Annotated in this window: 105 protein-coding genes, 3 tRNA genes and 2 pseudogenes; 46 read left to right on the top strand and 64 right to left on the bottom strand. The window is 41.0% G+C overall.

Features of this window, described 5'->3' with window-relative positions; genetic code table 11:
- A pseudogene (locus FTU64_RS09630) lies at positions 1–117 on the top strand (transposase); the annotation flags it as partial.
- Here FTU64_RS09630 and FTU64_RS09625 read toward each other — a convergent pair.
- From FTU64_RS09625 to FTU64_RS09615, 3 genes are read right to left on the bottom strand one after another with little or no spacing between them, the layout of a single operon-like run.
- Positions 79–351: a hypothetical protein gene (locus FTU64_RS09625; RefSeq protein WP_180059673.1), complete on the bottom strand. Its 273-nt coding sequence runs from the start codon at positions 349–351 to the stop codon at positions 79–81. The pseudogene FTU64_RS09630 and the gene FTU64_RS09625 overlap by 39 nt on opposite strands.
- On the bottom strand, positions 335–916 hold the full coding sequence (locus FTU64_RS09620; protein WP_180003511.1) for a hypothetical protein: 582 nt from the start codon (positions 914–916) through the stop codon (positions 335–337). The genes FTU64_RS09625 and FTU64_RS09620 overlap by 17 nt, the downstream gene beginning before the upstream one ends.
- An 11-nt stretch (positions 917–927) precedes the next feature.
- Positions 928–4,242 carry a type VI secretion system Vgr family protein gene (locus FTU64_RS09615; protein WP_180059672.1) on the bottom strand — a complete coding sequence of 1,105 codons (3,315 nt, stop codon included), beginning with the start codon at positions 4,240–4,242 and terminating at the stop codon, positions 928–930.
- 230 nt (positions 4,243–4,472) lie between these two features.
- Here FTU64_RS09615 and FTU64_RS09610 point away from each other — a divergent pair, with 230 nt between their 5' ends.
- The 3 genes from FTU64_RS09610 to FTU64_RS09600 all read left to right on the top strand — a co-directional run bounded on the left by FTU64_RS09610 (position 4,473) and on the right by FTU64_RS09600 (position 8,763).
- Entirely contained in the window at positions 4,473–5,627 is a 1,155-nt protein-coding gene (locus FTU64_RS09610; RefSeq protein ID WP_180059671.1) for a methionine aminotransferase, read from the top strand.
- A gap of 147 nt (positions 5,628–5,774) precedes the next feature.
- A complete protein-coding gene (locus FTU64_RS09605) occupies positions 5,775–7,142 on the top strand; it encodes an MATE family efflux transporter (RefSeq protein WP_180007962.1) in 1,368 nt (455 codons plus the stop codon).
- Between the two features lie 253 nt (positions 7,143–7,395).
- Positions 7,396–8,763, top strand: a complete 1,368-nt coding sequence (locus tag FTU64_RS09600) for an LLM class flavin-dependent oxidoreductase (protein WP_180055682.1) — start codon at positions 7,396–7,398, stop codon at positions 8,761–8,763.
- A gap of 163 nt (positions 8,764–8,926) precedes the next feature.
- Here FTU64_RS09600 and FTU64_RS09595 read toward each other — a convergent pair whose 3' ends face one another.
- On the bottom strand, positions 8,927–9,751 hold the full coding sequence (locus tag FTU64_RS09595; protein ID WP_078191493.1) for an ABC transporter ATP-binding protein: 825 nt from the start codon (positions 9,749–9,751) through the stop codon (positions 8,927–8,929).
- 45 nt (positions 9,752–9,796) lie between these two features.
- Entirely contained in the window at positions 9,797–10,012 is a 216-nt protein-coding gene (locus FTU64_RS09590) for a molybdopterin-binding protein (protein WP_067765474.1), read from the bottom strand.
- A gap of 230 nt (positions 10,013–10,242) precedes the next feature.
- Here FTU64_RS09590 and FTU64_RS09585 point away from each other — a divergent pair, with 230 nt between their 5' ends.
- Positions 10,243–11,337 (top strand): sigma-54-dependent Fis family transcriptional regulator, encoded by a 1,095-nt coding sequence (locus tag FTU64_RS09585; RefSeq protein ID WP_168378817.1) that lies wholly within the window; start codon positions 10,243–10,245, stop codon positions 11,335–11,337.
- A gap of 173 nt (positions 11,338–11,510) precedes the next feature.
- Here FTU64_RS09585 and FTU64_RS09580 read toward each other — a convergent pair whose 3' ends face one another.
- From FTU64_RS09580 to FTU64_RS09540, 9 genes are all read right to left on the bottom strand, one after another.
- On the bottom strand, positions 11,511–12,341 hold the full coding sequence (locus FTU64_RS09580) for an ABC transporter permease (RefSeq protein ID WP_078191495.1): 831 nt from the start codon (positions 12,339–12,341) through the stop codon (positions 11,511–11,513).
- A gap of 20 nt (positions 12,342–12,361) precedes the next feature.
- Positions 12,362–13,195, bottom strand: a complete 834-nt coding sequence (locus tag FTU64_RS09575; protein WP_180059670.1) for an ABC transporter ATP-binding protein — start codon at positions 13,193–13,195, stop codon at positions 12,362–12,364.
- A 2-nt stretch (positions 13,196–13,197) separates the two neighbouring features.
- Positions 13,198–14,253, bottom strand: coding sequence for an ABC transporter substrate-binding protein (locus FTU64_RS09570; protein WP_257222232.1), 1,056 nt, complete (start codon positions 14,251–14,253; stop codon positions 13,198–13,200).
- 12 nt (positions 14,254–14,265) lie between these two features.
- Positions 14,266–15,060 (bottom strand): ABC transporter permease, encoded by a 795-nt coding sequence (locus FTU64_RS09565; RefSeq protein ID WP_180059669.1) that lies wholly within the window; start codon positions 15,058–15,060, stop codon positions 14,266–14,268.
- Positions 15,057–15,905, bottom strand: coding sequence for an ABC transporter permease (locus FTU64_RS09560; protein ID WP_180055685.1), 849 nt, complete (start codon positions 15,903–15,905; stop codon positions 15,057–15,059). Before FTU64_RS09560 ends, FTU64_RS09565 begins: the two co-directional genes overlap by 4 nt.
- The gene (locus FTU64_RS09555; protein ID WP_180059668.1) at positions 15,902–17,155 is read right to left on the bottom strand and encodes an MFS transporter; all 1,254 of its coding nucleotides are present in this window, start codon (positions 17,153–17,155) and stop codon (positions 15,902–15,904) included. The genes FTU64_RS09560 and FTU64_RS09555 overlap by 4 nt, the downstream gene beginning before the upstream one ends.
- A gap of 9 nt (positions 17,156–17,164) precedes the next feature.
- Positions 17,165–18,220, bottom strand: a complete 1,056-nt coding sequence (locus tag FTU64_RS09550; protein ID WP_180022184.1) for an ABC transporter substrate-binding protein — start codon at positions 18,218–18,220, stop codon at positions 17,165–17,167.
- 33 nt (positions 18,221–18,253) lie between these two features.
- A complete protein-coding gene (locus FTU64_RS09545) occupies positions 18,254–19,735 on the bottom strand; it encodes a carbohydrate porin (RefSeq protein WP_180055686.1) in 1,482 nt (493 codons plus the stop codon).
- Positions 19,736–20,273: 538 nt separating this feature from the next.
- Positions 20,274–21,104, bottom strand: a complete 831-nt coding sequence (locus FTU64_RS09540) for an SDR family oxidoreductase (RefSeq protein ID WP_180010800.1) — start codon at positions 21,102–21,104, stop codon at positions 20,274–20,276.
- A 224-nt stretch (positions 21,105–21,328) separates the two neighbouring features.
- Between FTU64_RS09540 and FTU64_RS09535 the strand changes: the two genes are divergently transcribed.
- The 3 genes from FTU64_RS09535 (at position 21,329) to phoR (ending at position 24,335) form a co-directional block, all read left to right on the top strand.
- Positions 21,329–22,012 (top strand): TetR/AcrR family transcriptional regulator, encoded by a 684-nt coding sequence (locus tag FTU64_RS09535; RefSeq protein WP_078191503.1) that lies wholly within the window; start codon positions 21,329–21,331, stop codon positions 22,010–22,012.
- A gap of 230 nt (positions 22,013–22,242) precedes the next feature.
- Positions 22,243–22,953 carry a phosphate regulon transcriptional regulator PhoB gene (phoB, locus tag FTU64_RS09530; protein ID WP_078191504.1) on the top strand — a complete coding sequence of 237 codons (711 nt, stop codon included), beginning with the start codon at positions 22,243–22,245 and terminating at the stop codon, positions 22,951–22,953.
- Between the two features lie 23 nt (positions 22,954–22,976).
- Positions 22,977–24,335: a phosphate regulon sensor histidine kinase PhoR gene (phoR, locus tag FTU64_RS09525; RefSeq protein ID WP_078191505.1), complete on the top strand. Its 1,359-nt coding sequence runs from the start codon at positions 22,977–22,979 to the stop codon at positions 24,333–24,335.
- Here phoR and FTU64_RS09520 read toward each other — a convergent pair.
- The 3 genes from FTU64_RS09520 to FTU64_RS09510 all read right to left on the bottom strand — a co-directional run bounded on the left by FTU64_RS09520 (position 24,332) and on the right by FTU64_RS09510 (position 26,575).
- Complete coding sequence (locus FTU64_RS09520) at positions 24,332–25,009, bottom strand: glutathione S-transferase family protein (protein WP_180059667.1); 678 nt, start codon at positions 25,007–25,009, stop codon at positions 24,332–24,334. The two genes, phoR and FTU64_RS09520, sit on opposite strands and share 4 nt — an antisense overlap.
- A gap of 151 nt (positions 25,010–25,160) precedes the next feature.
- A complete protein-coding gene (locus FTU64_RS09515) occupies positions 25,161–25,559 on the bottom strand; it encodes an OsmC family protein (RefSeq protein ID WP_180059666.1) in 399 nt (132 codons plus the stop codon).
- 68 nt (positions 25,560–25,627) lie between these two features.
- A complete protein-coding gene (locus FTU64_RS09510; protein WP_180059665.1) occupies positions 25,628–26,575 on the bottom strand; it encodes a pirin family protein in 948 nt (315 codons plus the stop codon).
- Between the two features lie 393 nt (positions 26,576–26,968).
- Here FTU64_RS09510 and FTU64_RS09505 point away from each other — a divergent pair, with 393 nt between their 5' ends.
- Together FTU64_RS09505 and FTU64_RS09500 are read left to right on the top strand one after the other, a co-directional pair.
- Positions 26,969–28,144, top strand: a complete 1,176-nt coding sequence (locus FTU64_RS09505) for a diguanylate cyclase (protein WP_180059664.1) — start codon at positions 26,969–26,971, stop codon at positions 28,142–28,144.
- A gap of 144 nt (positions 28,145–28,288) precedes the next feature.
- Positions 28,289–29,623 (top strand): GGDEF domain-containing protein, encoded by a 1,335-nt coding sequence (locus FTU64_RS09500; protein WP_257222233.1) that lies wholly within the window; start codon positions 28,289–28,291, stop codon positions 29,621–29,623.
- Positions 29,624–29,670: 47 nt separating this feature from the next.
- Here FTU64_RS09500 and FTU64_RS09495 read toward each other — a convergent pair whose 3' ends face one another.
- The 3 genes from FTU64_RS09495 to FTU64_RS09485 all read right to left on the bottom strand — a co-directional run bounded on the left by FTU64_RS09495 (position 29,671) and on the right by FTU64_RS09485 (position 33,035).
- Positions 29,671–30,606 (bottom strand): restriction endonuclease, encoded by a 936-nt coding sequence (locus tag FTU64_RS09495; protein ID WP_180022190.1) that lies wholly within the window; start codon positions 30,604–30,606, stop codon positions 29,671–29,673.
- 225 nt (positions 30,607–30,831) lie between these two features.
- Positions 30,832–32,400 carry a glutamine-hydrolyzing GMP synthase gene (guaA, locus tag FTU64_RS09490; protein ID WP_078194056.1) on the bottom strand — a complete coding sequence of 523 codons (1,569 nt, stop codon included), beginning with the start codon at positions 32,398–32,400 and terminating at the stop codon, positions 30,832–30,834.
- A 212-nt stretch (positions 32,401–32,612) separates the two neighbouring features.
- Complete coding sequence (locus FTU64_RS09485; protein WP_078191513.1) at positions 32,613–33,035, bottom strand: DoxX family protein; 423 nt, start codon at positions 33,033–33,035, stop codon at positions 32,613–32,615.
- A 194-nt stretch (positions 33,036–33,229) separates the two neighbouring features.
- Here FTU64_RS09485 and FTU64_RS09480 point away from each other — a divergent pair, with 194 nt between their 5' ends.
- Positions 33,230–33,856 (top strand): DedA family protein, encoded by a 627-nt coding sequence (locus FTU64_RS09480; protein WP_180003550.1) that lies wholly within the window; start codon positions 33,230–33,232, stop codon positions 33,854–33,856.
- Positions 33,857–33,875: 19 nt separating this feature from the next.
- Here the strand turns inward: FTU64_RS09480 and FTU64_RS09475 are convergent, their stop codons facing one another.
- The 5 genes from FTU64_RS09475 to FTU64_RS09455 form a co-directional block, all read right to left on the bottom strand.
- On the bottom strand, positions 33,876–34,469 hold the full coding sequence (locus FTU64_RS09475) for a LysE family translocator (RefSeq protein WP_168378830.1): 594 nt from the start codon (positions 34,467–34,469) through the stop codon (positions 33,876–33,878).
- A 307-nt stretch (positions 34,470–34,776) separates the two neighbouring features.
- Positions 34,777–35,181 (bottom strand): hypothetical protein, encoded by a 405-nt coding sequence (locus FTU64_RS09470; protein ID WP_078191516.1) that lies wholly within the window; start codon positions 35,179–35,181, stop codon positions 34,777–34,779.
- A 13-nt stretch (positions 35,182–35,194) separates the two neighbouring features.
- Complete coding sequence (locus FTU64_RS09465) at positions 35,195–36,031, bottom strand: ParA family protein (RefSeq protein WP_180003554.1); 837 nt, start codon at positions 36,029–36,031, stop codon at positions 35,195–35,197.
- Positions 36,032–36,094: 63 nt separating this feature from the next.
- A complete protein-coding gene (locus FTU64_RS09460; RefSeq protein ID WP_168378832.1) occupies positions 36,095–36,487 on the bottom strand; it encodes a SirB2 family protein in 393 nt (130 codons plus the stop codon).
- A gap of 8 nt (positions 36,488–36,495) precedes the next feature.
- Positions 36,496–36,807, bottom strand: coding sequence for a BolA family transcriptional regulator (locus FTU64_RS09455; RefSeq protein WP_078191519.1), 312 nt, complete (start codon positions 36,805–36,807; stop codon positions 36,496–36,498).
- Positions 36,808–37,049: 242 nt separating this feature from the next.
- Between FTU64_RS09455 and FTU64_RS09450 the strand changes: the two genes are divergently transcribed.
- From FTU64_RS09450 to FTU64_RS09440, 3 genes are all read left to right on the top strand, one after another.
- Positions 37,050–37,122 (top strand) — tRNA-Gly (locus tag FTU64_RS09450).
- A 47-nt stretch (positions 37,123–37,169) separates the two neighbouring features.
- Positions 37,170–37,245 (top strand) — tRNA-Gly (locus FTU64_RS09445).
- Between the two features lie 46 nt (positions 37,246–37,291).
- Positions 37,292–37,367, top strand: a tRNA-Gly gene (locus FTU64_RS09440).
- A gap of 138 nt (positions 37,368–37,505) precedes the next feature.
- Here the strand turns inward: FTU64_RS09440 and FTU64_RS09435 are convergent.
- On the bottom strand, positions 37,506–39,206 hold the full coding sequence (locus FTU64_RS09435; protein WP_180003556.1) for an NAD-dependent malic enzyme: 1,701 nt from the start codon (positions 39,204–39,206) through the stop codon (positions 37,506–37,508).
- 400 nt (positions 39,207–39,606) lie between these two features.
- Here FTU64_RS09435 and FTU64_RS09430 point away from each other — a divergent pair, with 400 nt between their 5' ends.
- Positions 39,607–40,818 (top strand): iron-containing alcohol dehydrogenase, encoded by a 1,212-nt coding sequence (locus FTU64_RS09430; protein WP_078191526.1) that lies wholly within the window; start codon positions 39,607–39,609, stop codon positions 40,816–40,818.
- Positions 40,819–41,064: 246 nt separating this feature from the next.
- On the top strand, positions 41,065–42,027 hold the full coding sequence (locus FTU64_RS09425; RefSeq protein ID WP_180055692.1) for an alpha/beta hydrolase: 963 nt from the start codon (positions 41,065–41,067) through the stop codon (positions 42,025–42,027).
- Positions 42,028–42,048: 21 nt separating this feature from the next.
- Here the strand turns inward: FTU64_RS09425 and FTU64_RS09420 are convergent, their stop codons facing one another.
- On the bottom strand, positions 42,049–43,230 hold the full coding sequence (locus tag FTU64_RS09420; protein ID WP_078191528.1) for a transcriptional regulator: 1,182 nt from the start codon (positions 43,228–43,230) through the stop codon (positions 42,049–42,051).
- Between the two features lie 221 nt (positions 43,231–43,451).
- On the opposite strand from FTU64_RS09420, the gene FTU64_RS09415 reads away from it, so the two are divergent.
- The gene (locus tag FTU64_RS09415; protein ID WP_078194071.1) at positions 43,452–44,963 is read left to right on the top strand and encodes an aldehyde dehydrogenase family protein; all 1,512 of its coding nucleotides are present in this window, start codon (positions 43,452–43,454) and stop codon (positions 44,961–44,963) included.
- A 242-nt stretch (positions 44,964–45,205) separates the two neighbouring features.
- Positions 45,206–45,697 carry a hypothetical protein gene (locus FTU64_RS09410; protein WP_180024783.1) on the top strand — a complete coding sequence of 164 codons (492 nt, stop codon included), beginning with the start codon at positions 45,206–45,208 and terminating at the stop codon, positions 45,695–45,697.
- 191 nt (positions 45,698–45,888) lie between these two features.
- Here the strand turns inward: FTU64_RS09410 and FTU64_RS09405 are convergent, their stop codons facing one another.
- Together FTU64_RS09405 and FTU64_RS09400 are read right to left on the bottom strand one after the other, a co-directional pair.
- Positions 45,889–46,494, bottom strand: a complete 606-nt coding sequence (locus FTU64_RS09405) for a 2-hydroxychromene-2-carboxylate isomerase (protein ID WP_180059663.1) — start codon at positions 46,492–46,494, stop codon at positions 45,889–45,891.
- A 314-nt stretch (positions 46,495–46,808) separates the two neighbouring features.
- Positions 46,809–47,558 carry an SDR family oxidoreductase gene (locus FTU64_RS09400; protein WP_180022199.1) on the bottom strand — a complete coding sequence of 250 codons (750 nt, stop codon included), beginning with the start codon at positions 47,556–47,558 and terminating at the stop codon, positions 46,809–46,811.
- 130 nt (positions 47,559–47,688) lie between these two features.
- Here FTU64_RS09400 and FTU64_RS09395 point away from each other — a divergent pair, with 130 nt between their 5' ends.
- The 9 genes from FTU64_RS09395 to FTU64_RS09355 all read left to right on the top strand — a co-directional run bounded on the left by FTU64_RS09395 (position 47,689) and on the right by FTU64_RS09355 (position 56,733).
- Positions 47,689–48,261 carry a TetR/AcrR family transcriptional regulator gene (locus FTU64_RS09395; protein WP_180022200.1) on the top strand — a complete coding sequence of 191 codons (573 nt, stop codon included), beginning with the start codon at positions 47,689–47,691 and terminating at the stop codon, positions 48,259–48,261.
- A gap of 314 nt (positions 48,262–48,575) precedes the next feature.
- A complete protein-coding gene (gene ribBA / locus FTU64_RS09390) occupies positions 48,576–49,697 on the top strand; it encodes a bifunctional 3,4-dihydroxy-2-butanone-4-phosphate synthase/GTP cyclohydrolase II (RefSeq protein ID WP_180026167.1) in 1,122 nt (373 codons plus the stop codon).
- An 11-nt stretch (positions 49,698–49,708) separates the two neighbouring features.
- The gene (gene ribE, locus FTU64_RS09385) at positions 49,709–50,179 is read left to right on the top strand and encodes a 6,7-dimethyl-8-ribityllumazine synthase (RefSeq protein ID WP_067765591.1); all 471 of its coding nucleotides are present in this window, start codon (positions 49,709–49,711) and stop codon (positions 50,177–50,179) included.
- 4 nt (positions 50,180–50,183) lie between these two features.
- Complete coding sequence (gene nusB, locus FTU64_RS09380; protein WP_078191534.1) at positions 50,184–50,633, top strand: transcription antitermination factor NusB; 450 nt, start codon at positions 50,184–50,186, stop codon at positions 50,631–50,633.
- Between the two features lie 20 nt (positions 50,634–50,653).
- The gene (gene thiL, locus FTU64_RS09375) at positions 50,654–51,571 is read left to right on the top strand and encodes a thiamine-phosphate kinase (RefSeq protein WP_180055694.1); all 918 of its coding nucleotides are present in this window, start codon (positions 50,654–50,656) and stop codon (positions 51,569–51,571) included.
- Between the two features lie 22 nt (positions 51,572–51,593).
- A complete protein-coding gene (locus tag FTU64_RS09370) occupies positions 51,594–52,070 on the top strand; it encodes a phosphatidylglycerophosphatase A (RefSeq protein ID WP_180055734.1) in 477 nt (158 codons plus the stop codon).
- Positions 52,071–52,091: 21 nt separating this feature from the next.
- Positions 52,092–53,456, top strand: a complete 1,365-nt coding sequence (glmU, locus tag FTU64_RS09365; RefSeq protein ID WP_180055695.1) for a bifunctional UDP-N-acetylglucosamine diphosphorylase/glucosamine-1-phosphate N-acetyltransferase GlmU — start codon at positions 52,092–52,094, stop codon at positions 53,454–53,456.
- A 12-nt stretch (positions 53,457–53,468) separates the two neighbouring features.
- A complete protein-coding gene (gene glmS, locus FTU64_RS09360; protein ID WP_180059662.1) occupies positions 53,469–55,307 on the top strand; it encodes a glutamine--fructose-6-phosphate transaminase (isomerizing) in 1,839 nt (612 codons plus the stop codon).
- A 55-nt stretch (positions 55,308–55,362) separates the two neighbouring features.
- A complete protein-coding gene (locus FTU64_RS09355; protein ID WP_180059661.1) occupies positions 55,363–56,733 on the top strand; it encodes a phosphomannomutase CpsG in 1,371 nt (456 codons plus the stop codon).
- Positions 56,734–56,837: 104 nt separating this feature from the next.
- On the opposite strand, the gene FTU64_RS09350 is transcribed toward FTU64_RS09355, so the two are convergent.
- The 5 genes from FTU64_RS09350 to galU form a co-directional block, all read right to left on the bottom strand.
- Positions 56,838–58,289 carry a capsule assembly Wzi family protein gene (locus FTU64_RS09350; RefSeq protein WP_373886575.1) on the bottom strand — a complete coding sequence of 484 codons (1,452 nt, stop codon included), beginning with the start codon at positions 58,287–58,289 and terminating at the stop codon, positions 56,838–56,840.
- 112 nt (positions 58,290–58,401) lie between these two features.
- The gene (gene galE, locus FTU64_RS09345; RefSeq protein WP_180059659.1) at positions 58,402–59,424 is read right to left on the bottom strand and encodes a UDP-glucose 4-epimerase GalE; all 1,023 of its coding nucleotides are present in this window, start codon (positions 59,422–59,424) and stop codon (positions 58,402–58,404) included.
- A gap of 1 nt (position 59,425) precedes the next feature.
- Positions 59,426–61,087: a glucose-6-phosphate isomerase gene (gene pgi, locus FTU64_RS09340; protein WP_180059658.1), complete on the bottom strand. Its 1,662-nt coding sequence runs from the start codon at positions 61,085–61,087 to the stop codon at positions 59,426–59,428.
- The gene (locus FTU64_RS09335) at positions 61,087–62,340 is read right to left on the bottom strand and encodes a UDP-glucose/GDP-mannose dehydrogenase family protein (RefSeq protein WP_180059657.1); all 1,254 of its coding nucleotides are present in this window, start codon (positions 62,338–62,340) and stop codon (positions 61,087–61,089) included. The genes pgi and FTU64_RS09335 overlap by 1 nt, the downstream gene beginning before the upstream one ends.
- 17 nt (positions 62,341–62,357) lie before the next feature.
- Positions 62,358–63,233 (bottom strand): UTP--glucose-1-phosphate uridylyltransferase GalU, encoded by an 876-nt coding sequence (gene galU / locus FTU64_RS09330; protein ID WP_180059656.1) that lies wholly within the window; start codon positions 63,231–63,233, stop codon positions 62,358–62,360.
- A gap of 97 nt (positions 63,234–63,330) precedes the next feature.
- Between galU and FTU64_RS09325 the strand changes: the two are divergent.
- From FTU64_RS09325 to FTU64_RS09315, 3 genes and pseudogenes are all read left to right on the top strand, one after another.
- A pseudogene (locus FTU64_RS09325) lies at positions 63,331–63,432 on the top strand (IS5/IS1182 family transposase); the annotation flags it as partial.
- A gap of 197 nt (positions 63,433–63,629) precedes the next feature.
- Positions 63,630–64,256 carry an exopolysaccharide biosynthesis polyprenyl glycosylphosphotransferase gene (locus FTU64_RS09320; protein ID WP_180059655.1) on the top strand — a complete coding sequence of 209 codons (627 nt, stop codon included), beginning with the start codon at positions 63,630–63,632 and terminating at the stop codon, positions 64,254–64,256.
- A gap of 20 nt (positions 64,257–64,276) precedes the next feature.
- Positions 64,277–65,074 (top strand): glycosyltransferase family 2 protein, encoded by a 798-nt coding sequence (locus FTU64_RS09315; protein WP_180059654.1) that lies wholly within the window; start codon positions 64,277–64,279, stop codon positions 65,072–65,074.
- 20 nt (positions 65,075–65,094) lie between these two features.
- On the opposite strand, the gene FTU64_RS09310 is transcribed toward FTU64_RS09315, so the two are convergent.
- From FTU64_RS09310 to tviB, 22 genes are all read right to left on the bottom strand, one after another.
- On the bottom strand, positions 65,095–66,156 hold the full coding sequence (locus FTU64_RS09310) for a glycosyltransferase family 4 protein (RefSeq protein ID WP_180059653.1): 1,062 nt from the start codon (positions 66,154–66,156) through the stop codon (positions 65,095–65,097).
- 11 nt (positions 66,157–66,167) lie between these two features.
- A complete protein-coding gene (locus FTU64_RS09305; RefSeq protein WP_180059652.1) occupies positions 66,168–67,415 on the bottom strand; it encodes an EpsG family protein in 1,248 nt (415 codons plus the stop codon).
- Complete coding sequence (locus FTU64_RS09300; RefSeq protein ID WP_180059651.1) at positions 67,416–68,279, bottom strand: glycosyltransferase; 864 nt, start codon at positions 68,277–68,279, stop codon at positions 67,416–67,418.
- A complete protein-coding gene (gene rfbC / locus FTU64_RS09295; RefSeq protein WP_180059650.1) occupies positions 68,276–68,845 on the bottom strand; it encodes a dTDP-4-dehydrorhamnose 3,5-epimerase in 570 nt (189 codons plus the stop codon). Before rfbC ends, FTU64_RS09300 begins: the two co-directional genes overlap by 4 nt.
- 58 nt (positions 68,846–68,903) lie before the next feature.
- Positions 68,904–69,803 (bottom strand): glucose-1-phosphate thymidylyltransferase RfbA, encoded by a 900-nt coding sequence (gene rfbA / locus FTU64_RS09290; RefSeq protein ID WP_180059649.1) that lies wholly within the window; start codon positions 69,801–69,803, stop codon positions 68,904–68,906.
- Position 69,804: 1 nt separating this feature from the next.
- Positions 69,805–70,710, bottom strand: coding sequence for a dTDP-4-dehydrorhamnose reductase (rfbD, locus tag FTU64_RS09285; protein ID WP_180059648.1), 906 nt, complete (start codon positions 70,708–70,710; stop codon positions 69,805–69,807).
- A 7-nt stretch (positions 70,711–70,717) separates the two neighbouring features.
- Positions 70,718–71,794 carry a dTDP-glucose 4,6-dehydratase gene (gene rfbB / locus FTU64_RS09280; RefSeq protein WP_180059647.1) on the bottom strand — a complete coding sequence of 359 codons (1,077 nt, stop codon included), beginning with the start codon at positions 71,792–71,794 and terminating at the stop codon, positions 70,718–70,720.
- Positions 71,795–71,809: 15 nt separating this feature from the next.
- Positions 71,810–72,976: a nucleotide sugar dehydrogenase gene (locus FTU64_RS09275; protein WP_180059646.1), complete on the bottom strand. Its 1,167-nt coding sequence runs from the start codon at positions 72,974–72,976 to the stop codon at positions 71,810–71,812.
- Entirely contained in the window at positions 72,969–74,261 is a 1,293-nt protein-coding gene (locus FTU64_RS09270; RefSeq protein WP_180059645.1) for an oligosaccharide flippase family protein, read from the bottom strand. The genes FTU64_RS09275 and FTU64_RS09270 overlap by 8 nt, the downstream gene beginning before the upstream one ends.
- A 181-nt stretch (positions 74,262–74,442) precedes the next feature.
- Positions 74,443–76,284: a nucleoside-diphosphate sugar epimerase/dehydratase gene (locus FTU64_RS09265; RefSeq protein ID WP_180059644.1), complete on the bottom strand. Its 1,842-nt coding sequence runs from the start codon at positions 76,282–76,284 to the stop codon at positions 74,443–74,445.
- A 50-nt stretch (positions 76,285–76,334) separates the two neighbouring features.
- The gene (locus FTU64_RS09260; protein ID WP_180059643.1) at positions 76,335–77,510 is read right to left on the bottom strand and encodes a DegT/DnrJ/EryC1/StrS aminotransferase family protein; all 1,176 of its coding nucleotides are present in this window, start codon (positions 77,508–77,510) and stop codon (positions 76,335–76,337) included.
- Between the two features lie 35 nt (positions 77,511–77,545).
- Positions 77,546–78,202 carry a NeuD/PglB/VioB family sugar acetyltransferase gene (locus tag FTU64_RS09255; RefSeq protein ID WP_218950857.1) on the bottom strand — a complete coding sequence of 219 codons (657 nt, stop codon included), beginning with the start codon at positions 78,200–78,202 and terminating at the stop codon, positions 77,546–77,548.
- Positions 78,202–78,804, bottom strand: coding sequence for a sugar transferase (locus tag FTU64_RS09250; protein WP_180059642.1), 603 nt, complete (start codon positions 78,802–78,804; stop codon positions 78,202–78,204). Before FTU64_RS09250 ends, FTU64_RS09255 begins: the two co-directional genes overlap by 1 nt.
- A gap of 154 nt (positions 78,805–78,958) precedes the next feature.
- Positions 78,959–79,498: a serine O-acetyltransferase gene (locus FTU64_RS09245; protein WP_180059641.1), complete on the bottom strand. Its 540-nt coding sequence runs from the start codon at positions 79,496–79,498 to the stop codon at positions 78,959–78,961.
- 32 nt (positions 79,499–79,530) lie between these two features.
- Positions 79,531–80,670, bottom strand: coding sequence for a glycosyltransferase family 4 protein (locus FTU64_RS09240; protein WP_180059640.1), 1,140 nt, complete (start codon positions 80,668–80,670; stop codon positions 79,531–79,533).
- A complete protein-coding gene (locus tag FTU64_RS09235) occupies positions 80,667–81,761 on the bottom strand; it encodes a glycosyltransferase (protein ID WP_180059639.1) in 1,095 nt (364 codons plus the stop codon). The genes FTU64_RS09240 and FTU64_RS09235 overlap by 4 nt, the downstream gene beginning before the upstream one ends.
- Positions 81,758–82,873, bottom strand: coding sequence for a glycosyltransferase (locus tag FTU64_RS09230; RefSeq protein ID WP_180059638.1), 1,116 nt, complete (start codon positions 82,871–82,873; stop codon positions 81,758–81,760). Before FTU64_RS09230 ends, FTU64_RS09235 begins: the two co-directional genes overlap by 4 nt.
- A gap of 33 nt (positions 82,874–82,906) precedes the next feature.
- Positions 82,907–83,455, bottom strand: a complete 549-nt coding sequence (locus FTU64_RS09225; RefSeq protein WP_180059637.1) for an acyltransferase — start codon at positions 83,453–83,455, stop codon at positions 82,907–82,909.
- Positions 83,456–83,549: 94 nt separating this feature from the next.
- Positions 83,550–84,143: a DapH/DapD/GlmU-related protein gene (locus FTU64_RS09220; RefSeq protein ID WP_180059636.1), complete on the bottom strand. Its 594-nt coding sequence runs from the start codon at positions 84,141–84,143 to the stop codon at positions 83,550–83,552.
- Positions 84,143–85,315, bottom strand: coding sequence for an oligosaccharide flippase family protein (locus FTU64_RS09215; protein ID WP_180059635.1), 1,173 nt, complete (start codon positions 85,313–85,315; stop codon positions 84,143–84,145). Before FTU64_RS09215 ends, FTU64_RS09220 begins: the two co-directional genes overlap by 1 nt.
- A gap of 10 nt (positions 85,316–85,325) precedes the next feature.
- A complete protein-coding gene (locus tag FTU64_RS09210) occupies positions 85,326–86,348 on the bottom strand; it encodes an NAD-dependent epimerase/dehydratase family protein (protein ID WP_180059634.1) in 1,023 nt (340 codons plus the stop codon).
- A 15-nt stretch (positions 86,349–86,363) separates the two neighbouring features.
- Positions 86,364–87,641: a Vi polysaccharide biosynthesis UDP-N-acetylglucosamine C-6 dehydrogenase TviB gene (gene tviB, locus FTU64_RS09205; RefSeq protein ID WP_180059633.1), complete on the bottom strand. Its 1,278-nt coding sequence runs from the start codon at positions 87,639–87,641 to the stop codon at positions 86,364–86,366.
- 399 nt (positions 87,642–88,040) lie between these two features.
- Here tviB and FTU64_RS09200 point away from each other — a divergent pair, with 399 nt between their 5' ends.
- The 12 genes from FTU64_RS09200 to FTU64_RS09145 all read left to right on the top strand — a co-directional run bounded on the left by FTU64_RS09200 (position 88,041) and on the right by FTU64_RS09145 (position 98,495).
- Positions 88,041–89,117 carry a polysaccharide biosynthesis/export family protein gene (locus FTU64_RS09200; RefSeq protein WP_216076663.1) on the top strand — a complete coding sequence of 359 codons (1,077 nt, stop codon included), beginning with the start codon at positions 88,041–88,043 and terminating at the stop codon, positions 89,115–89,117.
- Positions 89,117–89,545 (top strand): low molecular weight protein-tyrosine-phosphatase, encoded by a 429-nt coding sequence (locus tag FTU64_RS09195; protein ID WP_180008026.1) that lies wholly within the window; start codon positions 89,117–89,119, stop codon positions 89,543–89,545. The genes FTU64_RS09200 and FTU64_RS09195 overlap by 1 nt, the downstream gene beginning before the upstream one ends.
- A 16-nt stretch (positions 89,546–89,561) precedes the next feature.
- Positions 89,562–91,748 carry a polysaccharide biosynthesis tyrosine autokinase gene (locus FTU64_RS09190; protein ID WP_218950856.1) on the top strand — a complete coding sequence of 729 codons (2,187 nt, stop codon included), beginning with the start codon at positions 89,562–89,564 and terminating at the stop codon, positions 91,746–91,748.
- Positions 91,749–91,994: 246 nt separating this feature from the next.
- The gene (locus FTU64_RS09185) at positions 91,995–92,708 is read left to right on the top strand and encodes an FKBP-type peptidyl-prolyl cis-trans isomerase (protein ID WP_078191625.1); all 714 of its coding nucleotides are present in this window, start codon (positions 91,995–91,997) and stop codon (positions 92,706–92,708) included.
- A gap of 54 nt (positions 92,709–92,762) precedes the next feature.
- Positions 92,763–93,455: an FKBP-type peptidyl-prolyl cis-trans isomerase gene (locus FTU64_RS09180; RefSeq protein ID WP_180059632.1), complete on the top strand. Its 693-nt coding sequence runs from the start codon at positions 92,763–92,765 to the stop codon at positions 93,453–93,455.
- A 193-nt stretch (positions 93,456–93,648) separates the two neighbouring features.
- On the top strand, positions 93,649–94,389 hold the full coding sequence (locus FTU64_RS09175) for a dienelactone hydrolase family protein (RefSeq protein WP_168379440.1): 741 nt from the start codon (positions 93,649–93,651) through the stop codon (positions 94,387–94,389).
- Between the two features lie 51 nt (positions 94,390–94,440).
- Complete coding sequence (locus tag FTU64_RS09170) at positions 94,441–94,800, top strand: HIT family protein (RefSeq protein WP_078191628.1); 360 nt, start codon at positions 94,441–94,443, stop codon at positions 94,798–94,800.
- A 155-nt stretch (positions 94,801–94,955) separates the two neighbouring features.
- Complete coding sequence (gene mutY, locus FTU64_RS09165) at positions 94,956–96,002, top strand: A/G-specific adenine glycosylase (protein ID WP_180059631.1); 1,047 nt, start codon at positions 94,956–94,958, stop codon at positions 96,000–96,002.
- A gap of 67 nt (positions 96,003–96,069) precedes the next feature.
- Positions 96,070–96,597 carry a M23 family metallopeptidase gene (locus FTU64_RS09160; RefSeq protein WP_218949567.1) on the top strand — a complete coding sequence of 176 codons (528 nt, stop codon included), beginning with the start codon at positions 96,070–96,072 and terminating at the stop codon, positions 96,595–96,597.
- A 15-nt stretch (positions 96,598–96,612) separates the two neighbouring features.
- Entirely contained in the window at positions 96,613–96,858 is a 246-nt protein-coding gene (locus FTU64_RS09155; RefSeq protein ID WP_078191630.1) for a hypothetical protein, read from the top strand.
- Between the two features lie 19 nt (positions 96,859–96,877).
- The gene (locus FTU64_RS09150) at positions 96,878–97,447 is read left to right on the top strand and encodes a DNA-3-methyladenine glycosylase I (protein ID WP_180049559.1); all 570 of its coding nucleotides are present in this window, start codon (positions 96,878–96,880) and stop codon (positions 97,445–97,447) included.
- A gap of 25 nt (positions 97,448–97,472) precedes the next feature.
- A complete protein-coding gene (locus FTU64_RS09145) occupies positions 97,473–98,495 on the top strand; it encodes an NAD(P)-dependent alcohol dehydrogenase (protein WP_168379437.1) in 1,023 nt (340 codons plus the stop codon).
- 71 nt (positions 98,496–98,566) lie between these two features.
- On the opposite strand, the gene FTU64_RS09140 is transcribed toward FTU64_RS09145, so the two are convergent.
- On the bottom strand, positions 98,567–100,003 hold the full coding sequence (locus FTU64_RS09140) for a PLP-dependent aminotransferase family protein (RefSeq protein ID WP_180059630.1): 1,437 nt from the start codon (positions 100,001–100,003) through the stop codon (positions 98,567–98,569).
- 107 nt (positions 100,004–100,110) lie between these two features.
- On the opposite strand from FTU64_RS09140, the gene FTU64_RS09135 reads away from it, so the two are divergent.
- A complete protein-coding gene (locus FTU64_RS09135) occupies positions 100,111–100,539 on the top strand; it encodes a hypothetical protein (RefSeq protein WP_257222228.1) in 429 nt (142 codons plus the stop codon).
- 32 nt (positions 100,540–100,571) lie between these two features.
- Here the strand turns inward: FTU64_RS09135 and FTU64_RS09130 are convergent, their stop codons facing one another.
- Positions 100,572–101,216: an START domain-containing protein gene (locus FTU64_RS09130; RefSeq protein WP_180059629.1), complete on the bottom strand. Its 645-nt coding sequence runs from the start codon at positions 101,214–101,216 to the stop codon at positions 100,572–100,574.
- Between the two features lie 58 nt (positions 101,217–101,274).
- Positions 101,275–102,096: a 4-hydroxy-tetrahydrodipicolinate reductase gene (dapB, locus tag FTU64_RS09125; RefSeq protein WP_078194102.1), complete on the bottom strand. Its 822-nt coding sequence runs from the start codon at positions 102,094–102,096 to the stop codon at positions 101,275–101,277.
- A 198-nt stretch (positions 102,097–102,294) separates the two neighbouring features.
- Between dapB and FTU64_RS09120 the strand changes: the two genes are divergently transcribed.
- The gene (locus FTU64_RS09120) at positions 102,295–103,938 is read left to right on the top strand and encodes a PglL family O-oligosaccharyltransferase (protein WP_180059628.1); all 1,644 of its coding nucleotides are present in this window, start codon (positions 102,295–102,297) and stop codon (positions 103,936–103,938) included.
- 84 nt (positions 103,939–104,022) lie between these two features.
- Here FTU64_RS09120 and dnaJ read toward each other — a convergent pair whose 3' ends face one another.
- The 4 genes from dnaJ to FTU64_RS09100 all read right to left on the bottom strand — a co-directional run bounded on the left by dnaJ (position 104,023) and on the right by FTU64_RS09100 (position 110,002).
- Positions 104,023–105,141, bottom strand: coding sequence for a molecular chaperone DnaJ (gene dnaJ / locus FTU64_RS09115; RefSeq protein WP_180026213.1), 1,119 nt, complete (start codon positions 105,139–105,141; stop codon positions 104,023–104,025).
- A gap of 106 nt (positions 105,142–105,247) precedes the next feature.
- Positions 105,248–105,625, bottom strand: coding sequence for a hypothetical protein (locus tag FTU64_RS09110; protein WP_078194105.1), 378 nt, complete (start codon positions 105,623–105,625; stop codon positions 105,248–105,250).
- A gap of 133 nt (positions 105,626–105,758) precedes the next feature.
- The gene (locus FTU64_RS09105; protein WP_180055731.1) at positions 105,759–108,896 is read right to left on the bottom strand and encodes an efflux RND transporter permease subunit; all 3,138 of its coding nucleotides are present in this window, start codon (positions 108,894–108,896) and stop codon (positions 105,759–105,761) included.
- Complete coding sequence (locus tag FTU64_RS09100; RefSeq protein WP_180059627.1) at positions 108,896–110,002, bottom strand: efflux RND transporter periplasmic adaptor subunit; 1,107 nt, start codon at positions 110,000–110,002, stop codon at positions 108,896–108,898. The genes FTU64_RS09105 and FTU64_RS09100 overlap by 1 nt, the downstream gene beginning before the upstream one ends.
- Before the next feature lie 151 nt (positions 110,003–110,153).
- Between FTU64_RS09100 and FTU64_RS09095 the strand changes: the two genes are divergently transcribed.
- Together FTU64_RS09095 and ppc are read left to right on the top strand one after the other, a co-directional pair.
- A complete protein-coding gene (locus tag FTU64_RS09095; protein ID WP_180011056.1) occupies positions 110,154–110,777 on the top strand; it encodes a TetR/AcrR family transcriptional regulator in 624 nt (207 codons plus the stop codon).
- 152 nt (positions 110,778–110,929) lie between these two features.
- Positions 110,930–113,614 carry a phosphoenolpyruvate carboxylase gene (ppc, locus tag FTU64_RS09090; RefSeq protein WP_180059626.1) on the top strand — a complete coding sequence of 895 codons (2,685 nt, stop codon included), beginning with the start codon at positions 110,930–110,932 and terminating at the stop codon, positions 113,612–113,614.
- A 100-nt stretch (positions 113,615–113,714) separates the two neighbouring features.
- On the opposite strand, the gene FTU64_RS09085 is transcribed toward ppc, so the two are convergent.
- On the bottom strand, positions 113,715–113,847 hold a 133-nt coding region (locus FTU64_RS09085; protein ID WP_180059625.1), incomplete at its 5' end, for a zinc ribbon domain-containing protein.

The raw sequence follows: 113,847 nt of genomic DNA, 5'->3' as shown, positions 1-113,847 counted from the left end.
TGGAAGCAGATGAAATATTATTGGCGAGATTTTCAAGTCATGACAGCTGATAAAATAGAGCAATGGGTGGAGAGAGTATCAAACCAATTCGGAAAAGAATACATGTTTACTTTTTAATGACAGCTTAGAATTCATTTCAGCTTTAACCTTTTTTACAGCAGCCGTTTGTTCAGTTAAAGCATCAAAATCATCATATAAATATTGTATAATGCTTGGATGACCTACCCACTCACCAAACCCTAATCGATTCATAATACAATGTGCAACTGCTTTTTTTGAAGTAATGCTACAAACACCTGCTTCTCCAGAGATTGTTGCAACAAATGCTATAAATTCATCTGAATACTTCATTATTTTCTCCGCATGGTTTTATTATTGTTTTTTTAATTAATAAACTTGAATAATCATCTGCCAACAATATTAAATTACCATTTTCTAAAAATTTACTTTTCTTTTTAAAATAATTATAATAATCAAATCTTTGATTTAACCCCAAGTATTCCTTATCATTTAAATCAGCAATAATTTTTTTCCTACCAGTGAAAATTATCCTTGCATATATTTTCTTCTTAACACTATCACTTTCTATCAAACAATGATTATTTTCATTAAAAGCAATAAATTCATTAGTAGAATCTTCACTAGTTTCTCCATAAAAAAAGTTTACTTGGCATGGAGATCCACACGAAACTCTAACCCTAAATATATCACTATTAATCTTTGTGATAATTGGAGACTTAACATCTTCTAGCAATAATTTATTGTCCCCATCAACTACTCTGTAAATATTGCAACTTGATTCATATTCGTCTGTGCATTTTGAAACTATTTCAAAATCAGGCCCTTTGGCGTATATTATATTGTTGATAGAAAAGAAATTTATCAAAAACAATCCAATTAAAATATATTTATTCAAGATAATACCTTCTATATTTCTAAATTAATTTCATCACAAAGATGCATTTCGTCATCACATCCGCAACCTTGAATTTCTTCATCTAAAGACTCTGCATCCATTGCTGCATTTTTTTGATATAGAGTTATATAAGCACCTGGTACTAATGCCAGTTCTACATTTTCAATAGCATCACTATAAATACGTGCACTACTTTGTTGCTCAAACTGGTACTCAGCTTCAATTTTTTTAGAATGGTTAATAAGTTTATATTTCATATTTTTTAATATATTAGTATCAAATATTTGACTTAAGTCAAATCTCATACTATACAGCCCACTTTCAGGCAGCTTAGGCAATTGTGCATTTACAGTCGCTCCTCCCACAAAACTATGCTGCCCCGCCTTACTCTCAAACTTGCCGCCTGTCGTGGTAAATATTCCGCTGCCATTAATTTTCAGCTGTGAACCTCCTGCAGTCAGCACAATTTCTTTAGGACTGGTAATTTCAATTTTATCTTCTGTTGAAATGAGCTTAATCACCTTTCGTGCAATTGCTTCAATAGCATCATCTTGGGCTTGTAATTCAACTTTCCCTTTTGCGGCATAAGCACTCAGGCCCTTTTGAGCCGCAAACAGACTGATTTTGTCTTGTGCATGACCGACAATATTCTTTTGAGCACTGAAATTAATCGAACCTTGCGCACTTTCTGCAATATCCTGCGAGGCTTGTAAAACAATATCTTCCGGTGTAGTGAGTGCAATACCATTAGGTGATGCAAGCAACATCAACGCTTGGCGGAATAATTTGCCTTGTTCTTGTTTTGCCGCTGTATTGGATTTTTCTAAACCCTGCGCATAGCCTTCCATAAAGCCTTGTACTTTTTCTAATGCTTTTATGGGTGTCATCGCTGGTGGCAAACCAAAACCACCATTATTCAACAAATCATCAGGGTTAAATTTGATGTCTTCGATCAATTTACCCACATCTTTTAATACTTTTAATGGATCTTCTTTTAGGTTACTTTTCAGACTTGCAACCCGCCCTTGAATCACATCCTTACCATTTTCTTCAATATGATCTATGACAGACTTTAAGTTATCAAAGGCATCTTCGGCATCATTAAAAAATGCTTTAAATTCTTTTACTGTACTTTTGACATCATGTGCGATTGAGCCCATTTCTTTGACAAAACTTTTGCAGTTTTTTAACGCTGCCAATGGGTCTCGACTTAAATCCTCTTTGAACAAATTTAAAGTCGCTTTGACACCTTCGGCAGTACTTTTGATTTCTAAAGAGTTTATTAACTTCGGCAAACGATTAATCACATTTAATGCATCGGTCTGCTGCTTTACGGCTACGCCGCTCAGCATATTCATGCTCTGATGCCCTTGATTTAAAAGAGATTGAGCTTCAGCAGCAGCAAGATGATCGGCAACTGCTTTATCCTGTGCATAGGTACTAATGAGTAAACCTTTACCTGCACGCATTGCCCCCCAAGCATCCGTTCGTAGCTCAAACCCCTCTCCACGGCCATGGCTACTGTCTTGTTCTTTAGGATGGCTGAGATTACCTAAATTCAGCTGTGTCGCTGCATGACTACTTTGTAATTGGGTACTGATCTGACCCGTCGTATCATCAAAGCGCAGTTGGTTAAAGCCTGTTCCCGCAACTTCTTGCGAGCGGATACCACTGAGTTTTTTGGTTTTAGGAAGTTGACCTTTGAGGTCAAACATGGTCTGAGATCGTTCAGCTTCATGTATTCGTCCTACTACAAAGGGACGATCCACATCACCCTCAAAAAAGTCGATGACCACGATCTCACCAATACGAGGATGGAAACGTGCCCCATAACCTTCACCCGCCCATGGAGTCAGTACATCGACCCAAGCCGAGTCACTGTCATTATCATTACTCCCTGCTCCACCATCATGACTGTGATCATCACTGCGGGTGAACGTAAACCGAACTTTGATACGCCCCCAAGCATCGACATAAATACTTTCACCTTCTGGACCGACCACTTTAGCCCGCTGTGGAAACGCAGGTGGCCGGTGTAATAAAGAATCATATTCAGGCACCACAGAAATTTGCCGACGGACCACATACAGCTCATTGGCCTGCCGTTCATCCCCTAAAGATAGCCAACGGCTCGCGGCAAGTAACTTTTCTAATTGAACCAAAATATCTTTGGGTAAATTATTTTGGTTATAAAATGCTTTGCCCAATATGAGAAATTCACGATCTGTCGTTTGATGTTGATCGATTTCAGGATGATTTTCTAACTCAAACCAATACCCGACTTGAGCGTCCCGCACGCTACTGCTGGCGGTAAAGTATTTGGCTTGAAGTTCCTGATATTGATTGAGTTGCCGATTCAACTGATCCAATTGCTGTGTATTTGAAGTGGTCGCCTGATCTGCACCTTTAAGGTCGGTTGTCCAAGCCGAACTTACGGTCCAAGCCTGCTCTAAACTTAAGGTTTCATTATGCTGTTGCTCACTCTGTGCATGGGCACTTAAGAGCGGATTACTTTGGTCTTGTGCCAATTGTTGAGCTTGCCAACGCTGCGTCTGAATCATAGTCGATTGTAAAAATCGTTCTGCCACAAAACTGGTGATTGTGTCCAAGCGTTCTGTGGCATGACTCCGATGAAAGCGAATTTTTTTCCGCTCTAAAGCACTATAAGCCTGATTGGTATCAATTAAACGCAGCTGCTGTGCTTGCATCGGTGCAGCCGAAAATGCGACAAATAACTCCGCTTCATCAATTAACCAATTGATCCCTTCGCTGCGCCAAAGGCGAGTCAGAAATTCGTAGTCACTCTCATTGGCTTGCATAGTAAATGGACGTACATCATAAGTACGTGCCAGCCCCTCTAAGTTCAGACTTAAACTGGCAGCAAACAGCGCACTTTTTTTCTGCCATTCACTAAAAATAATCTCGGTTATCTCCCGTACCGATTTGTTCATAAAGACACGGCTATTACGACGCTTATGCCAAAGTGCTGTGGCATCCTCAATCACCAGTTTATAAACGGTCAGTGCACCATCACTTTGACCTTGGCTAGCCCCAGTAATCACACCGGTCAGGCGACTGAGTTGTCCCAAATCTGTCACTTGATCGACAGCCACTCGGCCGCCAATAAATTGCTTTAAAGCCAGATGAGCATTGGTCGAGAGACAAATAATTTCCGCATGAAAGCCTTGATTGATACGGTGTTGACCTTCAATACGTTGAATAAAAACTTCAGAATTTAGGTGTTCATTTGAGAAATGAATGTGTAGCGCACGTTTCTGTACACTCAAGCCAAAGTTCTCGACCATGGCATATATATTTTTAAGCATTGTTATTATGTATTTAATTTTTTAATGACGGCATTTTAGGAAATGATTGTTTTTTCGTCTACCCCATTTTGCAAATAATTTGTTGAATTCTTCTTTTTGGCTTTTGCAACACTTTAGGATTCAAGTGAATAGGATCATCAATGCAGGATCAATTTTACGGATCTAACTTTTCGCAGTCGCTGAGATGCTGCTACACTCAAAATGCAACCTATTAAAAATTTTTAAGCTCCATGATCACAATTGAATCCAAACTGCCTGCCCAAGGTGTGACTATTTTTAGCGTTATGAGTGCAATGGCGCAGCGTCTAAATGCACTGAACTTATCTCAAGGTTTTCCTGATTTTCCTGCACCTCCAGCACTGTTAAATGCGCTAAGTGATGCGACGCAACAGGGTTTTAACCAATATGCACCCGGCGATGGACTGATGCATTTACGTGAGCAATTGGTCCAACTGTTTGCCCATCGAGACCAATTAAATATTGACCCTCACACCGAAGTGACCATTACCCCGGGTGCAACCATTGGTATTTTTAGTGCCATTCAAGCCGTGGTTCATGCGGATGATGAAGTGATTATTTTTGATCCGAGCTATGATAGTTATGCGCCCAGTGTAAAATTGGTTGGGGCTCATCCCATTCACATTGCCTTAGAGACGCCACATTTTACTGTGGATTGGAATCGTGTTGCCGCTGCGATTAACGATAAAACCCGGATGATTATTGTCAATACACCGCATAATCCAACAGGTGCTATTTGGGATCGTGAGGACTGGCTCAACTTGATCGAACTGATTCAAGATAAAAATATTATAGTGCTGTCGGATGAGGTCTATGAGCATTTAATTTTTGATGGTCGTCAGCATCTATCTGCTTTGTCATTTCCTGAGCTGCGTGAACGCAGTTTTGTCGTGGGCTCATTTGGTAAAACCTTTCACGTCACAGGTTGGAAAACCGGTTATTGCATTGCAGCGCCAGCCTTGATGCAAGTGTTTCGCCAAATCTATCAATTTGCCAATTTCTGTGGAGTTACGCCCGTACAAATGGCATTGGCTAACTTTATGGCAGAACATCCTGAGCACATTGCTGAATTGGCCGATTTTTACCAAGCTAAACGTGACCGTTTCAATGCGGGCTTAAGCCACTCTAGATTTGAGTTGATTCCATCGGCAGGTACCTATTTCCAAAACCTTGATTACAGTGCCATACGCCCAAATTTAAGCGATGTGGAAATGTGTCAGTTGTTGGCAGAACAACATAAAATCGTGGCGATTCCTGTCTCAGTGTTCTATCAAAAACCGCCTGAAAATTTACGATTATTACGTTTCTGTTTTGCCAAACAAGATGCCACCTTAGATCGAGCTGCAGAGATTCTCTCCACAGTTTAAAGCAGTATCTGCCAAAACGTTTTTTTAAAACAGACATGTAGAAATAATGAAGCCTTGGTTACTCAAAAACTAAGGCTTTTTTGAATGCCAACATGATAGTGTTATCAGTAACTTAAAATCATAAAAAGCCGTGTCTAGGACCTGAGCATGTCAAAACAACAGTCCCTCGTTACTCAGCAAAATTTATGGAAAACGTTTTTAGTTTTTCTGGTGCCTTTGATCGCCACCAATATTTTGCAAAATTTATCTGGGACCATTAACACCGTTTTTGTCGGTCAGATGCTTGGGGTGCATGCCATTGCAGCGGTTGCGGTATTTTTCCCGATCTTGTTCTGTTTAATGGCTTTTGTGATTGGACTCTCGGCAGGTGCAACCGTGTTGGTGGGGCAAGCTTGGGGCGCGCAGAATCTTGAAAAAGTTCGTACTGTGGTGGGTTCCACCCTTTTTATGACCTTGATTGGTGGCAGCATCATTGCCTTTTTAGGGGTGATATTTGCCAAGCCCATTTTATTGGCCTTAGGCACAGCCCCTGACGTGATGCATTTATCTTTGCCTTATGTGCAATGGATGCTTGCGGGTAGTCCACTACTCTTTATTTATATTATTTACACCTCGATTTTGCGTGGGGTCGGTGACAGTACAACACCGCTGATTGCATCGGGTATGACCATTGGTTCAGGGCTGATCATTACACCAGTACTGATTGCAGGAAAATTTGGATTTCCAAGTTTAGGTATTATTGCCCCTGCCATTGCCAGTCATATCGGCTTTTTAATTGCCTTGGTATTTTTATATTTCTACTTAAAAAAGAAAGATCACCCGCTCAAACTCGACTTCGAGTTGATTCGTCATATTCGCCATCAACATGATCTCAGCAAAATTATCTTAAGACTGGGAATTCCAACGGGTATTCAGATGGTCACGACCTCTGTGGCTGGTCTCGTGATTGTCGGTTTAGTTAACCGCCATGGTGCTGATGCCACTGCTGCATATGGCGCGGTCAATCAGGTTTTGAATTATATCCAATTCCCTGCCTTGTCTATCGCGATTGCAGCTTCTATTTTTGCCGCGCAAGCCATCGGTTCGGGTCAATCTGAATTAATTAATCGCGTGAAACGTACGGCCATCGGGATGAATTTCATAATTACTGGTATCTTGGTGGCATTGGGCTATTTATTCTCTAAACATTTAATGGCGCTGTTTATTACAGATCCTGAAGTTGTGGTTCTCGGTCAAGAATTGCTGTTCATTGTGCTTTGGTCGATTTTATTTTTTGGTGCCAGTGCGATTTTTGCTTCCATTATGCGGGCCAGTGGAACGGTGACCGTGCCGATGATTATTAATATTATGGCGATTATTTGCATTGAAGTGCCGTGTGCCTACCTATTTAGTGAATGGTGGGGCTTAAAAGGCATTTGGTATGCCTATGCTTTGGCTTTTGTCAGCTTATGTATTTTACAAGGGCTGTATTACCAACTGGTATGGAGACGAAAAGCCATCAAAGTATTGCTATAAAGTTTGCTAATAGCGTTCAATGCCAATACACGCTTTAAGTTTACATATGGAAAATCTTGTACTGGTCCATGCATAAAGTTTGCCGTTAAACTGCTGTTTATTTTTCAACATTTGGTTTTATATCCTGTTGATTTATCTACACCTAGAACCAAAAAAAATTAAAACCCTCTTATTTTCAAACAATTATGGTTTGGCATAGATTTTGTTCTTATTCCTTTTATCTTTTAAGAATAATTGGGATGAGAAATTTTTTATGTCTAAACGTCAAATAAAGCTTGGGGCTTTTATTCCAACCACCTCACAGCATGTCGCGGGTTGGCGTCATCCCGAATCTCGCCCACAAGATCATCTCAATATTGATTATGCAATTGAACTGGCAAAAACCGCAGAACGTGGTTTATTCGATGCTTACTTTCTTGCCGATGGTCTGTCTGTCCGTTGGAGTTCTGCTATCGAAGGTGAGAAAGGTTTGGGCGATAAAGGCGTCGGCTTTGAACCCGTCACATTGTTTGCAGCCCTGTCTGCTGTGACGCAAAATATTGGCTTTATTGCCACAGCGTCCACGACTTATGAAGACCCCTACATTTTGGCGCGAAAATTCGCTTCTTTAGATCATATTTCTAAAGGTCGTGCTGCGTGGAATGTAGTAACGACAGCTTCTGCCGATGCCGCAAAAAACTTTAACATTCAGCAGCACCCTGAACCCAAAGAGCGTTATGAACGTGCCGATGAATTTATTGAGGTGACTCAAAAACTTTGGGACTCATGGGAGGATGATACCTTCCATTACAACAAAGAAACTGGGCAATTTTTTGATGCCCGAAAACAACATCAGCCCAATCATCAGGGCCAATACTATCAGGTACTGGGTGCTCTCAACGTCTCTCGCCCACCGCAAGGCTATCCGGTGATTGTTCAAGCTGGGCAATCTGAAGATGGTCGTGAACTGGCCGGTAAATATGCCGAAGTGATTTTTACAGCACAGCAGAATTTAGCAGATGCTCAAGCCTTTTATCGTGATGTCAAAAACCGCTTAGTGAAATATGGCCGCCATGCGGATGACTTAAAAATCATGCCGGGTGTATCGATCTTTGTTGCACAAACTGAAGTCGAAGCTCGGGCAAAATACGATGAATTAAATGCATATATTCATCCGACTTTGGGACTGAACTTACTCAAACAATTGGGTGGTTTTACTGAAGACCTGTCGCAATTTGACCTCGACCAAACGCTACCAGAACATTTAACACAGGCGCAAAATGGCGCAAGCCGTCAACAACTGATTTTAGAGATTGCGCGTAAAAATAATTTTACCATTCGACAACTTTACCAATGGGTTGCAAGCGCACGTGGGCACTGGACGCTGATTGGAACACCCGAACAAATAGTCGATCAACTACAAGCTTGGTTTGAAAATGAAGCGGCGGATGGTTTCAATATTTTGCCACCAACCACACCTGCAAGCTTAGATGATTTTGTAGATTTGGTTGTCCCTGAACTGCAACGTCGTGGTCTATTCCGCACGGCTTATGAAGGCAAGACCTTACGGGAAAACTTAGGTTTAAAACGACCTGAAAACCAATATGTTTTAGAAAAAAGACATACCTCCCAAGCCTCATAAACCAACGTTTAATAAAACTGAAAAACAAATGCCCCAACTGGGGCATTTTTATGGACTGATATTAATCCAACTTAAGCGATGATCATACTGACCTATATTTGATAAGCCTAAAAAAGCCCTGAATTCAGGGCTTTTAAAAGTTTAGGTGATGGTCAATTCAGACTTACCATGCAAATTTATAATCGGCAAATCGGTGAGATAAAGGTTCAAGCAACTGATCTTTTACTGGATCACTAAAGTCAGTCAAAATGTCATTTTTAATATTGGTCAGACGGACATCTTCGCGTTTACGCGGATGGGCTAAATGAATATCTACAATACGTTTAATTCGTCCTGGATGTGGCTGCATGACCACTACCCGATCACCTAAAAATACCGCTTCTTCGACATCATGGGTGACAATAATCATGGTGATTTTTTCACTTTGCCAGATTCGCTGCAATTCATCCTGTAAATTTTGACGTGTCAATGCATCAAGTGCACCAAAGGGTTCATCGAGTAATAAAATCTGAGGCCGATTCACCAAACTCCGGGCAATCGCCACACGTTGATTCATCCCACCAGACAACTGCGAAGGATAAGCATCTTTAAATTGGGTTAATTTGACCAACTCTAAATGTTCATCAATCAATACATCTTCTTCTGCACGGCTAAACTGACTTTTATGTAATGCAATCCGTACATTTTCCCGTACCGTCAACCATGGAAACAGGCGATGATCTTGAAACACGATGCCGCGTTCCAAACTCGTGCCCTGTATAGGCTGACCATCAACCAAAATTTGGCCCTGAAACTGACGCTCTAGACCAACCAATAACCGTAATAGTGTGGATTTTCCGCAGCCACTACTTCCCACAATACTGATGAACTCACCCGGCTGAATATTCAGGTTAATGTCCTCAAGTACGGTTAAGTCTTCTTGCTTTTGTGTGGGATAATGTTTCGTTAGCTGCTGAATAGAAACCGAACCAGCTTGTTCTACGCTCATATCATTATTCTCTATTTGTGCTGACAAACTTTGCTGGACTAAACCTTAGAGTTTAGCCAGTGACACTTCCGTCGATTTAATTAACACCACCACCTCTGAACCTACTTTTAAATCTAAATCCTTCACCGAACGCGTCGTGATCACGGACGTAAAAAAGCCTGCTTTGGTTTCCACATCAATTTCTGAAACCACAGGACCCTCTACGATTTCATTAATCACGCCTTTGAATTGGTTTCGCACATTTACTGAAGTAATCGCCATTTTAATTATGCCTTTTGTTATTTAGAGAGCTTTACTATAAAACAGTTCAATCACTTGCTATATCTTGATTTATCCTTTAGTTATCCCGATTTTATTTATCTTAAAATCAGATAAATAATCCACGCATGAATTTATCGGTGAAACTGATATTTAAATATCGAATTATTATTTATCTTTTATTTTTAAATCTTTCATCATGATCTGCATTTTCAACAACTATAAGAAACGATATGTCTATTTTGACCCACCCTGCAGTGCCCTCTGCACTGAAACATAAACGGGCAACAGCGACGGTCTTTGCAGACCCGTTATCGCAAGCGTTGTTGTCTCGAATTGAACAAATTGCGCCAAGTGAGGCCAATGCACTCATCATTGGTGATACGGGCACAGGTAAAGAGTTGGTTGCACGCCAAATTCATCAATTGAGCCATCGTGCCAAAGGTCCTTTTATCGCGGTCAACTGTGGTGCCTTTACCGAATCATTGGTCGAAAGCGAATTATTTGGACATGAAAAAGGAGCATTTACAGGGGCAATTAATAGCCGTGTCGGTTGGTTTGAAGCAGCCCATAATGGCACCTTATTTTTAGATGAAATTGGTGATCTGTCCTTACAAATGCAAGTCAAATTACTCCGTGTTTTACAAGAAAGAGAGATCGTTCGAGTCGGCTCCCTCAAATCCATTCCGATTAATGTTCGGATCATTGCCGCAACCAATGTCGATTTGGAGCATGCCGTACAGGACGGGCGTTTCAGGGAAGATTTATTCTACCGCTTACATGTGGCGTTGCTACGTATTCCACGTCTCGCAGAGCGTCGTGGTGACATTTTGCCTTTGGTTAAACACTTCATTCAGGTCTATCAAACCAATCCACATGACACACCATTACGCCTCAGCCAACTGGCTCTCAAAAAACTCAGTTTACATAGCTGGCCGGGCAATATTCGCGAATTAGAAAATACCATTCAACATGCGATTTTAGTCAGTGAAAAAGGCGTAATTGAACCGGAAGATATTAGTTTTTCGAGTATTCAAAGTACATCGTCGTTTTCACGTGCAGAACCGTTTAACTTACAAAATGCCACCTCGGCTGTAGCCAATATCAAGGATATTCAAGATGCTGGACAGTTACTTGAGCAGACCTTTTTACAAATTTTTCAAGCCGCAAATCAACTCAAGCAAGACAATATTAATGAGCTGATTGAAGAAAAATTTATCCGAAGTGCGTATCAACACTGTCAATACAATCAAGTGCATACGGCTCGTTTGCTTGGAGTGACACGCAACGTCATTCGCACTCGCCTAATTAAATATGGCTTATTATAAATAAGTCATATTTTTTATTATCTCCACATTAAAATAATAATTCAGACAAAAATTCCAATTAAATATTCATCTACATTATTCTTTATTCATTGCATTATTTTAAATATAAAAATCAGCAATAAAAAAACCTCGGTATAAAGCGAGGTTTTTATTTATTTCCTATTTCATTTAGATTATTCCACAGGGTTACGTTTCCATGCTGTAAAGTATTTTTCTAGTCCAATCAAGAAGTAGTTGAAGGATAAACCCACGAGGGTAATGACTAATATGCCTACAAACATTTGTGGAATTTCAAAGCTAAATTGCGAATAAATAATCAGATATCCCAGACCTGCTTTGGCACCAAACATTTCTACTGCCACTAAGGCCAAAATCGAAATCGCCCCTGCCAGACGGATACCGACAAAAATCGTGGGTACGGATGCAGGTAGAATCACTTTTCTGAACAATTGATAGGGTTTTAGGCCCATGGTTCGTGCCGATTTAATCAGTAAAGGATCGACCGTTTGTACGCCTGTAATGGTGTTCAATAAAATCGGCCATGTGCATGCATACACCAACAGACTGATTTTTGAGGTTTCACCAATGCCTAAAAATAAGATGAACAGCGGCATTAACGCCAGTGCTGTGGTATTCCGAAACAATTCTAACAATGGATTTAAGGTTTCAGCCACGAGCTTGTACCAACCAATGATGAGACCCAATGGAATGGCGATCGCTAGGGCCAAAATGAAACCAATAATGGAACGCTGAATACTGGCCAAGAAATGGATGCCTAATTGCCCGCTTTGATATAGCTGCCATGTGGTTTCTAACACCACAGATAGCGGCGGTAAAAAGGCTGGATTGACCACACCACTCCGCGGCAGAATCTCCCACAGCAAGAAAAAAGCCACAATGGCAATGGTGCGTTTAAAGACCGTGTTTAACCATGTGAACTGTAGTCGGGGTTTAATGTCGTTATAGGTTTGCGTATAACTGATGGCTTGTTTAGTCGATGACATAAATAAATCCTCTGAATATTTTAGTTATGTGCAAGCTGTTTATGTTTTTCGAAGGCTTGCGCTTTTATCACTTCTTCACTGAGCAATGACCAAATTTTGTGGCGAATTCGGCCATATTCAGGCAATGAACGGACATCTTCACTAGAACTGCGCAGGCTTTGCGGAATTTCAATCACTTCCTTAATTCGCCCCGGTCTTGAGGTCATAATCGCCACGCGCTGACTCAGATAAATTGCTTCATCAATACTGTGAGTAATAAAAACAATGGTTTTTTTCGAGCTTTTCCAGATATTGATCAGCTCGGCTTGTAAGGTTTCTCGGGTTTGCGCATCTAGGGCAGCAAAGGGCTCATCCATTAATAAAATTTCTGGTTCATAAGCCAAACTTCGGGCAATCGCAACCCGCTGTTTCATCCCGCCGGAAAGCTCATTCGGATAATGCTTTTCAAAGCCACTGAGACCCACAAGCTGCAAATAGTATTCGGCTTTTTCGCGGCGTTCTTTCTTTGCTACGCCTTTGGCTTCTAGACCAAATTCGATATTTTCCAGTGCGGTTAACCATGGATAGAGCGCATATTGCTGGAACACAATGCCACGGTCTAAACCCGGTTGAGTAATCTGCTTGCCACTCAGTAAAATCTGCCCTGCCGACGGTTTGGTTAAACCCGCAATTAAGTCTAATAATGTAGATTTTCCGCAGCCACTTGGCCCCACGATTGAAACAAATTCACCCGGCTGAATATCCAAAGTGACATTTTCTACAGCAACAAATTCAGGCTTATAGTTTTTACTGCCGACATGGTTTTGTGCAGGAAATACCTTACGCACGTGATCTAAATGTAATGCACTGGTCATTGTTATATTCCTTTTGATTTTTGGTCTTGCGCATAGGGATTAAATTCATTGCTATAGATGCGACTGACCTCAATTTGATTTGGTTTTAATTTGTGTTCTTTTTCTAAGGCACTCACCCATGGGGCAAAGTCTTGATCTTTTTGCACGCCACCGACTTCGTGGACACCTGTGCCTGTGTAATATGGAATAAGTGCTGTATTTTCATTGCGTTGACGTTTTTCGATAATACTTTCCATACGGGCAATGATTTGCTCTTTTGGCGTGTTGTGTAGCCATTCTTGAGCTTTGGCCACGCCACTGACAAAAGTACGAGCCAACTCAGGATGCGCTTGAATAAAATCTCCGCGCATCGAAAAACTGCCTGCGGTAAAGGGCCCGTATAAATCAATATCTTTAAAGATGCTGCGTACACCACCATGCTTTAAGGCACGTTTTTCCAAAATGCCAGAGAACACTGCAATATCAATTTGCCCATTCCGTAGAGCTTGTTCTGAGCTCACGGGTGGCAACATAATCAGTTCGACCTGACGGATTTCATCATCGGTTAATCCATGGCGAGCCAAATAATCTTTCACCACAAAGTCATAATGTGCCCCATAGGCATTCACTGCGACTTTCTTGCCAATAAAGTCTCGTGGGCCACGTATAGGACTATTTTCTAGCACGTAGAAACCCACGTTTTGTTCAGCATCACTGCCATAAGAAGCCACTACGGGAACGACATCTAGACCCGCGGCAATAACTTTCACCACAGCGCCATTAAAGGCTCCAGCGAAATCAACATCTCCTGCCACCAAGGTGAGTAAATCTTGTGGCCCACCTTGTACTGTGCCGACATAACTGAGTTTAATGTCGCCTAAATAGCCCAAGTCTTGTGCCAACTCAGGCAAAGACACCAGTCCCGGATAACTTTGATAGCGTAGTTCTTTTAAAGCCACTTGCTGAGGTTCATCCACTCGCTGCGTGCTGCAACCAACCAAGACTGTGCCACCGACCAATGCTGCAAGGAACATATTGCGCCAAAGTTGAGGAATGTTATGGATTGTCATTTTTTTCATTGTTATGTTCTCCTATCCAACCTGCTGCCAAACTAAAACTTTACGCTCAACCCAAGTCAGTAGCGTATTGAGCAACACGCCCACAATTCCTATCAGCAACATGCCAAAAATAATCAGTTCGACATCAAAAGCCTGACGCCCTTGAATCACGATATTGCCCAGACCATTGCCATAGTTCGCCAATAAAAATTCAGAGCCAATGGTGGCAAGCCATGCGAAAATCAGCCCAAGTTGTAAACCAACAAAGATCTGTGCCGAAGCGCCAGGCAAAATCAATTTACGAAACGCGTATGTCTTGGGAAATTGGTAGACTTCGGCCACTTCACGATATTTATGCGAAATACTGCTCACGCCTTCAAAGGTATGTAGCGCCACGGGGTAAAACACCGACAAAGTAATAAACAGCACTTTGGCGCCATGTCCCTCACCTAAAAAAGTCGAAATTAGTGGCAACCATGCAAACAGCGAAATTTGACGCAATACATGAAAGCTCGGTGCAAATAACCAATTCGAAAGGCGTGAACTCGCGATCAAGATCCCAAATAACACACCCGCTATCGCACCTATGCCATAGCCAATAAAATTACGTGCCAAACTTTCGGCAAAGCCTGTCAAAAAGCTCGGTTGTTGGAGCACGGTCACAGCTTTTTGCAGCACGAGCCATGGACTAGGAATCAACTTCGGATCGACCCAATTTTGCTGTGAGGCCACTGCCCACAGTGCGATAAATGCCACAGGTAGAACGAGTGCTTTTGCTGCTTTAACTAAGACTTGGTGCGCTGCCCCGTGTAATGAAAGAATGCTCATGAGTTGCCTCCTACTCGGGTTGCGTGAAAGCGTGCAGTTTTTTCTAACCAAGCCAGCAAGGTATCTAAGACATAGCCCGTAATACCAATCAGGATGATCGCCATGAAGATTAAGTCCATCTGCATTAGCTGACGTCCCCACACCATGAGATAACCAATTCCTTCACTACTTGCTAATAACTCGACAAAAACCAATGCCAACCACGCCTGCATAATGCCTTGACGTAAACCACTGATCACACTGGGTAGTGCAGCTGGGAAAATCACTTCTTTGAGTTTCTGCCAATTGCTGTATTGGTAAACCTCTGCCACTTCCATCAAACTATTCGGCACATGAGTAATGCCCTTATAGGTTGCAATCAACAGCGGTGGTAACACAGCCAATGAAATAGCGGCAATCTTCAAAGCCTCATCGATGCCTAAGAAAATCATCAATAATGGAATCCAGCCAACTATGGGAAATTGCGCAACAAGATTCACCGTCGGAAAAATAAAGTCCCGACTACGTTTGGCCAATCCCAACACAGTACCAAGCAAAATCCCGACACTGGCACCAAGCAAGACACTCCATAAAATACGTTTGGCACTGATGGCAAAATGAAAACTCAATTCACCGCTTTGCCATAATTCAACTATGCTTTGCCACACCAAATTCGGTGCAGGTAAAATTTGCTCTGGCAACCAATGTTTGAGTGTTGCCACATACCACAAACCGAACAATAAAACTGGCATCAGGAGTCCACACGCCACTTGCAAAGTTAGTTTTAAATAGGTCTTAAAAAAATCCAACGCACTTCGGTCACTTTGCAAGGGAACCGAATGTGCAGATACATCCGTAAGGCTCATAATTCTTGTCCTTTTACGCTCTGTTCTGAGACATCAGGTTTTAAAAATTGAATAAATTCATGATCTTTGCTGATCAAAATAATCAGACCAATAAACACCAGCCCGATTGGTAAAAATAAATTTTGTAGTCCAACCTGTGCGCCAAATACGGCGCCTATCAAGCCACCCAACAGCCCACCCGAAGGTCCGACGAGGGCTAAAATTGGAGAAATCTTAGCCATCGCAGTTTGCTCACCGACTCGGGCGAAAGACATAAAATTGGCGATATGCAACATACCGAGTCCAAGTCCAAACATGACCGAAGCAGGCCACATCAACAGCGTGATTTTGGTTAAGGCTAAAATCAGTAATGCCATTGCCATCAGGCTTAGGCCAATCAAATAAAACTTTTGATAACCCATCAGCTCAGCCAAACCTCCCATGCTAAATAGCGATCCCACAAACACAATGCCTTGTACGGTCAGCAGCATCACCGCCATTGGCTCTGAAAGTGCAAAACTTTGGATAGCGATCACGACAATGAAAAAGCCAAAGTAGTTATTTGCCACGCTGCTCAAAAATTCCAATATGCAGACAATCCGCAGCGAGGCATGGGTTTTGATGAGTGCCAAAGGCGCCACAATATCTCGCCATTGAAAATGCGGGCGATTCGTCGCTTGCGGAGTACTACGTTGAAAGCACCACGGAGCCAACAGCAAGGTGCCTAAAAAAAGCAAAGACACCACATAAAAACTTCCGCCATAGCCGAAATGCTCGACCAACAACACGCTCAATGCAGGCGCAATCAGGAAATATCCCATCATGTGCGAACCGCGAAACCAACCCGCACGGACTGGACCTAAACGTTTTAAGTTGCTCAAAAAAACGGTATTGATCGAAACAAAGCGCATGGGTAAGACAAAACTTACTAAGGCTGTGACTGCAAAGAGATACCATGCACCAGCTTTGAGTGGCGTTAAGCTATAGACCACAGCGCCCAACACACTGCCGATGCAGAATATTTTCAAAGACCCAAAGCGCTGTACCAACACGCCAATCGGCAATGCCATGATCAAAATGCCAAAATTTTGCGCTGCAGAAATTAGCCCCAATTGCAATTCGGTGGCTTCTAAATGCACGGCATACAAGGAAATTAATACCCGTGCTACACCCACACCCAGTCCAGCCAAAATCGTAAGCAGCACAAAACTGCTCATAAATTTGGTGGTTAATGGACTGGCAATCACATTGCTTTCAATCGGACGACTCATGGCTGCGACTTACTTCGGTTGACCTTGAGCATTAAATTGGCGCCAGTAACCCTCTAACTTCAGCTCTTTCAAGGCATTATTCAGATACTTCGGCTCATACCATGTTTTGGTATCCACATCACGACGGATTAAACGAGCGTCTTTGGCAATTTTTAAAGCACTGTCAATTTGTGAACGGTGGAACTCGTCTAATAGCGGTGTAGTACGGTCTTTTAAATTCCAGCCATCCCACGTTTTTTGATAATCCACCAACGGAATGCCACTTTGTGCCCAAAGTTTATATTGCGCACTACGATTAGCTTCTTGAGAACTCCACTGCGCTTGTTTAATCAGTGTCGTCACGACACGTTGCACCACCTCTGGATATTGTTTTTCAAAACTTTCTGTCACCCAAAAGTGCGCAATCGGTGCAACTTTGGGATCTTTAATTTCTAGTAATGTTTTCGCCACACCACGCGCTTGCAAACTAAACGGTGAAGTAATCGTGGCATCAATATCACCTGTCGCTAACGCAGTACGCGCCGAATAGGCATCTTGCGAAATCACTCGTAAATCGCGCTCAGTTAAATTGTATTTTGCTAATACACGGTTAAAGACGATCTGACCATTGGTGCCTTTAAAGACGGAGAATTTTTTGCCTTTTAGATCTGCAAAGGATTTAGCATTTGATCCGGCAGGCACCACCACATAGGTAGGACCAAAACGCCCTGTCGAGAACAACACTTTGGTTTTTAATCCCGTTGAACGTCCAACCAATGAGGGCAAATCGCCATGCAATGCAAAGTCCACTTTGCCATTGGCTAAAGCTTCGTTGGTTGCAGGGCCTGCTCCTGGGAAAAACAGCCAATTCACCTTAATGCCATCTTTTTTAAATTCTTGTTCGAGCACACCTCGTAAATGTGCTGTAGCTACAAAACTACCGCCCACTTTGGGTTTACCCCCCTCACCCGCAGCTGATACTGAAATGCGAATTTCTTTGGGATTGGCAGCATGCAATTGAACGCTTAAACCAAGTGCTGAAAGTGCTAAGAATGTGGCTGCGATTTTTTTAGAGATAATTTTCATTTTAAATGTTCCTTAATGGTTTAAATATTTGAATTAAAAGGTGTACTGAACCTGAGCTTGCAGCTCATTGGTGTCTTTTTGATTTGCCGTTTCGACATCAAACAGATAGTGATTCAGCTGTAATTGGAATTTTGTGGTTTGCGCAAAAAATAGGTTTAAACCCAAAGAGTGAATGTCATATTCACCAATACGACCGCTCGCGGTATCGAGATAGCTTGCGTTGTTTTTATTCGGGTTATAGCGGTCAAAACGGTAATAACCTTGGACTGACTTCGGCCAGAAATCATCAAATTTGGCGTTGGATTTAATACTGTTGTAGAACTGATCACCCAAGGTGTAGAAAGCGGTAAAAGTATGTCCTTCCGCTTTGGCTTCTTTGATGTCTTGGGCTACGGTGTCGACATAATCGGTCTTGCCTTGCAGATATTCATAGGTCACACCAAATGGTGCGTGGTTATAATAAATATCGAAACCCAAACGATCACGTTTCGCAGCATTATCAGTGATTCCGCCGGCTGAAATTTTCGATTCGCCTTTGATATAAGAGGCACCAAACTTCAACTCACGGAAAATGCTGGCGTAGTCCACTGGCAAGGTAAAAGCCACACGACCGATATAATCTTTGCCATTGTTGTCATCTGCCTTATTACTGGCGTTCCCATTGGTCAACCCTAAGGCATACTCAAATAGCGGCGCACGGTAGTTCGATGCAAAGTCGACAAAAGGTTTGGCATCTCCACGGACGATAAATCCATTTTGACGGTTAAACAGTCCTAGAAAGGTCGAAGCTGCAGCGGTATTAATGGTCGGACGCAAATCTTCAGGAGACTGCACATCTAGACCAAAGGGCAATAACTGCTGACCGAGCGTAAAGTTGAGTTTGGCAGTTTCAGGGCCCGCATTGGTGGCAAAAGCGTTATAGCGAACAAAGGCATCTAGTAAGTTAAAGTTACTGTTATTGGTGCCATCATTGCGTTTGCCATAACCAAAGGACAATTGATAATCGAGGTTTTTGCCTTCGTTATAATCACGGAATAAATTCCCACGCACACCAATCAGCGCAGTCCCAATATCAAATGTTGATTTGGTTGCACCCAACACACCCGTTTCATCGAGCGCACTGGCACGTAGTTGAACTGTGCCATACAGGGTTGTATCACGAGTCGATTTGGTGGTTTGACGTTCATATTGACGTGACTGATCGTACTTATAGTTTTCAATATCTGCACGTAAGCCGTCGATATCTTCGGATGTTGCTGCGGTCACTTCTGAAACCTGCGTTTCACCTTCAACATCAGCGGCGTTGCTCGTATCGTCTGTCGTCAACGCGGCCGTTTCTACGACTTTACTTTTGGTCGTCCCAGATTCCACTGCATTTAAGCGTTTTTGCAAACTCTCAATTTGTTGTTTTAAGCTGCTCAGTTCTTGCTGAAGTGCTTCATCCGATGCAAAACTCAGCGGACTGGTTGCGGATAAAATCAGTCCGACCGCAACGGTTAATGTGGTTTTTTTCATGATTTGGTTTCACTAACATTTTTCCCAAAGCGCAAAATCCCCCAACCCCATGCAAGGTGCATGAAGTGAATGTACTGCGTGGGTTTTTAAAAATTAATCTGAGTGGTCGTAGGTTTTATTCAACTTATGCACGACCGAAACTCGAAGACAGCTTTTAGAATTTAAGCGCGCATCATCGCGAGTGTCATAGCACAACAACATGCCTGTTGCAGGACACGAAAAGCAGAAAGATATCGATGCGTAAAAGTACTCATAAATGTTCCATACAGTGGTGAGTTTTGTTCACTCTAATATGGCAACAACTGTGCCAACATTTTAAGTATTTATTTTTTAAAGCTTTATTATTTAAACCTGATAAATTCTGTTGGTTTTAACGCCAAAAAACTGTTGGTTATTCAACAGTTGCTTATTTCAAATCATCAGATATCTCCATTTTTATATCTCATTTTATGAAATAAAAAATACACCTTGTGTTTTCCTTTAGCCATAAAAAAAAACCCACTGACGTGGGCTCTTTTCAATTGATTTTAATTACCGCTTATTGACCAAATTTAGTCGCCATGGCAGTTAATTTTTGATAACCCGTCGGTAGCAAACGTTGAATTAAATCAATCGCTTTTGCATCATTACCAATCAATAAACGGCGCTTATCTTTTTGTACTGCTGCAATGATTTGACGAGCCGCTTCTTCAGGTGGACAACGCAAGAATTTATTAAACGACTGTGCCGATTTTTGTGGGTTCATGCCTAAACTTTTCAAGCTGTCATTCATTTTTGCGGCATTGGCAATATTGGTACGAATCCCGCCCGGATGTACACATAGCGCACTCACGCCACAGTTTTCAATATCCAATTCTTGGCGTAAAGATTCGGTAAAGCCACGTACTGCAAATTTAGTGGCATTATATGCCGACTGTGTTGGCTGTGCAGTTAGACCAAACAAGCTGGAAATATTGATGATATGACCTTCACCACTTTGCTTGATATACGGTAAAAATTCTTTGGTGCCATAAACCACACCCCAGAAGTTAATATTGACAATCCACTCCAGCTCTTCGTAGCTTGCGCCTTCAACGGTCGTGCCCAAAGCCACACCCGCATTGTTAAAAATCATATTCACGGAACCATGATCTTTAACGGTCTGTGCTGCCCATGCTTTCATTGCTGCAAGGTCTGACACATCGAGTTTTTGCGTGGTTACACGTACATTGCTGGCTTTCACCAATTCAACGGTTGCCGCTAGACCCTGTTCATTCACATCGCTTAAAGACAGATGACAGCCTTGTTTCGCCAAAAGCACTGCCAATTGCTGACCAATACCTGAACCTGCACCTGTAATGGCAGCCACTTTATTTTTGAAGTTTTTCATTGTGATTCCTTATTCCTTTATGCTGCCGCTTGGCTTTATCACAGCGTGATCTCATTTACCAATGTGTGCAGTTCGTCGACTTAATATAGTTTTGACAATACATATTGTCAATGTCATCTTAGGACGTGCTAAGCTGTTGAAATCGCCAATGCTTAAACATAGGTTTAAACTGAAATTATTGCTAAAATAAGATAAAATTCTGCTTTAGTTCAGCGTATATTTTCATGACAGATGCAACAAATCACACAGAACAACAACAGGCAAAAAATGTGAAGGAACGTCAATTTAAAGGGCTTTCTCTCAGTGAACGTAAGCAAGCGCGACGTGAAAAACTGATTGAAGCCGGTATAGAAGCCTATGGTACACATGGCTTTTTTTCCGTGACCGTAAAAGATATTTGTTTGGAAGCCAAGCTGACCGAACGCTATTTTTATGAATCATTTAAGAAAAGTGAGCAACTGTTCCAGACCATCTTTTTAAAATTAATCGATGAACTGCAACAAAACGTGATGCAAGCCATCATGCAAGCATCCACCGATTCTAAAAAAATGATTGAAGCGGGTTTAACCGCCCTACTGTTAACTTTAAAAAATAATCCCCGTATGGCGCGCATCATTTACATCGATGCTATGTTGGTACAAGAGCTACATAACCAAGCCACGATTCATGAAACCATGATGCGCTTTGACCGTATGATTCATGCCTTTGTCATGCTGATGATGCCGAATATTGATCGTTCAGAACGTGAAATTTCGATGGTTGCAACCGGTCTCAATGGTTATGTCACCCAAATTGCGATTCGCTGGGTCATGAGTGGTTATAAACAACCGATTGACGAAGTTTTATCGTCATGTAGCGTGGTCTTTTTGGCCTTGTTGGATGCTTTTTCTGAAAAACCCAGTAAATAAATTCTGAGGTCAACACTGATCTTTACAATTTTTTTGAATGATTTTTTTGTGACAACAGCATGATGCAAAGCCCATGTTGTTGAATATTTCAGGATTTAAATTGTCACAATTTCTTTCTAAACCCCAATGAAAGATCATTTTTGCAATGATACTGTCATAATTAATCTTTGTAATAAGCCTGTCATAAATATAAAACGGTCTACCGTTTACATAAAATAGGGTATTGCGCTGTGAAAGATGACTATATTTTAATCGTCGACGACGAACTCCCGATTCGGGAAATGATCCATACTTCACTGGATATGGCTGGTTTTCAATGTCAGCAAGCTGAAGATGCCAAACAAGCGCACCAAATGATTGTGGATCAGCGTCCTGCACTGGTTTTATTGGATTGGATGATGCCTGGTGGCGTGAGTGGTGTAGACCTATGTCGTCGTTTAAAACGCGATGAAAATTTGTCAGAAATTCCAGTCATCATGCTCACTGCGCGCGGTGAAGAAGACCATAAAGTCCAAGGTCTAGACGCAGGCGCAGATGACTACATGACCAAACCCTTTTCCACCCGTGAGCTGGTGTCACGGATTAAAGCGGTGCTACGTCGCTCAAATGCCTTGGGTGGTGAAAAAACCATTGATGCCAATGGCTTAATCCTCGATCCAGTCAGCCAACGTGTCAGCTTTGGCAACACCATTTTAGATATGGGACCGACTGAATATCGTCTATTGGCCTTTTTCATGACTCATCCTGAACGTGCCTATACCCGTGCTCAATTATTAGATCAGGTTTGGGGTGGAAACGTGTATATTGAGGACCGTACCATTGACGTTCATATTCGTCGTTTGCGTAAAGTTCTTGAACCTTTCCAAGCCGATCGTTATGTGCAAACTGTTCGTGGTACAGGTTACCGTTTCTCTACCCGTGCAGACGCTGTGATGGGTTAGTCATTTTAGGTCTTTAATTTTCTATGTACGAACCGTATCCCGTCCCTGAACTTGCCAGTGAACATAAAAAATTCCGTTACAGCAGTTTATGGACTTTTGCCAAGCAGGATTTGAGACTTCTGGCATTTTTCCTACTCATTGCTGCACTCATCGGCTTTGGTATCGGGTACTTATGGATCTGCATCTTAATCGCCTTTGCAGTGTTCTTTGCATTGCAAATGCGTTCGCTGTACTTGGTCAACGAATGGATTTCAAATCGTCCCTATGATGTCCCGCCGAATTTAGACGGTATTTGGGGGGCTTTGCTCTTTAATGTATACCGTGCCCAGCGCCAAGAACGCATCGTACAAGCTGAAATGGTCGGCCTAATTGACCGCGCTCAATCTTCCTTGGTGGCGCTTGCTGAAGCTGTGGTATTGATTGATGAATTACATCAAATCGAATGGTGGAACCCTGCCGCAGAAAAGCTTTTGGGGATTCAACAGCTCGATCAAGGGCGCAATATTTTAAGTATTTTAAGACAGCCTAGTTTTATCGAATACTTTACCAATATCGATTTAGCCCCCGATGGTTTAAAAATGAAATCATCGGTACTTGAAGACCATTATGTGCAAGTCAAATTAACCCGTTTTGGTCGCGAAAGTCGATTACTGGTGGCCTATGACGTCACACGCATGCATAACCTTGAGCAAATGCGTAAAGACTTTGTCGATAATATTTCACATGAGTTACGCACACCGCTCACAGTTTTAAGTGGTTATATCGAAACCTTTACCGATCAGGAAGATTTAAATCCACGCTGGAAACGCGCATTCGATCAAATGCAGTCTCAAACCCGCCGTATGAATGCTTTGGTTAATGACTTGTTATTATTATCTCGTCTGGAAAATGATAAAAAAGTTGCTAAAAATCAAATCATTGAAATGCCCAGCCTAATGAACCAACTATATGACGATGCACATGCTTACAATGTGGATTATGGACATACACTGAATCTCGAGATTGATAGTCACTGTGACCTGATCGGATCAGATATGGAATTGGCGAGTGCCTTTAGTAACCTCATCACCAATGCAATTAAATACACCCCGAAAGGTGGTACTGTGACCATTGGGTGGCATGATGATGGTACGCATGGTTATTTTACCGTTGAAGATACGGGTATCGGGATTGACCCGAAACACTTACCCCGTTTGACGGAACGTTTTTATCGTGTGGACAGCGCCCGTAGCCGCCAAACGGGAGGCACAGGTTTAGGTCTAGCCATCGTGAAACACGTTTTGATGCAACATCAGGCACACCTTGAAATTGAGTCCAAAGAAAACCGTGGTTCGCTGTTTAAAGTCGTTTTCCCTAAAGAACGCTTATATCATGTGAGCTAAGCAGAATCATCCTGCCGGTCTTGCTGTGCTTCCAACTGTTGTTCTTGTTGTTTGGCACGGCGATATGCAGGACGCTGTTGCATCCGTTGTAAGAAAGCCTGAATTTGTGGATATCGCCCTTGCGTTCGGGTCATGACGGCTTCTAATGGAAACGTCATCTGAATATCCGCAAAGCTAAACGGTCCCGCAAAATATTCATTTTCCGCTAAATGGTTTTCTAAAAACTCGATATGTTCTTTTAAGCGCGGTCGTACAAAACCTTTTTTGACCCCATCACAAATGCGGCTTGCTACAGGTTTGATCACCCATGGTACATGGCGTGGCACATTGCTCATGACCAACTGCATCACCAATAACGGCATCAGAGAACCTTCGGCATAATGCATCCAAAAGCGATATTGTTGTTTTGAATGTTCCGCCTTGGCTGCAAAAAAATCATGCCGATCGTACTTCTCTTGTAAATACTCCAAGATCGCTGCGGATTCAACCAAGACCAATCCATCATCCTGCAATATGGGCGACTTCCCCAAAGGATGGATGGCTTTAAGCTCAGGAGGAGCAGACAAATTTGGCTGTCGCGGATAAAACTGAACCTGATAATCCAGTCCCAATTCCTGCATTGCCCATAAAATACGAAACGAACGAGATTTTTCTAGATGATGTAGCACCCGCATGGGTTCATCTCCTATATGAAGTCTAAAATTTTCTTATTTCTGGCAAGCCATTATTATTTTGAAGTACTTAAATCATAAAAAGTGTCAGATCACTGCTTGGATCTGTATCAAAACTAAATTTTGCACATTACAGTAGCGACCTGCATTTAAATTAAACTAGAGTGGTTTTAATGTCTACACTGCGCAATAAAGTTTTTGTCACTGGAGTTTTTTCACAAATGGACAAGATCTTTTGCTCTAATTCTGCATCCAAGGATGTTTGAAAATGCAGGCGTCGCTCAACCCATTCAGCACCTTCACGGTTCGCACAAAAGTCTGCCTCGACACTAAACTCCCCCAATTGGATTTGTTTATGTGCTGCATACATGCGCAAGGTAATCATGGTGCATGAAATTAAAGAGGCGCACAGTAAATCATACGGTGCTAAACCTAAATCCCCACCGCCAAATGATTCGGGCTTATCGGTAATAAGTTGATGTTTTCCACTCTGAATTTCACCTGACCACGGTGCTTGTAAGGTGTTTACTGTTGCCGTTGCGACGATACCCATAATGACTCCCTCATGGTTATGCCGCACCATTTTCACCACAGGTACGGCTGTTCATTTTTATTTTTAAGTTAACGTGATGGACGCATTTTATCAGGGAAAGCCGGTGCTTCTAGTCGTGGACCATCATAGTCTGGAATAGAGCCAAAGCGTTCGTCCTGATTAATCCACTGCTCACGGGCAATATTCAATTCTTCTTGTGTGCGCCCCACAAAATTCCACCACAGCAAAATCGGTGATTCAAAAGGTTCACCTCCTAATAATAAAACACGGCCACCTGCATGTAGGTCAATTTTGACTTGAGTTAAGCCCGGCTCAAGTACCACCATATTGTCTTCATTTAGCTCGTGACCATTGATACTGGCAGTCCCTTCGAGGGCCATAAAGCCATATTCAAATTTTGGATTGAGCGGCAGGACGGTACTTTGACTTTCCGAACTACTCAGATCGACCCCCAATAATTCACTATGTACTTTTACCGGCGATTTAGTCTGTAAAAATTCACCCACCAAGACCGTCAATTCAATCCCGTCTTGCGTCACCACAGGCAATTCTGGGTAATGGTCAAATTGGGGCGCCATATTGATTTTGTCATCTGGCAATGCAATCCAAAGTTGCGCAGCATGCATTTGCGTTTCAGATTCTGGAGCAACCTCAGTATGCGAAATACCATAACCCGCCGTCATGAGATTGACTTGTTTGGGCTGGATTAACTGATGTGTGCCCAAACTGTCGGTATGCATCATGGTGCCATCAATCATCCATGTAAATGTTTGCAAACCAATATGTGGATGCGGCCCAACATCTAAGCCATCACCTTGAGGAAAATGCACTGGACCGGCATGGTCAAGGAAACACCATGCACCAATCATCCGTTTATGCCGACTCGGTAAAGCACGTTTTATCACTGTGCCTTGACCAATTTCAGCACGGCGCAGTGGAAATTCTTGAATGAACTGATTGACGTATTTTTCACAATCGTCGGAATGAGATATTTCTGTGTAATTGGTATTGGTCATATTCTTACCCTAAATTTGGCTAAGCCGATGCAAGGACTATCGGCTAGACCTATGCATTTTTTTCCATTATATCTGCATTAACTCAATCTTCTTCAGCTGTCATTAATACGCTGAATCACAGAGATAGGACAATCGTTTTTTTGTTGCCTAATATGACATACAGCATAACAGTTATTGATGCTTATTTAGACAACACCCAATGCGAAACTACTTGTTCAGATCACGTGAAATGTAAATTTAAGTAACACAAATTAACACTCATTTTTGACCAAACAATACCAAATAATTCACAAATACTTGAAATAACGTGTTTTATTTTAAACAAAAATGATATAGATTATTTGAGTTACATAAAATTACATATAAACCATGCTCACCCGTCGGTAATCTTGCATGATCAATGAGTATAAGAAAGAATCACGTGCACTGATCCAAAAAGCCTTGAAAGGAACCGTTGTTCGCGTTCCTGCTCAATTTCGTCAAGAATTTTTCCACTACCATCGTCGTCAACTTTTTAAATTCTTTTTCCAAGTCAACATCGTTGCACAATTGGCCTATCTCTCTTATGCCATAGCGGATTGGTTTATGTTGCCCGATGTGGGCTTGCTCGCGATAGGCTTAAAAACGGCCTATACCTTACTGATGATGGTCATCACATGGGTCATTTATACATATAGCAAAAGCATTTTACTCTTTGACTTGATGCTTCCCCTATCGATCGTTGGTGCTTCTGCGCTGTGGTTTAGCCTACTCAATTTATCCAACAGCCCCGATGTGCCGATCTATTTATATGCATCTTTGGTTTTTATTGTGTTAGCTAATTTATGTGTGCAAATCCGCTTTAAAGCTGCTGTGCTCATTTCTCTGTGTATCAGTCTAATCTTGCTGATTGGGGTGTATTTCGCCGTTTCTGGCAATATCCATCAACTGCAACTGTTTATCTTGATCTATTCGCCCGTGTTGTTATTTAGTTTGTATATCAGTTGGAATTCAACACAAAAATCCAGAATTGTGTTTTTACACAGTAAACTCGATCAGTTGAACCGTGAAGCGCTCAATATTATGGCGCATACCGATGTGCTGACTGGCTTAAACAATCGACGTCAATTTATTCAACTTGCCAATTATCATATTCATCATCAGTCCAAATCGTTACAGCCCCTTTCATTACTGATTTTTGATGTCGACAAATTTAAAAATATTAATGATCAGTTTGGGCACTATATTGGTGATCATGTTTTACAACAAATTGCCGAAACGTGCCGACATACTTTACGTAGCCAAGACATCATTGCCCGCTTCGGTGGTGAAGAATTTATTATTCTTTTACCGCAGACACACTTGCGTCAGGCTCAAGATATTGCCGAACGTCTACGACGGGCAATAGCCGATGATTATTTAGAACTTGATACACTACAAAAACTTAAATTTACCGTTTCAATTGGTGTTGCCGAATTTGGTCAAAAAAACCGAGATTTACAAAGTGTAATTCGCATGGCCGATCAGGCACTTTACCAAGCAAAATCCGCTGGACGCAATCAAATTTCAACTTATAAAACAGCGAGTTAATAATATATTTTGTAAAATTCATCAGACGATTTTTTATCATTCATTCGAAAAATCCCTAGTTTCAGGTAGATATTTTTGTGTGTTTTTTGTTCATAATTTATCCTAAGCCATTTATGGAGAAGGGACATGTCTGTTGATGTACGAATGAGTTCTCGGACTAATTCGTCTGCTCAGGAAGTTCGTAAAAATCATAATCATACTTTGAAACTTTCTGAGTGTGATCTTGCCAATCGTGCCGAGATTGAACAAGCCATTGCAGATCCTTTTGCACGTATTCCTACGCAGTTTAGAAACTATTTTCTACAACATCAGTATGCCCATCAGTTACCTTATTTACGTCAAGTGAATTACATGGCGCAGATTACATTTCTTCTTTATTTCTTTGCTGACATTTTTATTATCCCTGACATGTTCTTTTGGTCAGGTCTTTCTCGAGTGGCCATGATTATTGCTGCCCTATTGGTCAGCTTTTATCTGTTTAAATACAAAAAAGACATTCGTGTACTCGACATGATCTTACCGATCGGGACGGTCTGTAGCACCGCGATTTGGATTGGCTTATTACTGGCTTCAAATAGCCCAATGGTCTCGTCCTATATCTATGGTGCGGCGATCTTTATTTTAATTGCCAATGTCTGCGTACAAACACAATTTAAGCCTGCCTTGTATTGTTCGGGTCTCATTTCGCTATTGGTATATTTTGCGGTGAGTCAGCTTTTATCATGGCAAGAAGCGCTGATTTTTGTGGTCGTGTCTATTCCCGTTTGGATGATCAGCCTGCATATGAGCTGGAACAATACGCTCAATGCACGACGTCATTTTTTACGCACCCTGCTTGACGATTGGAATATGCATACGCTGAAAAATCTAGCGCATACAGATGAGCTCACCCAGTTATATAACCGTCGTCAGTTTGTTCAACTGGCTGAACATCGCATCCATGAATGGCCAACACCCGCAAGCACCTGCTTACTGATGTTTGATGTCGATCATTTTAAACATATTAATGATAATTACGGGCATGATGTTGGTGATCAGGTGCTGCAATGTATCGCTGAAACCACCCGCAAAGAAATGCGCCAAAAAGATGTTTTGGCTCGCTTTGGTGGCGAAGAATTTATTGTGCTTTTGTCGGAAACGCAAATACAGGATGCAATGTTGATCGCGGAACGTATTCGTTTAACGCTTCAAAATCAATCTTTGCTGAATGTCGCAAATCACCCGATCCAATTTACCGTTTCCATTGGTGTTTCACAGCTTAAATCACATAAACAAAATTTAACTGAACTGATTAAGCAAGCTGATATTGCGCTGTATCAGGCAAAAGAAAATGGCCGTAACCGTGTCGAACGCTATGACCCAAGCATGAAGCCCGAACGTAAATCGACGAAGTCTTGGCAAAGCTTTACCCATAAAGCGAAGTCCAAAGCTGAACCGAATAATGAGAGCGATCGTAGTTGGTCAATTGTTTATAAATAGAATGTTGAGATATAAAAAAAGGACGCTGAAGCGTCCTTTAAGTTTATTTAAAAACTATCTTCATCAAAACGGTCTTGATCTATTTTATAAATATGGAAACTTCTTTCAATTTGAATACCCAAGCCAAATTCAATCATGAGAGATGTAAGCTTGTCACCATCAATTAAAACAATGCCTGATTTCTTTGCTGACTCAATTGCTTCTTTACTAAAACAAGAAGTAGTAATAAATACGCCCTTTTTCGCCACTTGATCAGCCAAAGCTCCCTTAAACTGTTGAATGTCAGGGCGCCCCACCGTATTTTCCCAACGTTTAGCTTGAATATATATTTTATCTAAACCTAAACGATCTTCACTGATAATACCGTCAATGCCACCATCACTGGTTTTACCTATTGCTTGGGCTGCGTCTTGATGTGAACCGCCATAACCCATTATTACCAACAAATCGACAACTAATTGCTCAAAGAATTTGGGTGAATTACTTTTAATTTTATTTAATAGCTCATCTTTAATTGTTTGATTAAGCTCCGTTGATGATTGTTCGATTATTTCTGCAGGCGTCAAATGTTCTGTTTGAATAGATGTAGCATGCTCTTCTTTTAGAACTAGATTTTGAATATTTTTATTATGGTTAGAACCAATTTTATAATCAGAAAACCCTTCAAACTGCATCAAATACTGATTAGTTATATTGGATAAGCTAGAAAAATCAATAGACCAACCTAAAGTACTTAATTCGCAAAGACCACGTGATGGTTGTTGTATCAAACCTGCTTTAACCAAATATGTTTTCGCCCAGCCAACACGATCATAAAATACTGTTTTTGTACCACTAGATAGCCTTAAATTTAAATCAGCTTCAGATAACCCAGATCTTTCAGCTAAAATTTTTGTGGCAGAACTTAATTTTATTGCCTCTTTTTGTTCTGCTAAAAGTTTCATTAATGGAAGCATCAACTGATCGTATGTAGGCAATGACATTTAACCTGCTCTTTTAAAATAGTATTTTTCATAATTATAAATAAAAAAAGGACGCCGAGGCGTCCTTTTTTATTAGTAGAATTATCTAGGTTTCCCTAAATAGCCTCAAGCATAGCTCTTGGCGTAAAACTGGCACGAAGCAGTGCTTCGTGAAACCCCAGTCTGGCGCAGGCATAGCCTTTGCCGTAATTTAGGCAAGAAACGTTGTTTCTTGAAATCCCTAAATTACTCCCATTCAATAGTTGCAGGTGGTTTAGACGATACGTCATAAACAACACGAGAAACTTCAGCAATCTCGTTCATGATACGTGTAGAAATCTTGTCTACAAGATCATAAGGAAGGTGTGCAAAACGTGCAGTCATAAAGTCCACAGTTTCTACAGCACGAAGCGCGATCACCCATGCATAACGGCGGCCATCACCCACCACACCAACCGATTTCACGGGTTGGAATACAGCAAATGCTTGCGCAGTTTTGTCATACCAGCCGCTTGCGCGAAGTTCTTGCATGAAGATGTCATCTGCTAGACGAAGGATATCTGCATATTCTTTTTTCACTTCACCAAGAATACGTACACCTAGACCTGGGCCTGGGAATGGATGACGGTAAAGCATTTCAAATGGAAGACCAAGAGTTGTACCTAAACGGCGTACTTCGTCTTTGAACAAATCACGGATTGGCTCAACCAATTCGAATGCTAAATCTTCAGGTAAACCACCCACGTTGTGGTGTGATTTAATCACGTGTGCTTTACCTTGTTTGCTTGCTGCAGATTCAATTACGTCTGGGTAAATGGTACCTTGAGCAAGGAAGTTCACACCGTCAAGCTTACGTGCTTCTTCAGCAAACACTTCAATGAATTCACGACCGATGATTTTACGTTTTTTCTCTGGATCAACTTCACCAGCAAGCGCTGTTAAGAAGCGATTTTCAGCGTCGGCACGAATCACGCGAATACCCATGTTTTTCGCAAACATGTCCATCACTTGCTCGCCTTCGTTCAAACGAAGTAAACCGTTATCTACGAATACACAAGTCAATTGGTCGCCAATCGCACGGTGTAAAAGTGCAGCTACAACAGATGAATCTACGCCACCTGAAAGACCCAATAGAACTTTTTGATCACCAATTTGCTCACGCAGTTGTTCTACGCGAAGATCGATAATGTTTTCTGAGTTCCACAAGTTACGGCAACCACATACACCATGTACGAAGTTAGACAATAACTCAGCACCTTTCGCAGTGTGTGTCACTTCTGGGTGGAATTGGATACCGTAGAAACGACGTTTTTCATCAGAAACCATCGCCACTGGGCAGCTTGGTGTGCTTGCAGTGATTTGGAAACCTTCAGGAATTTGAGTCACTTTATCGCCATGACTCATCCACACTTTTAATTGGTCTTTGGTATCTTCAAGATCACCAATTAAAGCATCACGGACTTTAATATCAACTTCTGCATAACCAAATTCATGCACAGTACCTGGCTCAACTTTACCGCCAAGTTGTTCTGACATGGTTTGTAGACCATAGCAAATACCTAAAACAGGTACACCAAGTTCAAATACAACTTGTGGTGCGCGCGGACTACCTTCTTCATGAACACTTTCTGGGCCACCTGAAAGAATGATCCCGTTTGGGTTAAATGCACGAATGTCTTCTTCAGACATATCAAATGCGTACATTTCTGAATAAACACCAGCTTCACGTACACGACGTGCAATAAGCTGACTATATTGAGAACCGAAATCCAAAATCAGGATACGGTCTTCAGTAATTTGGGTATTGGTAGTCATGGCAAACAACTATGCAGGCAACGAATATAAGCGCCGTATTCTAACATTTTTCTTGGACTTTCGCACACTATTCGGACAGGGGCAAAAACCACAAGCCAAACGATGTTTTTTACAACACATTTCAGGGCTTTATTGATTTACTTTAAATCAGCGATAGACATGAAAAAAGCGGCAGAACGCCGCTTTGATGGATGCTCGGACTCATGACCGCTTTATTTTGATTTTTCGATCCAATGATCAAAACTGAATTTACCTGCACCATGTAACATGAGAAATAATAAGCCGCCTGACATCGCCAAATTTTTCATAAAGTTAATGCCATCTTCTGCACCACCATGGAATAAAAATGCAGTGATTAAACTAAATACGGTTAGACCCAGTGCCGCAAAACGCGCTTGAAAACCAAACAATAAAGCTAAGCCACCACCCAACTCGACTAAAATGGTGATCGGAAGTAGCCCTGCCGGTACACCCATTGACTCCATATAACCTGCGGTTGCAGTGTAAGCGGTAATTTTGCCCCAACCTGCCACAATAAAAATATAAGCCATCAAAATACGTGCAACGAGACTGATTACCGCATTGATTTGCGGCTGTTGACTCAGATTTTTCACCACTAGATTTGGATTAAACATACTGAAACCTATTTTTAATACTGTTCAAAAGATGTGCTTAGATTAGGTCGTTTCTTATTCTCTTTAAATATGCTTTTATAATACTCATCATTCCATATATAGAACGATTTTACTGATAATTAATTACGTTTTAATACTGACTTTGCTGCCCCAGACTGATAGCATCAGACCACTATTTTACACATATAAGCCCCATGGAACTGATTGATTTTATACTACATGTTGATGACCATTTACTCGAGTTCATTACCAATTATGGCGTATGGATTTATGCAATTCTGTTCCTGATCATTTTTGTTGAAACCGGTTTAGTGGTCATGCCCTTTTTACCGGGTGACAGTCTTCTGTTTGCAGCAGGCGCGCTCGCTGCGTCAACAGGTGCCATGGATCCATGGGTTTTGGTGATTTTGCTGTTTATCGCTGCGGTCTTGGGCGACACGCTGAATTACCATATTGGTAAATATATTGGCCCACGTGTCTTTGAAATTGAATCACGCTTCATTAACCGTCAACATTTGGTCAATACGCAAAAATTCTTTGAAAAACACGGTGGTAAAACCATTATTTTTGCCCGCTTTATTCCTTTTGCACGAACCTTCGCGCCTTTTGTCGCAGGTGCAGGCAGCATGAACTATAAGTACTTCCTGACTTTTAACATGATTGGTGCGATTTGTTGGGTTGGCTCATTTATCACTTTGGGTTATTTATTTGGCAATATGCCCATCGTGAAAGATAACTTCACCCATCTGATCTTCGGCATCATTATTATTAGTATTTTACCGGGCGTGATTGGTTTTATTCGAGCAAAATTAAAGAAATAAACCGATGTGGTGAACACCTTTAAGCAAAAAAGCGTAAAACCACGGGAAACATACATAAAATCAGCATCAGGGCCGATCCTTTATACAGAAGATCGGCCTTAATTTTTTGGGTCTTACCGGCCAAAATCGTCCGTCCAAATGACATCCAAAACAATGCAACTGGTAGCAAAACCACGCTAAATACAGCGAAAACCAAAATAAAATTTAATGGGCTAGCCCAAGTTTCAATTGGGAAAATACCTGCAGCAAAAAGCAACGCTTTAGGATTTTTTAACGAGGAAATAAATAATTCACGTGGTTGAATTGAAGGATGTTTTTGATTGTACTGATGTAAATGCGTCGATTTCCACAAATGAAAAGCCAACCATAAAACATAGGCAATACTGAGAAAATGTAGCAAGTGAATTAAATTCGGCCACACTGGAGCGCTTAAATGAATAATCAACGCCCACAAATTAATGGCATAGAAATAGCCCAATAATTCTGCAGGAATCAGCATGCACGTCTTTGCAATGCCTTGTTGATGTGCAGAGCTTGCCATTAGTGCATTGCTAGGTCCCGGCGTCATCATCACCGCAATCATTGCCAATACAAAAAGCCAACTCTCAATCATAAATACCCAGACAATGTTTCAAAGCGCACACCTTAGCCGAAATGAATTTAAAAAAACAAGTACGCGCTAGGTCAGTTTTATCCTTGTACAAGTCAATGCACTCACGCTGAATGTTCAAGACCAGAAGGAAGTATTGAAATACACCAATAATATTTAATTTAATTTTTTCATAGATTTAAATATTTTATTGGCTCTAAACAGTGCAGTTTATTTGGCTCAAAAAAAATGCCAGTAGACGCCTCACCTACTGACAAATTTTATTACACTTTTCTCATAGCACAGGCCTAAGCCTCAGCTCATGATCCGCTTATGATTTTGCTGCGGTAGCCGAATTTGCGCGAACGATAATCGGACAACCTTTAAATTTTGCTGCCTGTACAATCGCTTCTTGCTCACCTAGAACGCGTGAAAGTTCGGTACGTTTGGTATTTGAAGATTGTCCCATATTGACCGAAATACTCGGACCAATGCCCCAACCTCCACGGCTGCCCCAGCCACCACCAAGGCCTACACCCACACCAACGCCTGTACGCTTCGGTGTTTCTACACCATTTTGAATATAGTCGTGGATTCGGTTGTATTCGCTTTGCAATTGTTGGCAACTCAAAGACTGATACTGTGTAGGTGAAACATAGCTTGGTTTTGGCGTACTTGCACATGCACCCAATACAACAGCAGTGAAAGCAACTAGACCACATTTAAGTGCATTCATACTTTTCTCGATACTACTTTTGCTCAATTTCATTGAACAATGATTGATAGGCTTGCGTCAATTTATGATCTGCAGCCAAATGGATTAAAGGTTGATTTTTATGATGAGATTCTTTCATCAGCACCGAAGGCGGTAACATGCTGTCCAATACAGGAAGTCCTTCATCTTTGAGTTGTTGTACAACTTCGCGCGGCAACTTCGCCTGTGCCTGAAATTGATTGACCACAATGCCTTCAATTTCTAAATGATCATTATGATCATCCTGCGTTTCTAACACATTTTCGATCAGGGTCTGTAAGGCACGTTTTGAAAACACATCGCAGTCAAATGGAATCAGCACGCGATCTGCCGCAATCAACGCAGATAAGGTAAAAAAGTTAAAGGCCGGCGGTGTATCAATAAACACTCGATCATATTGACCGCTCATCTGCTGCAAAGCATCGCGGAGTTTGTAAATTTTATGCTTAGATTCTAAGGCATGTGCCAACGCGCCTAAATTTGGACTGGCAGGAATCACATCTAAGCGTGGATAAGGTGATGCATGCACATAGCTTTCCAAACCTTTGGCACGACCTTTCAAAATCGAACCGATGGCATTTCCCAACAAACCTTTACTTTGTTGTGTCCCCAAGACTTCTTCAAAATAATTTTCAATATTGGGTTCAAGTGCAGGCTTATCTGCCGAATACGTCGCATCATCCCCCAACAAATATTGACTTGAATTGGCTTGAGGGTCGAGGTCAATCACCAAAGTTTTTAAACCTTGGTGCGCGCTTATCGCCGCTAAATTGACCGTAATACTCGATTTCCCCACACCACCTTTTTGGTTAAATACCACACGCGTACGCATTCAAAACCCTCTAATCTTTGTTTTTCTACTCAAGCCTTGAAATCGGCCATGTGGATAAGCCATTTATCCAAAAACTGGTTTGATTATAACCAATGTAATGATGAAAATAAGTGCAATAGCTGCAATAAATAAGCCCGCACGGCGCTGAACCAATAAAATACTGTCATCTTTTTTATACGCTTTAGATAAAGAAGACAGCAGCACCAAAAACAGCACAACTTTGGCATAGAACCATGGCTGCACATCAAAGTTCTTCATAAACAATAAGATAATTCCAGTCACGGCAATTAATGTCATTGAGCCATGTTGCAAAGCAACAAAAAACTTCCGCCCTGCCGGATTGGGTAAATTGCCCTGCGTCCCTTTAAACAACGTAAAAGCACGAATGAAAATGGCAGCACAGCCTAAAGCCACACCACACATATGAATGATTTTAATGATTAATTGCGTTTCCATGGCTCACCTTAAGATGACTTAGGTGCATGCGCACATTCAGGGCTAGTGGTGTCTTGACCTTTCCATTCTTCGGGTAAAAACGCATGAATGGCCAAGGCATGAATTTGCCCCGGACTAAGTAAATCACCGGCTGCGGCATAGACTTTTTGATGACGTTGCACCAAACGCAAACCTGCAAATGCCTCACTCACGATCACTGCTTTAAAATGCGACTCTTTACCTGGGAAATAACCTCCATGACCTGCGGACTCATTCACCACTTCAAGATGTGTAGGCGCTAATGTCTGTAGACGCTCAATTAATTGCTGTTCTAAACTCAAAACGGCTCTCCCAAATTCAAAAAAAGGTTCAACTGGTCTTAGTATAGCCTGTATTTGTTCAAGTTCTTGTGTCGCAAAGTTGCTGAAACCATCTGAATTGCATGATTTCATCAAAATGGAAGCCTTCGACCTGCAAAAATCTTCCAATTTTCAAACAAATTGTTTTTATTTTATGCAAACGATGCACAGTTTTTCATAAAGTTATTGACCTGAAAAATCCTTAATGTATTATACGTGGCTATGCGGGAATAGCTCAGTTGGTAGAGCATAACCTTGCCAAGGTTGGGGTCGGGAGTTCGAGTCTCCTTTCCCGCTCAAAATTTTTTCATTCGGTTTTTTATTTAAAAAATTGGATAGACTCCGCGGGAATAGCTCAGTTGGTAGAGCATAACCTTGCCAAGGTTGGGGTCGGGAGTTCGAGTCTCCTTTCCCGCTCCAAATTTTTTTCGATTCAGTTTTTTAGTAAAAAAACAGGATAGACTCCGCGGGAATAGCTCAGTTGGTAGAGCATAACCTTGCCAAGGTTGGGGTCGGGAGTTCGAGTCTCCTTTCCCGCTCCAAATTCAAAAAGCCCTCATCGAAAGATGGGGGCTTTTTTATCTATCGCTTACACCAATCAAAATCAATCTATATTTATTCAGTATGTGGAACATGGTTTGAGTCAGGTTCCACAAATATGAATAAAAATTAAAATTGCGTTAATAGGTCACACGGACATAATCACGATATTCAGGTTTCCAGAAATTCGCTTCAATCGCATGTTCGAGCACTTCAACGCTGACATTTGGCGCAACACCATCAGCAATCGCAGCCAACGCGACTTTCAATGCAATTTTCTTCGAAATATCCTGTAAATAATCCAAACTTGGCAATAAATCAGCATTTGGATCTGCCAATTTTGGTGAACAGTCCGCCAATGCCGTACTAGATGCCATCAGCATATTTTCCGTCACACGTTTCGCCCCAGATGCAATCACACCCAGTCCAATCCCCGGGAAAATATAGGAGTTATTGCACTGTGAAATCTGATGAATCTTGCCATGATAATTCACTGGTGCAAATGGACTACCTGTCGCAATCAGGGCCTTACCTTTGGTCCACTCGATAATATCTGCAGGCACCGCTTCGACACGTGATGTCGGGTTAGATAGTGGCAACACAATAGGCTGTTCACAATTTGCAGCCATCGTTTCAATAACCTCTTGGCTAAACAGCCCCGGTTGTCCCGAAACCCCAATCAATACAGTCGGTTTGGCATGTGTAACCACATCCAGGAGTGAGATGACCGAATCTGCATTTGCCCAATGTGCGACGTTATCCGGTGCTTGCGCAAGCTTGCGTTGGAAATCTAAAAGATTCGGCTGATTTTCAGTAATTAAACCAAAGCGGTCGACCATAAACACCCGCGCACGTGCTTGAGCATCGGTTAAACCTTCCGCCACCATTTGCTTGATGATCTGTTCTGCAATCCCACAACCTGCTGAACCCGCCCCTAAGAAGGTGACGATTTGATCTTTGAGCTGCTTGCCTGCTGCACGTGATGCCGCAATTAAACTTCCGACAGACACTGCTGCTGTCCCTTGAATATCGTCATTGAAACAGCAAATTTTATCGCGATATTTTTCCAGTAAAGGCATCGCATTTTTTTGTGCAAAGTCTTCAAACTGAATCAGCGCTTTAGGCCAACGTTGTTGAATGGCTTTAATCACGTCATCGACAAATTGATAATATTCTTCACCACTAATCCTAGGCTGACTCCAACCCATATAAATCGGGTCATTCAACAGCTGTTGGTTATTGGTTCCGACATCTAAAGTAATCGGCAAAGTATAGGCTGGACTGATCCCACCACACGCAGTGTACAGCGACAACTTACCAATCGGAATCCCCATCCCCCCAATGCCTTGGTCACCAAGACCAAGAATACGTTCACCGTCCGTAATCACGATCACTTTCACATTCTTTTTATTCACGTTATGAATAATTTGATCGATATGATCACGGTCAGGATATGAAATAAAAATCCCACGATGACGACGGTAAATGTCCGAGAAGCGCTGACAAGCCTCACCCACTGTTGGTGTATAGATGATCGGCATCATCTCACTGAGGTGGTTTTCAATTAAGTGATAGAACAATGTTTCATTGGTGTCTTGAATATTGCGCAGGTAAATATGCTTATTGATATCACTATTAAATGCACAATATTGCTGATAAGAACGCTGACTTTGTTCTTCAATGCTTTCTGTTACGTGTGGAATCAAACCGTGTAAATTAAAGCTCTTACGTTCATCTTCATTAAACGCAGAACCTTTATTTAAAAGTGGGAGTTCTAAAAGTGTATTTCCGGCATAAGGAATATATAAAGGACGTTTCGTTTTCAAATTTTCACTGGGCATTATTTAACTCGTTTAATTAATCTTTTGTTTCGCACTGCAAAAAGCGAAATGCACAAAAGTGACTATCTCGTTATTTGTTATAGCCTATCCTGATTCGAGTGCTTTGGGGCATTTAGTAAATTGATAGTAGTTTTAGTTAGATTTTATAATCTGATAACTCGATCATGCATCCAATCATCGCAACGCCTATTTGGGCTTAAACGTATACGACTTTTAGCGAATCTCAGAAAATAGCAAAAATAATTAATGATTAAATTTCAATCAATTAAATAAGTTCAATACAAAGCCCTAAATTTGGTAGGTCTTTGGTAGGTGTGAATTTAAAACATCCCTCGCAATACTCAGTTTAGGTGAGTATCACCCATAACAAATGACAATGAATGGTAGAAGGAATCGCACCATGGCTTTTAAAAATATTGCAGATCAAACAAACGGTTTTTACATCCCTTGTGTTTCACTTTTTGGCCCCGGCTGTGCTAAAGAAATTGGTGCAAAGGCACAAAATCTTGGCGCAAAAAAAGCGCTTATCGTGACCGATGCCGGTCTTTACAAATTTGGTGTGGCAGACACCATTGCCGCATATTTAACTGAAGCTGGCGTAGAAAGTCACATCTTCCCGGGCGCAGAACCCAACCCAACTGACACCAACGTGCATAGCGGTGTAGATGCCTATAATGACAATGGCTGTGATTTTATTGTCTCTCTCGGTGGCGGCTCTTCTCATGACTGTGCCAAAGGCATTGGCTTAGTCACTGCGGGTGGTGGTCATATTCGTGACTATGAAGGCATCGATAAAAGTACAGTCCCAATGACTCCACTCATTGCGATTAATACCACCGCAGGTACGGCATCAGAAATGACCCGTTTCTGTATCATTACCAATACTGACACCCACGTTAAAATGGCGATTGTCGATTGGCGTTGTACCCCTCTTATCGCCATTGATGACCCGAAGCTGATGATTGCGAAACCTGCGGCGCTCACTGCAGCAACCGGTATGGATGCATTAACGCATGCGGTCGAAGCTTATGTGTCTACAGCAGCCAATCCCATTACCGATGCTTGTGCTGAAAAGGCCATTGCAATGATCAGCGAATGGCTCAGCCCTGCCGTAGCCAATGGCGAAAACCTAGAAGCACGTGATGCAATGAGCTATGCACAGTACTTAGCTGGGATGGCATTTAACAATGCATCTTTAGGTTATGTCCACGCGATGGCGCACCAACTTGGCGGCTTCTACAACTTGCCACATGGCGTATGTAATGCCGTGCTGTTACCACACGTTTGCGAATTTAACCTGATCGCCTGCCCTGACCGCTATGCACGTATCGCACAGCTCATGGGTGTGCCAACCGACGGTTTAACGGTGACTGAAGCGGCTTATGCAGCGATTGCAGCAATCCGTGAACTGTCTGCTTCGATTGGCATTCCATCGAGCCTTTCTGAACTCGGTGTGAAAGAACAAGACCTCAGCATCATGTCTGAAAATGCGCAAAAAGATGCCTGCATGCTCACCAACCCACGTAAAGCGAATCATGCTCAAGTGGTTGATATTTTCAAGGCAGCGCTTAAAGCCAATGCCTCTGTGGTCGACTTCAAAGCAGCAGTTTAAGTTAAGCCTCAAAGGTCTTCATGTTTAAGTGACCCAAGTGCCTACATTACCCTTTGAGTCTGGTGATGTAGGCTTCAACTGAATCCATTTCACTTTTTATTTCAGGAAAGCGACCATAGATTGGTTGCTTTCATACTGAGGTCACTCTTTTTTAGTCGGTAAAACAGCATCGATTATTCATTTGACAAAAGCTCATGGCTCATCAAGGATAAAGCATAATGTCCAATAATATTGATGAGTATAATAATGAGCCATTCACATATTCAGTATCAACCTGACATTTTGGGCGCAGGTTATGAACAAGCCACGCTGACCTTCCCTGATGATTATGAAGGCCCAGTGGTTGCCACACTGGTTCGCAAAAAAGCAGCGGCTCCTACCTCCAAAGCGGTGCTCTATATCCATGGCTTTATCGATTATTTTTTCCAAACTGAAATGGCCGAACGCTTTAATCAGCACGGTTTCGACTTTTATGCCTTAGATTTAAGAAAATATGGTCGCTCAATCCGCCCGCATCAAAAATACTATAATGTGCATGCACTGTCTGAATACGATGCCGAAATAGATCAAGCTCTAGCGATCATTGCAGATGAAGGTCATGATGCCTTACTGCTTTGTGGTCATTCAACCGGTGGCTTAACCACCACTTTGTATGCGGCACATCATCAAAATCATCCTTTAATTCAAGCCCTTTGGGTTAACAGCCCATTTTATGATTTCAACATGAATCCAGTGAAACGCGCACTAGGTATTCCACAGCTGAGTAAATTGGCAAAAACCTTTCCCAATTTAAAATTTCCGAGTGAACTGAATAAATGGTATACCGCCAGTTTACACCGCGAACTCAAGGGTGAATGGGACTTCAATTTAGACTGGAAAAAGACCCGCTATCCAATGGTGTATTTAAGTTTCGTGCGGACAATTTATGAGGCTCAAAAAGAGATTCATCGAGGTGTCAGCCTAGATGTACCGGTCTTGGTCATGCACTCGCATCAAACTAAAAATCCCAAAAAATGGGGTAAAGCAGCGCAGACCAGTGATGTGATTTTAGGTGTAAAAGACATCCAAAAATATGCCAAGAAAATTCAGGGCGATGTCACCATTCAAAGCATACACAATGGCTTGCATGATTTAGTGCTTTCGGAAAAAACCGCGCGTGAACAAGTCTATACCCAGCTCTTTGAATGGCTGGCCAATAAAGGTTTTTAACAGCCCGAATGACATTGCAACTTACTGTTTTAATTTCAACAAGGTCTGATGTACGGGATGCGATCTCGGCATCAGCTCAATCAGGCGTTCAACCGCATCGATAGCTTCAGGGAAACGCGCGACATGTTTGAGTAGAACATCCGTTTCCTTGGCATTAAAAATCGCTTGGCTTAATCGTGACTCAAGACAATCGCGCCATGCCCCTAAAAAAGGACTTTCGGTTTTGGCCAAGAAAACCCCTGAACATAGTTTCAACGCCGAATCGAGATAACCAGCATCTAAGGCTTGCTCGGCTTGCAAAAAATCGGCTTCGACTTGTGCCAATAGACGGTAAGGACGTGAGCCTAACATGCCGCCCAAAATATCGCGTAGCTGAGACATTTCTGCTTTTAAAGTCCCGACGCTCACCTTACGTTCACCATATAAGGCTTGATGCAAAGTATCTAAGGTCATGCCTTGCGGACATAGCGCCAAGATGGTCAAAATTTCAATTTGCCGTGGGGTCAGCACCATCACTTTGCCATTAAATAACACTTGCGGCACAGCAAAGGCCCGAATGTACAAATGCTGTTTTTGAAAATCAAGTAAAGCCGATTGAATAATCGAAGCGCAGCGTTCAGCCGCAAGTAGCCCTAAACTATTGTGGTTTTTCCACACGGTGGATAAATCAACCACACCTAAAATTTGCTGTGTGTGTGGATCGATAATCGGTGCTGCATAGCAGACCCATTCATGTACAGACGGCATATAATGTTCATTTGAAAACACACAACTCGACTGTTGGGTTTTTAGAGACAACGCTAAAGCATTGGTGCCGACCAATTCTTCGCGCCATTGCCCACCTGCAATAAAATGCACACTTTCCGCAGCACTTTGCATTTGCCGACTCGACGCACTCCAAATAATCGTGCTACCTACATCGCCCACGGCAAGTACCATCGACGACTGTTCGGCAATGTGTTTTAAATCTTCGGCACAATGTTGCAAGGCATGATGCAATGCCGACTGTTGTTGACTTTGAGGGCTTAAATTTACCAAAGGCGCAGCACTCCGATTTTCCGGAATTTCTGCCTGCGCCGATCGCTGCCAAGAACTCGCAATGCTCTCATTCAATTGCGAGGTTTGCTGCTTTGACAGACTCATGCCCTGTCTTAACCGTTCGACATTCTGTCGTTTTTCAGATAAATCCTTCTGTATCATCATTCATTATTCTCACAACAATTTATGACTAAAAATCCGTTTCCCGGCTTTTGTTTTTAAGACTGAAAAAAAATATTGTAAACCTTCTTGTCTCCAACCTTTTTCCAACCTTATACAGGCTATGCTAATCAAATAATGTACAAAAGTACCTTATACCAAAGCTGTAGATTGCCACAGATGGGCAGCCCAACAAGATCATAATAAACAAGCAAAGGAAAATTCATATGCGTTATGTCGATCCTAATCAACCCGGTTCAAAAGTTCAGTTTAAAGCTCAGTATGAAAACCTGATTGGTGGCCAATGGGTCGCGCCAGTGAAAGGTGAATACTTTGAAAATATCTCCCCTGTAGACGGTAAAGTTTTTACCAAAGTGCCACGTTCTTCTGCTGAAGATATTGAATTGGCTTTGGATGCAGCGCATAAAGCCAAAGCCCAATGGAACGCCTCTTCCCCAACCACACGCTCAAATATTTTATTAAAAATTGCCGATCGACTTGAAGAAAACCTAGAGCTCCTTGCGGTCGCAGAAACCTGGGACAACGGTAAACCGATTCGTGAAACCTTAGCCGCTGATATTCCACTTTGTATCGATCACTTCCGTTATTTTGCCGGCTGTATCCGTGCCCAAGAAGGCGGCATTTCTGAAATTGATGAAAATACCATTGCTTACCATTTCCATGAACCACTTGGTGTGGTCGGTCAAATTATTCCGTGGAATTTCCCAATCTTGATGGCGGCTTGGAAACTTGCTCCAGCATTGGCTGCGGGAAACTGCATCGTGTTGAAACCTGCGGAGCAAACGCCTGTCAGCATCTTGGTCTTGGCTGAACTCATTCAAGACCTACTCCCACCGGGCGTGCTGAATATTGTGAATGGTTATGGTGTTGAAGTCGGTCGTCCATTGGCGACCAATCCACGCATCTCAAAAATCGCCTTCACAGGTTCAACCGCTGTCGGTCAAATGATCATGCAATATGCGACTGAAAATATCATTCCTGTGACTTTAGAACTTGGTGGAAAATCACCAAATATCTTCTTTGAAGACATCATGGACAAAGACGATGAGTTCTTAGATAAAACACTCGAAGGTTTTGCCATGTTTGCGCTCAACCAAGGTGAAATTTGTACATGTCCTTCACGTGCATTGGTACAAGAAAGCATTGCAGATCGATTCTTGGAAATGGCTGTCGAACGTGTCAAACGTATTAAGACGGGTCATCCACTCGATACCGATACCATGATTGGTGCACAGGCATCGCAAGAGCAGCAAGACAAAATTTTAGGCTGTATCGCGACAGGTAAAAATGAAGGTGCACAGCTGATTACTGGTGGTGACCCACGAAATGAAGTCGGTACAGGTTTCTATATTGAGCCAACGATTTTTAAAGGCACCAATGACATGAAGATTTTCCAAGAAGAAATCTTCGGCCCTGTGCTTTCAGTAGCAACCTTTAAAGACTTTGATGATGCCATTAAAATTGCCAATGACACGATTTATGGTCTAGGTGCAGGGGTTTGGTCGCGTTCAGCGCATACTTCATATCGTGCGGGTCGTGCTATTCAGGCGGGCCGTGTATGGACCAACTGTTATCATATCTACCCTGCACACGCAGCATTCGGTGGCTACAAAAAATCAGGGATCGGCCGGGAAAACCACAAAATGATGCTTGATCATTATCAACAAACCAAAAACTTGTTGGTGAGCTATGACACCAAACCAATGGGCTTCTTCTAAGCAGCGTTGAACAATACATGAGATAAAAAGCGAACTTCGGTTCGCTTTTTTGTTAGAAGCCTCTTCAATGAATTCATTAAAATTTCTTTTAAAAAGCTGCAAATTTTCTTATGCTTGCTAAACAAATAACTTTATTAATTAAAAATATTTAAATAGCTATGAAATATTGTGTCTCCTGTGGAGAAAAAGCATTAGTACAACATCACTTTTGTAGTGCCTGTGGTCATTCATTTGGTGATCAAGTGTCAGACAAACCTAAGCAAGCACGTTATCCCGCATTTGTGCCCAACCAAGATGATATTTCGACCTATGAACATCATCTCAAATACTTAAACAAATTAAGCTCTTTCCAAAGCAAAGTATTCTATCTTTTCTTCTTTGGTGCTTTCGCGGTCATGTTTTTTACTTTCACAAGTGTATTTTCAGGTTGGGCGTCTGTTTCCAAAGCATTTGAATCTATATGGCTATTTCCTTTTTGTATCATCAGTTGTATTGCCATAAAATTTACAAGTTTGGACTATTGGCTTGCTAAACAAATTTATGGTCGAAATTATCGTTATAAAGACAATGGATTAAGACTCGTTTACCAAGAGCTACCAAGCGCTAAAAATCATAAAGATGAATTTATCTGTATTTTTTGCGGCAATAAACGATTCTTTCGTAAAGGTATTTATGCAAGCGATTCATGCACCGTAAATTGCACCAAATGTCAGCATTATTTATATACGGAATAAAGCTTAAGTTTTTTAAGTTAGTACCCCAAAAATAAGACTCAATACAAATGAAAGCTGAGTAAAAGTAGATGTAAGTAAGACAATCAGCCATGATCCATTCTATAATTTTACTTACATCTACAATAACTTCTGCATTCCCGTCCTAAAACTGGTGCTCATATTCAGTAGCATTCACTCAAGTATTCGTCCAATTAGGCTGATCGTGATGAAGCCTGTAAAGCCGCCTCAACAAAATGTAAATGATCAACACCCCAATATAACTCATCATCGACAAACCAACTTGGCGCCCCAAACACACCTCGTGCAATGGCTTCTTCGGTAATAACTTTAAGCTCAGACTTTACTTTTTCATCTTCAAGCCATGATTTAACTTGCTCTACATCCAATCCAAGCTCTTGCATCAATTGAATTAATTTATTGAGATCATTTAAATTGCGTGGCTGACCAAACATCGCGTTAAAAATACCCGTCAGTACATTGAGAAATACTTCAGGCTGAAATAATCGGACTGCGGTAATCAAACGCATCAACTGCAAAGTATTGATTGGAAAATACGGATTCATTTGCACGGGAATCTGCCATAGATCTGACCAGCGCTTAAGATCCCGCATGGAATAGCGTGCCTTGGCAGGCACAGCCATCGGACTACTGTTGCCAGTAGCTTTAAACACTCCACCAAGAAGCATCGGCTTCCAGATCAGCTCGGCTTGATACTGCTGTGCAATCTGTTGAATGCGATGAAAACCGATATAACTATATGGGCTGCCGACATCAAAATAAAATTCAATGACTTTCATGTTTTTCGTCCTTTTTTTGCTTATTTTCCTAACTGATGTTACGCACGTAAAAGTAACATCGTATTTTTTAAATGATTTTTAAGCCGATTTGACGGAGTCTTACATCCAGGGTTTAAATAAAGGGATTAGCCTTCGGCTGGAGGTACTTTTGTTTCGGCAAAAGTACCCAAAACCATTGTCATCCGCAAAACTCGTTCACTAGCGTCTAATTATTCAAAGTATCGCAAAAACATTTTTGAATAGATGTAGTCCTGTCTCAAACACTTACGGATGACCTTACCGCGTATCGTTCTTTCATTTGAATCAAATTACGCTTACCAGCGTTCCATCCACGGTCGCAGATCTAATTCATGCGTCCATGCATCTCGTGGTTGCTGTGAGAGATGCCAATAATTTTCTGCAATATGTACGGGATTTAAAATACCATCTTGCGCTTTTTTTGCGTACAAATCGGGAAAAGTCTCTTTAATAAAGTCGGTATCAATCGCCCCATCAACCACCACATGCGCCACATGAATATTTCTAGGCCCAAGTTCACGCGCCATGCTTTGTGCCAAGGCACGAAGCGCATGTTTTGCGCCAGCAAAAGCGGCAAAGCCTGCGGCACCACGAACCCCAGCCGTCGCACCCGTAAAAATAATTGTGCCAGATTCACGGCTCACCATGCGTTTTGCCACTTCCCGACCCGTTAAAAATGCCGAGAAACATGCCATTTCCCAAATCTTGAAATATTTACGTGCGGTTTCTTCCAAAATACTACATGGCACATTGGCACCAATATTAAAGACCATGACCTCAATCGGGCCAATGTTTGATTCAATGTGCTCGATGAGTTCAATCACTTGCTCTTCTTTTCGAGCATCCGAACCAAAGCCAAAAGCAGTCCCTCCCTGCGCTTGAATTTCAACAATTAAGGGCTGTAATTTGTCGACATTACGCCGCGTCATACACGCAGTATAGCCACCACGAGCAAAGCGTTTGGCAATTTCACCGCCGGTGGCATCTCCTGCACCAATGATCAATGCCACACCTTTGACAGGCTTAGATATATGATTATTTTCCATGACGATCTCCTCGTGCTGGATAGTTTTTATATTCCATGTGCGATCAATTTTATTGAATAACGATCGTTACTATAACGAATACTATGTTATGGTTAATTTATCGTCAATATTATTTTCAAGGGGGTTGCAGATGCGTTACAAACCCGAATACAAACAACAAAAACGACAAGAACTACTCAACATTACGGGACAAATTGCGAAAAAAAATGGCTTTGCTGCAACAGGTGTTGACGGCTTAATGAAAGCTGCAGGTGTAACTAGTGGCGCATTCTATTCACATTTTTCGTCAAAACAGGATTTACTCAAAGCATTGGTTGAATATGAATTGCAGCAAAGCTTTAACATGTGGCAAAGCAACCCGCATCACAATGCAGCCGACTGGATTAATTTTGAGTTAGACCGTTACTTAACCCCTTCCCACCTTGAACATCCTGAACAAGGCTGTGTTTTGCCGACACTTGCGACCGAAGTAGCTCGTGCAGATGACACGATTAAACAGGCCTATGAAAAGGAATTACTGCGCGGTCATGCTTTATTTAGCGCACATTTGGCGAGTGAAGAAAAAGCTTGGGCCATGATGTCCCAATTGGTCGGTGCGGTTTTAATTGCACGGGCAATGCATGATCCCGAATTACAAAAAAGCATTTTGCAGGCCAATAAAATGATCATTCAAGATTATTTAGCTGCTCACTCAGCTGCATAAGTGACAATTATTTTATGTGATCCTTCATGTAGTTATGCGATTAAACGCTTCCGACAAACTGTCAGCTTCCTTTGGCTTAATTATTCAATATCCGTATAAGGTTGCCAATTTTTATGCTTTTCAATCGCTTAAAGATTGGGCATAAATGGCACAATTCAAATAAAGTCCTCTTTTCAAGGTTCTGACGACTGTGTATAACAATGAGCCATTAAAGGAAAATGATAAGCATAGGCAAAGAACGCAAAAAAACGTTAGACTATGCAACAATCAATGCAAGTAAATGTCATTCGAGACAAACAAAAAGGTGAAGATTGATGCCGCTTAATACTGTTGAAGAGCTCGTAGCTGATATTCGTGCAGGAAAAATGGTCATCCTGATGGATGATGAAGATCGTGAAAATGAAGGCGACCTTGTTATCGCTGCGACCCACGTACGCCCTGAAGATATCAACTTCATGATTACGCATGCGCGTGGTCTTGTGTGCTTAACGCTCAGCAAAGAGCGTTGCCAACAGTTAAATCTACCACTCATGGTAGATGCCAATGGTGCGCAGCACGGTACCAACTTTACCTTGTCTATTGAAGCAGCAAATGGCATTTCAACAGGCATCTCTCCTGCAGAACGTGCGCACACCATTCAAACAGCGGTAGCTGCACATGCTAAACCAGCTGACATCGTACAGCCAGGCCATATTTTCCCGCTGATGGCGCAGCCTGGTGGCGTCCTTCACCGTGCAGGCCACACTGAAGCCGGTTGTGATTTATCGCGTTTAGCAGGTCTTGAACCCGCATCTGTGATTTGTGAAATCATCAATGAAGATGGCACTATGGCACGTCGCCCTGATCTTGAAGTATTTGCTGAAAAGCATGGCTTAAAAATGGGCACGATTGCGGACTTAATTCACTACCGCATGACCAATGAGCAAACCGTTGAGCGCATTGATCAACAAACTTTAGATACTGAATACGGTACTTTTGAATTGTTCCGTTACCGTGAAATTGGTAACCCAGACATTCATTTGGCACTGGTTAAAGGCGAACCAAAACAAGGCATAACCACAGTCCGTGTACATGGTTTCAGCCCGGTTCGTGACTTATTAAAACTCAATAAACAAGATGGTGCTCCGGCGTGGAATCTCGATAAAGCACTGAAAGAAATCGCATCCAGCGATCGTGGTGTTTTAGTATGGATTGGTCAGCGTCATTTACAGGACTTAGGCCCTGCTTTAGAAAATTTAACTGCACCGAAAAATGTTAAATCCAATGCGGCACTGTCTCAGCAGTATCAAACCATTGGTGTGGGTGCACAAATTTTACGTGATTTAGGCGTGGAAAAAATGAAGCTACTCAGCTCTCCACTACGCTTTAATGCACTATCAGGTTTTAACTTAGAAGTGGTGGAATACATCACCGCAAATCAAACATCAGAGAAATAATCGAGGTTGCTATGGCAGTTCGCCGTATTGAAGGTATGTTACATCTCGCGAACGAAGACCGTTATGCGATTTTAGTTGGTCGTTTTAATAGCTTTGTTGTTGAACATTTGCTAGAAGGTGCCGTTGATACATTGAAACGTCATGGCGTATCAGAGGATAATATCACTGTTGTTCATGCACCGGGTGCTTGGGAACTTCCTGTGGTTGCAAAAAAACTTGCAGCTTCAGATCGTTTCGATGCCATCATCGCGCTTGGCGCAGTGATTCGTGGTAGCACGCCTCACTTCGATTTTGTTGCTGGCGAATGTGCCAAAGGTTTAGGCGTTGTTGGTCTAGACACTGGCTTACCAGTAATTAATGGTGTATTGACTACGGATAGTATTGAACAAGCGATTGAACGCTCAGGTACAAAAGCAGGCAATAAAGGTAGTGAAGCTGCCTTGACTGCTATTGAAATGGTTAACTTGTTAAAGGCTATTTAACGCTATGTCGCAAACACTTCAAGCAACTTATGCAGCAAAACGTAAAGCACGTCGCTTTGCTGTACAAGGAATTTATGAATGGCAAATGAGCCGCAATCCTGTCCATGAGATTGAAGCACGTACACGTGTGGATAATGCCATGCACAAGGTCGACCTCGGCTATTACCACGAGTTATTGACCGAGGTTGTTGCCAATCATGAAGCATTGGATGCGCTTTTAATCCCTGTGCTCGATCGTGAAGTGGACGCTTTAGATGGTGTTGAACTTGCAACACTTCGTCTTGGTGCATATGAACTCAAAGAACATCTTGAGATTCCATATCGCGTCGTGTTAGATGAAGCGATCGAGTTAGCTAAACATTTTGGCGGTGCAGACAGCCACAAATACATCAATGGTGTATTGGATCGTTTAGCGACTACATTGCGTGCAGCAGAAAAACAACAAGCTAATTAATTTTTTAAGTAGTACGTTGTATGGCTGAGTTCTCGATCATTGATACCTATTTTAATCGACAGAATATCAATTCTGTCGATTTAGGGGTCGGTGATGACTCAGCCTTGCTCACCCCTCCTCCACAGCAACAATTGGTCATCTGTGCCGATACACTGGTTGCTGGGCGTCACTTCCCTCTCGACACAAAACCACATGCCATCGGCTGGAAATCTGTTGCTGTCAACCTCTCTGACATTGCTGCAATGGGTGCCAAACCACACAGTATTTTATTGGCATTGAGCCTACCCCAAATTGATCATGATTGGCTCAAAGGCTTTAGTCAGGGTTTATATAATTGTTGCGATCAATTTGGTGTGAGTTTAATTGGTGGTGATACCACACAAAGTCCTCATCTGACGATTTCAGTCACAGCCCTCGGCTGGGTTGAATCGGGACAAGCCGTCCCGCGTTCAGGTGCCCAAATCGGTGATTATATCTGCGTCAGCGGACAAGTCGGTGATGCTGCATTTGGCTTAAACCATTTAGGTCATCGCTTACAGCACCGTTTAGATTATCCCACACCCCGTTGCTTATTAGGCCAACAGCTCAAAGGCTTAGCCAACAGTATGATTGATGTCTCTGATGGGCTCGCACAAGATTTAGGACATATCCTCGCTGCTTCACACGTCGGTGCAGAAATTGAATTAGATCAACTTCCTATCGATCACGATGTAAAACAATTACAACAAGAAAAGCAGTGGCAATACGCCCTCGCGGGTGGAGATGACTACGAGTTATGCTTTACAATAAGTCCGCAGAATTATAAAAAACTTCTGCAACTAGAATTAGATGTAAACATTAGTAAAATCGGTCAAATCACGCCTAATTTGGGAATCCGTTATAACAACCACGGTGTTGACCAAGTCATAAAATTTAAGGGATACCAGCATTTTGCATAAGCCAGCCATTAACTTTAAATCCATGTCTTGGTTTAACCGAGTCATCGCCTTTTGTGGCGTGGGATTTGGCTCGGGTCTTGCACCCAAAGCACCGGGCACCTTTGGCTCTGCTTTTGCTTTGTTGTTTATTCCAGGTTGGCTTGCAATCGGCTTTTTCAACTCCATTATAGTCATGATCATCATGTCGATTATTGGGATCTATATTTGCGGTCAAACCGCCAAAGTCATGGGTGTTCATGATGATGGCCGCATCGTATGGGATGAATTTGCCGGTCAGTCCATTACCTTCCTCCCAATTTTATATCTTGGGCAAATGAGCTGGACTTGGGCATTGATTGGTTTTGCGTTATTCCGTTTATTTGATGTCTGGAAACCGTGGCCTATTCGTGTCATTGACCGTCAAGTCGGTGGTGGCTTTGGCATCATGTTTGACGACATCATTGCGGGTCTTTGGGCCGCACTTTGCATCTGTATTTATTTTTATATTGTGTCTATGTAATAGAAACACCTAGGATTAAACATGTCTACTAGCGTTATTATTCTTGCTGCAGGTAAAGGAACACGTATGCGTTCACGTTTACCCAAAGTTTTACAACCCCTCGCAGGACAACCGCTGCTCGGTCATGTCATCAACACGGCGAAAAAACTAAATGCAGAAGAAATAATTACCATCTATGGGCATGGCGGTGAATTGGTACAAAACGCGTTTGCACATGAAAATGTCAAATGGGTTGAACAAGCAGAACAATTGGGTACAGGCCATGCAGTCAAAGTGACTCTGCCTGTCCTAGCAAAAACCGGGATTTCTTTGATTCTCTCAGGTGATGTGCCTTGCATCACTGAAGCAACATTACAAAAACTTTTAGATGCATCTGCTCAAACAGGCATTGGTTTAGTAACCTTAACGGTTAATGATGCGACAGGTTACGGGCGTATTGTTCGTGAAAATGGCAAGATTCAAGCCATTGTTGAACATAAAGATGCTTCTGAAGAACAACGTAAGATCAAAGAATTTAATACCGGTATTTATGCCGTGAGTAATGCCAAATTGCACGAATGGCTGCCAAAATTAAGCAATAACAATGCGCAAGGTGAATATTACCTGACCGATATCGTTGCCATGGCGATTGCTGACGGTCTCGAAGTGGCATCTGTTGAACCAGAACGCGCTTTCGAAGTGGAAGGTGTCAATGACCGCGTACAATTGGCTGCACTTGAACGTGAATTTCAAGCATTCCAAGCTAAACAACTGATGCAACAAGGCGTTCACCTGATTGATCCTGCACGTTTCGACTTACGTGGTACATTGACTGTTGGTCAAGATGTCCGTATCGATATCAACGTGATTATTGAAGGTGATGTTGAACTCGGTGATAACGTTGAAATTGGCGCAGGCTGCATCATTAAAAATACAAAAATTGCGTCAGGCACCAAAGTGCAGCCGTACAGCGTCTTTGACAGCGCCATTGTCGGCGAAGATGTGCAAATCGGCCCGTTTGCGCGCTTGCGTCCAGGTGCAAAACTTGCGAATGAAGTGCACATCGGCAACTTTGTTGAAGTCAAAAACTCAAGCATTGGCATAGGTTCAAAAGCCAACCACTTTACCTATTTAGGCGATGCAGAAGTAGGCGCAGGCTCAAATATTGGCGCAGGCACCATTACATGCAATTATGACGGCGCCAACAAATTTAAAACCATCATTGGTGATCGCGCCTTTATCGGCTCAAACAGCTCTTTGGTTGCTCCAGTACACATTGGGAATGGCGCAACTGTCGGTGCCGGTTCAACGATTACACGCGATGTAGCAGACAACAGTTTAGCGGTGGAGCGTTCAAAGCAATTTGCCAAAGAAAACTATCCGCGTCCGCAAAAGATTAAGAAATAAGAGGAATTCATTATGTGTGGTATCGTCGGCGGCGTTGCAGAACGTAATATCAGCAATATCCTCATCGAAGGTTTAAAGCGCTTAGAATATCGGGGCTACGATTCAGCAGGCTTGGCGTTGATCAATCAAAATCAAGTGCTGCGTGAACGCCGTGTAGGCAAAGTGGCAAATCTTGAACAAGCAGTGAATGAATCTAAAGTAACTGGCTCTCTTGGCATTGCGCATACGCGCTGGGCCACTCACGGCAAACCGACTGAAGAAAATGCGCATCCGCATCTTTCAGGCAATGCCGCTGTTGTTCATAACGGCATTATTGAAAATTACCAAGAACTAAAAGATGATTTGATTGCTCGCGGCTACGTCTTCACATCACAAACGGATACTGAAGTTGTTGCTCACTTGGTGAATGATGCACTCAAAACATCAAAAGACTTATTAGAAGCTGTAAATAAAGTTGTACCTCAGCTGAAAGGCGCTTATGCGCTTGGTATTGTTCATACAGATTATCCTGATGAGTTGATTACCGTCCGTGAAGGTTCACCGCTTGTAATTGGTGTAGGTATTGGCGAGAACTTCATTAGCTCTGACCAGCTTGCACTTCTTCCAATTACCAACCGCTTTATTTACCTTGAAGAAGGTGATATTGCGCGTTTAACACGTAATTCTATTGAAGTGTTTGTTAATGGTGTCATTGCAGAGCGCCCTGTTAAAGAGCTTGATGCAACGGTAAGCAATGCATCAAAAGGCGAATATAAGCACTACATGCTCAAAGAAATTTATGAGCAGCCTGAAGCAATCAAACAAACGATTTCACAGGCTTTAAATGGCAATGCGCTGCGTGAAGATTTCCTAGCGTCTGCAATTGAAGATTTTTCTAAAATTCAGCAAGTGCAAATTATTGCCTGCGGCACAAGCTACCATGCCGGCATGATTGCCAAATACTGGTTTGAACAGCTGATTGATTTACCATGCCAAGTTGAAATTGCCAGTGAATTCCGTTACCGCTCACCAGTGATTGTGAACAACACACTTTATGTATGTATTTCTCAATCTGGTGAAACTGCGGATACGCTGGCTGCGCTGCGCGATACCCAAAAACGCGCTGCTGCCAAAAACTTAAACATCACCACGATGACGATCTGCAACGTTGCAACATCTTCAATGGTGCGTGAAACCAGCCATAGCCTGCTGACGCTTGCCGGCCCTGAAATTGGTGTGGCTTCAACCAAAGCATTTACCACTCAGCTTGCAGCGTTAATGCTTCTTGTATTGAAAATTGGTCAAATCAAGAAAACCATTTCAGAAGAGCAAATTGCTAAAATTGTCGCTGAACTATGGCATGCACCTAAAGTGATTTTAGATACCCTGCAAAACAATGCCGAAATCCTGCGTTTATCTGAGCTATTTGTAGAGAAGCAGCACTGCCTGTTCTTAGGACGCGGGACGCACTTCCCGATTGCGCTCGAAGGCGCATTAAAGCTGAAGGAAATTTCATATATTCATGCTGAAGGCTATGCTGCCGGCGAACTGAAACACGGTCCGCTTGCGCTTGTCGACAATGATATGCCCGTTGTTATTCTTGCACCGCAAGATGACATGCTCGATAAACTCAAATCAAACATGGAAGAAGTTCAGGCGCGCGGCGGCGAGCTGTTTGTATTTGCCGACGAGAACAGCGGAATTCAAGGCAAAGACCGCCAGCATGTCGTCAGCGTGCCAGCAGTTGATGCGGTTCTTGCACCGATTGTGTACAGCATTCCTGTGCAGCTGCTGTCATACCATGTAGCGGTGCTCCGCGGCACCGATGTTGATCAGCCGCGAAACCTGGCAAAATCTGTCACTGTTGAATAACTGAAAAGGCTGACTCTGTTCAGCCTTTTTCCTGATAAATAACTAGAGAAGAGCTATGACTCAATTAACTTGCTTTAAAGCTTACGATATTCGGGGAAGACTCGGGGAAGAGTTAAACGAAGAAATCGCCTATAAAATTGGTCGCGCTTATGGGCAAATTTACCAGCCTAAAACTATTGTTGTCGGCTGTGATGTCCGTCTGACCAGTGAAGATCTGAAGCAGGCCACAATTCGTGGCTTAAATGATGCAGGCGTTAATGTGCTTGACCTTGGCATGACAGGGACAGAAGAAGTCTATTTCGGTGCATTCCATCTTGATGTTCAAGGTGGGATCGAAATCACGGCAAGCCACAACCCGATGGACTATAACGGCATGAAATTGGTCCGCGAAAATGCACGCCCCATTGGAGCAGATTCAGGTCTAAAAGAAATTCGTTTATTGGCTGAATCAGGCAACTTTAATGAAGTTATCACTAAAGGCACAACTGAAAAATACAATATTCTGCCTGAATATATCGATCATTTAATGTCATATATTGATCCTTCCAAAATTCGCCCACTCAAATTGGTCATGAATGCGGGTAACGGCGCTGCTGGTCATGTGGTTGATGCCATTGAAGCAAAATTTAAACAGCTCAATATGCCTGTTGAATTTGTCAAAATTCACAATGATGCCGATGGTACTTTCCCTAATGGTATTCCCAACCCAATTTTAGTTGAAAACCGTGACAGTACCCGTAATGCGGTGATTGAACATCATGCAGATATGGGTATCGCTTGGGATGGTGACTTTGACCGCTGCTTCTTATTTGATGAAAAAGGCAAATTTATTGAAGGTTATTACATCGTCGGTCTATTGGCACAAGCGTTCTTACTGAAACAATCTGGTGAGAAAATTGTGCATGATCCTCGCCTGGTTTGGAATACCTTTGATGTGATTGAACAATACCAAGGTGAAGCGATTCAGTCTAAATCAGGGCATTCATACATTAAAGAAAAAATGCGTGAGCACAATGCAGTGTATGGCGGTGAAATGTCAGCACATCATTACTTCCGTGATTTCTCTTATTGTGATAGCGGTATGATTCCTTGGTTATTGGCAATTTCTGTACTCTCAGAAACCCAGCAAACATTGTCTTCACTGGTTGAAGATATGATTGAAAAGTTTCCTTGTTCAGGTGAAATCAATTTTAAAGTTACGGATACTCAAGCCACCATTCAAAAGATTTTTGATCACTTTGCCGATCAAAATCCTGCAATTGATGAAACGGATGGCATCAGCCTGAATTTTGGTGCATGGCGTCTAAATGTACGTGCTTCCAATACTGAACCTTTATTACGTCTCAACATTGAAAGCCGTAAAGACCAAAATCCACAACCGATACAAGACTATGTGGATGAATTAACGCAGTTGATTCAAGGTTAAATTGTTCTGCATGCTAATAAAAAACCATTCAACTTATCATATAGGTTGAATGGTTTTTATTTTTAGCTGAATTCCCGATGGGTTCTCTAAAAACGGACAGCTTATTAAAATAATGAGCGATCCAATGGAATTTCAACCCCTAAAGACACGCCACTATCTCCGCCATACACGTCAGAGTCACTGACCCAACCACTTAATTTCAACGGCGTATTTGGACGAAGATAATGTGTCCACGTTAAATCCAGAGCTTTGATTTCATCTTTTTGTGGAAAAGCATGATTGATTTCAAGTCCTGACTGATTCACTTTTGCCAACAAGATGCGACCATTTAAACGATTCATTTTATCGAAACGAATATCCCCACCTAAACTATACATCTGACCATCACCGCCCATAGCGTGAGCTAAAGGGAATCCATGTTGGTAGTAACCATCTGTATATACATAGTGATTATAAGAATAGCCTAGTACATCGCCATTGGTTCGAGTATCTGCCCATTCAGTATAAAGCTGGAACGGCATATTCTTCACTTGTGAGGAATAATCGAGTCCTGCCAAATACATTTTCCGAGATGGCAGTAATCCTGCTTCATCCTCACCGACAAACTGTCCATATAAACTTACAGGGACTTTAAACCATTGTTGTAGATTTAAACGGGCATCCAAGCCTGCAATTTGGTTGGACTTATCAACCTCACCTTCTTCTTCAACGTTATCATTACCTTTAATCGCCTCCCATAAAGTATTCCAACTTTCTGAGCGTCCTTCCCCCCCCCACTGGAATGTGCGCGATGCAGCCAATTCAAGATAAGGTAAAGGCTGGGCTGTCAAACGCAGACCTAATAATTTTGTATCTGGAATCGCTTTATAATCATCCAATTGTCCAGCAAAAACTTGGTATTGCCAAGGACCAATCCAAGATAACCATTTCGTTTCAAATGCCTTTTGCTCAGCGCGTTGCATTGTAAAACCGTATACTGGACGACTTGCATCCCCTCGGATTAGACTACCATCATGCCCAGGTCCCCAATAGGTTGGAATTTGTCCTGCAATCAACCATTGATTCCACAACTTTCCAGATAAATATGACCCTTCAACATTCACATCATGCCCATTATCAATAATAGGGTCTTTTTCAGCATTAATACGCAGTCTTGCATCCCATTGCGCCCCACCAGCATTGAACTCAACAGCCGCTTGATATTGTGATTTTTGTTCATCTGCAAAATGTTGCGGTACATTTTGGGGATCAGATTCAGCATATAAACTGGCTTTGGCCGTTGTATTTTCCGCACTTAAAGCAGCTTGCACGGAGTCCAAGACTTGCTGCTGAACTTGATTATCAATCTTTGCATTAGATAAAACACGTTGTATTTCATCACCACTTAAAGGCCATGTAGACGTGCTAATTTGAATCACACCTTGTTGATTTAACCAATTTAAATCAGTTCGTAAGTCTTCATTATTTAAAACAATTCCTTGTGCAATTGCTGGCAAAGAAAGTGCAGATAAAACCGCAAGTGACAAAAATCTAATACTTTGATATCTCATAAATATTCTTCATCTAAGTTCATTTTTAAAAAACATCATAGCGATGTTTTTTAAAATAAGGGAATAAATACATGATTGTTTGCATAATCAATACATGACAGAGTTTTAAAATATTGTATCAGTCCTGCATAAAACCATTTGGGTTTTGCTTTTGCCAGTTCCAGCTATCAACCAGCATATCTTCTAACCCAAATTTTGGCTGCCAACCTAATTCAGCAACCGCCCGAGCATTATCAGCAAACGTTGTTGCAACATCCCCTGCCCGACGTGGTGCGTATTCAAAGGGAATACGCACATTATTGACTTTCTCAAAGGTATCCTTGATTTGCTGTACAGAAATTCCATTGCCTGTACCAATATTCCAAACACGGCAGCCTGTATCATTCAGCCTGTTCTGAATCGCCAACACATGTGCACAAGCCAAATCAACAACATGAATATAATCCCGCACCCCTGTACCATCTAGGGTATCGTAATCACGACCAAATATCGACAATTTTTCACGTCGCCCTACTGCAACCTGAGTCACAAATGGCATTAAATTATTTGGAATCCCATGTGGATCCTCTCCAATTTGGCCACTTTTATGTGCACCAACAGGATTAAAATAACGCAGCAAGGCAATGGACCAAGTAGCGTTTGACTCGGCAAGCTTTTGTAACATTTGCTCAACGATCAACTTGGTATAGCCATAATTATTGCTTGGCATTCCTGTTGGCATATCTTCACTTAACGGTGATATATTTTTTTCATCATAAACTGTTGCTGATGAACTAAAGACCAATTTAAACACTTTGGCACGAATCATCGCTTGAACAAGATTAATCGAACCTGCAACATTATGATCAAAGTAAGCATGTGGAATGACCTGACTTTCGCCAACTGCTTTTAAACCAGCAAAATGGATGACCGCATCAATCTGATGCTGTGCAAAGATCTGATCTAAGATCTGCGCATCGCGAATATCACCTTGGATAAAAGTTAAACTTTTATTTGCTAAAGCTTGAACTCTCGATAATGACACTTCAGAGCTGTTTGATAAATTATCCAATACAACAACTTCATGTTGAGCATTCAATAATTCCAAACAAGTATGTGAACCAATATAACCAGCCCCACCGGTGACTAATATTTTTGCCATTTTATTTTCCAAGTAAAATATCTAATAGACCACGGGTAGAGCTATCAAAATCAACATAATCTTTTTCTGTACCAGTCAAAATTGGAAGTACTTGATTCGCAATTTGTTTACCTTTTTCAACACCCCATTGGTCAAAAGCATTGATATTCCACAGTACAGATTGCACAAATACTTTATGTTCATACAACGCAACCAACATACCTAAGGTGTAAGGATTAAGCTCTTTGAGCAAAATGGTTGTACTAGGCTGATTACCTTCATATTTTTGATAATTCTCTAGACCCGCCACCTCTTCAGCATCAAGTGCCTGATTACCAAAGGCCAATAGTCGAGACTGAGCCAAACAATTTGATAACGCTAAATGGTGTTGATTAATCAATGCATTGGCATTTTTTACATAGGTAAATTGGTTAGCGGCATAACGATTCACTGGCGCAATAAACTCACAGCTTACTTTATGTGCACCTTGGTGTAACAACTGATAAAAAGCATGTTGTGCATTTGGACCCACTTCACCCCAAACAATAGGGCAAGTATCCAACTCAACTTTCTGACCATTACGCTGAATCGACTTCCCATTCGACTCCATCTCTAACTGTTGTAAATAGGCCGAAAAATACTTTAAACGACCATCATAAGGCAAAATAGCCTGAGTCTGAATTTCTAGGAAGTTATGATTCCATATTCCCAAAACAGCCATAAGAACAGGAATATTTTGGCGCAAAGGAGCATTTTGAAAATGCTCATCAATTGCATGAGCACCTGCAACTAAACGTTTAAAGCCTTGTACACCAATATTTAATGCTATCGGCAACCCAATACATGACCATAAAGAGTAACGCCCACCAACCCAGTCCCAGAGCAAAAACTGATTTTGGTGTGCTATACCCCATTCTGTCATTTTTTCAGGCTTAGTCGATACCCCAATAAAATGATGCTGATCCACCGCTTCTGATTGGCCCAATTGCTTTTCAAGCCATTGACGTGCAGTTTGTGCATTATAGAGTGTATCAATTGTTCCAAAAGATTTAGATGAAATAATAAATAATGTCGTTTCTGGACGTAACTGATGCAACAGATCTGAAAGTTGAGTGCCATCCATCGTTGACACGAAATGCACCTTCAGAGGCTTAATCGTATTAACTTTAAAATCAGACAAAGCATGACTCACCATCAATGGCCCTAGATCAGACCCACCCACACCAATATTGACCACATCTTGTATAACTTCACCCGTTGCACCACGGTACTGACCCGCGTGAATTTTCTCAACCAATGCATACATTCGCTCTAATTGCTCATGTACTTTCCCAGCTAATTTAGGGTGCTGCTCATCATGTTTCGGTAAACGAAGCGCCCAATGCATAGCTGCGCGTTGCTCTGTATAATTAATTTCTTCTTCTGAAAATAAACGTTTCGTCCATGTAGAGAGATCACGAACTTGTGCAAAGTCAATCAATGCGCTTATTACGGACTCATCAACACGATGCTTACTAAAATCAAAAGTGATTTCATCATATTGAACAGAAAAATGTTTAAATCTTTGGTCATCTTCGGCAAAAAAAGTATTTAAGTGCTTCTGACCAATGGTTTTACTTAAGTGTTGTAAATGTTCAAGTGTTGTTGCTAGCGTTTTTTTAGGAAAAATAGTTAAATTTATCATTATCTTCCTACTCCCATATATGCAAATCCCTGACTTTTAACATAATCAGGTTGATAAATATTACGTCCATCCAAAATTAAAGGATGGGCTAATTTAAGTTTTAATTGCGTATAATCAAGTGCCCAATATTGCTTCCATGCAGTTAGAACACATAAACCATGTGCCTGATTCACCGCGTCATACTGATTTTCACATAAAATTAAATTATCACGTTCACCATAAATTGTGTATATTTCTTCTAAGGCTTGTGGATCATGCAAACGAACAGTCACACCTTGCGCCCACAGTGCGGCAAGCATCGGATGAATAGGTGAGAAGCTGGTACTTGAGGTATGTTGCTTAAAAGCAGCCCCCCAAATCGCAATCGTTTTTCCAGCTAAATTTCCATGAAAATAATTCCACAACTTGCGAAAAAGAAACTCTTTTTGTTGCTCATTGATATCCCAAACCTGTCCCAATAGCTGACTTTTTGTTCCAGTATTACTGATGGTATTTGATAGAGTCAAAATATCATGTGAAAAGTTTTCACCACCAAAACCTGCACCTGAATATAAATACGATTCACCTATCCGACTGTCTGCTGCCATTCCATCTCGAACATGGGCAATATCAATACCCAACTTTTCAGCAACATCTGCCAAATCATTCATATAACTGATACGAGTCGCCAACATGCCTGAAATACTGAGTTTGGTAAATTCAGCATCTAAAACAGGCATAAATAAATATTGTTGCTGGCGTGGGAATAAAGGTCGCAACATTTCCTCTAAGTCACCCTGTGCTTGTTGGTCAGCACAGCCAATAATCACTTTAGAGGCACTCGTCACACTTTTAAAAGCTTGACCTTCCTGAATAATATCCGGGAAATAAACCCAATGATCTTTTGTTAATACGGCTTTTAATTTTTCAGTACCATTAAGACCAAAAGTAGAGGCATTAATCATCAATTTAGGATGAATAATCGTGCGCATTTTTAATTTCTGTACAACATCAAGTGCCTCAGCCTCTTGAGTTGGATTGAAACTAAAAAAATACGCATCAATATCCAAGGGAAGAGCCGCAAAATTACAATAACTTAGAAAACCACTTTGATATTGTTTTTCTAAAGCACGAACAACATCTTGATCTCTAAGATTGAATAGCGCTGTATGGTCTTGTAAATCATTACAAATAAAGACCTGATGTCCACTCTCTGCAAGTAATGATGAAATAACACCCGCATACAGTGTTGTACCAAACATTGCGATTTTCATGGCTCATCCCTCTTTTTTTATAACTCTAACTCTTTAATCAGTGCTTTAAACTCATCACCTAACTTGGGATGGTCAACACCATAATGTAAAACTGCTTTCAAATAGCCAATTTTACTGCCGCAATCAAAAGTTTGTCCTTTCATACGATAGGCTTCAACCGTATCTGTCGCTTGCAGCATAGCAATAGCATCCGTCAACTGAATTTCATTACCTGCACCTTTGGGTGTATTTTCCAATAATTGCATAATCTTGGCAGGCAAGACATAACGCCCCACCACCGATAAATTAGAAGGTGCCGTGCCTGCTGCGGGTTTTTCGACAATGCCCTGCATCACGGTACTTTCACCTTCAGCAGGTGCTGTGGCTACATCGACAATACCGTATTGATCGACCAGATGATCTGGCACTGCTTCAACCATAATCTGTGCAGCATGGCTTTGCTCAAAACGCTGAATCATACGCGCCAAGTCATTTTGTGCCGCATCATCTTTAACCAATACATCGGGTAACAGCACTGCAAAGGCGTCATTGCCCACTACAGATTTAGCACATAAAACCGCATGCCCTAAGCCTAAAGGTTGTGGCTGACGCACACTCACGACACTGACATGTGCAGGTAAAATTTCGGTAATTTCTTTGAGCAAATCCAGTTTTTGTTTTTGTGCTAAAGTGGTTTCTAGCTCAAAGTTACGGTCAAAGTAGTTTTCAATGGAGGCTTTAGAGGAATGGGTCACCAAAATAATTTGTTCAATCCCTGCTGCCACTGCTTCGCGCACTACATATTCAATGGCAGGACGATCTACCACCGTAACCATTTCTTTAGGAATGGATTTGCTGGCAGGTAAAAAACGGGTACCTAACCCTGCTACTGGTAGAATTGCTTTTTTAATCATATCAATAAATATTAGGTTCAGAGAAAGGTAAATAGTGTAGCTTAAAATATATTTACAATTACACTTTAAAACAATAGGGTCTGTTGACATTTGTTGATTAAAAAAATTTAGAGGAATTGCCACAAGATACGATAAGCTAAAACGTAACTATCAAAGCGCTGTTGCTTTAGCTTGTATATTTATATGGTTGCCTCTTTAGCTCAATTTATCGGCTGTAAATGTCAACACACCCTAAACTGCGTTAAATTAAATACATTTAAACTCTAGATTCTATAATATTTTATGGATAAATTATTTGTTTTTTTACGATAAAATGTATAGGATTGAGGAGTTTCGTTTCCATTAGCCCTTCATCACTCTTCACGATGAAATCCAAACATTACGAATGAACAGCCAATGACTATATTAAAACCTAATTCTCGTTTTTTAAAACGGGCATTTGATATTATATTTGCACTTTTTTTTCTCATTATACTTTCTCCTTTTATTCTTATTCTAGCATTACTTATCAAAAAAGATGGTGGACCTGCCTTTTATGGTCATGAACGAATTGGACAAAATGGTATAAGGTTTAAGTGTTTAAAGTTCCGTTCAATGGCTGTTAATTCTCAAGAATTACTACAACAAATCCTTAATAATAATCCAGAAGCTAGACAAGAGTGGGAAACCACTTTTAAACTTAAAAATGATCCTAGAATTACAACGATAGGACATTTTATTCGTAAAACCAGTCTTGATGAAATCCCTCAATTAATTAATATTCTTAAAGGTGAAATGAGCACAGTCGGTCCACGCCCTGTTACAGAAAAAGAATTACCTATGTACAATGAGGATGTGAAATATTACTTAATGATTAAGCCAGGGCTGACTGGATTATGGCAGGTCAGTGGTAGAAATGATATTGATTATGAAAGTCGTGTCAAACTAGATACTAATTACATCCAAAACTGGTCGTTCTTTAAGGATATAATTATTATTCTTAAAACAGTTAAAGTTGTACTTAAAAAAGATGGCGCATACTAAGGGATTGGGAATTTAATTTTATGTTAGTTATTGCATCTATTGTGCTTTATAAGCATTCATATGAAGAGTTATCTCCCACTCTAGAATCCCTATTAAATGCTAATGAAATTGAAAAAATTATATTAGTTGATAATGATCATAGTAATTGGGCCAGCAAATTCAATCATCCAAAAATTACATATCTAAAGTCTGATGGGAATTTTGGTTTTGGATATGGACATAATTTAGCAATTAAAAAATTTTCTCATGAAAGTAAATTTTTTCTAATCTGCAACCCTGATATATCTTTTGAGACGACCGAGTTAACCAAATTGGTTAATTTCGCAGAAGAAAATCCAGATATCGGATTATTCTTGCCTAGAATCATGAAAGCAGATGATAGTAATCAGTTCGGTGCTCGCTTACTTCCAACGCCAATGAACTTATTTACACGTCGTTTTTCACCTAAAATTGCTTCATATTTAGATGATGATTACTTGCTCAGGAAATACGAAATTAAGCAACCTATCTTTGCCCCAAATCTATTAGGATGCTTTATGCTTTTTGATAGTAATAAGTTAATGACATTAGGTGGATTTGATGAAAGATTTTTTATGTATATGGAAGATGTTGATCTATCAAGACGATGTGCTGAAAAATTTGGAAATCTTTACTATCCAAATGCATATGTTACTCACTTACATGAACAAGGTTCATATAAAAATCCTGTATTATTGAAAGCTCATATTAAAAGTGCATGGCAGTACTTTAATAAATGGGGATGGTTCTATGATCAAGGTCGAAGAAGACTAAATAATAAAACTATTAATGATATTTAAGTAACGCATAAATTGTTGCCTCAATAAATTTGAGACAACAATTTTTCATATATTTTAATATATCTCTCAGTCATAATTTTCGAAGAAAAATTATTAGCGTATGTTTCATAAGAATATTTAGAAATTAATTGTTTTTCCTGATTAGACAAGCCATAAAAAGCATCCAGTGCTTTTTTAAAAGAATCATCACTCGTTAAATCAAACAAATAACCAGCTTTTCCATTCGAGGCTATATATAATTCTTTATGAGGATCAATATCTGAACATATAAAAGGCTTAGATAATGCCATAGACTCAATGATAGCCATTGGTAATCCCTCAAATTTTGAGGCTGACAGAACACAATCCATACTATTTATTTTATCTAAAATATTATCCACATGACCATAAAATTTTATTTTAGATGACTGATATTTATTAAACAAAGAAGATTCCAAATTTCCTTTACCGAAAATATGTAATTTCACATTTTTATCAATTGACCATTTTTCAAAGTTGCTAATGAGAAAATCAACATTTTTTCTATTAATTAGCGAACCTACATAATAAAAATCAAATAAATCCTTATCCCAATTATAATCTGTAATTTCTTTATTTCCAAAACCATTAGGTACACAATATAGTCTGTAATCTCCATTATAATCGTTATAAAAATTATAAACTGTTCTAGAACATGCTATTTTATAATAATTCTTTACAATGTATTTAGCTATATATGCTTCAAACTTACCACGATAATAACCTTTTCTATCAATAAAATCAGCATCAAAACAATTATGTAGAGTGGTAACCCTTTTACTATAATTGTTCGAAAATAAAAAAGAATATAGATCTGAGATAAAGCAATGAGAATGAATTATATCAAATTTTTCACTCATAATTTTTTTTACAGTTTTAATATCATTTCTAGGAACAATATGGACTGTGCAAAGAGTAGAAAAATCATTATATCTCGCGCCTTTACCAAGAGATAACACAGTAATGTTAATATTTTTGTACAAACTTAAATTTCTAATCATTTCCAGACAGACATTTACTGGACCATTGTTTTCTATACTCGGTATAACATATAATAAATTCATAAAATATCCAGTCAATCTGTTTGTCTTTGATCAGAGTCTTTCCAATATCCATTTTCATCAATAGACATAAAGTAAGATTCAAATTCTTTCTGCCCATGATTATAAATTATAAACATTGGAGGCGTATATAATGTTTTCCACATTTCTCCTAGAATAATTACACGACGATTAGCATAAATACCAGCTATAAGAAAATTATAAGATACGATAACTATTAAAAACAATCTAAATAATTTTTTATACAAGCAAGTATCAAACCCAATGATTATTAAAGAATTAATACCTCTTATTAATAATATAATCGAAATAATAGATAAATATCTACCATGCATAGTAAATGAAAAAAAGAATAAAGATGAAATTATCAACATAATATTGATAAAATTATCCATCTTATTTATTTCTGTTTTTGAAAAAAAATAAAATATAATAAATATAATAAATATAATCCTACTACTATAAGCAATAATTCTACTGTTTAAATTGTTTGCTGCTTGACTCCATTGTCCATCAATATAATGAGTAGCATGTTCAGCCAATCCAAAATAATCAACATTACCAACCATTTTTTTAATAATTAATTCTGATACAGACAAAGCAACAACAGATAAAATTATAGAAATTTTCTTATTAATTTTTAAAAAAAATGAAATTAAAATTGCAAAAGCTGGTATGACCATCGAAAAATGCATTAAAACTGATAATACTAAAATCACTAAAGCTCTTTTAAAATTATTTTTTATAATTAAAGATAAAGCATATACTATAAAAGCTACACCTAGCCCAAATCGAATACCCATTCCATAATTTAAAAAATTAATGTACATCACGAACAATAAAACATAAAATATAAATTTACGCGAATCTATTATTTTATTTACGCATTCTGAATAAATATTTTGATAACTAATCAACAACAAAAAAACTATTAAAAATATAGCTAATGACGGTATAAAATAAAAAGGCAACCCTATATTCAAAATAAAATTAGAAGTTATGTATAACAAAATATCATTGTTATTCTCCCAAATAGAAACCATTGAATTATTTAAATTACTAACGATCTCCCAATATCTGATATGCAAATCATACATAGGAGGAATTCTTATAAAAAAAATCCCGTAGAACAATGAAATTATAAAAAAAATTATTGTATTTTTATTATTACCCTTTATACAAAAAAAAGAATAAATCAAACCCAAAAAAGGAAAAAGCATCAGTAACAATAATGCAACTAGAATTTTTACATTAATTTTCATTTAAAAACACCGTTTAACTAAAAAATAATATATTTTTGGAAAATTATTTTTAATAATAAATTTAAAAAAATATTTCAGAATTTCAAAATTAAAATTCTTACACATATAATTTAAAGTTATTCGAGCGTTACGGTTCTTTATATCTTCAAATTCTAGATATTTCCTTTCTTGATCACTTAAATCCTCAAAATGCTTGGTTATGAATTGATTATAACCACAGTATGCATTACTACTTGTTGTTATCCTTTTTTTTTCATGAGACATATCCATAACATAAGATGGAACAAATATATTAAAAAATGTATGTGATTTTTTCAAAAGTCTAAACCATAGATCATAATCTTGCCAAGATTTTAATCTTACATCAAAGCCACCAATATCTTTAAGATATTTTGTTTTTATAAATATCTGGTTACCAACAATATTGCCTTTTTTTAAATCTGAATAACTCACCATATCATGCTTGACTTTTCTTAAATTGATTCCATATTTAGTTTTAATAAAAATAGGGGAAAATAATATCCCTTTCGACCTATTTTCCACAAAGAGTTCTATTCTGTTTTCCAAAAAATAATCGTCATCATCGAGACCAGTTATAAATTCACCGTGTGCATTATTAATTGCAATATTTCTACTTGTGCATGCCCCGCTATTATTTTCCTTAATAAAGTAATGAACCCTTTTTTCTTTTTTCGATATCTCAAATAAGTAAGCATGTGTCCCATCAGTTGAACAATCATCAACAATAATTACTTCCAAGTTTTTATAAGTTTGTTGCAGAACAGACTCTACTGCTCTCTTCAACAAATCAACACGATTATACGTTGGAATATAGACTGTTACTAATGGATTGTGTGCATTCACTTTTCAAATACCTCACACTCATTCAATGAAGGTGAAATTTTATCTTTTTCATTTAAAATAAATATCTTATTATTAATTTCTGGCCATTTAACTGCAAGATTAGGATCATTCCAAACGATCGAACGTTCACATTCTTTAGAGTAATAATCCGTAGTCTTATATAAAAACTGTGTATTATCTTCTAACGCAATAAAACCATGAGCAAAGCCCGCAGGAATCCAAAATTGCTTATTGTTTTCACTACTTAACTCGACCCCTACCCATTGGCCAAAGCTTTCAGAGTCTTTACGAATATCAACAGCAACATCCCACGCACGTCCCTGAACAACACGGACTAATTTACCTTGGGCGTGCGGATTTAACTGATAATGCAAGCCACGCAAAACGCCTTTTTTTGAAAAAGAATGATTATCTTGAACAAATGTTGGGATATCTAATCCACGATCAGCTAAAGCTTTTTCAAACACCTGCTGATTAAAGCTTTCCATAAACCAACCACGGTCATCTGCAAAAACACGTGGTTCAAAAATCAATAAATCTTTAATTTTAGTTTCAATAACATTCATTCTATTTGCTCAACTATCTTTTCTCAAAATAAAGTGCCCATAATGGGCACTCTAAATATTAACCCTTTGCAACATGCTCATTATAGAGTTTTAACAAATACTGACCGTAGCCAGTTTTCTTAAAGAACTCTCCGCGTGCATTTAACTGATCTGCATCAATCCAACCATTATTAAATGAAATCTCTTCAAGACTTGCTACTTTCAAACCTTGACGGTTTTCAATCGTTTGCACAAATTGACTTGCCTCAAGCAATGAGTCATGTGTGCCCGTATCCAACCACGCGAAACCACGGCCTAAAACTTCTACATTTAGGGCATTCTTTTCAAGATAAATGTTATTCACATCCGTGATTTCAAGTTCACCACGATGTGACGGTTTAATATTCTTTGCAATTTCGACAACATTGTTATCATAAAAATATAAACCTGTTACAGCATAGTTCGATTTTGGTTTTTCAGGTTTCTCTTCAATACTTAAAGCTTTACCTTCAGCATCAAAATCAACCACTCCAAAACGTTCTGGATCATTCACATAATAACCAAAAACTGTTGCACCACTGGTTTGATGAGCTGCTCGTTTTAACTGTTCACTAAAGTGCTGACCATAGAAAATATTATCTCCTAAGATCAAGCAGACATTGTCATCACCAATAAACTCTTCACCCAATATAAAAGCTTGGGCTAAACCATCAGGAGATGGCTGAACTTTATAATAGAGTTGAATACCAAGTTCTTCACCTGTACCTAACAATTTCTCAAAGTTAGGTAAATCTTCAGGTGTAGAAATAATTAAAATTTCACGAATACCCGCTAACATTAATACGGATAAAGGATAGTAAATCATTGGCTTATCGTAAATTGGAAGCAACTGCTTAGATGTTCCCATTGTGATTGGATACAAACGCGTACCCGAACCACCAGCCAATATAATACCTTTACGCTTTATTGAAGTTGTCATGTTATAAAATCTCATTAATGACTTGAGCTACACCTTGTTTCCACTCGGGCATATGTAACTTAAAAGCCTGTTGTAACTTTTGTGTATTTAAGCGTGAGTTTAATGGTCGACGTGCTGGCGTTGGATAAGCAGAAGTCGCTATTGAATTCACTTTTTGAATTGCTAAAACTACACCACATTGACGCGCTTGCTCAAAAATATAATTTGCATAATCATACCATGTGGTTTCACCAGCAGGTGCTAAATGATAATGTCCATGCAGTTGTTGCTGTAGATTAGTCGGTTGTAAGGTATAGTAACGTAATGCCTGTGCTGTCACATCTGCAATCAAAGCTGCACCTGTTGGAACACCCACTTGATCCTGAATAATACTTAACTCTTCTTTAGTTTGCGCTAACTTCAACATTGTCTTAATAAAGTTATTTCCATGTGCGCCATAAACCCAGCATGTTCTAAAGTTAATAAAACGAGCCTGACTTTTCTCTAAAGCATATTCACCATCAAGTTTAGTTTGACCATAATGATTTACAGGTTGCTTTGGTGCGTCCTCGGTCCAAGGCGCAATTCCAGTGCCTTCAAATACATAATCTGTTGAATAATGCACCAATAAAATATTTTGCTGCTGACAAAGCTGCGCCAAGTGAGCAACAGCCTTATGATTTATTAAGTCAGCAAGCTCTTTTTCCGATTCAGCTTTGTCTACTGCAGTATAAGCCGTCGCATTCACGATGATATTTGGCTGAATTTGAGTTAATGCATCCTCAATTGCAGAAAAATTAGCAACATCACCACAGAAACCATCTTCATTTACTGATCGATCTAGAGCAATTACATGACCTAATGGCTGTAAAGCACGCTGCAGCTCCCAGGCAACCTGACCATTTTTACCCAAAAGTAAAATTTTCATGAAGTAATTAAGCCTGCTCTGCTTGATATTGCTGTTTAATCCAATTTTGATATTCACCACTTTGAATATGCTCAACCCATTCTTGGTTATTCAAATACCACTCAACAGTTTTACGCAATCCTGTTTCAAAACTTTCTTCTGGAACCCAGCCCAAATCTTTTTGAATTTTACTCGCATCTATCGCATAACGTAAATCATGACCTGGACGATCCGTTACATAAGTAATCAAATCTTGATAGTGCTTAATACCTTGAGGCTTATTTGGTGCTAAATCTTCAAGTAAATCACAAATGGCTTTTACAACATCAATATTTTTCTGCTCGTTATGTCCACCAATATTATAGGTTTCACCTACAGCTGCCTCAGTAACAACCTTATATAAGGCACGAGCATGGTCTTCTACATACAACCAATCTCGAATTTGATGACCATTCCCATAAACAGGTAGTGGTTTACTCGCCAAAGCATTTTGAATAATCAAAGGAATAAGTTTTTCAGGGAAATGATAAGGTCCATAGTTATTCGAGCAATTGGTCACTATCACAGGTAAACCATAAGTACGATGCCAAGCACGGACTAAATGATCTGAACTTGCTTTACTTGCCGAATAAGGCGAACTTGGTGCATAGGACGTCGTTTCAAGGAACAAATCCTCTGTACCCTCTAAATCACCATAGACTTCATCCGTAGAAATATGATGAAAGCGGAAAGCTTGTTTTTTATTATCGGGTAAAGTGTTCCAATATTGGCGTGTTGCCTCTAACAACTGATACGTACCAATAATATTAGTCTCAATAAATGCAGAAGGACCAGAAATAGAACGGTCTACATGTGACTCTGCAGCTAAATGCATAATTGCATCTGGCTGAAAATCAGCAATAAGGCGATCTAAAGCTTGGCGATCACAAATATCAGTTTGTGAAAATGTATAACGTTCGTGACCGTGAACACTTGCTAAAGACTCTAAATTTCCAGCATACGTGAGTTTATCAACATTCAGAACAACATCTTGAGTGTTTTGAATAATATGACGCACTACTGCTGATCCAATAAAACCAGCTCCCCCAGTAACAAGTATTTTCATAATAATTCCTAAATATTAATTTTCACCAAAAAGATCACGTGTGTACACTTTATCGAGCACATCACTTAATTCATTTACAGCCCGATTCGCAATAATCACATCTGCACGTTGTTTAAAAACAGAAAAATCATTCACGACTTCAGAATTAAAAAAGCGCTCTTCAGAAAAATTTGGCTCATAGACAATCACGTCAATACCTTTGGCTTTAATACGCTTCATAATACCTTGAATCGCAGATTCTCTAAAGTTATCCGAGCCTTGTTTCATGACTAAACGATAAATTCCAACCACCTTCGGCTCTAATTGCATGATTTGCTGAGCAATAAAATCTTTACGTGTAGTGTTGGATTGAATAATTGCAGCAATTAAGTTCTGAGGAACAGACTGATAATTAGCTAATAACTGTTTGGTATCTTTAGGTAAGCAATAACCACCATAACCAAATGATGGATTATTATAGTGGCTACCTATTCGCGGATCTAAACCTACAGCTTCAATAATATCTTTACTGTTTAATCCACGTAATTCACAATAAGTATCTAATTCATTAAAATAAGCTACACGCATTGCTAAATAGGTATTAGAAAATAGTTTTACTGCTTCGGCTTCTGTTGACTCCATCAATAAAACAGCAACATCATCTTTTAATGCCGCCTGCTGAAACAGCTCCCCAACCTTACGCCCTGTTTCTGAACGGTCACCAATCACTATTCGTGAAGGATATAAATTATCGTATAGCGCTTTACCTTCTCGTAAAAACTCTGGTGAAAAGACGATATTTAAATCTGGGTATTGGATGCGAATATTTTGAGTAAAACCTACTGGAATAGTTGATTTAATAATAATCGTTGCTTTTGACTGTAATGTATCTAAATCTTTAATTACTTGTTCAATAGAGGAAGTATCAAAGTAATTAGTTTCTTCATCATAATTGGTCGGTGTCGCAATAATAATAAAATCTCTATTCTCATAAGCAACCGCCTGATCAAGTGTCACTTCAAAATGAGTAACGTCAGTTAAATATTTCTCAATATATTCATCTTGAATAGGAGAGATTCCATTTTTCAGTAATTCCACCCTGCGCGGATCTATATCTAATGCGATAACTTGATGCAGATTGGCAAACATCATTGCATTAGATAAACCAACATAACCTGTGCCTACGACTGTAACTTTATACATTTGAAGTACTCTTAATCTTATTTGTTAAATTTAAATGCTTTTTAAATAGTGGGAAGAAATGTATCTTAAAAATTAAGCCATTTTTATAAAAATAATTGAATAGGGTAGCAGAAAGAAATTCAATCAACATCATACTATATGCCGCACCTTTCGCACCGCCATAATAAATACAAAGCCATGCGATTGGAAAAGATAGAACAGCAACAACTAACATTTTACGTGAAATATAGCTATAGCTTTCCTCTTTAATTAGCAAACGTGCTGCAATAGTGCCTAAACCTGAAAACATCGCTGCAAAACATAATACAACTAACAACTCCTGTGCTTCCTTATAAGCTGTTCCATAAAGCCATTCAATTACATATGGACCCAGTGTATACAGTACACATGCGACCACTAAAGAAATGAGAATAACAACTAAATTTAGTTGAAATACCATTTTATATGATTTAAACGCATCTTTCTCACTATAAATACTACTTAACACAGAGGTAATAATGGCCAAATTTATAAAAGACCATGAAATACCTAAAGGTAATGCAGCAGCATAAATCCCAAGTGCTTTTGTTGACTGCAATGTACCTAATAAAAAACTAGTAATTTGAGTATAAAAAGCTATCGACAAACTCGACAAAAGTAATGCACTACCTGCAAAAAAATAGTACTTTTTATATTGATTATTCGATTTTATTTGAACTTTATATTCTTTATTAAAAATGAAACTCTTAAGTAAATAAGGAACGAGTGTCACAACAACAATTGGAATAGCTAAATATTCGTAAGCGCAGTCATTGATTACCAGAATATAACGAATTAACAATGCAAAAATTAACCCCAAAGTATTTGATACTGCATTAATATAAGAATTTAAGGTTGCATTATTGTAAATATTATAGATATCTTGTGTTAAAAAATAACTTGATAATGCCGTTGCAACACCAAATACAACTGTTAACATATCTGAAAATATATAAAGAACTATTAATACAGGCAACGAAATAATCAAAAAAATGATACTTCTTAATTTTTGTGTAGCATGCAAGTATTTTAAACCAGAATATGAATTTTTACTAACGCGCTTAAATAAAATTTCTTGATTTCCAAACCACACAAAACTTTGTACAAAAGTAAATATAGTTGTTACCAAGGCAATCTTTCCAAAGTTATTTGGACCTATATATTTTGCAACATAAGACATCACAAAAATAAGACCAAATATACCAATAAACTTTTCAAACATCATCCACAGTGAGTTAGATGCTATTTTTTTGGAAAAAATCCTCATAATTTAAAACACTCTAATCAATGAGCATTCAGCATTTAGCATTCATGCAAATTTATATTCTACCTATTAAAACAAGTACAAAAATAGGCGCCCAGTATAATATCTATTAGGCCTATTGTCTTGCTTTTAGTTACTATCATTTAAATTAATCGTTTTTGTTCATTCACAACTAAACCAATCTTTATCGAAACCCTTCTACATATTTTTTTAAAATTTCTTTCATTTCTAATTCATTATTTTTTTCACTGTTCAATAGAAGTGCAGAGAATACTGTAACCATTTCATTTAAATTAAAATATTTCTCAAAAGATTTTAAAATCCGCTCATGCTTTGTTTTTTCAACATTTTCTGCATCAATTAATAATTCTTCATACAGTTTTTCACCTGGTCTTAGCCCTGTAAATTCAATCTTAATATCCCCAAGCCCTTTTTCATCTACAGGCTTAAAACCACTCAAGCGAATCATTTGTTTGGCTAAGTCTAAAATTTTAACTGGCTCGCCCATATCTAATAAAAACACATCACCGCCAGTACCCATTGCCCCTGCTTGAATTACCAGCTGTGCAGCCTCTGGAATAGTCATAAAGTAACGCGTTACTTCAGGATGCGTCACCGTCACAGGTCCACCTTGTGCAATTTGCTTTTTAAATAGCGGAACGACAGAACCTGATGAACCCAGCACATTACCAAAGCGTACAATACTGATTTGAGTCTTTGGATTTGTCGATGCCAAACCCTGACAGTAGAGTTCTGCCATACGTTTGGATGCACCCATGACATTGGTCGGGCGTACGGCTTTATCTGTTGAAATTAAAACAAAGGTTTCTACACCTTGGGCTACAGCTGCATCAACACTACGCTGCGTACCAATCGAAGTGTTATAAATCCCCTCAAAAGGATTGGCCTCGACTAAAGGCACATGCTTATAGGCTGCTGCATGATAAACCGTTTGTACCGCATACTGTTGCAATATACGTTCCAGTTTTGACTGATTGGTGACAGAACCTAATACTGGAATAATTTGTATATCAAATACCTGCAATTCACGGTCAATCGAATACAAAGCAAATTCAGACATTTCAAACAGCACCAGCAATTTAGGCTGATGTTTCACGATCTGACGGCATAACTCAGAGCCGATTGACCCCCCTGCCCCTGTGACCATGACCACTTTATTTTTAATATTTTTTTCTAACAATTCAGCTTTAGGCGGTACAGGATCACGTCCAAGCAAATCAATAATATCGACTTCTCGAATATCAGAGACTCTAACTTTACCATCGACCAGTTGTGTCACACCCGGTAATTCCATGATTTTGACGTCGGTGGCTTCAAAGGATTCAATAATCTCTTTTTTCCGTGCACGACCAACGGAAGGCATGGCAAGTAAGACTTCTTCAATACCAAATTTACCCAATTTAGCTGCTGCACGTTGTGGTGCATAAATTTTTAAACCACTCAGTGACTGACCTTGTAAGGAGCGCTTATCGTCAATAAAACACACAGGCAAATAATCATCTGAACGGTTTAAAGCGGCCGCAATTTGTTGTCCTGCCAAGCCTGCCCCATAAATCGCCACACGTTTGCGAGTTTGTTTTTTGGCAAAGGTTTTAAGCGTCGCATAACGAATCACCGCGCGACTCCACCACATGTAAGAAAACAGCATAAAGCCGTACATGAGTGGAATACTCATCGGAATAAAGGCAACATTCATTTTTTTAATCGTGTACAAGGCCACAATTTGAATAAATGTCCCGATTAAAATCCGTAACAAATAGTCCTCATTAAATGACCGTACAATCGCACGGTAAATCCCGAACAAGGCAAAAATCATTACACCTGCGATGGCAACATAGATATACCAAGCCTCAAGCCCTTGCATCACGGTCACATTTGGACGTGCCAAACGAATGGCATAGGCCAGCCACATCATCAGTGGCAACATGCACATGTCCATAGTCACTAAAACCACTTGTTTTTGGCGACGCGGTAAGGATGCAATGGAACGAATAAAATCTTTCATTGAGGCTCAGTTATCTTGGCTGAAAAAGCACGCTGTGATTATACGCTGTTTTAACCGTGAATCTTGGCAATCACGCTTTGAATCGCAGCTACGGTTTTTTGTAGGCTGTGTTCAGACAGTGTTGGATGCACCAAGAACATCAGACTGCTTTCACCTAAAGCTTTTGCATTGGCTAAACGTGTTGCTGGACGCCACGGTGTCTCATCAAAAGCTTTTTCTAAATACACCTCTGAACATGAGCCACTAAAACATGGCACCGCTTGCGCGCTGATTTCCGCCATGATGCGATCACGTGACCAGCCTTCAGGCAAAGCATCAATATTGACTTGTACATAGCATTTATAAGCGGCATGCACATATTCAACAGATGGTTTCGCTACCGTAAAATAAGGGCTACTTTCAAATACGGCTTGGATACGTGCCATATTGGCATTACGTTTTGCCGTCCATTCAGGCATTTGTTTGAGTTGCAGACGACCAATCACGGCTTGTATTTCCATCATGCGCCAGTTGGTGCCAAAGGAGTCATGCAACCAACGGAAGCCCGGTGGATGTTGCTTGTTATAGACGCTATCAAAGTTTTTGCCGTGATCTTTATACGACCACATTGTTTTCCAAAGACCTTCATCATTGGTGGTGACCATCCCGCCTTCACCGCCTGTGGTCATAATCTTGTCTTGGCAGAATGACCATGCGCCAATATGTCCAATTGAACCTGCTGATTTGCCTTTGTACATCGCGCCATGTGCTTGGGCACAATCTTCAATCACGAAGATACCTTTTTCCTCAGCCAATTGCATGATCGGATCCATATCACACATCCAACCTGCTAAATGCACACAAATAATGGCTTTGGTATTTGGAGTGATGACTGCTTCAATACTACGGCATGAGATATTTTGTGAATCGAGTTCAACGTCAGCAAAAATCGGATTGGCACCCGCAGTCACAATTGAGCTTGCTGAAGCTAAGAAAGTACGTGAAGTGACTATCACGTCATCACCCGCGCCAACACCCAAAGCTTTAAGGGCTAAATCCAGTGCCACTGTACCATTCGCTACCGCAACGGCATGTTTGGTTCCTGCAAACTGTGCAAATTCCTTTTCAAATTCACGGCATTCCTGACCTGTCCAATAATTGACTTTATTGGAGAGAAGGACGTTTGACACTGCATCGGCTTCTGCTTGGGTAAAGCTTGGCCAAGGCTCAAATGCACTGTTTAACATGGAATTTTCCCAGTCTAAAAATCGAGTTTAAAAATCTATTTTGAAGTCACAATTCGGGCAGGATTACCGACCACAGTGACGCCTGCGGGTACACTTTTGGTCACGACAGCACCCATACCCACAATAGCACCTACACCAATCACTAAAGGCTGATCAGGTGTACCCTGCTTAATCATCGCACCCGCGCCAATATAGGCGTGCGCGTGTATATGAATATTGCCGTTGCATTTTACGCCTGGCGCGAAAGTAACGAAATCCCCAATCACACAATCATGCTCGACATAACTGTATAAATTGGCATGAAAACACTTGCCGATTTTGACATTGGAGCCAATGCAGACAAAAGGACTCAAAGCCGAACCTTCAGCGAGTTCTATCTGATCCATTAAAACCACATGGTCCGCAGTGATCGACCAAAGCTGAATGCCATCCATCTTTAAACGCTGAGCGATCTTTTCTCGTACATGACTATTGGCAATGGCAATTTGCACGTATTTTGTCGATGCAGATTCATTTAAAAAAGCTTGGTAATTCATGGCACGATGACCATTCACCACACCAATCTCTGTTAAAGCATCATCGATAAAGATAATTTCAGACGCATCACCATTACGTACCAATTGCTGACGCGCGACAGGCATCAGGCTACGTCCACAACCTGAAGCCCCATAAATCGCATAGAGTGTTGTCATTATTTTTGTTCCGGTGTGCCGGTAAATTTTGTCATGGTTGCCTCGCCTTCGGCACTAATATCATCCTTGGCAATCACTTTTTTCACGGTTTTTAGCATGATTTTAAAATCGAGCCATAAGGACTGATTTTCCACATACCAAGTATCGAGTTCAAACTTTTTTTCCCATGAAATGGCATTGCGACCATTCACTTGAGCATGACCTGTAATGCCCGGACGCACATGATGACGCTTGGCCTGCTCACGATTATAGAGCGGTAAATATTCCATCAATAATGGTCGTGGTCCGACAATACTCATATCGCCTTTAATCACATTCCACAGTTCAGGCATTTCATCCAAACTGGTGGCACGGAGCATTTTTCCGAATGACGTCAGACGCTCACTGTCAGGTAAAGGATTGCCCTGCGCATCAAGTGCATCTTTCATGGTTCGGAACTTCACCATTTCAAAGGGCTTGCCATGCAGACCCGGACGTACCTGACGAAATAAGACTGGCGAACCTAAATTCTTTTTCACCTTATAAGCCACTAAAGCATAAACAGGAGACAGCAGCACCAGCGCAGATGATGCGATAACAATATCCAATAAGCGCTTTAACATGGTTCACTCTTAAGGTTAGATAAAGATGGGGGAATGGTATCCATTTCTAGCAATGATTATACCCTGTTCGACGCCATCAGATTTGTAAAATATTTCAACAGCCAAAGGGACTCAAGTAGTCCCCATTCTAAAAGCTGCCAAAGAATATAGCAGTTTAGAGGTCTATCCAACGACGATTGACTGCATGACCTGGATTATTCATGCTGATAACTTTCGCGTAGTTTCCTACCGCAGTTGCATTTTCAGGAATATCTTTCGTCACAACGCTGCCCGCACCAATAGTGGCATTATTGCCAATTTTGACATGCTCAATGATGCAAACATTCGGCCCAATATAAACATTGTCACCAATTTCTGCAGCTTTACGCCCACCATTGGCACCAATCGTTGTAAATTGTGATAAATTCACATTATTGCCAAGCACAGTCGTAGGGTTAACAACCAGTGGCCCGCCATGACCAATAAACAAGCCATAGCCAATTTGAGTTGTGGTATGAATATCTATGCCGTACTGCTTTTTTTTATAATAATAAATGGGATAAGCCAACTTTGCCCAAAATGATTTTGCACTGGCTAAACGCAGCCAAAATGAAAAATTAAAACCACGATTGAAAAAATAAGTTTTCAAAAATGATTTAAAACCAAGATTGCCCGTATAGCGGTATAAATCACTTTTTATATATTTTAAGGTCATTTGGATCATCTCTTAAATTGGGCGAATCTCCTTTAATGGATACCCATTTCAGCCATCATATGTTTATTCACTTGATGTACATCATATTTATTCAGCGCAATTTCTCGCGAACGCTGTCCCATATATTCAATCAATTTTGGATCTTCAATAAAGTATTGCATGCATTGCACCAAATCATCTATAGACTTCACCCCGACCAAATAACCATTCACACCGTGCGATACCGTTTCACGACAACCTGGTGCATCGGTGGTAATAATAGCCCGTCCCATCGCCATCGCCTCTAATACCGTACGTGGCGTACCTTCACGGTAGGACGGCAATACATAGACCGAGCTTTCTGCAATTGTAGGACGCACGTCACTGAGTTTGCCCCAATATTTGAGGCGACCATCGGCAATCCATTCATCAAGTTCAGCTTGTGAAATGGCCGAAGGATTATCATCAATCCAACCGACCAAATGAAATTCCGATTCAGGATATTGTGCTTTGATGATGCGCGCCGATTCAGCGTATTCGCGCACACCTTTATCACCCAAAAGCCGTGCAATAAGTAAAAATGAGGCTTTAACTGTCCCCGCATCATTTTGCGGTAAGGGCAATACATCAAAGTCTTGTACATTGACCCCTGAGCCATTCACCACCACCGTCGGTTTTTCAGCGTCAAGCAAATGCATGTCTTGGAACAGCTTGAGATCATCAGGATTTTGGAAAAAGACTTTATCACTATGTTTCAAGGCTTGTGCATATAAACCATGCACCATTTTTTGAAACAGGCTGCGTTTACCCGATTCGACATTTTGGAAGGCATAACCTAGACCAGTAATTAAAGCAAAGCGATGTGGGATTTTTGCCAACCATGATGCCAGCGTGCCGTAAATGACTGGCTTAATGGTATAAGACAGCACATAGTCAGGCTGAATACGACGGATGCTTTGATATAAATGCTTGAGTAATTTTAAATCTGCCAGTGGATTAGTGCCAGTGCGTTGCATGGGAATATCATGTACGGTGTATCCGAGCGACTGCAACTGATGATATTCGTCAGGGAACGTACGCAGTTCAGGCGCCATGATGTGAATCTCATAACCTTGATGTGCAATCGCTTCTAACAGCTTGCCACGGAAGTTCAGTGCAGAGGGCAAATAACTACATATCATTAAAAACTTCATGCCTGTTGGCTCCACACCTGCATATATTGACCGCTGACGGTTTCGATACTGAAATTCTGTTCAACTCGTTCACGTGTTGCTTGTTTTAACGCGTGTTTTTCTGCTTCTGTTTTTTGCACATACGCCAAAATTTCCTCTGCCAAAGCGTGTGCATTCCGTGGCGGTACAATTGCGCCTAAGTCCTGCACAATGTATTTAGCATCGCCAACATCGGTGCTGATACACGGTAACCCTGATGCCATGGCTTCCACCAAGACATTCGGAAAACCTTCAGTAATTGAAGTCATAAGGAAAGCATCAATCGATTGATAAAACGCGGGCATATCTGAGATTTGATCCAATAAATGGACTTTTTCAACATCTAATTGATACTGCTCAAATAAAGCTTTGACGTCCACATTATCTAAACTTGCACCACTACCCGCAATTTTAAAGATGATGTTCTCATCTTTCAGTAAGCCCATGGTTTCAAATAAATATGGGTAACCTTTTGCAGGATGGTAACGTCCGGCAAAGCCAATCACGGTTGGCTGATGCAATTCTGGATTCGGCTGAAATTTATCGAGAAACACCCCATTGGCGATCACTTTACAATTTGGGTTTTGAAAACCAAATGCTTGGTGCTGTTCTAATGAAGAATGTGCACAATAAATAATGCTGTTCGGTTGTTTTGATAAAATTTTACTTAAACTTAAAGCAATCTTAGTGCTAATGGATTCATCTTTCGGGGAAGCAAGCGAGTGATGAATGCCCCACACGACTTTTGGTTTTTTTGCTAAGCCAATAACACTCAGACTGGTCAATGCATTGGCATGGTACATCCAGCATTGCACCGTTGCGGGCTGTAGCTTTTTGAGTAATGCGCGCAGCTGACTCACCGTACTCAGCGTATTTAAACCATTCCAACCGAGCGCATAATGCGACTGACAACGCTCTAAAGTACTTTGATACACCTCGGAAGTTTTCATCAGTGCAATGATCACGTGCTGATAGTCATGTTCAGTTTGCTGAATTAAGCGTGCCAACATCATTTCGGCACCACCCACGCCTGCAAAGTTGGTGATCACATGTACCATCAAAGGTTTGCTCATGCCGCCGACTCCATCATTCGCAAATACTGCTTGAGCACGGTTTGCTTATGAAACTGCTGAATATGTGATTCAAAATCAGCATCTTGATATTGCACATAATCTGCAAATATCGCTTGCTGCATCGCTTGGGTTAAACCTGCCTGATCATTACATTCAACCAATAAACCAAACTTAGAGTTTTCTAGAATTTCCATTGGTCCACTTGGACAGTTGGTACTCACCACTTTCACTTTAGAGGCTAAGGCTTGAATAAGTACACCCGGCAAGCCTTCCCAATTCGAGCTTAAAACAAATAGCGATGCATAATTAAAATAAGCGTATGGATTGGCATCAAAGCCCGGCAAATCCACCACGTCTTTTAAACCCAATTCAGCAACTAAAGCCTCAAACTCTGCACGCAGTTCGCCCTCACCTAAAATCAATAATCGGGTTTCAGGATGCTGATCATGCAAGGCTTTAAAGGAGCGGATCAGAAAACCAAAGTTCTTTGCTTCAGTGAGACGCCCCACTGCCAAAATCACTTTATGGTCATCATTTAAAAATTTGTGTGTGACTGGCGCTTTGAGTTTTTCAAAATAGGCATCGTCCAATACAGGGTTATAAATCGTGCTCAGATTATTATTATAGCCATAATATTCACGAAAATCGGCTTCAACCCCTTTGGAAACACAGACCACTTGCTGTGCCATGGGATAAGTCCAATTCACCAAAGTTTTCAGCAAAAATTTGGCAAGACCTTGCAATTTTAAGTTTTTGGACGGCGTAGATACTTCACGGAAGATTAATCGCGTTTTAACACCTGCGAGTTTTTTCGCAATACCTGCCACAATATTGGTGTGGGTTTGCGTTGCGACTAAGCAGTCGTATTGCTCAGCTTTCATTTTTATTTTTAAAGGCGTGATGCTATTCATCACCCGACCGCAATTAAAATTGACCAACTCAATTTTCGGGCTAACTTCAGGAAAAAGTTTAGCTTTATCACCATTCAGGTCACATACGCCTAAATGAATTTTAAGTCCTTGTTCAGCAAAACTGTTCGCCAGTTGAATGACCGTACGTTCTGCACCGCCACCGCCCAAGCTTGGCAAAAAGAACATGACTTTATTCAACATATGCAGACCTAAATTTTATGAAATGGGAAAATATTAAAAGTGGTTTTTTGAGGCTTGAATCGCCATGGCACGCTCAACACGCTCACGATAATCCGTGATACCTGCCAGCTCACTATCACTGGCACAGGTGCTTTGAATTTTGGCTTGATAGTCGACAAAACTGGATACCACTTTGGCAGGTACGCCAATCGCCACGCTATGATCAGGAATATCTTTTGTCACCACTGAGCCTGCACCAATCACCACATTTGAGCCAATGCTTACACCCGGCATTACAATAGTATTGACCCCAATAAACACATGCGATCCCACTTGAATTGGTGCAAAGCGTTGGTAGCGTTTACCTTGCGCATCTTTGACTAAACAGGTACTGCCATCATGAGTAATAAATTTCACTCCTGAAGTGACCGTCACATGATCACCAATGCTGACCAAAAATGGTTCTGAGCCCCAGCTTTTAATATAAATTCGGCAGTTTTTCCCGACTTTCACACCTTTTTTACGTGCATACGCCACACTGCCTTTTACCATAAAATAAGCCAAATCAAACAGCTGTCGAAAAGCAGAAACCATAAATGCCATACGTATGACCTATGTCAGGACCAGAAAATCAAAAGGGAGAAAATTAAGCTGAATATTTTACGCTGAAAATGTGTTTTACGATACGCATAGCACTTTACACAGATTTGATTTTTTTGGCCGGAATACCGACATACACCCCTGATTCAGGCAAAGGTTTAGATACCAAACTACAGGCGCCAATTACACTATCATCGGCAATAGTTACACCATCAAGTACCGTCACCCGTGCACCAAGCCAAATATTTTCGCCTAAACTGACCCCTTGTTTAGTAATCGCATCTTTCACCAACACATCAGGTTCACCAAATTTATGATTGCTGGCAATGATGATACTTTGCGTACCAATACGGGTGTTATCGCCAATGCTCACACCGCCACAGCCATTGATAAATGACTTAGAGTTAATACTGACATCTTTACCAATTGACACCTTGCCACCAAAGCATTTGATATAGCAGTTTTCACCAATAAAACTGTTATCCGCGATTTCTAAGCTCGCACCTTGTTCAACGATTAAACTGACATGATCGCCAATATAAACATTGTTGCCAATCTTCACTTGTCCGCTAATATCGACCGTACAGGCTTTGCCGAAATAACGAAATTTGGTGCCAAAAGCCACATTATAAAATTGCTGACGAGATTGTGCAGTGAACCAATTCATCAGTTTTAACAGTTTAAAAAACATCAGCTTTTGTTTCTCCACACCACATATAAAATGGCAAAGTTATAAATGATCAGTGCTACAGGCACCGCAAGCAACATATATACTTTATCAGCAAAGACTGCATAGAAGCCTGCAAATAAAGCGAACTTAATCATGAGTTCTACGATTTGCAACTTAAACAGCACTTGGCTATTGCGCTTAGCAATCAGAAAAGCTGAGCTTGGCGGATTACAGAAAATCGCCCAATAGCCCAACGCTAAAATTTGGAAATAGCTCGAAATACCCACCCATTCACTGCCAAAAACCCATAAATATAAAGATTCAGGCAATACAAAGACCAAAGCAAATAATGGCAGTGAAACCAGACTAAGTAGTACACTCGCCTTTAAAGCACTTTGATTGGAATCCGTGGTTTTAAACTTACGGATAAAAAACTGACGTAGGGTTTGTGAAATCAAATTGATTGGGACACGCAAAGTCCGTTCGACGATGGCATAAAAACCCATCACATGCACACCCACAAAATGCGACACCACATAATACGGCAAGTTATGTGAAAAACTGTTCAGCAAAGCATGCGGGGTATTGGCATAGATAAAATCTTGATAATTTTTAAACGCATGCCAACTGACTTGATAGAGCTGATACTTCAATAGGTAGAGCAACATCGCCACAATCATCAGGATCGAACTGACATTGTAGCTATTGACCAGACTGATCTGCATGAACAGTGGCAAACTCAGTTGCACTGCAACGACGATCGCACTTCTAAAAATATTTAAACCTGCACAAAAATATTCTTTGTGTGCTGAAAATTTGTAATTGTATAAGCTTTGAATGAGGGTATTGGCAAGCACGCCTGTGGCAACTGCGGTTGCCATTTCAATATTTAGAATAAAACTAATAACAATGCCGCTAACAATCGCGATGAAAGTTGAAAATACTACCCCTTCAAAGATCAGGCTTTTTTTATCACCTTCTTCGGCAACCAATAAAGCTTGATCAAGACGTAAATTCGCCACCGTCGATATAACACTGACTATCGCCAATGCAATCCCGTAAGCCCCAAAGTCAGCAACAGAATATAGGCGTGTTAAAACAGGAAGTGCGATAAATGTCATTATCGCACCTGCCAGTAAACTTAAGGTAATCAGCCCAATCGACTGATACTTTGCGAAAATTTTCGCAATCATCTGTTCAATATCATTTTAAGTTGTTTACGTACCAAAGCATGGCCAATTGAATGCCTTCGGCAATTTTAAACTGCGGTGCATAACCCAAATGTTGCTCAATTTTGGCAATGCTGGCTTGTGAATGACGTACATCACCTGCACGAAACTCACGATAGACAGGATCACGCGCAAAGTTCACCGCATTTTCAGCAAGTGCCACTTGAATGGCGCGATATAGCTCATTCAAAGTCGTGCGGTCACCCACAGCCACGTTATAGACTTGGTTTTTGGCTTCATCAGATGCTGTCGCCGCCAAAATATTGGCTTGAACCGTATTATCAATAAAACAGAAATCACGACTGGTTTCACCATCACCATTGATGAAGACATCTTCACCCGCGATCATCGATGCCGTCCATTTCGGAATCACCGCAGCATAAGCGCCGTTTGGATCTTGGCGTTGACCAAAGACATTGAAGTAACGTAAACCAATCGCTTTAAAACCGTAGCTGCGTGCAAAAACATCGGCGTATAGTTCATTCACGTATTTGGTCACTGCATACGGTGAAAGCGGATTACCAATATTTTCTTCTACTTTTGGCAATGCAGGATGATCACCATAAGTCGAACTGCTGGCTGCATATGTAAAGCTGGCAACACCTGCATCACGCGCAGCAGTGAGCATATTTAAGAAACCGCTAATATTGGTGTCATTGGTGATGATCGGATCGGCAATCGAACGCGGTACAGAACCTAAAGCGGCTTCATGCAGGACATAATCCACGCCTGCACAGGCTTTTTGGCAGTCGGAAAATTGGCGAATATCACCTTCAATAAAACTGAATTTTGCCCATTGCTCAGCAGTCACTAAACTTTGCACTTCATCCAAATTATGCTGATGACCTGTGGCAAAGTTATCTAAACCCACTACGGTTTGATTCAGCTTTAATAAAGTTTCAAGCAAGTTTGAACCAATAAATCCAGCAACTCCAGTTACCAGCCATGTTTTAGGCGCTATTTTAAGGTTTTCACATACCTGTTGATATTGATTCATTTTGGTATGGCCCTCTTACAAACGAAGATCAGATTCGGCTTGAGATAACACATATTTCAAGTCATACAATACATGCTCAGATTTACCTAAAGCACGGATCGCATCTGCACCCATGGCTTTAAACTGTTCATGTGCAACCGCTAAAATTACTGCATCATATTTGCCATTTTCCAGCGCCTGCACAGGGCTAATACCGTACTCATGTTCTGCCTCAGTCGCATCCACCCAAGGGTCATAGACATCGGCATCGATATGATATTCTTTCAGTTCTTTCACAATATCAATGATGCGGGTATTGCGGATATCCGGACAGTTTTCTTTAAAGCTTAAACCTAAAATTAAGACTTTGGCATCTTCTACTTGAATGCGTTTTTTCAGCATGGCTTTCACCAACTGAGTGACCACATAAGCGCCCATACCATCATTTAAACGGCGACCCGCTAAAATAATTTCAGGGTTGTAGCCAATCGCTTGTGCTTTATGGGTTAGGTAGTACGGGTCAACGCCGATACAGTGACCACCAACCAAACCTGGGCGGAATGGTAAGAAATTCCATTTAGTACCTGCCGCTTGTAATACCGCTTCGGTATCAATGCCCATTTTATTGAAAATCAATGCCAATTCATTAATTAAGGCAATATTCACATCGCGCTGTGTATTTTCAATCACCTTCGCAGCTTCAGCTACTTTGATGCTGGCTGCTTTATGTGTGCCTGCTTCAATAATCAGGTTATAGACTTCATCAACATAATCAGCAACTTCAGGTGTTGAACCCGAAGTGATTTTTAAAATATTCGTCACACGGTGCAGTTTATCGCCCGGATTAATTCGTTCAGGGCTATAGCCTGCATAAAAATCCTGATTGAATATTAAGCCTGAATTTTTCTCTAAAACAGGAATACAGACTTCTTCTGTTGCACCCGGATAAACGGTCGATTCATAAACAACCACATCACCTTTTTTCAACACTTTTGCAATGCTTTCTGAGGCTTTCACTAATGGCGTTAGATCTGGCTGCTTATATTCATCAATCGGTGTTGGAACTGTAACAATAAAGAAATTACAGTCTACTAACTGCTGTAAGTTCGTGGTGTAGCTTAAATGCGTTGCTTGCTTTAATTCTTCTGGTGAAACTTCTAAAGTATGATCTTGTCCGCTCTGTAGCTCATCAATACGCTTTTGATGAATATCAAAACCCACCACGGGAACTTTTTTTCCAAACTCAACAGCTAGCGGTAAACCGACATAACCTAATCCGATTATGGCAATTTTTAATTCGGAGAGTTGTAACATACTGAAGCCTATGTCATCGATGAATCATCAATCATCGTTATGTTGTAAATAGCGTTAAATTATATCAGAAAATCAAATTTCGATTGTGTAATGATGTTCTATGAGGACTGTAATTTTAATCAAAAATATTTATAGGATTAAACAATTCACCCTATAAAACCAACTTTGTATATTTAAAAAAATTCAAATAACAATAAGATCTTTAAAAAGATATTCATCCATGCAAGTCTTGATTAAACTTACGATTTAAAACAAATGTAAAGCTATATTCTACAAGGTGAATAGTATAAACTTAACATTCTAAAATGAGTAATTTGGGTACTTAAACCCGTATTTCAATGATTCAAATATTTTATAAATAGGATTTGTATTCGAGTGAGTTACTATCGTTATAGCTGTATGTTAGCTTTGAGTCTAAGTATGACGGGTTGTGCCATTACTTCAGGCTTACAAACCTATGACCTTCCTAAAGAAGGCACATTTCAAACTGATTTAGGCTCGACAGTCAATGTTATTAAACTAACTCAAGAAAATTTAGTTGCTGTTCAACCCGCCCAAGTAAATCAGCAAAATTTTGCCCATCTGTTCAATCAACAACAAAAAAGTTATCGTTTAAATCCGGGTGATATTTTATCTATTTATTTATGGGCATACCCTGAAATTACACCACCCACAAATACAATTAACAATCAAGATGCCATTATTTCTAATGGCTACCAAATTGATCAAAGTGGCTATATCCAATTTCCAATTATTGGCCGATATAAAGCTGCAGGAAAATCGCTGACACAAGTCAATCAGGAATTACGCAGCCAACTTGCTCGTTACTTAAAAACCCCAGATGTGATTGTTCGCGTACTTTCCTACCAAGGACAACGTTTTTCGGTTCAAGGTAATGTAATGAAAGGTGGTCAGTTTAATCTCACCGATCAGCCGACAAGTATTTATACTGCTTTAGGTATGGCGGGCGGAGTAAATAGTCAATTTGGTGACAATGCATCTTTAACCTTAGTTAGAAATGGTCAAAGTTATGTACTCAATAGTATTGAACTTGAAAAAGCTGGATATTCTTTACACAACTTACTCATCAAACCGAATGACACAATTTATGTCAACTCCCGTGAAAACCAAAAAATTTATGTGATGGGAGAGTCTGGAAAAAACCAATCTTTACCCATGCGTGAACAAGGCATGAGCCTCAGTGATGTCCTGGGGGAAAGTCTAGGGATTAACTCACTTTCAGCGAGTCGAGGTAAAATATACGTTGTGCGTAGCGATATGAATAGCCCAATGACTGAAATTTACCATTTAGATTTGACCAGTATCGGTGATTTTGGTCTCGCAAACCAGTTCAAAATGCGTAGCAATGATATTGTGTATGTTGATGCATCCGGTTTAGCTCGTTGGCAGCGTGTGATCAATCAAGTGATTCCTTTCTCAAATATGATCTATAACATGGACAGATTGGGCCAATAATGTTATTTAAAAATATTTTGGTGGTCTGTGTAGGTAATATTTGCCGAAGCCCTATGGCAGAATATCTCCTAAAAAAAGCTCATCCCGATCTGAATATTTATTCAGCGGGAATCTCAGGTATGATTGGACATGCAGCAGATGAAAAAGCTCAATACTGTATGCAAAAAATTGGCATCGATATGAGTGGACATATTGCCCAAAAATTAAATGCTGAACTGATCAAAAAATCAGATTTAATTTTGGTCATGAGTTCAAATCAACAAAAGCATATTGAACAGACATGGCCATTTGCAAAGGGAAAGACTTTTCGTTTAGGTCATTGGCAAGGTAAAAATGTGCCTGACCCATATCAGCACGATCAAGCTTTTTTTGACCAGACCTCAGAACTGATCCAATCTTGCGTTGCAGATTGGACTAAACAAATTTAACTTTTGATGTACGATTATGAGCCAAAATACCAATACAGAAGATACAATTGATTTAAAAGAATTATTTTTCTCTCTGATTGCACAGTGGAAGTTAATTGCTTTATGTGTAATTTTAAGTCTCGTTTGTGCCCTGCTTTATTTAAGAACCACGCCTGATACCTACGCAGTAAATGCACTGGTACAGGTTGAGGAAAGTAAAGGAACTTCAGCAGCACTCTTGGGTGATCTATCAAGCATGATTGATCAAAAACAACCTGCCCAAGCAGAAATTGAGATTCTTAAATCACGTTTAGTTCTTGGTAATGTCATTCAGAGTTTACATCTCGACCTAAAAATTTCCGGTACAGAAAATTCTTTCACTGATCGCTTATTTTCCCCGCATGAATATGTCACAGAATATAAAAATAAATCAGTAACTTTTAAAGACGATGAAAAAAGTTTTGAAGTCCGTCAATTTAATGTGCCTAACGTATATCGTGATAAAGACCTCAGTTTAAGCTTCGAAGATAATCTCATTACACTGATAGATACCGAAACTGAAGAAAAAATTCTGACTGCGAAGCTCAATCAAGCGAATTCATTACGTACCACTGATGGATCGTGGGATATTTCGATTTTTACCCGCGACAAGTTAAAAGATCACTACCTAATTCAAAAGCAATCTTTACCTGCTGCAGTTGATAATATTTTAGAGAATTTTTCGGTTGCTGAAAAAGGGAAAATGACCGGTGTCCTTGGATTAAATTATCAGGGTCAAGATAAAGAACATATTACCCAAGTACTCAATTCAATTTTAGCAGCCTATAGCCAGCAAAATATTGAACGCAGTTCAGCTGAAAGTGCACAAACTTTAAAATTCTTGGATGAACAACTCCCTGAATTGAAACAACAGCTTGATGTCGCAGAACGTGAATTTAACAAATTCCGTCAAGAGTTTAATACTGTCGATGTCACTAAAGAATCTGAGCTATATTTAACTCAAAGTATTACACTCGAAACCCAAAAAGCACAGCTTGAACAAAAAGTAGCTGAGGCGTCTGCAAAATACACCAGCGAACACCCAGTGATGCAGCAAATGAATGCACAATTGGGGGCAATTAATAGCAAAATTGCTGAACTAAATGCCACATTAAAAAAACTTCCAGATTTACAACGCCGCTATTTACAGCTTTATCGTGAAGTTGAAGTGAAACAGCAACTCTATACCGCTCTACTCAACTCTTACCAACAACTCCGTATTGCAAAAGCAGGGGAAATTGGTAATGTCCGCATCGTTGATACTGCAGTAGAGCCAATTGAACCTATTAAACCTAAAAAGTTAATTGTCCTTATACTCTCGCTATTTGTCGGTGGCTTTATTGGTGTATTAATTGCTCTTGTTCGCAATATGCTTCGCTCAGGAATTAAAGATTCTTCAGAAATTGAAAATAATCTGGATCTTCCGGTTTATGCCACTGTGCCACGTTCCCCTGTTCAAGAAAGTCGCATCAAGTTACTGAAGAAGAAAAAGACCATTCCTGTACTTGCGGTTAAAAATAGCGATGATATTGCAATTGAAAGCCTGCGCAGTATGCGTACTGCCATTCACTTTGCACTGACATCTGCAAAAAATAACCTGATCATGATTTCAGGGCCTGCGCCTGAAGTCGGTAAATCATTTATTTCTACCAACTTAGCTACGATTCTTGCGCAAAGTGATAAACGCGTTTTAATTATTGATGCCGATTTACGTCGTGGTTATTTAAACAAATACTTCAATCATGATAACCAACCAGGCCTTTCTGAGTATTTAAATGGGCAAAGTGGCATTGACAGTATTGTTAAAACAACAGAAATTCCAAATTTAAGTGTCGTAACTCGGGGTAAAAGCCCAACTAACCCTTCTGAATTATTAAGCTCGAATAAGTTCAAAGAGTTCTTAGATTTAATTGCCGACAAGTTCGATCATGTGATTATCGATACCCCGCCTGTACTTGCTGTAACTGACGGTATTATCATTTCACAATTTGCAGGTGTAAATCTTGTCATCGCGCGTTATGCAAAAACCCAGATGAAAGAACTTGAACTCACTGTAAATCGCTTCGAACAAGTGGGTGTCAAAGTTAATGGGATTATCTTGAATGATATCCAGCGTAGTTCTGCTGGTTATGGTTATGGCTATAACTATTCATACGGTTATAAAGCAGCTAAAGATCAAGACTAATTCAAGCCTATTCAAAAAAGCCACCGAATACGGTGGCTTTTTTTATTTTCGAAATTTATGTTGCATGCATCTTTCTGTATAAAAAATGTTTTATATATTCATACCGTTATAGTATAAAAATAAGAACATGACTATGATGATCTTTCCTGCACCTTACCTGATCATAGAGATAGGTAAGCGCTGAACAGGAAAAGTCTGCTAGAATTTCAGCAACTTTTTACATATAAAATAATTGTGGGAAAATATATGAGTAAGGCCCTACCTATCGCTGTCGCTGTATTACTCGGCGGTGCCGCACTTGTTCCTGTTTACTATGCAACTAAAACACCTGCTACGCAATCAGCAACATCAACTCAACCAGCTGCAAATGCTTCTGCTGTCGCTAAAATCAGTTATGCACTTGGTTATGAAGTTGCCCATCAAACGCCTCCAGAATTAGATATTGATAGCTTTGTCACTGGCGTTCGTGCGGGTCATGCTCGTGCAAAACCTGCATATACTGAAGAAGAATTACAAAAAGCATATGCTGAGTTCCAGCAAGAAATGCAAAACAAGCAGCTCGAAAGTAATAAGCAAGCACAAAGTAGCAGCGATAATTTCTTAACAGAAAACAAAAGTAAAGCTGGGGTTAAAACCACTGCTTCTGGTTTACAGTACCTAACAACGAAAGAAGGTACAGGTAAACAACCGCAAGCCACATCAGTTGTTAAAGTTCACTACACAGGTAAGTTAGTGGATGGCACTGTATTTGATAGTTCAGTACAGCGCGGCGAGCCAATTGAATTCCCATTGAATCAAGTGATTCCAGGTTGGACTGAAGGTCTACAGTTAATGAAAGAAGGCGGCAAAGCCACTTTGTATATTCCTTCAAACCTCGGTTATGGTGCTCAAGGTGTTCCGGGAACGATTCCACCGAACAGTACTTTAATTTTTGATGTAGAACTCATTGAAGTTAAATAATAAAACCGGTACAGGAGAGCTTTTCGCTCTCCTGCTTTATTTTGAGACTCGGTCATGAAATTACAGATCAGTATGTTGTGTTTGGCACTCTGCTCAAGCACTGTATTTGCCAAAGATGTCAGTAATAAAAGTAGTGCTGCAGAACAAGTGGGTTATAGTTTTGGTTATTTAATGGGACGCAGTAATGCTGAATCCATTAAGGATTTGGATATTGATGCATTTGTTGCAGGTTTAAAGGCAGCATCTAAAGGTCAAGCTTCGTCACTAACAGATGAAGAAATGACCCGTGCCTTAACCCAATATAAAAAGCAAACCGAAGCGAAACAACTGATTGAACTGAAACAAAAAGCGGATGCGAATGCCACCATTGGTGCAGCTTTCCTTGCTGAAAATGCCAAAAAACCGAGCATTCAGGTCACGAAATCTGGCCTGCAGTATCAAGTCATTCAAGCTGGCAAAGGTAAGTCACCCAAAGCAAATTCAACAGTGAAAGTTCACTATGAAGGTCGCTTAATTGATGGTACTGTTTTTGATAGTTCAATTGCACGCAACCAACCTGCGATGTTCCAAGTGAGTCAAGTCATTCAGGGTTGGACAGAAGGTCTACAGTTGATGAAAGAAGGTGCAAAATATCGCTTCTTCATTCCTGCCAATTTGGGCTATGGTCAAATTGGTTCAGCAGACGTCATTGAGCCAAATAGCACGCTGATTTTTGATGTAGAGCTCATTGAAGTTCTCCCGAAATAACAATACTCTCTTTAGGAGCATCGACAAATCTCGGTGCTCCTCAATATTTCTTCTTTCCATTATTTTCTTTTACAATTTTTTTGATTGATTTGACTTAAAATTCACATTGATATCTTATATTTATTTCACAAAACTATTTTCCCCTTTATTTTAAATCTTCATTAACTGCGTAGCCGCACATAAGGATTTGACCATGACCGTTAAAATTAAGACGCGCGAAATTCAATATACAGCAGCGGATGGAACTCAACTTTTTGGCTATTTTGCCGCACCAGAGTCAGACACTGCAGTCGCAGGTGTATTAGTTGCCCCTGAATGGTGGGGACGCAATGAATATACCGAACAACGTGCGCGTGAATTGGCAGAACAAGGCTATGCTGCTTTCGCTTTGGATATGTATGGTGACAAAAAAGTCACCACAGATGCCAAGCAAGCTTATGAATGGATGATGCAAACTTTTGATCATGCCGACACCATTGTGACCCGTGCGTCTGCTGCATTAAACACTTTGGCACAGCAAAAAGAAGTAAATGCAGATAAACTCGCAGCTATAGGCTTTTGCTATGGCGGAAAAGTCGTGCTGGATTTAGCTCGTTCAGGTGCTGCATTAAAAGCTGTGGTGACCTTCCATGCAACACTTGCTACAGCGACTCCTGCACAAACAGGACAAGTCCAAGCAGAGATTTTAGTGCAACATGGTGAGCTCGACTCGATGGTGAGCTTAGATGATGTTGCGACCTTTAGAAATGAAATGGATGCTGCCCAAGTGCAGTATCAAATCAATATTTTTGAAGGTGCAAAGCATGGCTTTAGCAACCCGATGGCGGATGAACGTGCCAAAGCCAACGGCGTAGATTTAGCTTATAACGCTGCTGCAGAACAGCAAAGTTTAGCGGCCATGTATGCCTTGTTAGCACGCCAGCTTGGTTCTTAAAGCCATAAGAACCAATACCAATATTTAATTTATAAAAATGAGGAGAGCACAATGACAGAACTCAATTGTCCATATTGCAATTTTGACGAATATGACGTGATTGCAAAAAATGATTTTGGTGTTGTACTTCCTGAACCACATACACTGTCTAAAGGGCATGCTGTCATTGTCCCGCTACGTCATGTTGGTTCATTTTTTGAAATTACTGATAAAGAACGTAAAAGTTTAATGTCCTTACTTGAACAAGCGCGTAATGAATTAAATTTACGCTATCAACCTACAGGCTTTCATATTGGGTTTAATGATGGACAAGTTTTTGGCGAAGCCACTGAACATGTGCATATTCACATTATTCCACGTTATGAAAACCAAACATTGGCGCTCGATACCCGCTGGGGCTTTAAAAGCTAAACTTTAAAAATTTACACTCACTAAGGAGCCTCGGCTCCTTTTTTGATGGCCACTATTTTTGCATTTCCCCTGATATACAGTTTTCGTTTTGAACAAAAAGAATGACTATTGAAAGATGTATACTAGGCAGGTTTTTTCAATTTTGACTGTATTGCATGTTTAACTTTTCTGATGCCCTTCTCGACTGGTTTGATGTCCATGGTCGTCATGACTTACCGTGGCAAGTGAAGGATGACCCTTACAAAGTATGGGTTTCAGAAATTATGCTACAACAGACTCAAGTCAAAACCGTCTTACAATATTTTGATCGATTTATTCAACGGTTTCCGACTGTTGAAGATTTAGGCCATGCTTCGTGGGATGATGTGGTACCCTATTGGGCTGGCTTAGGCTACTATGCACGGGCTCGGAACTTACACAAAGCCGCAGGTATTGTTGCACGTCAGGGACATTTTCCAAGCAATCTTGAGCAATGGATGGAACTACCCGGCATCGGCCCGTCTACCGCAGGTGCGCTGATGTCTTTGGGTTTAAGACAATATGGCGTGATTATGGACGGCAACGTCAAGCGAGTATTGTCTCGATTCTTTGCTATTGAAGATGATTTATCGAAACCTGTACATGAACGGGCCATGTGGCAACTGGCGAGTGAGCTTTGCCCCACTGAACGCAACCACGATTATACCCAAGCGATTATGGATCTTGGTGCAACCATTTGCACGCCGAAAAAGCCGCTCTGTTTATATTGTCCTATGCAGCAGCACTGCAAAGCACATGCTCAAGGTTTAGAGACTGAATTACCTTATAAAAAGCCTAAAAAGCCTGTTCCAGTGAGAGAGGCCCAAGTCATGCTGATTCAATCTGCAGGAGAATGGTTGTGGATACAACGTCCGAATAGCGGTCTATGGGGTGGTCTGTGGTGTTTACCTATTTTTGATCAACCCCATGAGTTTCAATCCTACACTCAGCAGCTTGGACTGAAACCTACCACCACTCAAGTGCAGATATCACATAGCTTTACCCACTTCACTTGGCTTTTAGAGGCTACAGTGTTTAGCGTTGCCGCCGATCAAAAAGAGCATTTAGCCATTGAATGCAACGCACAGTGGTATACCCCGATACAAGCCACTGCACTCGGTATTCCAACCGCCATGAAAAAACTCATTTCTACGCTAGAACTCGAAAGCCATTCTATGCCATAGTTTTGAACTGCTCATCAATTGAATAGGGACAAATGTGACTCAAGGATTTTTTCAGCTTCGCAAAGGATTGTTCAGCGGTATTGGTTTTATTTTGCTTTTACTCAGCGCCTGTACGTCGACTCCACCCAAACCATCAGGCAGTACATTGCCTGCTCATGAAGTGAAAAAATTACAAAACATGCGTTTATCCAATCAATTGCCTGTTCCTGTTCATCAAGTCAAACGAAGTGCGCTCAAGGATACTTGGGGCGCAGCGCGTAGCCAAGGACGAAGCCACGAAGGCATTGATATTATTGTTCCACGTGGAACAAAAGTTCTCAGTGCTACAGAAGGTTTAGTTGCTGACTTACGTAATAACAATTTGGGTGGTAAAGTGATATGGATTATGGGGCCCGCAGGTTCTTGGCATTATTATGCGCATCTTGATGGTCATAAACGTGGCTTAAATGTCGGCGACTATGTCAAAAAAGGTGATGTCATCGGCTATGTAGGTAATACTGGCAATGCTCGACATACTGCACCACATTTGCATTATGGCATTTACTTGGGTGGTAAAGGTCGCAATGCCGTTAACCCCTATCCATATTTACGTTAATTTTAGGAAACATACATGTCAGAAGCGTTGATCAATCGTCTGGTGGAATTTGCAGAATCTGGTAATCAACAAAAAATCAGCCTCAATGGACAGTCTTATCAGGGCTGGATCATGGAGATCACTGAAGAAGCATTACTCATCAGCACCGGCTACGCAGACAAATCAGGTAAAGATGTATGGATTCAATTTGCCGATCTCGATCAAGCGGAACTGTTGTATTGGGACAATAAAAACGATCAATGGACTGTCTTTAAAATTTAAGTCAAAAGGAGCATTCAACATGACGATACAACGCTGTGCTTGGTGCTCCGAAGATCCTTTGTATATTGCCTACCACGACACTGAGTGGGCTAAACCTAGTTTTGATGAGCAGCATCTGTTTGAAATGCTCTGTCTGGAAGGACAACAAGCGGGGCTGTCTTGGATCACTGTGCTGAAAAAGCGGGCTTGTTATCAGCAGCATTTTTTTCAATATCCAATTGCCAAAATTGCAGCGTTGAGTGACCTACAATTACAAGAAAAATTACAAGATTCAGGTTTGATTCGTCATATCGGCAAACTCACTGCCATTCGAGATAATGCAAAAGCATGGCAACAGTTAAAAGCCCAAGGGATTCATCCAGTGGAATTTCTTTGGAGTTTTGTCGAAGGTCAAATTGCCAATAATGATGTAGTTGAATATCGTAGCGCCCCTGCACAAACCGCTCAAAGTCAGGCAATGTCCAAAGCATTAAAAAAGCATGGCTTTAAATTTGTCGGCCCGACGACTTGCTATGCTCTGATGCAAGCTATCGGCATGGTCAATGATCATGAAAATCACTGTGACTTTAAATACACGCACGAAGAATGACCTCAAAAACAGAAAGGATAGAATAATGAGTAACAACACGATCCACGCCTATGCAGCAATGAACAGTGGTGAAGCCCTTGTTCCCTACCAATTTGATGCAGGTGAATTACAAGCCCATCAGGTTGAAGTCAAAGTCGAGTATTGCGGTCTTTGTCACTCAGATATTTCTATTATCCAAAATGATTGGAAATCTTCGGTTTATCCTGTGGTCCCAGGGCATGAAGTGATTGGAACCATTACCCAACTCGGCAGCGAAGCCAAAGGACTGAAAATCGGACAACGTGTGGGCATAGGCTGGACAGCAGAAAGTTGTCAACACTGTGACCCATGTATCGATGGTCGCCAAGTGCAATGTACTGGAACCAAGACAGCGACAATCGTCGGTCATGCAGGTGGCTTTGCCGACAAAGTCCGTGCTGGCTGGCAATGGGTTATTCCGCTTCCAGATGATCTTGATCCAACCAGTGCTGGTCCTCTGCTCTGCGGCGGGATTACGGTATTTGATCCCATTTTACAGCACCAAATTCAGGCCATTCACCATGTTGCCGTGATCGGCATTGGTGGTTTAGGTCATATGGCGATTAAACTGCTCAAAGCTTGGGGCTGTGAAATTACCGCATTCAGCTCAAACTTAGATAAAACCGATGAACTTAAAGCTATGGGGGCTGACCATGTGGTGAATAGTCGTGATCTTGCCGCGATTAAAGCACAACGTGGTAAGTTCAATTTAATTTTAAGCACGGTCAATGTGACGTTGGATTGGCAAGCCTATCTTTCAACTTTGGCACCGAATGGAAGCGTTCACATGCTCGGCCTAGCACTTGAGCCGATGCAAATCCCCGCAGGTATGCTGATCAGTGGTGCTAAATCTGTCACTGGCTCATCAACAGGCTCTCCTGCAGCACTGCGTGAATTACTTCGATTCGCCGCACGTCAAAATATTGCACCTCAAATTGAAATGTATCCAATGTCTCAGGTGAATGAAGCGATTGAACGTTTGCATTCAGGAAACGTGCGTTATCGTATCGTGTTGAAAGCTGATTTTTAACGGCAAAAATCTAAGCCCAAAAAGCCTGCTGCATGCAGGCTTTTTTTTGTATGCTTTATGGACTCATTAATCTAGATGACATTTGTGTTTCTGCATTCCTTACGCACCCAATCTGCAAGCAACAAAATGGCCTGCTGAATATCTACAGACAACTCATGCCCGGCATTTAGACGAATACAGTTGTTATAACGATTGTCCTCACCAAAAATTAAACCTGGCACAATGTTGATGCCATGTTTTTGCGCATGGTAATACAGCGCCAAACTGTCTATTTGTTCAGGCATCTGCAACCACAGTGCATAACTGCCTTGAGGCCGATTTAGACGGATATCAACCCCTTGAAAAGCATCGTAAATATACTGACGATACTGCTCGACTTGCCCCATTAATTTAGGACGCAATTCAGCAAGATGTTGGCGATAAGCACGACTAAAAATCAAATCTGCAAGTCCTAACTGCAAAGGCGTATTCACCGAATCATTTTGCAAAAGTAATTTGGGACGCAAATGTTGCAAATGTGGTGGAAGACAAAACCACCCCACCCGATAAGAAGGCGACAAAGATTTTGAAATCGACGCACAATAGATCACATAGCCCGCCCGATCCCAATATTTGATAGGCAATGGTCGCTTTGCATTGAAACTACACTCCGCATAAATATCATCTTCAATCACATAACATTGATATTTTTCAGCCAGTTGTGCAATTCGTTCCTTATCTTCATTACTTAAGCAAAAACCCAAAGGATTTTGAAAATTTGCAGTCAATAAGCATACTTTCGCGCCTGAATCCCGCATTGCCTGCTCTAAACGATCTAAATCAAAACCTTCAGTATTGGCAGGAATTTCAACAATTTTCCGCTTCAATAAAGCCAATAATTGCAATTGCCCGTTATAGTTCGGCGTCGGGACAATGACACTCTCCCCTTCCGCACTCAGATTTTGCAACATCACTGACAAAGCAGGCATACAACCATTGCTGATGTAAATATCATCCTTAGGCATGTAAAAACCATCTTCAGCCCAATGTGCCGACAAAGCTTCACGCAATTGTGGATGACCTTGCCGATTGTTATATAAAAAATCTTCTGGTTTACAATGCTTTAATGCCCTTTGGATTGAACGTCTGATTGCTTCAACAGGAACAAAATTTGGGGACAACTGAATTGAACCCAAATGAATCAGGCGACTATTTGCAGATGCTTCATGGATCTGAATTTGCAATTCTAAATTCGAAATTTCACGAGGTCGGGAATCAAAATCAGGATGATTCGGCACGGCAATTTGCTGGGCTTTCTGTGAGGATTGTACAAAATAACCAGACTTTTCTTTAACATAAATGAGGCCTTTGGCTTCAAGTAATTCATAGCAGCGTTTCGCGGTATTTAAACTGATCTGATGCTGCTGTGAAAATTGACGTAGCGCATACAGACGCTGCCCTGCGGCCAATTCACCACTATAAATTTTCTGTGCCAACTGCTGCGCAAGCTGCTGATATTGAAAAGCCATCTGTACCCTTTTTTTAATCATTCTTGTATCTGTACCCATTAAGTTAACAGATTTAAGCTGATGGCATCAGGTTGATATCTCAAAAATAACGATAGGGGGACAATTAAATGAATGACTTCACACAGCTTCGAGCGGGTCTAATCATCATCAGCACACTCACGCTTATGGCGTGCCAACCCGAACAGCACACTCAAGCTCAAAGCCAGCAAAATTTTATCTGTAAATCTTTAATTCAAGGTTTTTTGAGTGCCCAAAAACTGACGCAATATGAACTTGAGCAGATCCAACCGATCACTAGCGGCGGGTTACATCAGCAGCTATATATTTATAAAGCCAAATCTGAAAACGGCATGAATATCATGCCGCAGCAAGCCAAACTTCGCTTTGCATGTGAACAAATGACCGCGCGGCAATTTCAAATCAAGCTACATCCGCATCCATTTCCAGAACAGACCTTACTCAGTATCGAACTTCCAGAAACACAGCACATGCAGCAGTTGACTGCATTTCGTCTGCCTGAGATGCAAAGTCATTGATCGTTCATATTGAACTGAATCATTACTGGTGCTTATTTTAAAATTTCGGGAAAGGTCGCAATAGTTTTGCTTTTACCCAACTGCACTTTCATTTTTTGTAGCATTTGATAAGGCTGCTGCTGCACGAACATATTCACGAAACTGAGCGGAATGGAACCTTCCGGATTGGCATAGCCATAGGTCGACACTTTGACTTTTTGATTGCCTAAACGCTGGAAGGTCCAATCGCCCTCATAGTCGGTGAGGCGTACATAATTGGGATTGATCGGATAACCTTTTTTCACCGCTTTATTTTGGATGCTAATGATGCCTTGTGCATCTTTACGCATTTTGCCTTGTACCACCAAATCACGGTCTTTTAAGGGAAAAGGAAAATCCAGCACCATATATAAACTGAATTCACCTTTTTGGTCATCACGGGATAAGACTTTGACACTGCCCATATAAGGGACCCAATTCACTGCATTTTCCACATCTAAAATCAGGGAAACCGCTTTTTCGATGGGCACATCAAAACTAGTTTCAGCTTTGTATTGAAAGACAGGATTTTGAGCATTTTGGTAGGTCCAAACCTTAATATTATTTTTATTAATCGTGAGTTTGGCATTATCCATAGTTTTCGCTTGTACTGCCGCAGTGAATGCGACAGTACAGGCCATAAAGATGACTTTTTTCATTCCATTGATCGTCTTATTTTAATTTTATGCTGTTGTTATAACGGATTTTAACGCGCTTTTATACGTCAATATCGTTAAAACCCAGTACATCTTTCATATCGTACTTACGTGCTTCACGACCAACTACCCATGCAGCTGCACGTACTGCACCAGAGGCAAAGTTCATACGGTTGGTCGCTTTATGGGTAATTTCAACACGTTCGCCATCCGCAATAAACATCGCAGTATGTTCACCGACAATGTCACCACCACGAATCGTTTGGAAGCCAATGGTTTGACGTTCACGTGGACCCGTATGCCCTTCACGGCAATACACAGCATCTTGTTTTAAGTCACGTCCTAAAGCACCGGCAATGGCTTCACCCCACATCAGCGCTGTACCTGATGGTGCATCAACTTTATGGCGATGATGGGCTTCAATCACTTCAATATCTACAGTATCGCCAAACACTTTTGATGCCAATTCAAGAAGTTTGATTGAAACGTTTACGCCGACAGAATAGTTCGCTGCATAGACCACTGGGGTTTCTGTTGCTGTTTCATCGAGATAAGCTTTTTGCTCATCATTCATACCTGTGGTACCAATGACAATCGCAACGCCTGCTTCACGGCAAAGTTTAAGATGCTGTGCCGTTGCTGCAGGTGCAGTAAAATCGATCACGACATCACAATCTTTTAAAACCTCAGCAAGGTTACCGACAACCTTTACGCCAACCGCGCCAATCCCTGCAAGTTCACCGGCATCCGCACCGACCAAGCTACTTTCAGGACGTTCTACCGCAGCAGCCAATTGATAGCCAGCTTGCTGAACCGCTTGAATTAAGATGCGTCCCATACGACCGCCTGCGCCCAAGATACCAATACGTGGAGCTGCTGACATAACATTTTCCTAATGTTGATTCGAAATTGGTCTTACTATATCAAAACTCCATGCGCAGGCTAAGTTACAAACAAAAAAATCCTGCATTTTCTGGAGTCATTGTGCAAATCAACTTCTACGACAGACGCTGACTATTCCCTCACCAAGTTTAGGCATTTTCACGGTATGATAGGCGCGTTCTATTGATCTTGAATATTCATGAAAACCCTATTGTATCTTTGTGCGGCAGTCTGTATTGCACTGGCATGGCTGATTCCGATTCATTACCGACCTTGGGCCACGTATACCGGTGAGCTTTACACCTTCTTTGCCCTATTTGCCTTAGCGGCAACGTTCTTTAAAGAAAAGCTCATGGTGGCAAAAATTTCCTTGCCCCTGTTGCTCTTGGCGTTGATTCCCTTTGCTCAACTGGCTTTTGGGCAGGTATATTATTTTAGTATCGCCTTGCTCTGTATGCTGTTTGTGTTCAGCTTCTGGCTGTGTATCAATCTAGGTTTTAGTCTCTCGCAAGGTACAGAAAAACGCGAAAAAACATTCCTATACCTAAGCTATACCTTTGTTGCTTCTGGGGTTATGACAGGGCTCATCGCAATATGTCAGTGGTTAGATTTCGACTCGTTTCTTCCTTTTGTGATGAAAATTAGTGGAACTACGCGCCCATTTGCAAACTTTGCTCAGCCAAATAACATGGCCACGTTTCTGCTCATGTCCTTGTTAGCCTGCTTATATGTTTATGAACAGCAAAAAGTTAAAACCCGCTATTTAGTCGCTTGTGCAATTCCTATTTTAATTGGAGTTGCGCTCAGCCAATCTCGCACCTCTTGGATGGCAAGTATCTGTGTCCTAGTCTACTTGGCTTATGCACAGCACAAAGATTATATCCGTCTCCGCTGGTTTTACAGCTTGGCCTGGTTTATCGGCTTTGTGGCACTGATTGTATTGATGCCAAAATTAAGTCAAATCATGAGCCAAATGTCCGACATGAATATTCAAGAAAGTCGTGACGTAGTCAAACGTGCTGGTGGCGATATGTCTCGTTTAGCCATTTGGCAACAAATGGCGCATGCCGTAGCTGCACAGCCTTGGTTTGGCTATGGTTGGCATCAAACCAGTAGCGCTTTTGTCTCGATCTCTGACACGGTGCAAGGGCCTGTATGGATTCGTAGCTCACACAACTTTATTTTGGATTTCTTATTGTGGAATGGCGCCATTATTGGTGTGCCGTTCTTGGCCTATTTCGCTTATTGGGGCATCCAATTACAGAAGTTAGCCAAGTCTGCATTATCTGTGATTGGCCTATTGATGGTCGGTGTCTTCGTTATTCATGCCATGTTGGAGTTTCCGCAAAACTACGCATACTTCTTACTGCCTGCGGGTTTTATTATCGGCATTCTTCAAGCAGCGAAGCCAGAGACGGCTACATTGAGTCTGTCTCCGTGGTTTATCCGCATTGTTTTCGTGATTGGCGCCGTGCTGATTACGGTGATTTATCGTGATTATGCCAATGCAGCGATTCAGCTGGGTCAGGCATCAAAATATGAAAAAACACCGGAGAAAATCACCAACCATGAGCCGATCTATTTGCTGACGGAATTTAGACATCGGGTAGCGATTATTCGTTTAAATCCATATTCCATCGTTTCTGAACAAACCATTCAGGATACTGAAAAATTGGTTCGCAGCTATCCAGCGAAATACCACATCATTAAATATGCACGTTTATTGGCATTTAATGGTCGTGAGGCTGAAGCACGTCATCAGCTACAGCGTCTTAAAAATATCTATAGGCTCGACATGAGCTATGAGAGTTTATTACCGCCTACAGCACAGCCGAAACCTTAAAACGCTCAATAAAAAAGCCTGCAATTATGCAGGCTTTTTTATACCTGAGTTCACATCACAGCGAACTCAAGCAAATCATTTCAATTAATCAAACAAACGGTCGAAGAATGATTTTTTCTTCGGAGATGATTTATTGTCATCGCCATCCATCGTGTCTTGTAACTCTTTCAACAATTCACGTTGACGAGCCGTTAAGTTCACAGGCGTTTCCACCACGATACGGCAGAGTAAGTCACCGGTCATGCTGGTACGTACAGGCTTCACACCTTTACCACGTAAGCGGAACAATTTACCAGTTTGAGTCCCTTCAGGTACTTTCAAGCTCACACGACCATCGAGTGTCGGAATTTGAATTTCTTTACCCAATGCAGCATCTGCAATGCTTACAGGCACATCCATATATAGGTCAGCGCCATCACGTTGGAAGATTTCGTGTTCACGTACCACCACTTCTACATATAAGTCGCCTGCTTGGCCATCACGGATCGCCTCGCCTTTGCCACTTAAACGTACGCGGTCGCCATTGTCCACACCTGCAGGAATGGTCACCTCTAAAGTTTGCTGACGGTCAGAAACCCCTGAACCATGACATTTATTACATGGGTTCTTAATGATTTTACCTTGACCACGACAGGTGCTACAGGTTTGCTGCACAGAGAAGAAGCCCTGTTGCATACGCACTTGACCGGCACCATGACAGGTTTTACAGGTTTCAACGTCGTTTGGATTTTTAGATCCTTTACCATCACAGGCATCACATGGCGCTGGCGCAGTAAAGGTAATGGTTTTTTTCACGCCCTTCACAGCTTCCTCAAGGGTAAGCTCCATGACATAGCGTAAGTCTGAACCACGGCGTGCACGTTGCTGACCACCACGGCCACCACCGCCAAATGCGCCACCGAAAATGTCGCCAAACTGACTAAAGATATCTTCTGCGCCAAATCCGCCACCGAAGCCACCGCCGCCGCCCATGCCGCCTTCAAAAGCTTGATGTCCCATACGGTCATACATACTACGTTTTTCGCTGTCCGATAAAACTTCATATGCTTCTGCAGCTTCTTTGAATTTTTCTTCAGCTTCTGGGTTATCTGGATTACGGTCAGGGTGATACTTCATCGCCAACTTACGGTAGGCTTTTTTAATTTCATCATCACTTGCGGTTTTAGATACACCTAAAACCTCATAATAATCACGTTTAGCCATGTCTGGCGATGCTCCTCACGGAATTTAATTTAATACTTAACTGTGGTCTGAAATTGGGGAATCAAACCATTTTTTCAAGGGGTAGGCAGGAAAAAAATAAATCGACTTAGAAAACAGCCTTATTTTTAACGAATTTGGATAGACCTTGGATCCATGCATTTAATAAATACAAAAAGGCAATCGCAGCAAAGACCACACCAATTACTGTGCATGCAGTCACCCAAAGATAGGTGTCCCAATAATAGAAGAATAAAGGAATAAACCACAGTGCGGCAAAAATGGCCATCATCGAATAAATCACAACGGTGCGCATGACCCAAAGCGCTTGGGCTTGGAGCCAAACTTCTGCAGAATCGATTTGAGTCACTTTGCGTGCAAAGCCGTAGGCAAATACACCACTAATCAGGGTAAATAAAGCGAAAAACATGAAGACATAAGAAATCGCAACATAACGGCGATACTTAGCTAAACTCTCTGCTGTCATCTGTGATTCAACCCCGTACACCACAATATGCCGCGCTGCACTTGTGGTTGTTTTACTTTTTAAAAATGTCTTTGTAGATCAGGTGCTACTATAGAGAAAAATTCAATATTTCGCACCCAATATTATGACACTTTTAAGGATTCTGCTGAGTTTTTTTCACTTTAAACCACTGTGCATATAACGCAGGTAAAAAGAACAAGGTCAGCAGGGTCGCCACGATCAATCCACCCATAATCGCCACGGCCATTGGACCGAAAAAAATACTGCGAGAAAGTGGAATCATCGCCAATACAGCGGCCAATGCAGTCAGCACAATTGGACGGCAACGACGTACCGTCGCATTGATAATCGCATCCCAAGCCGACTCCCCAGACTGAATATCTTGTTCAATCTGATCAATCAAAATCAGCGAATTGCGCATAATCATTCCTGACAGTGCAATCGTGCCGAGCATTGCCACAAAACCAAAGGGTTTATTGAACAATAACAGGAATAACACCACGCCAATAATGCCCAAAGGTGCAGTTAAAAATACGATCATCGCCCGTGACATGCTGCGTAATTGAATCATCAACAAAGTCATGACAACTGCGAGAAATAATGGCATGCCCGCATTTACAGAAGTTTGACCACGTGCTGACTCTTCCACAGTACCGCCTACTTCGAGGAGATATCCATTCGGCATCTCTGCACGTAACTGATCAAATGAATCTTTTAACTCACCCACCACCGTTGCAGGTTGCAATTTACTGCGAATATCCGCGCGCACAGTAATGGTCGGTAAACGGTTACGATGCCAAATCAAACCTTCTTCAAAGCTATACTCAATTTTCGCAATCTGCGCCAATGGCACTGAACCACCATTGCTGGTCGGTACAGCCAAACTGCTGAGAGAACCGACATCCAATCGCTCGGCTTGATCACCACGCATCCGAATTTCAATCAGCTCTCGTTTCTCACGATACTGATTAATCACTGCACCACTGATTGAACTATTCAGGAAATTGGACAGATCTAGACTGGAAACCCCCATTTGACGTGCGCGATCTTGGTCGATGTCCAGTTTAATGACTTTGCTTGGCTCACCCCAATCCAAATGCACATTGGTGGTGTTCGGGTTTTCACTGACTTTTGCAGACACCCGTTGTGCCCACTCACGCACCAAGCTTAGATCTTCACCCGACACGCGAAACTGCAATGGATAACCCACGGGTGGACCATTTTCTAAAAGTGAAACCCGAGTACGTACTTCAGGTAAAAGCTTACGAATTTCTTCTGCTAATGACTGGCGGATCTCATTGCGATCATCTAAAGATGAAGCCAATACCACAAACTGAGCAAAACTGGCTTGAGGTAGCTGTTGATCTAGAGGTAAATAAAACCGCGGCGAACCTGTCCCCACATAAGCCACAAAATTATCAATGCCTTGTTTTTTCGACAAGAACGCTTCGACTTTTTTTACGGCCGCTTCTGTGGCCTTCAGTGAGGCGCCTTCCTCAAGCTTTAAATCCACTAAAATTTCAGCACGGTTTGACGGTGGGAAGAACTGCTGTGGTACGGTTTTAAACATTAAAATCGATAACACAAAAATGCCAACCGTCGCGGCAATCACCGTCTTGCGATAGGTCACACAAGTGTCGACCCAACCACGGAAACGTTGATAAAACGGAGACTGATAAGGATCATGATGTTCGCCGGCATGATGTACCATCGGCTGAGGTTCGGGCTGCTTACGTAAACGTGCCCACAGGCGCTGATACCACGGGGATTTTTGTACTAAGTCTTTGTTGAAATCGGGTAGTAATTTATCCCCTAGATAGGGAACAAACAGTACTGCTGCAAACCATGACACCACCAATGCAATGGTGACCACTTGGAAAATCGAGCGGGTATATTCGCCTGTGCTCGATGCGGCTGTGGCAATCGGCAAAAAGCCAGCCGCAGTAATCAGTGTGCCTGTCAGCATTGGAAATGCAGTGGTCCGCCATGCATGTCCGGCGGCTTGTAACCGGCTATAGCCCTGCTCCATTTTGATCGCCATCATTTCGACGGCAATAATCGCATCATCCACCAATAAACCGAGTGCGAGAATTAACGCCCCCAAAGAAATCTTGTGCAACCCAACATCAAACATCTGCATGCCAGCAAAAGTCATGGCCAAGACCAATGGAATGGAAAATGCCACAACCAATCCCGTACGGAAACCCAAGGAGAAGAAGCTCACCAATAGGACGATAATCACCGCCTCAGCGAGGACTTTCATAAACTCATTGACGCTGCGCTTCACGGCTACAGGCTGATCCGACACTTTTTTCAGTTCCATGCCCAAGGGCAAGGTTTTTTGCAGGCGGGCAAATTCTGTTTCAAGGTTTTTACCCAAAGCCAGAATGTCGCCACCTTTACGCATCGACACGGCAATGCCTAAACCATTTTCGCCCATAAAACGCATACGAGGCTGCGGTGGATCACTAAAGCCACGATGTACATCTGCCACATCACCCAATTGAATCGTTCGTCCATTCACCAATAAGGGCATCTGACGCAGTTCATCAATGTTTTGTAAATTACCACTGACACGCACTTGAATCCGGTCTGAATTGGTTTCAAAAAAGCCGGCACTGGCAACCGTATTTTGCTGCTGCAAGGCTTGTTGAATCGCCGTCACAGGTATGCCCATTTGCGTAGCTTTGGTGTTGGAAATTTCAATCCAAACTTTTTGATCTTGTAGACCAATCAAATCCACTTTCGCAACGTCTTTGACCCGTTGTAACTGGAGCTGTAAACGGTCGGCATATTCCTTCATGGTGGCATAGTCAAAGTCTTTGCCGGTGAGCACATAGATATTACCGAAGGTGTCACCAAACTCATCATTAAAGAAAGGACCTTGCACACCAGATGGTAATTGATGGCGAATATCATTGACCTTTTTACGCACGGTGTACCAAACATCGGGGACTTGCTGCGAACGTAAACTGTCCTTGGCCACAAAGGTCACCATGGATTCACCCGGACGTGAATATGCCATAATGCGTTCATACTGCCCCGTGGTCATCAGTTCTTTTTCAATCCGATCGGTGACCTGTAGCGAAACTTCTTTGGCTGTTGCACCAGGCCAATAGGTCTGAATCACCATGACTTTAAAGGTAAATGGCGGGTCTTCACTCTGCGACAATTTGGAATAAGAAAATATCCCAACGATGCCCAGCAGAATCATAAAATAAAGGATTAATCCTTTATTTTTCAGTGCCCACTCAGACAAGTTAAAATTCATTAATTAACTCCTGTCTGAATGTGTACTGCACGATTTTCACGATCAACAGGTTGTATTTTTTGTTTTTCGCGGAGCAAATGCACGCCGCCAACCACCACAAAATCCCCTGCTTGCAGACCACTAAGTACGGGCACGCTATCACGTCCATATTCGCCTAAACTTACTGGAACTTTACGTACCGTATTATCTGCATTGACCACCATCACATACGCCTGCTGACCACTCGCAGACACACTCGATAACGGCACATGCAAAACATTCTGCTGTGCTTTGGTTAAAAATACCCGTGCACTTTGCCCCAGTTGAATGGCGCTATTGCCTTCACGTAATGCCACTTTGACACTATAAGTACGAGACTGATCAGCAGCAGGACTAATTTCTCGCACATAGCCTGCAAATTTTTCCTGTGGTTTCGACCACAAGGTGACCCATGCATCCTGCCCTGTTTTAATTTCAGTAACCGCTTGTTCAGGCACACCAATGACCACTTCACGTTCACCTGCAATCGCCAATTGAAATGCCGGTTGTCCTGCTGCAATCACTTGACCAATCTCAATATTACGCTCAGTAATGACCCCATTTTTATTGGCAATTAATTGGTTATAACCGGTCTGATTACGACTCACATCATAATTGGATTGCGCTTGCTTTAAATTCGACTGTGCTGCTTTATATTGGTTTTCCACCGCATCGTACTGCGAACGACTCACAGCATTGACTGGCAATAATTGCTTAAAGCGTTTTAGTTCATCTTCAGCAATTTGTGCAGCGGAACGCGCACTTTCAAGCTGCGCTTGTGCTGCATTCAGTTGCAACTGTGCATCTTTGACGTCTAATTTTGCCAAGACTTGCCCGACTCGGACTTGGTCTCCAACATCGACATAGCGCTCAGTGATTTGACCGCCAACCCGAAACGCTAAAGCTGTTTGCTGGCGTGCTTGTACATCACCCGCATAACTTTTTTGTTCAAAATGTGTGGCGCCTGGCTGAGTCACCATCACAAATGGCACTTCCTGTTCCGTTTGGGCTTTATCCTTGCTGCATCCCCATAAGGTCACACTGCAAACGATAATCATGCTGACAACTGTGATCTTAATCGTACTCATGAAGTTCGCTCTTAATAAAAAGTCTTTTTTAGGGCAGAATATTATTCAATTAATTTGGTTATTTTTTAATTAATAAACCATGCGGTACATTAATTAGATTAATTATCCTAAATCAATGACCTTTTCGCCTTTTTTGGAATTTTTTCAGCAAATGAATGTCGGCCGCCCAAAAGACTTAGAAAAACGACAACGGATTTTAGAGTCTGCAAAACAATTATTTTTAGAAATGGGCTATCACGGTTGCAGCATGAATCAGATTGCCCAACATGCAGCGGTCACCAAACTGACGGTCTATAATCATTTTCAGGACAAAGCCACCTTATTTACCAGTGCGATTGAAGACACCTGTGAATATATTTTGAATACCCGCCCGCGACATCTGCACAGCGAAAGTCATTTTATGCAGGCTTTCGTTGAAATTTGTGAGTTGGGGCTGAACATCATGAATTTGCCTGAAGCCATTAAACTGGATTTATTACTTTTGGAGTTGGCTGCCGAACACAGTCCTTTGGTGGAACAGTTTTTCCGTGCCTCACATTTAAAAATGCGCCAAGTCTGGGAAAACTTTTTTCAAGATGCAGCAGCTTTAAATTTCATTCAGCAGGATCACCCTGCCCGACAAACTGAACTGATTGTGTCGCTACTGATGGGACTACGCCATCAAGAGGTTTTATTGGGCATGCGCCCAGTACCTGAAGCAGCAGAGCGGCAAGCCATTATTCACTCTGCCATCGAAATCTTTATGCTGAAATATCAACTCAGCACGCAGAGCTAAGCATTTTCTGAAATATTTCAACGCTAAACTGAAACAAATGGCATAGCTATTGCTCATTTACCTAGAAAAGTCATCCGACTTTTGTCTGTACCCCCTTTTGCCACAGCACTTTCGGGGTATAGTCGAGACAGGAATACACGGAGAAATAACAAATGATTCAACAAATTGATGCTCCATTACGTGAAGACGTGCGCTTACTGGGCAATTTATTGGGTGAAACCCTAAAGCAGCATGCAGGACAAGATTTGTTTAATCAGGTAGAGCAAATTCGTGCTTTGTCTAAAGGCGCGCGCGATGGACAAGTTGAAGCCGAAAAACAGTTAGAACAATTATTTTTAAATTTAAAAGATGAAGAAATTCTGCCACTGACCCGTGCATTTACACACTTTCTCAACTTTGCCAATATTGCCGAACAATACAATGTGGTGCGCAGCCGTCGCCAAAGTGAGTTTGATGAGCAAGCACCATCACCGAATCCACTCGATCATTTATTTGAAAAATTTAAAAGCAATAACATCAGTGCGGAACAACTGTTCCAACAAATTTGTGAATTAAAAATTGAACTGGTCCTGACTGCACATCCAACTGAAGTCAGCCGCCGTACCTTGATCCAAAAATATGATGGGATTAATGATTGCCTGTTTAAAATGGATCAGCAAAAACTTACGCCACGCGAACGCAAAGCCGTACTGGATGATTTAAAACAACTGATTTGCTCGGCATGGCAAACCGACGAAATTCGTCAACACCGCCCGACGCCTGTCGACGAAGCTAAATGGGGCTTCACGACCATTGAACAGACCTTGTGGAATGCTGTACCCAAATTCATGCGTGAATTGGATGGCATGGTTCAAGATCATTGTGGCAAGACCTTGCCTTTAAATGTTGCCCCTGTGCGCTTTGCATCATGGATGGGCGGTGACCGTGATGGCAACCCAAACGTCACCCATAACATTACTCAAGAAGTGCTTTGGCTTTCACGTTGGAAAGCTGCCGACCTGTATTTACGCGATATCGAAGACCTACGTTGGGAACTTTCGATTCAAGAATGCAGTAAAGAACTCAGTGATGCTTTGGGCCATTTCCACCCTGAACCGTATCGTGAATATCTACGTGATGCGCGGGAACGCCTCAAAGCCACTCGTCACTGGTTGGCACTAAAACTCCGTGGTGAAGATGCTGACGATAGCCAAGTCATTAAAAGCCGCCATGAGCTGCTCGATCCACTATTGGTTTGCTACCGTTCACTGATTGACAGCGGTTTACCTGAAATTGCCAATGGTCAGTTACTCGACTTTATTCATCGAGTGAATTGCTTCGGTATCGAATTACTCAAACTCGATATTCGTCAGGAGTCGACTCGTCATCGCCAAGCGATTTCTGCCATTACTGAATATTTAGGTTTAGGCAATTTTGAAACATGGACGGAGCAAGCCCGTCAAAACTTCTTGATTCAGGAACTGCAAAGCAAACGTCCACTGCTACCGAAGTTTTTAAATGAGCCAAAACAAAGCCTGATTGAACATCCAGATGTACAAGAAGTCTTTGCGACCATGCGCACTTTGGCAGAACAGCCACCTGAAAGTTTAGGGGCTTATATTATTTCCATGGCCGAACATCCAAGTGATGTCTTGGCCGTATTGTTACTGCAAAAAGAAGCCGGCATCAAACAAGCGCTACGTGTCGTGCCACTGTTTGAAACCTTAAAAGATTTGGATGGTGCAGCCCGTACCATGAATACCCTATTTAATATGCATTGGTATAAGCAGCATATTCAGGGTAAACACGAGGTGATGATTGGCTATTCAGACTCAGCCAAAGATGCGGGCTTTATGTCGGCAAACTGGGCGCAGTATCGTGCACAGGAAGAATTAACCGCAGTTGCGAAAAAACATGATGTACAACTGACATTATTCCATGGCCGTGGCGGTTCAATCAGCCGTGGTGGTGCGCCGACACAGCAAGCGCTGTTTTCACAGCCACCAGGCTCGATTTCAGGGGCGATCCGTGTCACAGAACAAGGGGAAATGATTCGCTTCAAGTTTGGATTAGAAGGCATTGCCTTACAAAACTTGGAAATTTACACCGCTGCGACCTTAGAAGCGACCTTATTGCCACCGCCTGAACCGAAACAGGAATGGCGTCAGCTCATGCACAGCATGACGGATCTGTCGGTACAGGTGTATCGTCAAACCGTGCGTGAAAAGCCGCATTTTGTAAAATACCTACGGACTGTAACGCCAGAACTGGAACTACAAATGTTACCGCTCGGCTCACGCCCAGCCAAACGTAAAGTTAGCGGTGGGATTGAGTCATTACGTGCGATTCCTTGGGTGTTCGCATGGACGCAAATCCGTTTGATGCTTCCTGCTTGGCTCGGTACTGGTGCTGCGATTAATCAAGTGATTGATCAAGGTCAAAAGCAGACACTCGAAGAAATGTTAGAGCAATGGCCGTATTTCCAAACCCTGATTGATATGTTGGAAATGGTCTTGTCCAAAGCCGATGGTCATGTGGCGCTGTATTATGAGTCTCATCTGACTGATGACGCAGACCTCAAACAGTTGGGCGAAGAGTTACGTCAGCGTTTACGTGATGCGGTACAAACGCTATTAGCACTCAAAGGTGAATCGAAATTACTCAGCAGTAACGATGTGCTCGACCAATCCATGAAGGTGCGTAAGCCTTATTTATTGCCGCTACATTTACTACAAGCCGAACTGATGAAACGCCGCCGTGCATACCTTGCCGAGCGTCAAGCTGAAAATACCCCAGTCGACCATGCGTTGATGGTTAGCATCGCGGGTATTGCGGCAGGTTTGCGTAACACTGGCTAAATCTTCCAAGTTTTCAAAAAGCACACAGAACTGTGTGCTTTTTTTTTGACCAGTCATATTGGTTTTAATTTATTTTGGAATATTTGACATCCTCACCCCCTTAAAAGAGGGTGATTCCTACAGCTAGACGCTTATGCCCAAGCGCAAGAATGTTTAGAGCTGAGTTTATATCTCGATCATGAGCTGTACCACAGCTCATGCACTCCCATTCTCTTATTCCAAGATCTGTCTTA

Source organism: Acinetobacter sp. YH12128 (genome assembly GCF_013418655.1).
In the GTDB taxonomy this organism is placed as follows: Bacteria; Pseudomonadota; Gammaproteobacteria; order Pseudomonadales; family Moraxellaceae; genus Acinetobacter; species Acinetobacter amyesii.
This window is presented reverse-complemented; position numbering and strand designations above follow the sequence as displayed.

Excerpts from the sequence above, each read along its gene's own strand:
- FTU64_RS09255 (WP_218950857.1), bottom strand. The coding sequence starts at position 78,202 with ATGACAACACTCTATGCGATTTATGGGGCTTCAGGTTGTGGACGTAGC.
- FTU64_RS09400 (WP_180022199.1), bottom strand. The coding sequence starts at position 47,558 with ATGGAAAATAATCATATATCTAAGCCTGTCAAAGGTGTGGCATTGATC.
- FTU64_RS09545 (WP_180055686.1), bottom strand. The coding sequence starts at position 19,735 with ATGAAAAAAACCACATTAACCGTTGCGGTCGGACTGATTTTATCCGCA.
- FTU64_RS09535 (WP_078191503.1), top strand. The coding sequence starts at position 21,329 with ATGACAGATGCAACAAATCACACAGAACAACAACAGGCAAAAAATGTG.
- FTU64_RS09180 (WP_180059632.1), top strand. The coding sequence starts at position 92,763 with ATGAAATTACAGATCAGTATGTTGTGTTTGGCACTCTGCTCAAGCACT.
- FTU64_RS09515 (WP_180059666.1), bottom strand. The coding sequence starts at position 25,559 with ATGGGTATCGTCGCAACGGCAACAGTAAACACCTTACAAGCACCGTGG.
- FTU64_RS09100 (WP_180059627.1), bottom strand. The coding sequence starts at position 110,002 with ATGAGTACGATTAAGATCACAGTTGTCAGCATGATTATCGTTTGCAGT.
- rfbD (WP_180059648.1), bottom strand. The coding sequence starts at position 70,710 with ATGAAAATTTTACTTTTGGGTAAAAATGGTCAGGTTGCCTGGGAGCTG.
- tviB (WP_180059633.1), bottom strand. The coding sequence starts at position 87,641 with ATGTTACAACTCTCCGAATTAAAAATTGCCATAATCGGATTAGGTTAT.
- FTU64_RS09145 (WP_168379437.1), top strand. The coding sequence starts at position 97,473 with ATGAGTAACAACACGATCCACGCCTATGCAGCAATGAACAGTGGTGAA.
- FTU64_RS09505 (WP_180059664.1), top strand. The coding sequence starts at position 26,969 with ATGATCAATGAGTATAAGAAAGAATCACGTGCACTGATCCAAAAAGCC.
- FTU64_RS09590 (WP_067765474.1), bottom strand. The coding sequence starts at position 10,012 with ATGGCGATTACTTCAGTAAATGTGCGAAACCAATTCAAAGGCGTGATT.
- FTU64_RS09270 (WP_180059645.1), bottom strand. The coding sequence starts at position 74,261 with ATGAGGATTTTTTCCAAAAAAATAGCATCTAACTCACTGTGGATGATG.
- FTU64_RS09240 (WP_180059640.1), bottom strand. The coding sequence starts at position 80,670 with ATGAAGTTTTTAATGATATGTAGTTATTTGCCCTCTGCACTGAACTTC.
- phoR (WP_078191505.1), top strand. The coding sequence starts at position 22,977 with ATGTACGAACCGTATCCCGTCCCTGAACTTGCCAGTGAACATAAAAAA.
- FTU64_RS09265 (WP_180059644.1), bottom strand. The coding sequence starts at position 76,284 with ATGAAAGATTTTATTCGTTCCATTGCATCCTTACCGCGTCGCCAAAAA.
- FTU64_RS09310 (WP_180059653.1), bottom strand. The coding sequence starts at position 66,156 with ATGAATTTATTATATGTTATACCGAGTATAGAAAACAATGGTCCAGTA.
- glmS (WP_180059662.1), top strand. The coding sequence starts at position 53,469 with ATGTGTGGTATCGTCGGCGGCGTTGCAGAACGTAATATCAGCAATATC.
- FTU64_RS09540 (WP_180010800.1), bottom strand. The coding sequence starts at position 21,104 with ATGAAAAACTTCAAAAATAAAGTGGCTGCCATTACAGGTGCAGGTTCA.
- FTU64_RS09220 (WP_180059636.1), bottom strand. The coding sequence starts at position 84,143 with ATGTTTTTTAAACTGTTAAAACTGATGAATTGGTTCACTGCACAATCT.
- FTU64_RS09235 (WP_180059639.1), bottom strand. The coding sequence starts at position 81,761 with ATGAGCAAACCTTTGATGGTACATGTGATCACCAACTTTGCAGGCGTG.
- FTU64_RS09225 (WP_180059637.1), bottom strand. The coding sequence starts at position 83,455 with ATGGCATTTATGGTTTCTGCTTTTCGACAGCTGTTTGATTTGGCTTAT.
- FTU64_RS09575 (WP_180059670.1), bottom strand. The coding sequence starts at position 13,195 with ATGACCAGTGCATTACATTTAGATCACGTGCGTAAGGTATTTCCTGCA.
- FTU64_RS09405 (WP_180059663.1), bottom strand. The coding sequence starts at position 46,494 with ATGAAAGTCATTGAATTTTATTTTGATGTCGGCAGCCCATATAGTTAT.
- FTU64_RS09420 (WP_078191528.1), bottom strand. The coding sequence starts at position 43,230 with ATGATGATACAGAAGGATTTATCTGAAAAACGACAGAATGTCGAACGG.
- FTU64_RS09615 (WP_180059672.1), bottom strand. The coding sequence starts at position 4,242 with ATGCTTAAAAATATATATGCCATGGTCGAGAACTTTGGCTTGAGTGTA.
- FTU64_RS09625 (WP_180059673.1), bottom strand. The coding sequence starts at position 351 with ATGAAGTATTCAGATGAATTTATAGCATTTGTTGCAACAATCTCTGGA.
- pgi (WP_180059658.1), bottom strand. The coding sequence starts at position 61,087 with ATGATAAATTTAACTATTTTTCCTAAAAAAACGCTAGCAACAACACTT.
- FTU64_RS09430 (WP_078191526.1), top strand. The coding sequence starts at position 39,607 with ATGGCTTTTAAAAATATTGCAGATCAAACAAACGGTTTTTACATCCCT.
- FTU64_RS09465 (WP_180003554.1), bottom strand. The coding sequence starts at position 36,031 with ATGCGTACGCGTGTGGTATTTAACCAAAAAGGTGGTGTGGGGAAATCG.
- FTU64_RS09480 (WP_180003550.1), top strand. The coding sequence starts at position 33,230 with ATGGAACTGATTGATTTTATACTACATGTTGATGACCATTTACTCGAG.
- FTU64_RS09110 (WP_078194105.1), bottom strand. The coding sequence starts at position 105,625 with ATGACAGCAGAGAGTTTAGCTAAGTATCGCCGTTATGTTGCGATTTCT.
- FTU64_RS09355 (WP_180059661.1), top strand. The coding sequence starts at position 55,363 with ATGACTCAATTAACTTGCTTTAAAGCTTACGATATTCGGGGAAGACTC.
- FTU64_RS09200 (WP_216076663.1), top strand. The coding sequence starts at position 88,041 with ATGTTAGCTTTGAGTCTAAGTATGACGGGTTGTGCCATTACTTCAGGC.
- rfbC (WP_180059650.1), bottom strand. The coding sequence starts at position 68,845 with ATGAATGTTATTGAAACTAAAATTAAAGATTTATTGATTTTTGAACCA.
- ribE (WP_067765591.1), top strand. The coding sequence starts at position 49,709 with ATGGCAGTTCGCCGTATTGAAGGTATGTTACATCTCGCGAACGAAGAC.
- rfbA (WP_180059649.1), bottom strand. The coding sequence starts at position 69,803 with ATGACAACTTCAATAAAGCGTAAAGGTATTATATTGGCTGGTGGTTCG.
- FTU64_RS09095 (WP_180011056.1), top strand. The coding sequence starts at position 110,154 with ATGAATGTCGGCCGCCCAAAAGACTTAGAAAAACGACAACGGATTTTA.
- FTU64_RS09470 (WP_078191516.1), bottom strand. The coding sequence starts at position 35,181 with ATGAATGCACTTAAATGTGGTCTAGTTGCTTTCACTGCTGTTGTATTG.
- FTU64_RS09565 (WP_180059669.1), bottom strand. The coding sequence starts at position 15,060 with ATGAGCATTCTTTCATTACACGGGGCAGCGCACCAAGTCTTAGTTAAA.
- FTU64_RS09500 (WP_257222233.1), top strand. The coding sequence starts at position 28,289 with ATGAGTTCTCGGACTAATTCGTCTGCTCAGGAAGTTCGTAAAAATCAT.
- FTU64_RS09425 (WP_180055692.1), top strand. The coding sequence starts at position 41,065 with ATGAGCCATTCACATATTCAGTATCAACCTGACATTTTGGGCGCAGGT.
- FTU64_RS09130 (WP_180059629.1), bottom strand. The coding sequence starts at position 101,216 with ATGAAAAAAGTCATCTTTATGGCCTGTACTGTCGCATTCACTGCGGCA.
- guaA (WP_078194056.1), bottom strand. The coding sequence starts at position 32,400 with ATGACTACCAATACCCAAATTACTGAAGACCGTATCCTGATTTTGGAT.
- FTU64_RS09245 (WP_180059641.1), bottom strand. The coding sequence starts at position 79,498 with ATGACCTTAAAATATATAAAAAGTGATTTATACCGCTATACGGGCAAT.
- nusB (WP_078191534.1), top strand. The coding sequence starts at position 50,184 with ATGTCGCAAACACTTCAAGCAACTTATGCAGCAAAACGTAAAGCACGT.
- FTU64_RS09275 (WP_180059646.1), bottom strand. The coding sequence starts at position 72,976 with ATGTATAAAGTTACAGTCGTAGGCACAGGTTATGTTGGTTTATCTAAT.
- FTU64_RS09550 (WP_180022184.1), bottom strand. The coding sequence starts at position 18,220 with ATGAAAATTATCTCTAAAAAAATCGCAGCCACATTCTTAGCACTTTCA.
- FTU64_RS09460 (WP_168378832.1), bottom strand. The coding sequence starts at position 36,487 with ATGGAAACGCAATTAATCATTAAAATCATTCATATGTGTGGTGTGGCT.
- FTU64_RS09570 (WP_257222232.1), bottom strand. The coding sequence starts at position 14,253 with ATGAAAAAAATGACAATCCATAACATTCCTCAACTTTGGCGCAATATG.
- FTU64_RS09415 (WP_078194071.1), top strand. The coding sequence starts at position 43,452 with ATGCGTTATGTCGATCCTAATCAACCCGGTTCAAAAGTTCAGTTTAAA.
- FTU64_RS09170 (WP_078191628.1), top strand. The coding sequence starts at position 94,441 with ATGACAGAACTCAATTGTCCATATTGCAATTTTGACGAATATGACGTG.
- FTU64_RS09585 (WP_168378817.1), top strand. The coding sequence starts at position 10,243 with ATGTCTATTTTGACCCACCCTGCAGTGCCCTCTGCACTGAAACATAAA.
- FTU64_RS09320 (WP_180059655.1), top strand. The coding sequence starts at position 63,630 with ATGACTATATTAAAACCTAATTCTCGTTTTTTAAAACGGGCATTTGAT.
- dapB (WP_078194102.1), bottom strand. The coding sequence starts at position 102,096 with ATGTCAGCAGCTCCACGTATTGGTATCTTGGGCGCAGGCGGTCGTATG.
- ppc (WP_180059626.1), top strand. The coding sequence starts at position 110,930 with ATGATTCAACAAATTGATGCTCCATTACGTGAAGACGTGCGCTTACTG.
- FTU64_RS09510 (WP_180059665.1), bottom strand. The coding sequence starts at position 26,575 with ATGACCAATACCAATTACACAGAAATATCTCATTCCGACGATTGTGAA.
- FTU64_RS09230 (WP_180059638.1), bottom strand. The coding sequence starts at position 82,873 with ATGTTGAATAAAGTCATGTTCTTTTTGCCAAGCTTGGGCGGTGGCGGT.
- FTU64_RS09175 (WP_168379440.1), top strand. The coding sequence starts at position 93,649 with ATGACCGTTAAAATTAAGACGCGCGAAATTCAATATACAGCAGCGGAT.
- glmU (WP_180055695.1), top strand. The coding sequence starts at position 52,092 with ATGTCTACTAGCGTTATTATTCTTGCTGCAGGTAAAGGAACACGTATG.
- galU (WP_180059656.1), bottom strand. The coding sequence starts at position 63,233 with ATGATTAAAAAAGCAATTCTACCAGTAGCAGGGTTAGGTACCCGTTTT.
- FTU64_RS09250 (WP_180059642.1), bottom strand. The coding sequence starts at position 78,804 with ATGTTAAAGCGCTTATTGGATATTGTTATCGCATCATCTGCGCTGGTG.
- FTU64_RS09120 (WP_180059628.1), top strand. The coding sequence starts at position 102,295 with ATGAAAACCCTATTGTATCTTTGTGCGGCAGTCTGTATTGCACTGGCA.
- FTU64_RS09610 (WP_180059671.1), top strand. The coding sequence starts at position 4,473 with ATGATCACAATTGAATCCAAACTGCCTGCCCAAGGTGTGACTATTTTT.
- ribBA (WP_180026167.1), top strand. The coding sequence starts at position 48,576 with ATGCCGCTTAATACTGTTGAAGAGCTCGTAGCTGATATTCGTGCAGGA.
- FTU64_RS09190 (WP_218950856.1), top strand. The coding sequence starts at position 89,562 with ATGAGCCAAAATACCAATACAGAAGATACAATTGATTTAAAAGAATTA.
- FTU64_RS09185 (WP_078191625.1), top strand. The coding sequence starts at position 91,995 with ATGAGTAAGGCCCTACCTATCGCTGTCGCTGTATTACTCGGCGGTGCC.
- FTU64_RS09555 (WP_180059668.1), bottom strand. The coding sequence starts at position 17,155 with ATGAGTCGTCCGATTGAAAGCAATGTGATTGCCAGTCCATTAACCACC.
- FTU64_RS09370 (WP_180055734.1), top strand. The coding sequence starts at position 51,594 with ATGTCTTGGTTTAACCGAGTCATCGCCTTTTGTGGCGTGGGATTTGGC.
- FTU64_RS09605 (WP_180007962.1), top strand. The coding sequence starts at position 5,775 with ATGTCAAAACAACAGTCCCTCGTTACTCAGCAAAATTTATGGAAAACG.
- FTU64_RS09150 (WP_180049559.1), top strand. The coding sequence starts at position 96,878 with ATGACGATACAACGCTGTGCTTGGTGCTCCGAAGATCCTTTGTATATT.
- FTU64_RS09135 (WP_257222228.1), top strand. The coding sequence starts at position 100,111 with ATGAATGACTTCACACAGCTTCGAGCGGGTCTAATCATCATCAGCACA.
- galE (WP_180059659.1), bottom strand. The coding sequence starts at position 59,424 with ATGGCAAAAATATTAGTCACCGGTGGGGCTGGTTATATTGGTTCACAT.
- FTU64_RS09155 (WP_078191630.1), top strand. The coding sequence starts at position 96,613 with ATGTCAGAAGCGTTGATCAATCGTCTGGTGGAATTTGCAGAATCTGGT.
- FTU64_RS09105 (WP_180055731.1), bottom strand. The coding sequence starts at position 108,896 with ATGAATTTTAACTTGTCTGAGTGGGCACTGAAAAATAAAGGATTAATC.
- FTU64_RS09140 (WP_180059630.1), bottom strand. The coding sequence starts at position 100,003 with ATGGCTTTTCAATATCAGCAGCTTGCGCAGCAGTTGGCACAGAAAATT.
- mutY (WP_180059631.1), top strand. The coding sequence starts at position 94,956 with ATGTTTAACTTTTCTGATGCCCTTCTCGACTGGTTTGATGTCCATGGT.
- FTU64_RS09395 (WP_180022200.1), top strand. The coding sequence starts at position 47,689 with ATGCGTTACAAACCCGAATACAAACAACAAAAACGACAAGAACTACTC.
- FTU64_RS09520 (WP_180059667.1), bottom strand. The coding sequence starts at position 25,009 with ATGCGGGTGCTACATCATCTAGAAAAATCTCGTTCGTTTCGTATTTTA.
- FTU64_RS09195 (WP_180008026.1), top strand. The coding sequence starts at position 89,117 with ATGTTATTTAAAAATATTTTGGTGGTCTGTGTAGGTAATATTTGCCGA.
- rfbB (WP_180059647.1), bottom strand. The coding sequence starts at position 71,794 with ATGAAAATACTTGTTACTGGGGGAGCTGGTTTTATTGGATCAGCAGTA.
- FTU64_RS09580 (WP_078191495.1), bottom strand. The coding sequence starts at position 12,341 with ATGTCATCGACTAAACAAGCCATCAGTTATACGCAAACCTATAACGAC.
- FTU64_RS09335 (WP_180059657.1), bottom strand. The coding sequence starts at position 62,340 with ATGAAAATCGCAATGTTTGGTACAACACTGTATGCGGGTGTTATTTCA.
- FTU64_RS09475 (WP_168378830.1), bottom strand. The coding sequence starts at position 34,469 with ATGATTGAGAGTTGGCTTTTTGTATTGGCAATGATTGCGGTGATGATG.
- thiL (WP_180055694.1), top strand. The coding sequence starts at position 50,654 with ATGGCTGAGTTCTCGATCATTGATACCTATTTTAATCGACAGAATATC.
- FTU64_RS09260 (WP_180059643.1), bottom strand. The coding sequence starts at position 77,510 with ATGTTAAACAGTGCATTTGAGCCTTGGCCAAGCTTTACCCAAGCAGAA.
- FTU64_RS09215 (WP_180059635.1), bottom strand. The coding sequence starts at position 85,315 with ATGATTGCGAAAATTTTCGCAAAGTATCAGTCGATTGGGCTGATTACC.
- FTU64_RS09435 (WP_180003556.1), bottom strand. The coding sequence starts at position 39,206 with ATGCCCAGTGAAAATTTGAAAACGAAACGTCCTTTATATATTCCTTAT.
- FTU64_RS09595 (WP_078191493.1), bottom strand. The coding sequence starts at position 9,751 with ATGAGCGTAGAACAAGCTGGTTCGGTTTCTATTCAGCAGCTAACGAAA.
- FTU64_RS09560 (WP_180055685.1), bottom strand. The coding sequence starts at position 15,905 with ATGAGCCTTACGGATGTATCTGCACATTCGGTTCCCTTGCAAAGTGAC.
- FTU64_RS09315 (WP_180059654.1), top strand. The coding sequence starts at position 64,277 with ATGTTAGTTATTGCATCTATTGTGCTTTATAAGCATTCATATGAAGAG.
- FTU64_RS09210 (WP_180059634.1), bottom strand. The coding sequence starts at position 86,348 with ATGAATCAATATCAACAGGTATGTGAAAACCTTAAAATAGCGCCTAAA.
- dnaJ (WP_180026213.1), bottom strand. The coding sequence starts at position 105,141 with ATGGCTAAACGTGATTATTATGAGGTTTTAGGTGTATCTAAAACCGCA.
- FTU64_RS09495 (WP_180022190.1), bottom strand. The coding sequence starts at position 30,606 with ATGTCATTGCCTACATACGATCAGTTGATGCTTCCATTAATGAAACTT.
- FTU64_RS09485 (WP_078191513.1), bottom strand. The coding sequence starts at position 33,035 with ATGTTTAATCCAAATCTAGTGGTGAAAAATCTGAGTCAACAGCCGCAA.
- FTU64_RS09305 (WP_180059652.1), bottom strand. The coding sequence starts at position 67,415 with ATGAAAATTAATGTAAAAATTCTAGTTGCATTATTGTTACTGATGCTT.
- FTU64_RS09600 (WP_180055682.1), top strand. The coding sequence starts at position 7,396 with ATGTCTAAACGTCAAATAAAGCTTGGGGCTTTTATTCCAACCACCTCA.